111 protein-coding genes, 3 tRNA genes and 1 rRNA gene (1 of these 115 cut by a window edge) are annotated in these 109,144 nt (G+C 70.3%); 56 read left to right on the top strand and 59 right to left on the bottom strand.

Annotation, left to right across the window (positions count from 1 at the left end; translation table 11 throughout):
* A protein-coding gene (locus tag ACMGFI_RS16930) for a PQQ-dependent sugar dehydrogenase (protein ID WP_436911044.1) crosses the window boundary here: on the top strand, nt 1–105 show its final stretch. Its footprint begins 1,965 nt before the window's first position; only the last 105 of its 2,070 coding nucleotides appear in the window; its start codon lies beyond the left edge, outside the window; the stop codon is at nt 103–105.
* A gap of 69 nt (nt 106–174) precedes the next feature.
* Here ACMGFI_RS16930 and ACMGFI_RS16925 read toward each other — a convergent pair whose 3' ends face one another.
* Nucleotides 175–2,082 carry a PINc/VapC family ATPase gene (locus tag ACMGFI_RS16925; protein ID WP_436911043.1) on the bottom strand — a complete coding sequence of 636 codons (1,908 nt, stop codon included), beginning with the start codon at nt 2,080–2,082 and terminating at the stop codon, nt 175–177.
* Nucleotides 2,083–2,146: 64 nt separating this feature from the next.
* Nucleotides 2,147–2,377: a DUF8106 domain-containing protein gene (locus ACMGFI_RS16920; protein ID WP_436911042.1), complete on the bottom strand. Its 231-nt coding sequence runs from the start codon at nt 2,375–2,377 to the stop codon at nt 2,147–2,149.
* A gap of 301 nt (nt 2,378–2,678) precedes the next feature.
* Between ACMGFI_RS16920 and ACMGFI_RS16915 the strand changes: the two genes are divergently transcribed.
* Nucleotides 2,679–3,533 (top strand): cysteine hydrolase family protein, encoded by an 855-nt coding sequence (locus ACMGFI_RS16915; RefSeq protein ID WP_436911041.1) that lies wholly within the window; start codon nt 2,679–2,681, stop codon nt 3,531–3,533.
* A gap of 128 nt (nt 3,534–3,661) precedes the next feature.
* Nucleotides 3,662–5,044: a dihydroorotase gene (locus ACMGFI_RS16910; protein WP_436911040.1), complete on the top strand. Its 1,383-nt coding sequence runs from the start codon at nt 3,662–3,664 to the stop codon at nt 5,042–5,044.
* A gap of 163 nt (nt 5,045–5,207) precedes the next feature.
* Here the strand turns inward: ACMGFI_RS16910 and ACMGFI_RS16905 are convergent, their stop codons facing one another.
* On the bottom strand, nt 5,208–6,578 hold the full coding sequence (locus tag ACMGFI_RS16905; protein WP_436911038.1) for an urea ABC transporter substrate-binding protein: 1,371 nt from the start codon (nt 6,576–6,578) through the stop codon (nt 5,208–5,210).
* A gap of 294 nt (nt 6,579–6,872) precedes the next feature.
* Nucleotides 6,873–8,264 (bottom strand): allophanate hydrolase, encoded by a 1,392-nt coding sequence (gene atzF / locus ACMGFI_RS16900; protein ID WP_436911036.1) that lies wholly within the window; start codon nt 8,262–8,264, stop codon nt 6,873–6,875.
* Nucleotides 8,265–8,509: 245 nt separating this feature from the next.
* Here atzF and ACMGFI_RS16895 point away from each other — a divergent pair, with 245 nt between their 5' ends.
* Nucleotides 8,510–9,283, top strand: coding sequence for a LamB/YcsF family protein (locus ACMGFI_RS16895; protein ID WP_436911035.1), 774 nt, complete (start codon nt 8,510–8,512; stop codon nt 9,281–9,283).
* Nucleotides 9,284–9,342: 59 nt separating this feature from the next.
* Here the strand turns inward: ACMGFI_RS16895 and ACMGFI_RS16890 are convergent, their stop codons facing one another.
* From ACMGFI_RS16890 to nikR, 7 genes are all read right to left on the bottom strand, one after another.
* Entirely contained in the window at nt 9,343–10,851 is a 1,509-nt protein-coding gene (locus ACMGFI_RS16890; RefSeq protein WP_436911034.1) for an amidase, read from the bottom strand.
* 83 nt (nt 10,852–10,934) lie between these two features.
* Entirely contained in the window at nt 10,935–11,633 is a 699-nt protein-coding gene (locus tag ACMGFI_RS16885; protein ID WP_436911033.1) for an ABC transporter ATP-binding protein, read from the bottom strand.
* A gap of 1 nt (nt 11,634) precedes the next feature.
* The gene (locus tag ACMGFI_RS16880; protein ID WP_436911032.1) at nt 11,635–12,423 is read right to left on the bottom strand and encodes an ATP-binding cassette domain-containing protein; all 789 of its coding nucleotides are present in this window, start codon (nt 12,421–12,423) and stop codon (nt 11,635–11,637) included.
* Entirely contained in the window at nt 12,420–13,535 is a 1,116-nt protein-coding gene (locus ACMGFI_RS16875; protein WP_436911031.1) for an ABC transporter permease subunit, read from the bottom strand. The genes ACMGFI_RS16880 and ACMGFI_RS16875 overlap by 4 nt, the downstream gene beginning before the upstream one ends.
* A complete protein-coding gene (urtB, locus tag ACMGFI_RS16870; RefSeq protein ID WP_436911030.1) occupies nt 13,532–14,416 on the bottom strand; it encodes an urea ABC transporter, permease protein UrtB in 885 nt (294 codons plus the stop codon). Before urtB ends, ACMGFI_RS16875 begins: the two co-directional genes overlap by 4 nt.
* A gap of 1 nt (nt 14,417) precedes the next feature.
* The gene (locus ACMGFI_RS16865) at nt 14,418–15,710 is read right to left on the bottom strand and encodes an urea ABC transporter substrate-binding protein (RefSeq protein ID WP_436911029.1); all 1,293 of its coding nucleotides are present in this window, start codon (nt 15,708–15,710) and stop codon (nt 14,418–14,420) included.
* A gap of 383 nt (nt 15,711–16,093) precedes the next feature.
* Nucleotides 16,094–16,504, bottom strand: a complete 411-nt coding sequence (gene nikR, locus ACMGFI_RS16860; RefSeq protein ID WP_436911028.1) for a nickel-responsive transcriptional regulator NikR — start codon at nt 16,502–16,504, stop codon at nt 16,094–16,096.
* A 100-nt stretch (nt 16,505–16,604) separates the two neighbouring features.
* On the opposite strand from nikR, the gene ACMGFI_RS16855 reads away from it, so the two are divergent.
* The 11 genes from ACMGFI_RS16855 (at nt 16,605) to ACMGFI_RS16805 (ending at nt 24,941) form a co-directional block, all read left to right on the top strand.
* Nucleotides 16,605–17,249, top strand: coding sequence for an energy-coupling factor ABC transporter permease (locus tag ACMGFI_RS16855; protein WP_436911027.1), 645 nt, complete (start codon nt 16,605–16,607; stop codon nt 17,247–17,249).
* Nucleotides 17,249–17,566 (top strand): PDGLE domain-containing protein, encoded by a 318-nt coding sequence (locus tag ACMGFI_RS16850; protein ID WP_436911026.1) that lies wholly within the window; start codon nt 17,249–17,251, stop codon nt 17,564–17,566. Before ACMGFI_RS16855 ends, ACMGFI_RS16850 begins: the two co-directional genes overlap by 1 nt.
* A 13-nt stretch (nt 17,567–17,579) precedes the next feature.
* Nucleotides 17,580–18,377 (top strand): cobalt ECF transporter T component CbiQ, encoded by a 798-nt coding sequence (gene cbiQ, locus ACMGFI_RS16845; RefSeq protein WP_436911025.1) that lies wholly within the window; start codon nt 17,580–17,582, stop codon nt 18,375–18,377.
* Nucleotides 18,374–19,216 (top strand): energy-coupling factor ABC transporter ATP-binding protein, encoded by an 843-nt coding sequence (locus tag ACMGFI_RS16840; RefSeq protein ID WP_436911024.1) that lies wholly within the window; start codon nt 18,374–18,376, stop codon nt 19,214–19,216. Before cbiQ ends, ACMGFI_RS16840 begins: the two co-directional genes overlap by 4 nt.
* A gap of 157 nt (nt 19,217–19,373) precedes the next feature.
* Entirely contained in the window at nt 19,374–19,820 is a 447-nt protein-coding gene (locus tag ACMGFI_RS16835) for an urease subunit beta (protein WP_436911023.1), read from the top strand.
* Entirely contained in the window at nt 19,817–21,535 is a 1,719-nt protein-coding gene (gene ureC, locus ACMGFI_RS16830; RefSeq protein ID WP_436911022.1) for an urease subunit alpha, read from the top strand. Before ACMGFI_RS16835 ends, ureC begins: the two co-directional genes overlap by 4 nt.
* A 10-nt stretch (nt 21,536–21,545) precedes the next feature.
* Nucleotides 21,546–21,956, top strand: a complete 411-nt coding sequence (locus ACMGFI_RS16825; RefSeq protein ID WP_436911021.1) for an urease subunit gamma — start codon at nt 21,546–21,548, stop codon at nt 21,954–21,956.
* A complete protein-coding gene (ureG, locus tag ACMGFI_RS16820; RefSeq protein ID WP_436911020.1) occupies nt 21,953–22,576 on the top strand; it encodes an urease accessory protein UreG in 624 nt (207 codons plus the stop codon). The genes ACMGFI_RS16825 and ureG overlap by 4 nt, the downstream gene beginning before the upstream one ends.
* Nucleotides 22,577–23,578 (top strand): urease accessory protein UreD, encoded by a 1,002-nt coding sequence (locus ACMGFI_RS16815; protein WP_436911019.1) that lies wholly within the window; start codon nt 22,577–22,579, stop codon nt 23,576–23,578. It begins immediately after the preceding gene.
* A complete protein-coding gene (locus ACMGFI_RS16810) occupies nt 23,578–24,255 on the top strand; it encodes an urease accessory protein UreE (protein WP_436911018.1) in 678 nt (225 codons plus the stop codon). The genes ACMGFI_RS16815 and ACMGFI_RS16810 overlap by 1 nt, the downstream gene beginning before the upstream one ends.
* Nucleotides 24,252–24,941 carry an urease accessory protein UreF gene (locus tag ACMGFI_RS16805; protein WP_436911017.1) on the top strand — a complete coding sequence of 230 codons (690 nt, stop codon included), beginning with the start codon at nt 24,252–24,254 and terminating at the stop codon, nt 24,939–24,941. Before ACMGFI_RS16810 ends, ACMGFI_RS16805 begins: the two co-directional genes overlap by 4 nt.
* A 36-nt stretch (nt 24,942–24,977) precedes the next feature.
* On the opposite strand, the gene ACMGFI_RS16800 is transcribed toward ACMGFI_RS16805, so the two are convergent.
* Nucleotides 24,978–25,991, bottom strand: coding sequence for a DUF368 domain-containing protein (locus tag ACMGFI_RS16800; protein ID WP_436911015.1), 1,014 nt, complete (start codon nt 25,989–25,991; stop codon nt 24,978–24,980).
* Between the two features lie 628 nt (nt 25,992–26,619).
* Here ACMGFI_RS16800 and ACMGFI_RS16795 point away from each other — a divergent pair.
* Genes ACMGFI_RS16795 through ACMGFI_RS16785 form a run of 3 tightly spaced genes read left to right on the top strand, consistent with a single transcriptional unit; the run spans nt 26,620 to nt 29,860 of the window.
* Nucleotides 26,620–27,465 carry a DUF4129 domain-containing protein gene (locus ACMGFI_RS16795; protein ID WP_436911014.1) on the top strand — a complete coding sequence of 282 codons (846 nt, stop codon included), beginning with the start codon at nt 26,620–26,622 and terminating at the stop codon, nt 27,463–27,465.
* Complete coding sequence (locus ACMGFI_RS16790) at nt 27,462–29,159, top strand: DUF58 domain-containing protein (protein WP_436911013.1); 1,698 nt, start codon at nt 27,462–27,464, stop codon at nt 29,157–29,159. The genes ACMGFI_RS16795 and ACMGFI_RS16790 overlap by 4 nt, the downstream gene beginning before the upstream one ends.
* Entirely contained in the window at nt 29,156–29,860 is a 705-nt protein-coding gene (locus ACMGFI_RS16785) for a DUF7519 family protein (protein ID WP_436911012.1), read from the top strand. Before ACMGFI_RS16790 ends, ACMGFI_RS16785 begins: the two co-directional genes overlap by 4 nt.
* 54 nt (nt 29,861–29,914) lie before the next feature.
* On the opposite strand, the gene ACMGFI_RS16780 is transcribed toward ACMGFI_RS16785, so the two are convergent.
* The gene (locus ACMGFI_RS16780; protein ID WP_436911011.1) at nt 29,915–30,619 is read right to left on the bottom strand and encodes a class I SAM-dependent methyltransferase; all 705 of its coding nucleotides are present in this window, start codon (nt 30,617–30,619) and stop codon (nt 29,915–29,917) included.
* Between the two features lie 466 nt (nt 30,620–31,085).
* Here ACMGFI_RS16780 and ACMGFI_RS16775 point away from each other — a divergent pair, with 466 nt between their 5' ends.
* A complete protein-coding gene (locus ACMGFI_RS16775; protein WP_436911010.1) occupies nt 31,086–32,738 on the top strand; it encodes a tryptophan--tRNA ligase in 1,653 nt (550 codons plus the stop codon).
* A 173-nt stretch (nt 32,739–32,911) separates the two neighbouring features.
* Nucleotides 32,912–34,168 (top strand): hypothetical protein, encoded by a 1,257-nt coding sequence (locus tag ACMGFI_RS16770; protein ID WP_436911009.1) that lies wholly within the window; start codon nt 32,912–32,914, stop codon nt 34,166–34,168.
* A gap of 55 nt (nt 34,169–34,223) precedes the next feature.
* Here ACMGFI_RS16770 and ACMGFI_RS16765 read toward each other — a convergent pair whose 3' ends face one another.
* Nucleotides 34,224–34,439: a hypothetical protein gene (locus tag ACMGFI_RS16765; protein ID WP_436911008.1), complete on the bottom strand. Its 216-nt coding sequence runs from the start codon at nt 34,437–34,439 to the stop codon at nt 34,224–34,226.
* Between the two features lie 403 nt (nt 34,440–34,842).
* On the opposite strand from ACMGFI_RS16765, the gene pheS reads away from it, so the two are divergent.
* Complete coding sequence (gene pheS / locus ACMGFI_RS16760) at nt 34,843–36,366, top strand: phenylalanine--tRNA ligase subunit alpha (RefSeq protein ID WP_436911007.1); 1,524 nt, start codon at nt 34,843–34,845, stop codon at nt 36,364–36,366.
* Nucleotides 36,366–38,174 carry a phenylalanine--tRNA ligase subunit beta gene (locus ACMGFI_RS16755; protein ID WP_436911005.1) on the top strand — a complete coding sequence of 603 codons (1,809 nt, stop codon included), beginning with the start codon at nt 36,366–36,368 and terminating at the stop codon, nt 38,172–38,174. Before pheS ends, ACMGFI_RS16755 begins: the two co-directional genes overlap by 1 nt.
* A 52-nt stretch (nt 38,175–38,226) precedes the next feature.
* Here ACMGFI_RS16755 and ACMGFI_RS16750 read toward each other — a convergent pair whose 3' ends face one another.
* Both ACMGFI_RS16750 and ACMGFI_RS16745 read right to left on the bottom strand, forming a co-directional pair.
* Nucleotides 38,227–39,630, bottom strand: a complete 1,404-nt coding sequence (locus tag ACMGFI_RS16750) for a bifunctional metallophosphatase/5'-nucleotidase (RefSeq protein ID WP_436911004.1) — start codon at nt 39,628–39,630, stop codon at nt 38,227–38,229.
* A gap of 9 nt (nt 39,631–39,639) precedes the next feature.
* Complete coding sequence (locus ACMGFI_RS16745; RefSeq protein ID WP_436911003.1) at nt 39,640–39,945, bottom strand: MazG nucleotide pyrophosphohydrolase domain-containing protein; 306 nt, start codon at nt 39,943–39,945, stop codon at nt 39,640–39,642.
* A gap of 225 nt (nt 39,946–40,170) precedes the next feature.
* On the opposite strand from ACMGFI_RS16745, the gene ACMGFI_RS16740 reads away from it, so the two are divergent.
* The gene (locus ACMGFI_RS16740; protein ID WP_436911002.1) at nt 40,171–41,454 is read left to right on the top strand and encodes a TIGR00341 family protein; all 1,284 of its coding nucleotides are present in this window, start codon (nt 40,171–40,173) and stop codon (nt 41,452–41,454) included.
* Nucleotides 41,455–41,594: 140 nt separating this feature from the next.
* Complete coding sequence (locus tag ACMGFI_RS16735) at nt 41,595–42,350, top strand: SIMPL domain-containing protein (protein ID WP_436911001.1); 756 nt, start codon at nt 41,595–41,597, stop codon at nt 42,348–42,350.
* A 248-nt stretch (nt 42,351–42,598) separates the two neighbouring features.
* Here the strand turns inward: ACMGFI_RS16735 and ACMGFI_RS16730 are convergent, their stop codons facing one another.
* Complete coding sequence (locus ACMGFI_RS16730) at nt 42,599–43,606, bottom strand: NOG1 family protein (protein ID WP_436911000.1); 1,008 nt, start codon at nt 43,604–43,606, stop codon at nt 42,599–42,601.
* A gap of 173 nt (nt 43,607–43,779) precedes the next feature.
* Here ACMGFI_RS16730 and ACMGFI_RS16725 point away from each other — a divergent pair, with 173 nt between their 5' ends.
* The 4 genes from ACMGFI_RS16725 to ACMGFI_RS16710 all read left to right on the top strand — a co-directional run bounded on the left by ACMGFI_RS16725 (nt 43,780) and on the right by ACMGFI_RS16710 (nt 45,306).
* Nucleotides 43,780–44,145 carry a DUF5518 domain-containing protein gene (locus ACMGFI_RS16725; RefSeq protein ID WP_436910999.1) on the top strand — a complete coding sequence of 122 codons (366 nt, stop codon included), beginning with the start codon at nt 43,780–43,782 and terminating at the stop codon, nt 44,143–44,145.
* Nucleotides 44,146–44,211: 66 nt separating this feature from the next.
* Complete coding sequence (locus ACMGFI_RS16720) at nt 44,212–44,526, top strand: ASCH domain-containing protein (RefSeq protein ID WP_436910998.1); 315 nt, start codon at nt 44,212–44,214, stop codon at nt 44,524–44,526.
* Between the two features lie 80 nt (nt 44,527–44,606).
* Nucleotides 44,607–44,975 (top strand): MarR family transcriptional regulator, encoded by a 369-nt coding sequence (locus ACMGFI_RS16715; protein WP_436910997.1) that lies wholly within the window; start codon nt 44,607–44,609, stop codon nt 44,973–44,975.
* Entirely contained in the window at nt 44,965–45,306 is a 342-nt protein-coding gene (locus ACMGFI_RS16710; protein WP_436910996.1) for a hypothetical protein, read from the top strand. The genes ACMGFI_RS16715 and ACMGFI_RS16710 overlap by 11 nt, the downstream gene beginning before the upstream one ends.
* A gap of 59 nt (nt 45,307–45,365) precedes the next feature.
* On the opposite strand, the gene hisE is transcribed toward ACMGFI_RS16710, so the two are convergent.
* The 3 genes from hisE to pdxT all read right to left on the bottom strand — a co-directional run bounded on the left by hisE (nt 45,366) and on the right by pdxT (nt 46,777).
* Entirely contained in the window at nt 45,366–45,653 is a 288-nt protein-coding gene (gene hisE / locus ACMGFI_RS16705) for a phosphoribosyl-ATP diphosphatase (protein WP_436910995.1), read from the bottom strand.
* A gap of 64 nt (nt 45,654–45,717) precedes the next feature.
* Entirely contained in the window at nt 45,718–46,044 is a 327-nt protein-coding gene (locus ACMGFI_RS16700; RefSeq protein WP_436910994.1) for an SHOCT domain-containing protein, read from the bottom strand.
* Between the two features lie 106 nt (nt 46,045–46,150).
* Nucleotides 46,151–46,777 carry a pyridoxal 5'-phosphate synthase glutaminase subunit PdxT gene (gene pdxT / locus ACMGFI_RS16695; RefSeq protein ID WP_436910993.1) on the bottom strand — a complete coding sequence of 209 codons (627 nt, stop codon included), beginning with the start codon at nt 46,775–46,777 and terminating at the stop codon, nt 46,151–46,153.
* A 324-nt stretch (nt 46,778–47,101) separates the two neighbouring features.
* Between pdxT and ACMGFI_RS16690 the strand changes: the two genes are divergently transcribed.
* Nucleotides 47,102–48,115, top strand: coding sequence for a PrsW family intramembrane metalloprotease (locus ACMGFI_RS16690; protein ID WP_436910992.1), 1,014 nt, complete (start codon nt 47,102–47,104; stop codon nt 48,113–48,115).
* A gap of 7 nt (nt 48,116–48,122) precedes the next feature.
* On the opposite strand, the gene ACMGFI_RS16685 is transcribed toward ACMGFI_RS16690, so the two are convergent.
* Complete coding sequence (locus ACMGFI_RS16685; RefSeq protein WP_436910990.1) at nt 48,123–48,779, bottom strand: riboflavin synthase; 657 nt, start codon at nt 48,777–48,779, stop codon at nt 48,123–48,125.
* A 123-nt stretch (nt 48,780–48,902) separates the two neighbouring features.
* Between ACMGFI_RS16685 and ACMGFI_RS16680 the strand changes: the two genes are divergently transcribed.
* Complete coding sequence (locus ACMGFI_RS16680; RefSeq protein ID WP_436910989.1) at nt 48,903–49,151, top strand: DUF7533 family protein; 249 nt, start codon at nt 48,903–48,905, stop codon at nt 49,149–49,151.
* A 49-nt stretch (nt 49,152–49,200) separates the two neighbouring features.
* Nucleotides 49,201–51,126 carry a flippase activity-associated protein Agl23 gene (locus ACMGFI_RS16675; RefSeq protein WP_436910988.1) on the top strand — a complete coding sequence of 642 codons (1,926 nt, stop codon included), beginning with the start codon at nt 49,201–49,203 and terminating at the stop codon, nt 51,124–51,126.
* A gap of 57 nt (nt 51,127–51,183) precedes the next feature.
* On the opposite strand, the gene ACMGFI_RS16670 is transcribed toward ACMGFI_RS16675, so the two are convergent.
* From ACMGFI_RS16670 to ACMGFI_RS16655, 4 genes are all read right to left on the bottom strand, one after another.
* Nucleotides 51,184–52,074, bottom strand: coding sequence for a ketopantoate reductase family protein (locus ACMGFI_RS16670; RefSeq protein ID WP_436910987.1), 891 nt, complete (start codon nt 52,072–52,074; stop codon nt 51,184–51,186).
* Nucleotides 52,075–52,080: 6 nt separating this feature from the next.
* A complete protein-coding gene (locus ACMGFI_RS16665) occupies nt 52,081–52,374 on the bottom strand; it encodes a DUF7130 family rubredoxin-like protein (RefSeq protein ID WP_436910986.1) in 294 nt (97 codons plus the stop codon).
* Between the two features lie 63 nt (nt 52,375–52,437).
* Nucleotides 52,438–53,061, bottom strand: a complete 624-nt coding sequence (locus ACMGFI_RS16660) for a hypothetical protein (RefSeq protein WP_436910985.1) — start codon at nt 53,059–53,061, stop codon at nt 52,438–52,440.
* A gap of 58 nt (nt 53,062–53,119) precedes the next feature.
* Nucleotides 53,120–53,737 (bottom strand): DUF7504 family protein, encoded by a 618-nt coding sequence (locus ACMGFI_RS16655; protein ID WP_436910984.1) that lies wholly within the window; start codon nt 53,735–53,737, stop codon nt 53,120–53,122.
* 250 nt (nt 53,738–53,987) lie between these two features.
* On the opposite strand from ACMGFI_RS16655, the gene ACMGFI_RS16650 reads away from it, so the two are divergent.
* Entirely contained in the window at nt 53,988–54,128 is a 141-nt protein-coding gene (locus tag ACMGFI_RS16650) for a DUF7503 family protein (protein WP_436910983.1), read from the top strand.
* A gap of 1 nt (nt 54,129) precedes the next feature.
* Here ACMGFI_RS16650 and ACMGFI_RS16645 read toward each other — a convergent pair whose 3' ends face one another.
* The 4 genes from ACMGFI_RS16645 to ACMGFI_RS16630 form a co-directional block, all read right to left on the bottom strand.
* Nucleotides 54,130–56,250 (bottom strand): hypothetical protein, encoded by a 2,121-nt coding sequence (locus ACMGFI_RS16645; protein WP_436910982.1) that lies wholly within the window; start codon nt 56,248–56,250, stop codon nt 54,130–54,132.
* A 121-nt stretch (nt 56,251–56,371) separates the two neighbouring features.
* On the bottom strand, nt 56,372–57,583 hold the full coding sequence (metX, locus tag ACMGFI_RS16640) for a homoserine O-acetyltransferase MetX (protein ID WP_436910981.1): 1,212 nt from the start codon (nt 57,581–57,583) through the stop codon (nt 56,372–56,374).
* Nucleotides 57,584–58,942, bottom strand: coding sequence for an O-acetylhomoserine aminocarboxypropyltransferase/cysteine synthase family protein (locus ACMGFI_RS16635; protein ID WP_436910980.1), 1,359 nt, complete (start codon nt 58,940–58,942; stop codon nt 57,584–57,586).
* Between the two features lie 113 nt (nt 58,943–59,055).
* Nucleotides 59,056–59,955, bottom strand: coding sequence for a DUF7351 domain-containing protein (locus tag ACMGFI_RS16630; protein ID WP_436910979.1), 900 nt, complete (start codon nt 59,953–59,955; stop codon nt 59,056–59,058).
* Nucleotides 59,956–60,053: 98 nt separating this feature from the next.
* On the opposite strand from ACMGFI_RS16630, the gene ACMGFI_RS16625 reads away from it, so the two are divergent.
* A complete protein-coding gene (locus ACMGFI_RS16625; RefSeq protein ID WP_436910978.1) occupies nt 60,054–61,631 on the top strand; it encodes a lipase maturation factor family protein in 1,578 nt (525 codons plus the stop codon).
* Nucleotides 61,632–61,758: 127 nt separating this feature from the next.
* Complete coding sequence (locus ACMGFI_RS16620) at nt 61,759–62,556, top strand: polysaccharide deacetylase family protein (protein ID WP_436910977.1); 798 nt, start codon at nt 61,759–61,761, stop codon at nt 62,554–62,556.
* Between the two features lie 49 nt (nt 62,557–62,605).
* Here the strand turns inward: ACMGFI_RS16620 and ACMGFI_RS16615 are convergent.
* Nucleotides 62,606–62,678: transfer RNA gene (locus ACMGFI_RS16615), tRNA-Asn, on the bottom strand.
* A gap of 146 nt (nt 62,679–62,824) precedes the next feature.
* Between ACMGFI_RS16615 and cca the strand changes: the two genes are divergently transcribed.
* Complete coding sequence (cca, locus tag ACMGFI_RS16610; RefSeq protein ID WP_436910976.1) at nt 62,825–64,204, top strand: CCA tRNA nucleotidyltransferase; 1,380 nt, start codon at nt 62,825–62,827, stop codon at nt 64,202–64,204.
* An 80-nt stretch (nt 64,205–64,284) separates the two neighbouring features.
* Here cca and ACMGFI_RS16605 read toward each other — a convergent pair whose 3' ends face one another.
* The 4 genes from ACMGFI_RS16605 to ACMGFI_RS16590 all read right to left on the bottom strand — a co-directional run bounded on the left by ACMGFI_RS16605 (nt 64,285) and on the right by ACMGFI_RS16590 (nt 67,853).
* On the bottom strand, nt 64,285–64,539 hold the full coding sequence (locus tag ACMGFI_RS16605; RefSeq protein ID WP_495849321.1) for a MarR family transcriptional regulator: 255 nt from the start codon (nt 64,537–64,539) through the stop codon (nt 64,285–64,287).
* A 201-nt stretch (nt 64,540–64,740) separates the two neighbouring features.
* Nucleotides 64,741–65,757, bottom strand: a complete 1,017-nt coding sequence (locus ACMGFI_RS16600) for a histone deacetylase family protein (RefSeq protein WP_436910973.1) — start codon at nt 65,755–65,757, stop codon at nt 64,741–64,743.
* A 4-nt stretch (nt 65,758–65,761) separates the two neighbouring features.
* Nucleotides 65,762–66,199: a histone gene (locus ACMGFI_RS16595; protein WP_436910972.1), complete on the bottom strand. Its 438-nt coding sequence runs from the start codon at nt 66,197–66,199 to the stop codon at nt 65,762–65,764.
* A 136-nt stretch (nt 66,200–66,335) separates the two neighbouring features.
* Nucleotides 66,336–67,853, bottom strand: a complete 1,518-nt coding sequence (locus ACMGFI_RS16590; RefSeq protein WP_436910971.1) for a single-stranded DNA binding protein — start codon at nt 67,851–67,853, stop codon at nt 66,336–66,338.
* 397 nt (nt 67,854–68,250) lie between these two features.
* Between ACMGFI_RS16590 and ACMGFI_RS16585 the strand changes: the two genes are divergently transcribed.
* Nucleotides 68,251–69,459 carry an RNA-guided endonuclease InsQ/TnpB family protein gene (locus tag ACMGFI_RS16585; protein ID WP_436910970.1) on the top strand — a complete coding sequence of 403 codons (1,209 nt, stop codon included), beginning with the start codon at nt 68,251–68,253 and terminating at the stop codon, nt 69,457–69,459.
* A 78-nt stretch (nt 69,460–69,537) separates the two neighbouring features.
* Here the strand turns inward: ACMGFI_RS16585 and ACMGFI_RS16580 are convergent, their stop codons facing one another.
* Together ACMGFI_RS16580 and ACMGFI_RS16575 are read right to left on the bottom strand one after the other, a co-directional pair.
* Nucleotides 69,538–69,744, bottom strand: a complete 207-nt coding sequence (locus ACMGFI_RS16580; protein ID WP_436910969.1) for a hypothetical protein — start codon at nt 69,742–69,744, stop codon at nt 69,538–69,540.
* A gap of 135 nt (nt 69,745–69,879) precedes the next feature.
* On the bottom strand, nt 69,880–70,413 hold the full coding sequence (locus tag ACMGFI_RS16575; protein ID WP_436910968.1) for a DUF6789 family protein: 534 nt from the start codon (nt 70,411–70,413) through the stop codon (nt 69,880–69,882).
* 135 nt (nt 70,414–70,548) lie between these two features.
* Here ACMGFI_RS16575 and coxB point away from each other — a divergent pair, with 135 nt between their 5' ends.
* The 5 genes from coxB to ACMGFI_RS16550 all read left to right on the top strand — a co-directional run bounded on the left by coxB (nt 70,549) and on the right by ACMGFI_RS16550 (nt 76,934).
* Nucleotides 70,549–71,367, top strand: a complete 819-nt coding sequence (coxB, locus tag ACMGFI_RS16570; RefSeq protein ID WP_436910967.1) for a cytochrome c oxidase subunit II — start codon at nt 70,549–70,551, stop codon at nt 71,365–71,367.
* A complete protein-coding gene (locus ACMGFI_RS16565; protein ID WP_436910966.1) occupies nt 71,364–73,949 on the top strand; it encodes a cbb3-type cytochrome c oxidase subunit I in 2,586 nt (861 codons plus the stop codon). Before coxB ends, ACMGFI_RS16565 begins: the two co-directional genes overlap by 4 nt.
* Before the next feature lie 4 nt (nt 73,950–73,953).
* The gene (locus ACMGFI_RS16560) at nt 73,954–74,235 is read left to right on the top strand and encodes a cytochrome C oxidase subunit IV family protein (RefSeq protein ID WP_436910965.1); all 282 of its coding nucleotides are present in this window, start codon (nt 73,954–73,956) and stop codon (nt 74,233–74,235) included.
* A 95-nt stretch (nt 74,236–74,330) separates the two neighbouring features.
* A complete protein-coding gene (locus ACMGFI_RS16555) occupies nt 74,331–75,509 on the top strand; it encodes an LEA type 2 family protein (protein ID WP_436910964.1) in 1,179 nt (392 codons plus the stop codon).
* A 105-nt stretch (nt 75,510–75,614) separates the two neighbouring features.
* The gene (locus tag ACMGFI_RS16550; protein WP_436910963.1) at nt 75,615–76,934 is read left to right on the top strand and encodes an LEA/WHy family protein; all 1,320 of its coding nucleotides are present in this window, start codon (nt 75,615–75,617) and stop codon (nt 76,932–76,934) included.
* On the opposite strand, the gene ACMGFI_RS16545 is transcribed toward ACMGFI_RS16550, so the two are convergent.
* Nucleotides 76,829–77,530 carry a DUF7546 family protein gene (locus tag ACMGFI_RS16545; RefSeq protein ID WP_436910962.1) on the bottom strand — a complete coding sequence of 234 codons (702 nt, stop codon included), beginning with the start codon at nt 77,528–77,530 and terminating at the stop codon, nt 76,829–76,831. The two genes, ACMGFI_RS16550 and ACMGFI_RS16545, sit on opposite strands and share 106 nt — an antisense overlap.
* Nucleotides 77,530–77,961, bottom strand: coding sequence for a hypothetical protein (locus ACMGFI_RS16540; protein ID WP_436910961.1), 432 nt, complete (start codon nt 77,959–77,961; stop codon nt 77,530–77,532). Before ACMGFI_RS16540 ends, ACMGFI_RS16545 begins: the two co-directional genes overlap by 1 nt.
* Nucleotides 77,962–78,092: 131 nt before the next feature.
* On the opposite strand from ACMGFI_RS16540, the gene ACMGFI_RS16535 reads away from it, so the two are divergent.
* Nucleotides 78,093–78,860: a DUF5806 family protein gene (locus ACMGFI_RS16535; RefSeq protein WP_436910960.1), complete on the top strand. Its 768-nt coding sequence runs from the start codon at nt 78,093–78,095 to the stop codon at nt 78,858–78,860.
* A gap of 33 nt (nt 78,861–78,893) precedes the next feature.
* A complete protein-coding gene (locus tag ACMGFI_RS16530; protein WP_436910959.1) occupies nt 78,894–79,286 on the top strand; it encodes a hypothetical protein in 393 nt (130 codons plus the stop codon).
* Nucleotides 79,287–79,319: 33 nt separating this feature from the next.
* Here ACMGFI_RS16530 and ACMGFI_RS16525 read toward each other — a convergent pair whose 3' ends face one another.
* Both ACMGFI_RS16525 and ACMGFI_RS16520 read right to left on the bottom strand, forming a co-directional pair.
* The gene (locus ACMGFI_RS16525; RefSeq protein ID WP_436910958.1) at nt 79,320–80,729 is read right to left on the bottom strand and encodes a dihydroorotase; all 1,410 of its coding nucleotides are present in this window, start codon (nt 80,727–80,729) and stop codon (nt 79,320–79,322) included.
* Between the two features lie 79 nt (nt 80,730–80,808).
* Nucleotides 80,809–81,507 (bottom strand): lipoate--protein ligase family protein, encoded by a 699-nt coding sequence (locus tag ACMGFI_RS16520; RefSeq protein ID WP_436910957.1) that lies wholly within the window; start codon nt 81,505–81,507, stop codon nt 80,809–80,811.
* An 87-nt stretch (nt 81,508–81,594) separates the two neighbouring features.
* Between ACMGFI_RS16520 and ACMGFI_RS16515 the strand changes: the two genes are divergently transcribed.
* A complete protein-coding gene (locus ACMGFI_RS16515; RefSeq protein WP_436910956.1) occupies nt 81,595–82,515 on the top strand; it encodes a DUF8155 domain-containing protein in 921 nt (306 codons plus the stop codon).
* Between the two features lie 8 nt (nt 82,516–82,523).
* Here ACMGFI_RS16515 and ACMGFI_RS16510 read toward each other — a convergent pair whose 3' ends face one another.
* Together ACMGFI_RS16510 and ACMGFI_RS16505 are read right to left on the bottom strand one after the other, a co-directional pair.
* On the bottom strand, nt 82,524–83,063 hold the full coding sequence (locus ACMGFI_RS16510; RefSeq protein ID WP_436910955.1) for a GNAT family N-acetyltransferase: 540 nt from the start codon (nt 83,061–83,063) through the stop codon (nt 82,524–82,526).
* Nucleotides 83,064–83,636, bottom strand: a complete 573-nt coding sequence (locus ACMGFI_RS16505) for a cysteine hydrolase family protein (protein ID WP_436910954.1) — start codon at nt 83,634–83,636, stop codon at nt 83,064–83,066. It lies immediately after the preceding gene.
* Between the two features lie 95 nt (nt 83,637–83,731).
* Here ACMGFI_RS16505 and ACMGFI_RS16500 point away from each other — a divergent pair, with 95 nt between their 5' ends.
* The 3 genes from ACMGFI_RS16500 to ACMGFI_RS16490 all read left to right on the top strand — a co-directional run bounded on the left by ACMGFI_RS16500 (nt 83,732) and on the right by ACMGFI_RS16490 (nt 87,594).
* A complete protein-coding gene (locus ACMGFI_RS16500; protein WP_436910953.1) occupies nt 83,732–84,937 on the top strand; it encodes a M20 family metallopeptidase in 1,206 nt (401 codons plus the stop codon).
* Nucleotides 84,938–84,987: 50 nt separating this feature from the next.
* A complete protein-coding gene (locus tag ACMGFI_RS16495) occupies nt 84,988–85,659 on the top strand; it encodes a DUF192 domain-containing protein (protein ID WP_436910952.1) in 672 nt (223 codons plus the stop codon).
* Nucleotides 85,660–86,067: 408 nt separating this feature from the next.
* Nucleotides 86,068–87,594 carry a carboxypeptidase M32 gene (locus ACMGFI_RS16490; RefSeq protein WP_436910951.1) on the top strand — a complete coding sequence of 509 codons (1,527 nt, stop codon included), beginning with the start codon at nt 86,068–86,070 and terminating at the stop codon, nt 87,592–87,594.
* Nucleotides 87,595–87,616: 22 nt separating this feature from the next.
* Here the strand turns inward: ACMGFI_RS16490 and ACMGFI_RS16485 are convergent, their stop codons facing one another.
* Complete coding sequence (locus ACMGFI_RS16485) at nt 87,617–88,222, bottom strand: YIP1 family protein (protein WP_436910950.1); 606 nt, start codon at nt 88,220–88,222, stop codon at nt 87,617–87,619.
* A 119-nt stretch (nt 88,223–88,341) separates the two neighbouring features.
* On the opposite strand from ACMGFI_RS16485, the gene ubaA reads away from it, so the two are divergent.
* Together ubaA and ACMGFI_RS16475 are read left to right on the top strand one after the other, a co-directional pair.
* Nucleotides 88,342–89,157, top strand: coding sequence for an SAMP-activating enzyme E1 (ubaA, locus tag ACMGFI_RS16480; RefSeq protein ID WP_436910949.1), 816 nt, complete (start codon nt 88,342–88,344; stop codon nt 89,155–89,157).
* A gap of 141 nt (nt 89,158–89,298) precedes the next feature.
* Nucleotides 89,299–89,682, top strand: a complete 384-nt coding sequence (locus ACMGFI_RS16475; protein WP_436910948.1) for a DUF5658 family protein — start codon at nt 89,299–89,301, stop codon at nt 89,680–89,682.
* 459 nt (nt 89,683–90,141) lie between these two features.
* Here ACMGFI_RS16475 and ACMGFI_RS16470 read toward each other — a convergent pair whose 3' ends face one another.
* Nucleotides 90,142–91,083, bottom strand: coding sequence for an ABC transporter substrate-binding protein (locus ACMGFI_RS16470; protein ID WP_436910947.1), 942 nt, complete (start codon nt 91,081–91,083; stop codon nt 90,142–90,144).
* A 142-nt stretch (nt 91,084–91,225) separates the two neighbouring features.
* Between ACMGFI_RS16470 and leuS the strand changes: the two genes are divergently transcribed.
* Nucleotides 91,226–93,952, top strand: a complete 2,727-nt coding sequence (gene leuS / locus ACMGFI_RS16465) for a leucine--tRNA ligase (RefSeq protein WP_436910946.1) — start codon at nt 91,226–91,228, stop codon at nt 93,950–93,952.
* Between the two features lie 113 nt (nt 93,953–94,065).
* Here the strand turns inward: leuS and ACMGFI_RS16460 are convergent, their stop codons facing one another.
* From ACMGFI_RS16460 to ACMGFI_RS16405, 12 genes are all read right to left on the bottom strand, one after another.
* Nucleotides 94,066–94,392 (bottom strand): DUF7344 domain-containing protein, encoded by a 327-nt coding sequence (locus tag ACMGFI_RS16460; protein ID WP_436910944.1) that lies wholly within the window; start codon nt 94,390–94,392, stop codon nt 94,066–94,068.
* Between the two features lie 55 nt (nt 94,393–94,447).
* The gene (locus tag ACMGFI_RS16455) at nt 94,448–96,517 is read right to left on the bottom strand and encodes a PAS domain S-box protein (protein WP_436910943.1); all 2,070 of its coding nucleotides are present in this window, start codon (nt 96,515–96,517) and stop codon (nt 94,448–94,450) included.
* A gap of 149 nt (nt 96,518–96,666) precedes the next feature.
* Nucleotides 96,667–97,341 carry a protein sorting system archaetidylserine decarboxylase gene (locus tag ACMGFI_RS16450; RefSeq protein WP_436910942.1) on the bottom strand — a complete coding sequence of 225 codons (675 nt, stop codon included), beginning with the start codon at nt 97,339–97,341 and terminating at the stop codon, nt 96,667–96,669.
* 124 nt (nt 97,342–97,465) lie between these two features.
* A complete protein-coding gene (locus ACMGFI_RS16445; protein ID WP_436910941.1) occupies nt 97,466–97,921 on the bottom strand; it encodes a peroxiredoxin in 456 nt (151 codons plus the stop codon).
* A gap of 135 nt (nt 97,922–98,056) precedes the next feature.
* The gene (locus ACMGFI_RS16440; protein ID WP_436910940.1) at nt 98,057–98,461 is read right to left on the bottom strand and encodes an Hsp20/alpha crystallin family protein; all 405 of its coding nucleotides are present in this window, start codon (nt 98,459–98,461) and stop codon (nt 98,057–98,059) included.
* Nucleotides 98,462–98,519: 58 nt separating this feature from the next.
* Nucleotides 98,520–99,326 (bottom strand): prephenate dehydratase, encoded by an 807-nt coding sequence (gene pheA, locus ACMGFI_RS16435; RefSeq protein WP_436910939.1) that lies wholly within the window; start codon nt 99,324–99,326, stop codon nt 98,520–98,522.
* Nucleotides 99,327–99,412: 86 nt separating this feature from the next.
* Nucleotides 99,413–99,829 (bottom strand): PIN domain-containing protein, encoded by a 417-nt coding sequence (locus ACMGFI_RS16430; RefSeq protein ID WP_436910938.1) that lies wholly within the window; start codon nt 99,827–99,829, stop codon nt 99,413–99,415.
* Nucleotides 99,826–100,068 (bottom strand): antitoxin VapB family protein, encoded by a 243-nt coding sequence (locus ACMGFI_RS16425; protein ID WP_135364923.1) that lies wholly within the window; start codon nt 100,066–100,068, stop codon nt 99,826–99,828. The genes ACMGFI_RS16430 and ACMGFI_RS16425 overlap by 4 nt, the downstream gene beginning before the upstream one ends.
* A gap of 84 nt (nt 100,069–100,152) precedes the next feature.
* A complete protein-coding gene (locus tag ACMGFI_RS16420; protein WP_436910936.1) occupies nt 100,153–100,440 on the bottom strand; it encodes a DUF6360 family protein in 288 nt (95 codons plus the stop codon).
* Nucleotides 100,441–100,509: 69 nt separating this feature from the next.
* Nucleotides 100,510–100,713 (bottom strand): DUF7501 family protein, encoded by a 204-nt coding sequence (locus ACMGFI_RS16415; protein ID WP_436910935.1) that lies wholly within the window; start codon nt 100,711–100,713, stop codon nt 100,510–100,512.
* Nucleotides 100,714–100,839: 126 nt separating this feature from the next.
* The gene (locus tag ACMGFI_RS16410) at nt 100,840–102,615 is read right to left on the bottom strand and encodes a nitrite/sulfite reductase (RefSeq protein ID WP_436910934.1); all 1,776 of its coding nucleotides are present in this window, start codon (nt 102,613–102,615) and stop codon (nt 100,840–100,842) included.
* Nucleotides 102,616–102,702: 87 nt separating this feature from the next.
* Entirely contained in the window at nt 102,703–103,044 is a 342-nt protein-coding gene (locus ACMGFI_RS16405) for a DUF8134 family protein (RefSeq protein WP_436910933.1), read from the bottom strand.
* Nucleotides 103,045–103,260: 216 nt separating this feature from the next.
* Here ACMGFI_RS16405 and ACMGFI_RS16400 point away from each other — a divergent pair, with 216 nt between their 5' ends.
* From ACMGFI_RS16400 to ACMGFI_RS16385, 4 genes are all read left to right on the top strand, one after another.
* Nucleotides 103,261–103,443 carry a DUF8595 family protein gene (locus ACMGFI_RS16400; RefSeq protein ID WP_436910932.1) on the top strand — a complete coding sequence of 61 codons (183 nt, stop codon included), beginning with the start codon at nt 103,261–103,263 and terminating at the stop codon, nt 103,441–103,443.
* Between the two features lie 130 nt (nt 103,444–103,573).
* On the top strand, nt 103,574–104,245 hold the full coding sequence (locus tag ACMGFI_RS16395) for a DUF7119 family protein (RefSeq protein ID WP_436910931.1): 672 nt from the start codon (nt 103,574–103,576) through the stop codon (nt 104,243–104,245).
* Between the two features lie 41 nt (nt 104,246–104,286).
* Nucleotides 104,287–104,398: transfer RNA gene (locus ACMGFI_RS16390), tRNA-Lys, on the top strand.
* A gap of 176 nt (nt 104,399–104,574) precedes the next feature.
* Nucleotides 104,575–104,781, top strand: a complete 207-nt coding sequence (locus ACMGFI_RS16385) for a DUF8123 family protein (protein WP_436910930.1) — start codon at nt 104,575–104,577, stop codon at nt 104,779–104,781.
* 99 nt (nt 104,782–104,880) lie between these two features.
* On the opposite strand, the gene ACMGFI_RS16380 is transcribed toward ACMGFI_RS16385, so the two are convergent.
* Complete coding sequence (locus tag ACMGFI_RS16380; protein ID WP_436910929.1) at nt 104,881–105,942, bottom strand: DUF8231 family protein; 1,062 nt, start codon at nt 105,940–105,942, stop codon at nt 104,881–104,883.
* A 192-nt stretch (nt 105,943–106,134) separates the two neighbouring features.
* Here ACMGFI_RS16380 and ACMGFI_RS16375 point away from each other — a divergent pair, with 192 nt between their 5' ends.
* Both ACMGFI_RS16375 and ACMGFI_RS16370 read left to right on the top strand, forming a co-directional pair.
* Entirely contained in the window at nt 106,135–107,430 is a 1,296-nt protein-coding gene (locus ACMGFI_RS16375) for a DUF7405 family protein (RefSeq protein ID WP_436910928.1), read from the top strand.
* A 124-nt stretch (nt 107,431–107,554) separates the two neighbouring features.
* Entirely contained in the window at nt 107,555–108,676 is a 1,122-nt protein-coding gene (locus ACMGFI_RS16370) for a DUF7350 domain-containing protein (RefSeq protein WP_436910927.1), read from the top strand.
* A gap of 98 nt (nt 108,677–108,774) precedes the next feature.
* On the opposite strand, the gene ACMGFI_RS16365 is transcribed toward ACMGFI_RS16370, so the two are convergent.
* Both ACMGFI_RS16365 and rrf read right to left on the bottom strand, forming a co-directional pair.
* Nucleotides 108,775–108,850: transfer RNA gene (locus tag ACMGFI_RS16365), tRNA-Cys, on the bottom strand.
* 159 nt (nt 108,851–109,009) lie between these two features.
* A 5S ribosomal RNA gene (rrf, locus tag ACMGFI_RS16360) occupies nt 109,010–109,132 on the bottom strand.
* Nucleotides 109,133–109,144 lie beyond the last annotated feature (12 nt).

Below are 109,144 nucleotides of genomic sequence, written 5' to 3'. Positions count from 1 at the left end.
GTGCTCCAGATCGTCCCGCCCGAAGAGGGCGAAACGCCCGACAGGACGGAGACGCCGGAAGGGACGGGAACCGACACCGCGACGGGGACGGACTCGTCCGGATAGCGCCGTCGGGGGTCGACGGGCGTTCGAGGGCGCGACCGCGCCGCCGGCGCCCGGCCCCTGCTCGTCGGCCTACGACGGGCTGACGGTGACGGTCTTGCCGCGGTCGATGGCCCGTTCGAGTTCCTCGGCGATGGCCGAGCCGCGGGAGACCTGCACCTCGCCGCCCCGCGAGACGGTCGCGGTGAAGAGGTACTCGCCGTCGGCCTGGACTTCGACGGTCTCGCCCTCGTAGCCGTCCATCGGGATGACGACGTGGCGGGAGGTGATCTCGGGGGTGACGATCTCGCCGCCACCGCTCGAACCGCCGCCACCGCCGCCACCGGATCCGCCCGAACCGCCGGACGCGCCCTGCGGGCGCTCGCTGAAGGTCCGCACGTCGATGTCGATACCGAGGCGGTTCTCCACGTCGGTGATGCGGCCGCCGCCCTTGCCGATGACGGCGGAGATGTCGTCCTCTTCGACGTACACCACGGCGGTGTTCGGGTTCTTGATCTCCACCTCGACGTGGCCGTGGGCGATGGCCCGGATCTCCCGCTCGACCTCCTGTTTGGCGATGCGCTCGGTGCCGCTCTCGGCGCCGGCGCCGCCGTCTTCGGCGTTCTCGCCGAGGGGAACGGTGACGACCTGGCGGTTGAACGTGTAGATCTCGTAGGCGGGCTGGCCCGTCTCGAAGTCGCGGATCATGATGACCGGGCGCGCGAGGTCCTCCTCCATCAGCCCCTCGGGGACCTTCACTTCGGTCGTCACGTCGTAGACGGTGTCGACCTCGCCGGCCTCGATGTAGACGACGGTGTCGACGACCTGCGGGATCATCCCGAGTTCGACCCGGCCCACGAGCCGCTGGAGCGCGTCGATGGCCCGGGTCGCGTGGACGACGCCGACCATGCCGACGCCGGCCAGCCGCATGTCCGCGAACACCTCGAAGTCGTCGGTCTTGCGCACCTCGTCGTAGATGGTGTAGTCCGGCCGGACCATCAACAGCGAGTCGGCGGTCTTCTCCATGGACCCCCCGAGTTCGGTGTACTGGGTGATGTTGTCCCCGACCTGGAGGTCGCGCGGTTTCTCCATGGTCTTGACCGCGAAGTCCGAGTCGGCGAGGAACTCCGCGACGGCCTGGGCGAAGGTGGATTTCCCCGCGCCGGGCGCACCCGAAATCAGGACGCCGCGCTGGTGTTCGAGCAGTCGCTCGCGGAGTTCGTCGGCGTGCTCGTAGTCGTCGAGGTCGGTCTTGACGATGGGGCGGACCGCCGTGATCTCCAGCTTGTCCGAAAAGGGCGGCCGGGCGATGGCGATGCGGTACTGGCGGAACTGGACGATGGTCATCCCCGGCTCGTCGAGTTCGACGAACCCCTCGGCGCTGGCCCGCGCGGAGTTCTCGATGTCCTGGGCCCACTCCTTGAGATCGTTCTCCGTCGAGGCCTCCTCCCGGATGGTCTCGTAGTGCATGTCGCCGATCTCGCCGCGCTTGGCCATCGGCGCGACGCCGACCTTGAGGTGGAGGCTCATCGTCGTCTCGTCGAAGAACTGTTCGATGTCGAGCGACTCGGTGTCCCGGCCGCGCGGTTCGAGGTAGACCACGTCCAGGCCCTTGGCCCTCGCGACCTCGCTCTGGACCACGTCGCTGGTGACGAGCGTCGCGTCGTGGTCGTCGGCCAGGTCGCGGATGATCGCGTCGATCTTCCCCTCGCCGGCCTCGCGCTGTTCGACCTCGGCGGGGCGGCGGCCGACGTACTCGACGGTGACGGTGCCGTCGTCGTGGAGCCCGGCGAGCCGCTGGAGCTCCTCGAGGCCGTCCCAGCCGCTCTCGCGGCCGTCGTTGGCCTGGGCCTCGAGCTCGCCCACGACCGCCTCGGGGACGTAGACGGTCGCGCCGGCGAATCCCTCGCCGACGGCCTCGGAGTCGGGGTCGGCGTCGGCCTCGATCTGCTCGGACACGCGGCCGTCGATGACCACGCTCGTGTCCGGAACGATGTTCATACCGTGGCTACGGCCGCCCGTCGTGATAAGGCCCGTGATGCCGGGGAGAAACTATCGCGGTCGGTCAGGCGAACGGCGCGAGTTCCGAGCCGCCGCGGGTCGCGATCTCCGTCCCGCAGTCGGGGCAGGCGACGACCGCGTCGCCCGTCCGGCCGCGCTCGCCGTCCGCGCGGGGGTCGGCCCGGCGGACGGTCCAGTCGCCGGTCGGCGGGCTCTCGTGGCCGCAGTCGGGACAGAACAGCGTCGCTTTCGGGGGCGGGTCACCTTCGGGCGTGGCGGGCGCGTGTACGCTCATCGTACCCCGGGGTAGGTGCTGGATACGGAAAACCCCTTTTGCCCATTATCAATCGGTAGCGACCGCAGAACCGTGAAATGGTGTCGCACACTCGCGGTCGGGTCGGGCCTGCTGACGGGGTGTGGTCGGAGACGACGGGCAGGAACCGCCGGACTACCGTCCAAGTACGCCGCCCACGTCGACGGCTCAGTCGCACGACGCCACCTTCGGTAGACGTTCGTCTTTCTTTTCACCGGTACTGAGGAAATATTGCCACGAAAGCCACAGATAATTCGACGCGCCGGTACTGTATTTCCAGAGTGTGACACGAGTGACCAGTACAACGTACGTCGACGAACACGGACGGGACGCGTACCTCGAACGGGTCGAGGCCGCCTACGAGGAGTTCCGCGAGACGGGGGTGTTCCGCTACCCGGAGTGGCTCTACGGGCCGCCGAAGGGCGAACTGTTCGAGGTGCCCGTGGAGGACTGCCCCGACTTCGGGGACGACGCCGCCGTCGAGTTCGATTCGGGTCGAACGGCGTTTCTCTCGATCGATATGCAGACGGACTTCTGCGGGGAGGACGGCTACGTCGACGCGATGGGCTACGACCTCTCGCTGACGCGGCGGGCGGTCGAACCGATCGCGGACGTGCTCGACGCGGTCAGGGGGACGGATCTGGAAGTCGTCCACACGCGCGAGGGCCACGATCCGGACCTGTGCGACGCGCCGTTCAACAAGGTCCTCCGGAGCAAGGCCGCCGGCGAGGGCGTCGGCATCGGAGAGACGCCGCCGGGCGGCACGGGACCGCTGTTGACCCGCGGCAACGAGAACTGGGACATCATCGACGAACTCGCCCCCGAACCGGGCGAGCCGGTCGTCGACAAACCCACGAAGGGCGCGTTCGCCAACACGAACATCGGGATGGTCCTCGACCGCCTGGGGGTCGAGTACCTCGTCATCGCCGGCATCACGACCGACGTGTGCGTCCACACGATCATGCGCGAGGCAAACGACCGCGGCTACTGGCCGGTCCTCCTGAAGGACGCGACCGGCGCGACCGACGAGGGCAACCGCGAGGCCGCGATCAGACAGATCAAGATGCAGGGCGGCGTCTTCGGCTGGGTCTCCGACTCCGAGCGGTTCGTCGACGCCGTCGACGGACTCGACGGCTGAGTCCGAGCCCGAACACCCGTTCGTCCTCTTTCGTCCCGGATCGGAGATCATTCGACACAGAGACAGGGGAGTTTCGGAATATTTGCGCGATCATATTCGGATAAGTCTGTCGGACGTGTGGTCGTCGTGTGACGGTTGAGACACTCATCACCGGCGGACGGCTGGTCGGACCGGGCGGGACGGCCGACGCGAGTATCGCGGTCGACGACGGCGAGATCGTCGCGGTCGGCGCGGCGGAGGGACTCCCGGCCGGCGACCGAGAGGTGGACGCGACGGGGAAGCTCGTCATGCCGGGCGTGGTCGACGCGCACGTTCACCTCGACGACATGTTCAGCCGCGACACCTACGAGACGGCCTCGAAGGCCGCGGCGCTGGGCGGGACGACGACGATGCTCGATTTCGCCTGGCAGGCCTGGGTCAGCGAGAGCTCGATCTTCGACGAGGAGAGCACGCTACTCGAGGGTATCGAGCGCAAGCAGGCCAAAGCTGAGGACTCGGTGGTCGACTACGCGCTACACGGGGCGATCACCAGGGAGGACCCGGCGATCTTCGACGAACTCGCGGCCGTGCGCGACGCGGGGGTCACCTCGATCAAGATGTTCACGGCCTACGAGCACGGCCTGCCCAACGGGTTCATCGACGAGGTGTTCGAAGCCGCGGCGGACTTGGACCTGGTCGCCGTGCTCCACACGGAGGACTCGTCGATCTGCGAGGCGACGACCGAGCGCTACAAGCGCGAGGGCAAGGGCGACCCCGAGTACTACCCGCGGTCCCGGCCGGCGCGGGCGGAGGCGATGGCGGCAGACGACGCCATCCGGATGGCGATGGAGGCCGACTGTCGCTACTACGGGATCCACACGACCTGCCGGGACGCCGCCGAGGTCATCGAGTCCCACCGCGCCGAGCACCGCGACCGGATCCGCGCCGAGACCTGCGTGCAGTACACGGTCGCCGACCGCTCGCTGTTCGACGAAGTGGGACTGCTGCCGATGGCCGCCCCGCCGCTGCGGACGCCCGACGACAACGAGGCGATGTTCGAACACCTCGACAAGGGCACGCTCGACGTGGTGTCGACCGACCACTGCGGCTACACCCGCGCGGACAAACAGGTCGACGACTGGTGGGACGGTACCTTCGGGATGAACTCCATCCAGCGAACCCTGCCCGTCTTCCACGACGAGGCCGTCGTCGAGCGCGGCTTCAGCTACCCGTTCATGGTCTCGGCGCTCTGTGCCAACCCCGCCCGGATCTTCGGTATGCCGAACAAGGGGACCCTGGAACCGGGGACCGACGCTGACCTGGTCGTGTTCGACCCCGACGCGACCGAATCGATCGACCCCGCCGACAACGAGTCCATCTCCGACTTCTCGGTCTACGAGGGCCGCGAGGTGACCGGCCGCGTCGAGCGGACGTTCGTCCGCGGCGAGCTGGTCGCCGACGACGGCGAGGTGGTCGGCGAAGTCGGCCACGGCGAGTTCGTCGACCGCGAAGTCCCCGACTGGGACCGATAGACGGCGTCTTCGCGGTTTCTTTTCACGACTCGCGGCGTCGAAGAGCGGCGGCCACCGCGCGGCTGTCGAGTCGGGAGAGCGCAGGGGTGTGAGAACGCGCCGAGCCGGTCAGTGGATCCGGCTGTCGGCGATTCGGTCGGTGGTCCCGGGGTCGGCCGGGCCTTCAGAGGTCGTCCGGGACGCCCTCGAGTTCGGAGGGGACGTACTGGGTGGTCTCGTCTTCCTCGACGAGGTTACAGCCCACGTCCTGGAGGAACGAGGGCTCGACGAGGTTGCCCGCGTCGCCCGGCGGGTCGAGGAACGTGATCTCGTGGTTCTCGTCGGCGCGAGCCACCCGCATGTTGTGGGACATGTGGTGGGTCGGACCGTGCAGCGAGATGTCGCCCTCGGGCGCGGAGATGTCCATGCCCTCTTCGAGCGCGGCGATCACCTCGGGCTGTTCGACCGTGCCGGCCTGCTCGGCGGCCTGCTTGTACAGGTGCGTCGAGAAGTAGTTGTTGTGGCCGCTCTGGTTGAGATAGCGCGCGTCCGGGAACATCTCGTAGTAGCGGTCGACGAACTCCTGGTTGCGCTCGGTGGGGAGTTCCTCCATGTAGTTGGTCCCGACGTTGACGCCTTCGAGCGCCGGCGGGTCCAGCCGCAGGTGCTCGTAGGTCAGGGCCATGCTCGTCGAGGTCCCGATGGGGATGTCCAGCCCCGCGGAGGCCCGCTGGTTGTAGAAGGAGGCGTGGTTCTGACCGACGAGGATCGACATGATCACGTCCGGGTCTTCCTCCTGAATCCGGCTGATCGAGGAGCCGAACTGCGTCTGACTCAGCGGGACGAACTCCTCGCCGATGACGTTCGCGTCCATGTTGTCGGCGAGGATCTTGATCCAGTCGGCCGACAGCTGGCCGAAGTTGTAGTCGGCCGCGATCGTGTAGATGTTGGGGCCGTACTCGTCGACGAGCTGCTCCATCACCGGGACGAGCTGCTGGCGCGCCGTCGCACCCATCGGGAACGTGTAGGAGTCACACACTCCGCCCTCGTACTGGGTCGTGTAGAAGTACAGCTGTTCGTTCCGGTCGACGATCGGTCTGACGGCCTCGCGGACCGAACTCCGGATCCCGGCCCACAGCGCGTCGACGTCGTCCTGGTTGATCAGGCGCCGAGCGTGTTGCTGGAAGGTCGGGATGTCCGACTGCGGGTCGGGCGTGAGCAGTTCCACCTCCCGCCCGAGGATCCCTCCTTCGTCGTTTATCTCCTGGACCGCGAGCTCGCTCGCCTGCACCTTGGGCGTGCCGCCCAGCGCCGCGTTGCCCGACTGGGCGTCGACGACGCCGAGGGTGACCGGCTCCGCGCTGGTCTGACTGCTCGTGGGACCGCCGCTCCCGCCGTCGCCGCCGTCCCCGCCGTCGCCGCCACCGCCGCTGTCACCGTCACCGCCGCCCGAACAGCCCGCGAGCGACGCCGTCGTGAGCAGCGTCGTTCCCGCCGTCCCGACGAACCGGCGCCGCGACATCCTGCCCGGCCCCGAGTCCGGCGAGTCGCTCATCGCCGACCACTCCGCCCGTTTGCCCGAACCGAGTATATGTCATTCGTACAAATAATACCCGAATTCACCACGCTTCGTTGAACTTCGTACACGCATCTCTCGAATTTTCGGCCACATATCAGTCTATTCCTTAATATATACGTACCATGAGGTGGAGTGTAGAGTCCTTTCACATCCTAGTACACCGCCGGCGGCGGGTCGTCCCCGTGGTCGGTGGGGTCGCAGTCGCCGACCGCACCGAGGGGCGGCGTGGCCACTGGCGGCGGCGGTCCACGGCCGAACGGGGCCGGAATGTCACTTCGGCGCGACGGGGTCCCGAACCGGCACCGAGCGGTCGACGCCCTCGGCGAGGCGGTCGGCCAGCGCCAGCAGGGGGGCGTCGTCGTCGGCCTCGCCGACGAGGGTCACGCCCAGGGGCGCCCCGTCCGAGCGCGTCCCGGCTGGGACCGCGACCGCCGAGAGGTCCAGCAGGTTCACGTAGTTCGTGTAGTGCCCGAGGGTCGCGTTCGTCTCCCGGGGCGCGTCGGCGACCGCTTCGATCGAGTAGGTCGTCCCCGTCGTCGGCGTGAGCAGCGCATCGACGTTCTCGAAGACCGCGGCGGCGGCCCGCTCGTTCCCCTGGCGCTCGTACATCGCCTCGAACGTATCGACTGCCGAGTAACTATCGCCTTCCGAGATGATCTCGCGGGTCACGTCGAGCAGCGCGTCCGGGTCGGATTCGACCAGGTCCGCGACGACCGAGAGCCGCTCGGCGACCCACGGACCGCCGTAGAGCAGTTCCGCCGTCTCGCGGAACGGGTCCTCGGGGACCGTCTCGACGGTCGCGCCCAGGTCGTCGAGGCGCTCGACGGCCGCGTCGTACAGCGCGGGCATATCCGGGTCGCCGAAGAATTCGGGGTCGGCGAAGACGCCGACCGTCGGCGAGTCGGGGGCGTCGGCCGTCAGATCCACCCTGTCGGCCGCCGGCCGGGAGTACGGGTCGGCGTCGTCGTGGCCGACGAGCACCGCGCCGACGCGACGTGCGCCGTCGACCGTCGGCGCGAAGACGGCGACGCAGTCGAGCGTGCGACACGCCGGAACGACGCCGTCGGCGCTGATCAGCCCGCGGGTCGGCTTGTAGCCGACGACGCCGTTGAGCGCCGCCGGGACCCGTCCCGACCCGGCGGTGTCGGTCCCCAGGGCGAACGACACCTGTCCGCGCGCGACGGCGACGCCCGACCCGGAACTGGAGCCGCCCGCGATCATCGTCGGGTCGTGGGCGTTGCGGCAGACGCCGTAGGGGCTGCGGGTTCCGACGAGCCCGGTCGCGAACTGGTCCATGTTCGTCTTCCCCAGGAGCACGGCGCCGGCCTCGCGCAGCCGCTCGACGACTGTCGCGCTCCCTTCGGGGACGTACTCGTAGGCCGGACAGGCCGCCGTCGTCGGGACGCCCGCCGCGTCGACGTTGTCCTTCACCGCGAATGGGACGCCGTACAGCGGTCGCGAGGCGGGGTCGACGTCCCCGAGCTCCTCGGCGCGGGCCAGCGCCGTCTCGTCGCAGCGTTCGATCCAGACGTTGAGTTCCGCGTCGGCGTCCGCGCGCGCGATCGCTTCCTCGACGACCGCCCGCGGCGTCAGGTCCGTCTCCCGGTAGGCCCGCCGGAGCGTCGCCACGTCGAAGCGTTCGGGAACCGTCGCGTCGCTCACCGCGACTGCCCCGTTGACCCGCGTTCGCCGCCGTTCGCCGCCGTTCGCCGCCGTTCGACCCGCCGCCGTACCGAAGTCGACGTTTTCACAGTTGTAGGCGTACTTTAACCGAGGGCTGACTTATCACCGCCCCTTTGAACAAAACTTGCTTCGATGAGGGGAATAGAACTGAACGTGCGGTCAAACGAGATCGCAATATTTCGGGGAGTCCACAGCGAGTAGCCCGGCGGGGTCGATATCGGGGTGTGACCCGCCGTATCGACATCAACTGCGACATGGGCGAGAGCTTCGGGAAGTACACGAAAGGCGAGGACGCGGCGGTGATGCCCCACGTCACGACGGCGAACGTCGCGGCGGGCTTCCACGGCGGCGACCCGCACGTCATGCGCGAGACGGTCGCGCTTGCGGCCGAACACGGCGTCCGCGTCGGCGTCCACCCGGGACTCCCCGACAGACTCGGGTTCGGCCGGCGACGGATCGACGCCACGCCCGCCGAACTGCGCGACTACGTCGTCTACCAGCTCGGCGCGCTGCGGGCGGTGGCCGACCGCGCGGGCGTCGAGGTGACCCACGTCAAGCCCCACGGGGCGCTGTACTCGATGCTCTCCGACAGCGAACCACACGCGCGGGCCGTCCTCGACGGCGTCGCGGCGGTCGACCCCGACCTCGTTTACCTCGCGACCGACGCGCGGCTGTACGAGGTCGCCGGCGACTACCCCTTCCCGCGCGTGCTGGAGGGGTACGTCGACCTGGATTACCGCGCCGACGGGAGCGTCGTCATCCCGAAGGAGAAGTCCGCCCGCGACCCCGAACTCGTCGCCGACCGGTTCGTCGCCGTCGCGACAGACGGGGAGGTCGAGACACCGGAGGGTGAAACCGTGGCGGTGCCCGCCGACAGCATCTGCGTCCACGGGGACACGCCGAACGTGGTCGAGATCCTGGAGGCGATCCACGCGCGGATCGACGGGACCGACATCGAACTCGTCGGCGTCGACGAGGTGGCCCGGGCGGCCGAGTGACCGGTCGCGCGGGCATCGCGAGGCGGCCGAGCGGTCGCGGGGCGACCGCGCCGCCGCCGTCAGTCGTCGAGCGGCGGCGCCGTCGCCGGCGGTTCCCGCGGGTCCGCGGCGGCCTCGTAGCTCGCGGCCAGTTCGACCAGCCGGGGCTCGTCGAACGGCGTCCCGAGCAGTTCGACGCCGACGGGGACCCCCTCGTCGGTGAACCCGGCCGGCAACGAGACCGCCGGACAGGACGACTGGGAGCCGATAACCGTGTTCGTCGGGAACGACATCGTCCCGTACGTGCCGTCGCGCAGGTGCGTCTCGGTCGGCGGCAGGACGGGCACGTCGGGGAACGCGACGGCGTCGAGGTCGTGTTCGGCGTGGACGCGGACGACGTGGCGTCGGAGCCGTTCCTGTGCGGCGACCGCCGCCCAGTAATCGGGGTCGTCGGTCGGGTCGGCGGGCCCGTCGACGATCGCGTCGAACAGGTCGGCGACGCAGGGGTGGGGGTCGCCCGCCTCGTCGATGGCCTCGACGGAGCCGGCCGGCGCCCCCGGGCGCGCGGCGAGGAAGTCGTTCAGGTCGCGCTTGGCCTGTAGCACGTACAGCGAGGTGGCCTCGGTCTGCTCGTCGAGGTCGGGGATCGACACCGGATCGACGAGCGTCGCGCCCGCGTCGGCCATCGCCGCCAGCGCGTCCTCGACGACCGCCGAGACCGGTTCGACCTCCGAGGCCGGAGCGTCGTCGTCGCCGAAGGCGTCGCGGAGGACGCCGATGCGCGCGCCGTCGAGCGCATCGCGGTCGAGGTGGTCGAGGTACTCGTCGTCGGTCGCCATCGCCGTCGCGCCGGTCCACTCGTCGTCGGGGTCGTAGCCGACCATCACGTCGAGCAGGCGGGCCATGTCCTCGACGGTCCGTGCCATCGGCCCGGGCGTGTCCTGGCGGGCGACCAGCGGGGCGAAGCCCGTCCGGCTGATCAGCCCCGTCGTGACGCGGATCCCGAAGAGGTTGCAGTAGGCGGCGGGGACGCGGACGGACCCGCCGGTGTCCTCGCCGACGCCGACCGTTCCGAGGTTGGCCGCGACGCCGGCGCCGGTGCCGGCGCTCGACCCGCCCGGGTCGCGAGCGGGCGCGTACGGGTTCTTCGTCCGGCCGGTCGCCGACGAGTAGCCGAACCACGAGGCCGCCCAGTCGCAGAGGTTCGTCTTCGCGAGGACGACCGCGCCGGCGTCCTTGAGTTTGCGCACGACCGCCGCGTCGCTCTCGGGGACGTACTCGTCGAAGACCGCCGAGCCGAAGGTCGTCGTCAGGCCGGCGGTCTCGGCCTGGTCCTTGACCAGCACGGGGATCCCGTGAAGCGGGCCGACCGGGCCCGACGCCTCGAAGGCCTCGTCGAGTTCGGCGGCCCGCTCGGCGGCGTCTGGATTGTACGTGACGACGCCGTTGAGTTCGGGCCCGGCGCGGTCGTAGGCCTCGATGCGCTCGCGGTACCGGTCGACGAGCTCGCGGCTCGTCACCTCGCCGGCGCGCATGGCGTCGTGGATCTCGCTGACAGTCGTCTCGGTGATGTCGAAGTCGGTCGTCATTGGTTGTCTCGGTGGTGGGCGTCGGCGGCGGGAACTGCGGGCGGTCGCGGGGCGGAGAGGGAGACGGAGGGGCGGAAGAGAGCTCAGACCGCGAGATACTCGGCGACCACGTCGTCGTCGCGCAGCTGCGCGCTGTCGAGTTCGTCGACGATGGTGCCGCGTTCGATGGCGTAGCATCGCTCGGCCATCCCCTGGATGACGCCGAGGTTCTGCTCGACGAACAGGACGGTCATCCCGAGTTCCTCGTTGATCGCGGGGATGTCTTCGGTGATCCCCTGGACGATCGACGGCTGGATCCCCTCGGAGGGCTCGTCCAGGACGAGCAGGTCGGGGTTGCCGACCAGCGCGCGACCGATGGCGAGCATCTGCTGCTGGCCGCCCGACAGCGTCCCGGCCTTCTGGTCGGCGCGCTCCTCGAGGATCGGGAAGTAGTCGTAGACCACGTCGTACAGCAGTCGCTCGGCTTCGTCGTTGACGCTCTCGCCGACGAGCAGGTTCTGCTCGACGGACAGGTCCTCGAAGACGTCGCGGCTCTGGGGGATGTAGCCGATCCCGGCCTTGGCCCGCTCGTCGGCCGACCAGCCGGTGACGTCGGTCCCGTCGTAGGAGATCGTCCCCGAGTCGGGGTCGAGCAGACCCATGATCGCCTTCATCAGCGTGGTCTTGCCGACGCCGTTCTTGCCGACGATGCCGACGATCTCGCCCTCGTCGGCCCGCAGGTCGACGTCCCGGAGGATCGGCGTGTCGCCGTAGCCGACGGTGAGCGAGTCGGTTTCGAGCATCTCACTCACCCCCCAGGTAGATGCGGCGGACCTCGTCGTCGGCCCTGATGTCCTCGATCGACCCCTCGCGGAAGACCGCGCCCTGGTGGAGGACGGTCACCGCGTCGGCGATGCGCTCGACGAAGTCGATGTCGTGCTCGATGATGACGAAGGTGATCCCGTCGCCGTTGAGCTCCTGGACGAGGTCGGCGATCTCGCCGCGCTCCTCCAGCGAGAGGCCGGCGACCGGCTCGTCGAGCAGGAGCAGGTCGGGTTCGAGCGCGGCGGCCATGCCGATCTCGAGGCGCTGTTGCTGGCCGTGCGAGAGGTCCGAGGCGGTGACGTCGTCGAACCCGCCGAGGCCGACCCGTTCGAGCGTGTTCGACACGCGCTCGCTCACGTCGCCGTCGACGACGCGCTGGGCCGGTAGCCGGACGTTCTCGAAGGCGGTCATCGCCTCGAACACCGAGGGGACCTGGAACTTGATGCCGATCCCCTGGCGGACCCGCTCGTGCGAGCGCATCTCGGTCACGTCGGCGCCGTCGTAGAAGATACGGCCCTCCGTGGCGTCGTGGCGGCCGGTGATGAGCTTCATCAGCGTCGACTTGCCGGCGCCGTTCGGGCCGATGAGACAGCGGAGCTCGCCCTCCTCGACGCCGAAGTCGACGTCGTCGATGGCGGTCAGGCCGCCGAACTCCTTGACGAGCCCCTGGGTCTGGAGCAGCGTGTCGGTGTCGGGGCCGGTGGCCTTCCCGGCGGGCGTCTCGCGGATGTTCGGGTCGCCCGCGGGGTCTGGGGCGTTCGAACTCATTCGGCGGCCCCCTCCGGGCTCTCGGGCGCGTCGGGGACGCCGCCCCCATCGCGGTCGCTCCGGAACTCGGTCACCTTCCTGTGAACGAAGGGAACGAACCCCTCGGGCAACAGCAGGACGACCCCCAGCAACAGCAGGCCGACGATCACCATCGCGTACTCGCTGCCGGTGATCGAGAGCTGCTGGCGGAACCACTCGATCGAGACGGTCGCGAGGACCGCGCCGAGCATCGAGGTCCGGCCGCCGACGGTGACCCAGACGACGGGCATCGTCGCGAACGTCAGCGAGTAGACGCTCGGGTCGATGTAGTTGCCCCAGGCGGCGTAGAGCACGCCCGAGAACCCGGCAATCGTCCCGCCGAGGGTGAACACGGCGAGTTTGACCCGGCGGATATCGTAGCCGAGCATCTCGACGCGGTCCTCGTCCTCGCGGATGCCGACCATCGCGTAGCCGAAGCGGCCGTTGACCAGCACCCGGAGGCCCAGATACGAGACCACCAGCGCCGAGAGGACGACCCAGTAGAAGGCGCCGCCGCGGAAGCTGATCGAGGTCGCCTCCGTCCCGACGGCGAGGTTGGGGATGCCCGGCATCCCGTTGAACCCGCCGAGCGGGACCGACCCGATGGTCCAGGCGTCGCCCGCGGTCTGGGCCATGAACGTCTGCAGGACGAGCGTCACGACGAGCGTGATGATGGCGACGAAGACGCCGCTCACGTCGCCGTAGAACATGAAGTACCCCAGCAGGAACGCGACGACCGTCGCGACCAGGACCGCGACGGGGATCGCGAAGGTGATCCCGAGCGTGCTGCCGAGGTTGATGCTCACGATGCCGAACGTGTAACCGGCGAATCCGAAGAAGACGACCTGGCCGAAGCTGAGGATGCCGGCGTATCCCCAGACGACCGACAGCGACAGCGCCAGCAGCCCGTAGAGCAGGAACAGCGCCGTGTTCCCGGCCTGGTAGGCGCTGACGAACGTCGGGTAGGCGAACGCGCCGGCGAGCACGAGCAGGAACCCGAGCCAGAACCCCCTGGAGTTGCCGATCGTGTTCGGCCCTTCGAGCGGGTCGCGGATCCGGTCGACCACGCGGGTGACGCCCCCGTCGGCGCTCATGAGGCATCACGCTCCATGCGCTCGCGGGCGTTCTCGACGACGCCCGAGAGCCCCGTCGGCAGGAACCGGAGGATCAACACCGCGACGATAAGCAGTCCGATCTGTCCGACGAAGGTGCCGTAGAGGTTGCTGAGCAGCGCGTCGACCGACCCGAGGACGCCCCCGGCGAGCGTCGTCCCGAGCAGGACCGAGGTGCCGCCGGTGACGACGGCGACGAACGCCTCGACGAGGAACGACGACCCCATGCCGGGGACGATCGACATCGTCGGGGCGTACAGCGCGCCGGCCAGCCCCGCCAGCGCGGACCCGATGGCGAACGTGACGGTGTACATCCGGTCGGTCTCGACGCCCATCGCGGCGGCGGTCTCGGGGTCCTGGATGGTCGCGCGGGCCCGCACGCCGAACTCGGTGCGGGTGAAGACGAGATACGCCGCGACCAGAACGCCGACGGCCACGCCGGCGAGCAGCACCCGATACAGCGAGTAGGAGAACTGCCCGTAGCTGATCGCGCCCAGCGGGATGCCGATGCTGTTGAGCGAGTTGCCGAAGAGGATGCGCGCCGCCTGCGTCAGCGCGAGTCCCACCGCCCAGGTGGCGACCATCGAGTCCAGCGGCCGGTCGTACAGCCGATGGATGATCGTCCGCTCCAGGATCAGGCCGGCGACGGTCGTCACGGCCACGCCGGCGACGATGGCGACCGGCAGCGGCGCGCCGGCGTTGTAGGTCATCGTCGTCCCGTAGGCGCCGATCATGATGAACTCGCCGTGGGCCAGGTTGATCACGTCCATCATCCCGAAGATGATGGCCAGCCCGATGGCCGCGAGCACGATGAACGCGAAGCTGTCGAGGAACTGTAGCAGGAGGTTGATCCCGTTGACCATCCTATCCCGCCTCCTCGAAGTAGTCCTGGGGCGTGTACTGGGTCTCCTCGTCCTCGCTGGTCAGGTCGCAACCGACCGTCTCCGTGAGGAACGTCTCGGGGATCACTTCGTCTTTGACCGCCGAGACGTTGTGCTGGTCGTCGGCCTTCATGACCCACATGTGGTGGTCGACGTGATGGGTCTCGGGGTCGAGCCTGATCGACTCGCCCTCGGGCGCCTCGGGCGCCTCGTAGGTGATGCCCGACTCCAGGGCCTCCTTGACCTCGGGCTGTTCGAAGGTGCCGGCCTGCTCGACGGCCTTCTTGTACATGTAGATCGAGAAGTAGTTGTTTTCGGCCTCCTCGTTGAGATACGGCGCGTCGGGCCACATCTCGTAGTAGCGGTCGACGAACCCGCCGTCGCGCGTGTTGCGCTCGGTCGGGACCTCCTCCATGTAGTTGACGCCCGCGTAGATGTTGGCCATCGCCGGGGGGTTCAGGCGGCGGTGCTCGTAGCCCTGGGCCATCGCCGTCGAGGTCCCGATAGGCACGTCCAGACCGGCCGAGGCCTTCTGCTCGTAGAAGGAAGTGTGATTCGCGCCGACGAGCATCGACATCACGAAGTCGGGGTCGGCCTCCTGGATGCGGTTGATCGTCGAGCCGAACTGGGAGTTCGACAGCGGGATGAACTCCTCGTCGACGACCTCGGCGTCGTTCTCGTCGGCCAGCACCTTCACCCAGTCGGCCGACAGCTGGCCGAAGTTGTAGTCGGCGGCGATGGTGTAGATCTTCGGGCCGTACTCCTCGACGAGGTAGGGCAGGACGCTCCCCAGCTGCTGGCGAGCGGTCGGCCCGACGGCGAAGACGTTTTTGTCGCAGACACCGCCCTCGTACTGGGTCGTGTAGAAGTACAGCTGGTCCTCGCGGTCGATCGTCGGGCGGATGGTCTCACGGGTCGCCGAGGAGTAGCCCGCCCACAGCGCGTCGACGTTCTCCTGCTGGATCATCCGCCGCGTGAGTTCCTTGTAGCGCTGGTTGTCCGACTGGGGGTCCGGGTCGAAGTACTCGATCTCCTGCCCCATGATCCCCCCGTCGTTGTTGATCTCCTCGATCGCCAGCAACGACGCCTTGTGCTTGGGCGACCCCACGAGCGCGAAGTTGCCCGACTGGTCCTCGAGGATCCCCAGCTTGACCGTCCCCCCGGCACCGGTCGACGTGCCCGCCGCGGAGCCGCCGGAACACCCGGCGACCGCCGCCCCCGCCAGCCCGGCACCCCCCGCGAGGAACCGACGGCGACTGACACCGCCGTCGCTCATACCGCCCCCTCCAATTCAGGTTCGTCGCTGAATTTGGCCATGATGCCATTGTTTCCACCACTGTATCCGTCCGTCACCGCATGAACGTCCATCATATGCGTACGTACCTTCGATTTCGCAGACGGCAAATAAGGGTTTGCACTCTCGTATTATAGATGTCCAATACTCCTCGCTTGAATATTAGGGAATGTTAGGACGGCACGGAAACAGTGAACATTCGAACGATGGCGACGATAAAACCACAGTTCCGCAATTATGCCGATCGCGGCGGCTGAGCGCGATCTCCGCGTCAGTCCGGGTCGGTTCCGCGAAACGTGACAGCGAACGAACGATCAGAACGAACGGCAGATATCCACGCGAATCACACGGCGGGCTGGGGGACGCTACTCGTCGACGACGACCACCTTCACCTGCTGGACGCCGCCGAGCGCGCGCAGGCGGTTGGCGAGTTCGGTGATGTCGCCGGCCGCCCCCTCGACGACCAGCGTCTCCATGCAGGTGTCGTGCGAGAGGTGGATGTGCTGGACGGAGGTGATCGCCTCGGCCATCTCGTGTTGGATCGTCTGGAGGTCGTCGGCGATGCCGTCGACGTGGTGGTCGTGGACGACCACGATGGTGCCGTGGTGGTGGCCGCCGCCCCCGGTCTCCCACTCGTAGTCCGCGAAGAAGTCCCGCAGCGAGTCCCGGACCGCCTCCGACCGGCTGTCGTACTCCCAGTCGTCGACGATGCCGTCCAACCGCTCGACCATCGACGACGGCAGCGTCAGGCTGATGCGGTCGATGTCGTCGCTCATGCCCCCGGCTACGACGGTCGCCGTAATATGGCTGGTCACCTCATCTCAGTAATACTGCGCCATGAGAAAGTATTATCCCGAGCGACGGCGACCGCCGAGTATGCACATCCCGGACGGGTATGTCGACCTGCCGCTGGCCGTGCTGTTCGCCGCGCTGTCGGTGGCGGCGCTGAGCTACGCCGCGCGGCGCGTCGGCGGGGAGATATCGGACACCCGGGCGCCACTCGTGGGCGTCGTCGCCGCGGGCGTGTTCGCCGCACAGATGCTCAACTGGCCGATCCCCGGCGGGACGAGCGCCCACTTCGTCGGCGGCGCGTTCGCCGCCATCCTGCTCGGTCCCCACCTCGGCGCGCTCGCCGTGGCGACGGTCGTCGCGGTCCAGGCGCTCGTGTTCGGGGACGGCGGGCTCGTCGTCCTCGGCGCGAACGTGTTCAACATGGCCGTCGTCGAGGTGTACGTCGGCTACGCCGTCTACCGGCTGGTCGCCCCCTACGGCGAGTTCCGCGCGGCCTTCGCCGCCGGCTGGCTCGGCATCACCGCCGGCGCCGTCACCGCCGGCCTCCAGCTCGGCCTCTCGTCGGCGTTCCAGTACGAACTGCTGACCGCGCTGGCGATCATGGGCGTCGGCCACCTCGTCCTCGGGCTGGTCGAGGGCGCCATCACGGCCGTCGTCTACCGCTACCTCGCGCAGGCGCGCCCGGACCTGCGGCCGACGACCGCGCCGGAGCCGGAGGTGAGCGCCTGATGGCCCCCGGCTGGTTCCCGAAGGCGGTCGCCGTCCTCGTCGCGCTGGCCCTGCTGGCGCCCGCCTTCGGCTGGGCGGCCGGCCAGGTCGGCTACGCCGAGCCGCTGGAGAACGCCGCCGAGGCGACCGGCGCGACCGACGACGCCGAGCCGGTCGACGTGGCACCCCTCCCCGGATACAGCGTCCCCGGCCTCGGCACTGCGCCCGGGACCTTCGTCTCCGCGGCCGTCGGGACCGGCCTGACCCTCGTGGTCGCGCTCGGGATCGGTCGCCTGCTCGGGAGCGACGCCGACGCCGACACCGACGCGGTGCGGTGACCGGACAACCGAGATGAGCCGGGCCGACCTCCTCGACCGCACGCTCGCCGGGCTCTCCGGGCGCGCCCGGTGGTTCCTCCTCGCCGAGGACGCGCCCGACCGCGCGGGGTTCCTGCAGGCCGTCGCGCCGAGCGTGAAGCTCGTCGGGCTGGTCGCGCTCGTCGCGCTGACGGTCACGCGGCGGGACCTCCAGGGGGTCGCCGCGCTGGCGGCGCTCGCCGGGGCGCTCGCGGTCGCCTCCCGCGTCCCCGCGCGGGCGTTCGCGGGCCGCGTCGCCGGCCCGCCCGCGTTCGCGCTCGTCGCCGTCGCGCCACAGGCACTGCTGATGGGCGGCCCCACGCTCGGCGGGTCGCCCCTCTCGGCGGCCGGCGTCGGCTACGTCGCGGTGTTCACCGCCCGGGTCGGCGTCTGCGTGGCCTTCCTCTCGCTGCTGCTGCTGACGACCCGCTTCTCGGACCTGCTCGGCGGGCTCGCCCGCCTGCGCGCGCCTGCCATCGCCGTCTCGCTCCTGGCGATCACCTACCGCTACCTCCTCCTCTTTTTCGCGGAACTCGAACGGATGGCCCGCGCGCGCCGGAGCCGGACGGTCGCCGAGCCGGACCTGCGGCGGACGTGGCGCGACTCCGGGAACTTCCTCGGGACTTTCCTCCTGCGCAGCGTCGAACGGGGAGAACGCGTCGAACGCGCCGCCCGCGCCCGTGGCGGGGGTGGCGGCCCGCGGCCGACCGCCGGTCGAACACCGCTCGGCCGGGCCGACGCCGCGTTCGGCCTGGTCGTCCTCGCCGCCGTCGTCGGGGTGGGACTGGCGTGAGCGACGAGGACGCGGCCGATGCCGTGAACACCGCCGACGCCCCCGCCATCGACGCGACCGGCCTCCGCTACGCCTACCCGGACGGCACGCCGGCGGTCGACGGCGTCGACGTGACGGTCGGCCGCGACGAGCGCATCGCCCTGCTCGGCCCAAACGGGGCCGGCAAGTCGACGCTGCTCCAGTTGCTCGGCGGCCTGATCGACCCCGACGATGGACGGGTCCGGTACTTCGGGGAGACGGCCGACGCCGACGCCGTCCGCGACCGGCTGAGCGTCCTCACGCAGAACCCCGCCGACTACCTGTTCAACCCCACAGTTCGAGAGGACCTGGCCTACGGCCCCGCCCAGCAGGACCTCCCCGACGGCGAGGCCGAGGCCCGCGTCGAGCGCGTCGCCGAGCGACTCGACCTGACCGAGCTGCTGTCGAAGCCGCCCTTCCGTCTCAGCGGCGGCCAGCAGCGCCGGGCGGCGCTCGCGAGCGCGGTCACCGTCGAGCCCGACGTTCTCCTGCTGGACGAGCCCGTGAGCGACGTGGACGCCGCCAACCGCGAGACGGTGCTGGCCCTGCTCGACGAATTGGCCGCCGCCGGCACCACGGTCGTCGTCTCGACGCCGGACACGGGGCTGGTCCCCCAGGTCGCCGACCGCGTGGTACTGCTGGACGGGCGCGGCCGCGTCGCCGCGACCGGCCCCACTCGGGAGGTTCTGACCGACACCGCCCTGCTGACCGACTGCGACCTGCGGCCCCCGCAGGTCGTCCGGCTGTTCGACGGCCTGGCCGACGACCCGCCGCTGACCGTCGAGGCGGCCCGCGACCGGCTCGCCGGCCGCGATCCCTGATCGAAAGTTCGATTCTTCCTGCCGAAACCGAACGATCGAATCGAAATTCGAGATCGGACGGTGCTATTTGCGCCGAAGCGAACCGCCTTGGGACGGGTATCCAAATAATCGCGCAGATGATCGACTATCGACCGATCCTGTCGACGGACGTGGTGGTATGACCGAGGAACTCGTCCCCGGCGAGGTGCGGACGGCGGAGGGCACAGTGACCATCAACGAGGGCCGGGAGACGGCGGAGGTGACCGTCGGCAACGCGGGCGACCGGCCGGTGCAGGTGGGGTCGCACTTCCACTTCTTCGAGGCCAACGCGGCCCTGGCGTTCGACCGCGAGGCCGCCTTCGGGAAGCGCCTGAACATCCCCGCCGGGACGGCGGTCCGGTTCGAGCCCGGCGACGAGCAGACGGTCGAACTCGTCGCCATCGGCGGCAAGCGGGTCGCCCACGGGATGAACGGGCTCGTGAACGGCAGCGTCGACGGCGACGCCGCCGCGGCCGTCGAGCGCGCCGAACGCCAGGGGTTCGGCGGCATCCCCGACCAGGCCGGGAAGCTCGACGGCGAGGACGCCGACGGAGCGGGAGCCGAGCACGCGGAGGACGAGCCATGACACGCGAGGTCGACCGCGAGGCCTACGCCGAGCTGTACGGCCCGACCACGGGCGACCGCGTGCGCCTGGGCGACACCGAGCTGTTCGTCGAAGTCGAGGAAGATCTCCGCACGCCGGGCGACGAGGCGGTCTTCGGCGGCGGGAAGACGCTGCGGGACGGCCTCGGGCAGTCCCCGGGCACCACCCAGGAAGAGGGCGCACTCGATTGGGTGCTGACGAACGCACTCGTCATGGACCCGGTTTTGGGGATCGTGGCCGCGGACATCGGCATCCGCGACGGGGAGATCGCCGGCGTCGGCAAGGCCGGCAACCCCGACACGATGGACGGCGTCGACATGGTCGTCGGCCCGTCGACCGACGTGTACCCCGCCGAGGGGAAGATCGCCACGCCCGGCGGGCTAGACATCCACATCCACTTCAACTCCGCGCAGTTGCACGACCACGCGCTCGCGTCGGGCATCACGACGATGCTCGGCGGCGGCTACGGCGGCGGCGCGACGACGACGACCACCGGCCCCGAGAACATCAAGCGGTTCCTGCAGGCCGCCGAGGAGTGGCCGGTCAACGTCGGCTTCTACGGCAAGGGCAACGCCTCGAAACCCGGTCCCCTGCGCGAGCAGGTCGAGGCGGGCGCCTGCGGGCTGAAGCTCCACGAGGACTGGGGGTCGATGCCCGCGGCGATCGACACCTGCCTCGACGTGGCCGAGGAAGAGGACGTGCAGGTGTGCATGCACACGGACACGCTCAACGAGGCGGGTTTCGTCGAGAACACGTTCGCCGCCGTCGACGGGCGGACGATGCACCTGTTCCACATCGAGGGCGCCGGCGGCGGCCACGCCCCGGACATCATGGAGATGGTCGGCCAGCCGAACATGCTCCCCTCCTCGACCAATCCCTCGATGCCCTACACCGTGAACACGTTCGACGAGCACCTCGACATGGTGATGGTCTGTCACCACCTCAACCCCGACGTGCCGGAGGACGTGGCCTTCGCGGAGTCGCGCGTGCGCGCTGAGACCATCGGCGCCGAGGACGTGCTCCACGACGTTGGCGCCATCTCGATGATGACCTCCGACTCCCAGGCGATGGGCCGGATGGCCGAGGTGGTCTGTCGCACCTGGCAGACCGCCTCGAAGATGAAGAGCCAGCGCGGCGCCCTGCCGGAGGACGAGGCGGCCGACACCCACGACGACGCGGACAACTTCCGCGCGAAACGGTACCTCTCGAAGTACACCATCAACCCCGCCATCTCGGCGGGCATCGACGACTACGTCGGCACGCTCGAACCCGGGAAACTCGCCGACGTGGTGCTGTGGGATCCGGCCTTCTTCGGGATCAAGCCCGCGATGACGTTCAAGGGCGGGTTCCCCGTCTACTCGGAGATGGGCGAGGCCAACGGCTCGCTGATGACCTGCGAGCCCATCATGCAACGGCCCCGCGCCGGCGCGGCCGGCAAGGCGAAACACGGCCTGTCCCTTTCCTTCGTCAGCCCGGCGGCCGCCGAGGCGGGCGTCGGCGAGGCGTACGGCCTCGACTGCCCCGTCGTCCCCGTCTCGGGCGCCCGCACGCCCGGGAAGGGCGATATGCACTACAACGACTACTGCCCCGACGACATCGAGATCGACCCCGAGACCTTCGAGGTGGAGGTCGACGGCGAGGTCGTCTCGGCGGAACCGAGCGAGGAGTTGCCCCTCGCCCAGCGGTACATGCTGTGAGGTACTCAGAATGAACTTAACGCCCAAAGAGCAGGAGCGGTTGACGGTCTTCATGGCCGCGGAGCTCGCCCGGCGCCGCAGGGAGCGCGGCGTCAGGCTGAACCACCCCGAGGCGGTCGCGTACATCTCCGACTGGTGCGTCGAGCGCGCCCGCGACGGCTGGGACGTGGCCGAGATCCGCGCCGAGGCCTCCCAGCTGCTGGACCCCGACGACGTGATGCCCGGCGTCCCGGAGATGGTCGACATGATCCAGGTCGAACCCGTCTTCCCCGACGGGACGAAGCTCGTCACCGTCCACGACCCCATCCGGTCGTCGGGCGCGATGGACCCCGGCAGCGACGACGGGGCGGCCGCCGACGGCGGCGAGCCGGCGGGCGACGCCGAGACGGACGCGGCGGACGCCGAGGAGGCCGACTCGTGAGCCTCACCCACCGCGACGTGGCGACGGTCGGCATCGGCGGTCCCGTCGGGTCGGGCAAGACCGCGCTCGTCACCGAACTCGTCCCGCGACTGCGCGAGGCGGGGCTGGACGTGGGCGTCATCGCCAACGACGTGCTCACCCAGGAGGACGCCGACGCGTTGCGCGAGCGGTTCGCGGGCGTCGTCCCCCCGGACCTGGTCGCCGGCGTCGAGACAGGCGCCTGCCCCCACACGGGCATCCGCGAGGACCCGTCGATGAACCTCGCACAGATCGACGACTTCCTGGCCGACCACCCCGACCTCGATCTGGTCATCGTCGAGAGCGGCGGCGACAACCTCGCTGCCACGTTCAACCCCGAGCTCGCGGACTACTCGCTGTACGTCATTTCGGTGGCGGAGGGCGAGGACATCCCGCGCAAGCGCGGCCCGGGCGTCGTCGAGTGCGACCTCCTCGTGATCAACAAGACCGACCTCGCGCCCCACGTCGACGTGGACCTGGACGTGCTGGAGGCCGACGCCGCCGACGTGCGGGACGGCCCGTTCGTCTTCACGAACTGCAAGGCCGGCGAGGGGGTCGACGAGGTGCAGGAACACGTCAGCGAGGGCGTGCTCTTCGCATAGATGGCCGCCGACACGCCAGAGCGACCGGCGAACCGACGGACGGCCGACGAGCCGCCCCACCCCGCGTTCGCCGAGTACGCCGGGGAGTCGCTCCCCGCGGCGGCGGTCGGCTCGCCGGGCAAGGACGGCCGTCTGGAACTGCACTTCGCCGCCGACGAGGCGGGCGAGACGAACCTGGTGCGGGACCTGGCGCGCGCGCCGTTCCACGTCAGCGGCACGCTCGGCCACGACCCGCTGCCCGAAGCGGAGACGGTGTACGTCCAGTCGCCGACCGGCGGCGTCGCGCAGGGCGACCGCCACGACGTGACCGTCGAGGTCGGGTCCGGCGCCGTCGCGCACGTCTCCACGCAGAGCTCCCAGAAGGTGCTCTCGATGGCGCGCAACTACGCCGCCGCCGACGTGTCACTCTCCGTGGGCCGGAGCGGCCACCTCGATTACGTGCCCGAGCCGACCATCCTCCACGAGGACTCGCGGTTCTTCCAGGGGGTCGACCTCGACCTCGCGCCGGACGCGAGCGCGGTCGTCGGCGACGCGGTCGTCCCCGGTCGCCTCGCCCGCAGCGAACGGTTCGACTTCGAGCGGTACCTCTCCCGACTGCGCGTCCGCCGCGACGGCGACCTGCTGGTCGACGACGCGACCCACCTCCGGCCGGCCGACGCCGACCCCTCGGCGGCCGGCGTCATGGGCGAGTTCGCAGTCCTGGGGACGCTGTACGTGCTCGTCCCGGCGAGCGAGGCCAGCGCGCTCGACGACCTGAGCGACCGCCTCCACGCGGTCGCGACGGACGCGGCCACAGATATCGGGGACGGCGACGACCCCGCCGACGACGGCCACGACGACACCGTTCGGGCGGGCGCGACGCGACTGCCGAACGACGCGGGGTGCGTCGTGCGGGCGCTGGGCCATCGCGCGGAGACCGTGACCGCCTCGCTCCGGGCGGCCTGGGACGAGGCGCGAACCGACCTGCTGGGCGCGGGCGCGCCCGAATCCAGGAGGCCCTGATGCTCGTCGCCGAGGAGTTCGTCGGGACCGTCGACGACGAGGCGGTCGCCGAGCGCGTCGATCGGGCCGACCCGCTCCGGATAGCGGTCGACGGGACCGAACGGCGGCGCTCGCGGTTCCGCACGACGGCGGAGGACGGCACCGACCTGGGCGTCGTCGTCGCCCGGGAACTGCGCGACGGCGACGTGCTCACCACAGGGGACCGGCTCGTCGTCGTCTCGCTCGAAGCGGTCGAAGCGATGGTCGTCGACTTCGCCGGAGTCGACAATCCCGACCGGGCGGCCGTCACCGCAGCGCTCGAACTGGGCCACGCCGTCGGGAACCGCCACTGGGACCTGGCCGTCGAGGGCGGCCGCGCGTACCTGCCGCTGGCGGACACCCGCGAACGGATGGAGGACACCGTCGAGCCCCACCTCCCCGACGGCGCGACCGTCGGGTACGAGGAGGTCCCGCCGACGCTGTTCGACGAGGACGGCGGCGCCGGCGGCCACTCGCACGGGAGCGGCGAGGCCGGTCACTCCCACGGGCATAGCGACAGTGGTCACAGCCACTCGCACGGTGGGGGCACCCACTCCGACGGCCACGGCGACGGCGGCCACGACCACGGCGTCCGCACGCTCGACCCGAAATCGGGGGGCGACGACGGCGGCGACTTCGCCGGAGGTGACGACTCGTGAGCGACGAGGCGACGCTGGAGTCGCTACGGCTGGCCGACTCGTTCCTCCCGGTCGGGACCGATAGCGTCTCCTACGCTCTGGAACAGTTCGTCGCGGACGACGCCGTGACCGACGCCGACGACCTCCGGGACCTCGTGGCGACGGTCCTCCGGCGGCAACACGGCCACGCCGACCTGGTTGCGCTGCGGGCGGCCCACGCGGCGGCCGACGAGGGCGACTGCGACGCCGTCGAACGCGCGGACCGGCGGCTGACCGCGGCGACGCTCCCGGCGGAGTTCCGCGAGAGCTCCGAGCGGACGGGCGACCGGCTGCTGGCGCTCCAGCGGGACCTCCGCGACGACGCGCTCCTCGACGAGTACGGCGCGGCGGTCGAGGCGGGCGAGGCGCCGGGCAACTACGCGGTCGTCCTGGGGACCGTCGCGGCGCTGGCGGACGTGCCCGTCCGCGAGGCGTGCCTGCTGGCCTGTCACGAGTTCGCCACCGCGCAACTGGCGGCGGCCCAGCGGCTCATGCGCCTGGGGTCGACCGACGTGCAGCGCACCCTCGACGACCTGCGGCCGGCGATGGTCGACGCCGTCGAGGCGAGCGCCGACCGCGGGGTCGACGACATGACGCCGTTCGCCCCGCTGGTCGACGCGCGCTCGGCGGGCCACGAGCGGGCCGAGCGGCGGCTGTTCCTGAGCTGAGCGGGCCGAGTTCGCGGGGCCGGGCCGTGCGTCCGGTCAGACCGAGTCGAGGTCGAGGTCGACGGCGTACCAGTCGAGGGCGAAGACGACGAGGGCGCCGACGACGGCGGCGCCCGCGAACGCCTGAATCGTGGGCGCGTTCCAGACGACGGCGTACTCCTCGCCGTTGAGCGTCACGATGGGCGCCCGGAGCGCCCCCAGCACCAGTGCGACGAGGAAGGCGAAGGTCACCTCGCGATTGTAATCGAGCGCGCGGCGGATGACCCGCGAGACGGTGAACAGGCCGACGAGGCCGCCGCAGACGAACGTCACGACGACGACGCCGCGGTCGATCATCGGGCCGATGCCGCCGCCGGTGACCGCGCCGATGAGCGCGTCGATGAACGCCGAGAGCGTGGAGGACATCCGCTCGTACTGGCTCAGGATGACGAGCACGAGCGACCCGGAGATGCCGGGGAGGATCATCGCGCTGATCGCCAGCGCGCCCGCGCCGAACACGACCGGGAGCCCGCCGGATTCCAGCACTTCGCCGTAGCCCGAGACGACGAACGCGACCGCGAAGCCCGCGACCGCGGCGACGACCTCGGGGAGCGTCCGGACCGACACGGCCCGGAAGAGGATGGCCGCCGAGGCGCCGATCAGCCCGAAGAAGAAGCCGAACAGCAGGACCGGCGCCGCCTCGTTGGCGACGTCGACGACCCGGGTGACGAGGATCACGGCCGAGAGGATGCCCGCGAGCAGCGCGACCAGGAACCAGCCGTCGACCTCCTCGAGGACGGCGGCGGCCCGGTCGAGCGAGACCCCGCCGTCGAGGGGGGTGAGCGCGACGACGCCGTCGAAAAAGCGGCCGGGCGTGACCTCGTTGATCGCGGTGATGAGTCGTTCGTAGACGCCGGCGATGAGCGCGATCGTGCCGCCGGAGACGCCGGGGACCGCGTCGGCGGTGCCCATGAACAGGCCGACCACGAAGGTCCGCGCCCACTCGCGGACCGGCGGGACCGACTCGCGCAGCGTCACCTCGTCGCGGGCGCTGTCCGGGGCTGTCGTCATTCGGCTACACGTTCGCCTATCGGCGGGAAGTCTCTTGTGGAACGGGCGACCGCGGGCGGGCCGGGCGACCCGGCCGCGGCCGACCGACGCGATAGTCCGGACGCGGTGTCCGGATGGCGTGGGTTCGGGTGGGTGGGTGTGGGTGGTTCGGGTGCGGGTTCCGAACGGGGTGAGCGTTCGGGCCGCGGTGGAATGGTGTGTGCCGAGCGACCGCCCCGGCCGCTCGGTCGGGTGGCGGTCACGCGGGCGGTCGGCCGCCGTGACTCGGAACCTGACGGCTCCGGTTTCACTCGACGACCGCGCCGGGGATCGTGGCCGCTCCTGTCGCCATTCCGATCTTCGATTCGGACCGCGGTTATGTAAACCTTATTGGTAGATAATATAACTATAACAGCTGTCACGATCCGAGACCGGATCCGGCCCGCGCCGACGGGGCGACCCCGGACCTGTGTCCCTGTCACCCAAAGAACAATACCGTCCGAGCCGTTTCGTGTCGACAGATGCAAACGATCCACGCTGTCGGGCCGGGAGGCCACCGGCCTGAGACCGGCGGCGGAGCCGTTGCCGCGCGCGGGAGTCGGTCACGGCGGAGCGGCGGGACCGACCCCCCGGCCGTCGCGGGGCGACGATGACCGGGCGACCGCTCGGGGTCGCGCTCCTGGTCGCGGCGGCGGTCGTCGGCCTGGGGGCGGTCGCCGCGGTCGACCCCGGGAACCCGGCCGAGGGCGTCGACCGGGAGCGAAACGGGTCCATCGTCGAGCGCCAGCCGTTCGTCGGGGGCGGCGGCGGGTCCGGGGTCTACCTCGACCTCCCGTTCTCGGTCCCGGGGGGCGTCACGGTCCCGCTGCCCGGTCCCCTGGTGGTGCTCTCCGCGCTCGCCGTCGGGCTGGCGGCCCTCTGGTACCGGTCCGACGCGGACGTGTCGCTGGAGGGGATCGGTGACTCCGACGCGAGCGACGACCCCGGCGACGTGGACCTGTCGGCGGTGGGCCGGGCGGCCGGCGCGGCCGCCGACCGGATCGACGCCGACGCCGACCTCACCAACGAGGTGTACCGCGCCTGGGACGAGATGCGCGCGCTCGTCGACGCGGGCGACCCCGACACCACCGCGCCGGGGGAGTTCGCCGAGGCCGCCGTCGCCGCCGGGATGGACCCCGACGACGTGGCCGAACTCACCGAGCTGTTCGCGGAGGTGCGCTACGGCGGCCGCGACCCCGCCGACCGCGCCGACCGCGCCGTCGCCGCCCTGCGCCGCATCGAGCGGGCCTATGCTGACGAGGGCGACGCCCCGGGCGGCGACGCTCCGGACGACGAGAGCGAGGGGGACGACGCGGGCGGGAGCGACGACTCCCCGACTGGCGACGGGAGCGACGACTCCGGAGCGATCGACGACGACGCGGGCGATGACTCCGGAGCGGTCGACGGCGGGAGCGGGACGGACGACGGGGCCGGACGGGAGGGGGACGACCGATGAAGCGGCGAGGCTGGGCGGGCGTCGGAGCGGTCGCCGTCGGGCTGGCGCTGGCCGTGTGGGGCGGCGGCCCCGGCGGATCGCGGGTCACGGCCGCGCTCGCGGCGCTCGCGGCCGCGGCGGCGGTCGTCGCGGGGCTGGCGACCGCGGCGGGCCGCCGGTTCGTCGAACCCGATCGCTGGCGCCCGCCGGACCCGGAAGGGGGATACCTGGTCCCCGTCCCCGGCGACGAGGACCCGACGTTCGCCGGGGCGCGGGACCGCACCCGGGCGACCGCCAACGCGGCCGCCGACCCCGACGAGACCGGCGGGGGAGGCGAAGACACCGAGACGACCGGCGGATCGGCGGTCGTCTCCCACGCGACGGGGCACTGGACGGGCGCGGCGGCGGTCGCGCTCGCGCTGGGCGGGCTCGGCGTCCTCTCGCGGACCCCGGGGCTCGTGCTCTCCGGCGTCGTCGGCGCGGCCGTCGCGGGCTACGCCGGCGCGGTCGAGCCGCCGGTCCGGGATCCCGGAACCGGCGAGCCGACCGTCGGCGTCCGCCGTCGGCTCGCCGACGACTCCCCCGATCCCGGCGACCGGGTGACCGTCGGGGTCGAGGTGCGAAACGAGAGCGACGACTACCTGACCGACGTGCGCGTCGTCGACGGCGTCCCCGACGAACTGGCGGTCGTCGCGGGGTCGGCCCGCCACGGCGCGCCGCTGCCCCCGGGCGAGCGGACGACGTTCACCTACACCGTGCGGGCGACGCGGGGCGAACACGACTGGGACCCCGCGGCGGTGACGGTCGCGGACCCCAGCGGCGCGGTCGAGTACGGGACGACCGTCAGCGGCGTCTCCCAGTCGCCGGGCCCGGCGACGACGATGCGGTGTACCCTCCCGGTGCTGGACGGCGAGCGGGTGCCCGTCGGCGGGACGACCGCCGGGTTCGCCGGCCGCGTCGAGACCGACGAGGGCGGCCCCGGCATCGAGTTCCACGCCACCCGCGAGTACCGCCGCTCGGACCCCCTCTCGCGGATCGACTGGGGGCAACTGGCCAAGACGGGCGAGCTGGCGACCGTCGAGTTCCGCGAGGAGCGGTCGGCGACGGTCCAGATCCTCGTCGACACGCGGCGGGCCGCCTACCGCGCGCCGGCCCCCGACGGCTACCACGCCGTCGAGCGCGGCGTCGACGCCGCCCACCGCGTGTTCGACGCGCTCCTCGACGCCGGCGACCGCGTCGGCTTCGAGACGTTCGGCCGCGAGCGGGAGGGCTGTCGGCTCGCGCCCGGCGCCGGCGGCGACCACCGCGCCCGCGGCCGCGAACTGCTGAACGTCCACCCCGCGCTGTCGCCGGTCCCGCCCGCCCGGAAGCTCCACGAGCGCTACCCGCCCGACCGCCGCGCGACCCTCCGGCGCGAGCGGATCCGCCGGATCCACCGCCGGCTCGACCCCGACACGCAGATCATGCTGGTCTCGCCGTGTTGCGACGACTACCCCCGCCAGGTCGCCCGCCGGCTCGCCGCCTACGGCCGGGAGGTGACCCTCGTGAGCCCCGACCCGACCGTCCGCGACACCGAGCCCCACGAGCGCGCCGCCGACGAGCGCGACGAGCGGCTGTCGGCGCTCCGGTCGGCCGGCGTCCGCGTCGTCGACTGGGGGGCGGACGAACGGTTCGACGCCGCGCTCGCGCGGGCCCGCAGGCGGTGGTCGGCGTGAGCGACGCGAGCGATCGACTGTCGGACGACTCCGGGTCCGTCGCCGGTCCCGGGAGCCAGTCGGGGGCGGGCCCCGGGTCGGAAGCGGGTTCCGAGTCGGTCGGGTCGACCGAGGACACCGAGCCGGCCGAGCGCGAGGTCGAGACCGCGTCGGGCGACGGGCGAGCCGGCGGGTCCGAGACGGAGCCGGAGACGGCGCGGCCGGGGCGGGCGGGCGCGTCGGTCGACCGCTCGCCCGCGCGGACGAGCGCCGGCGTCGCGGTCGCGCTCGCGGCGGTCGCCGCCCTGTGGCTCCCGTCGATCGGCGGCCGCGCGCTCGGACTCGTCGGGGCGGCGCTGGTCGGCCTCGGCGCCGTCCGGGGCGGTCGACAGGCGGTCACCGCCGGGGCGGTCGCGCTGGTCGCGGGCGTCGCCGCGGCGGGGCTGGCCGGCGCCGCGGTCGTCCCGCTGGTCGGCGCGACGCTGTGTACCCTGCTGGCGTGGGACGCCGGTCGCTACGGGATCACCGTCGGCGAGCAGCTCGGCCGCGGGGCGTCGACGACCCGCCTCGAACTCGCCCACGTGACCGCGACCGCGGCCGCCGGGACCGCGGCGGCGGTGCTGGGTTCCGTGACCTACCTCGCGGTCGGCGCCACGACGGACGGCGTCGCCGTCGTCGTCCTCCTCGTCGGCGTCGGGCTCCTCGTCTCGGCGCTCCGCTGATCGGTCGTCCGTATCCCGAGGTCCCGGCCGGGTCCGGACCGGAGCTCCGGGGCGTTACTTCGGCACGAACACGAGCGGGTGGTGGCGCCAGGCCCAGCGGGTGTCGGGCCTGTCGACCACCGACCAGGCGCTCTGTGGCCAGGTCCCCAGCGCGTCGTGGATGCGCTCGTACGACAGCAGGTTCTCGCCGTCGAGCAGGAGCCGAAAGCGGTCCTCGAAGCGGTCGGCGTCGAACTGCGAGTCCTCGCCGAGGTACTCGTCGGGCTCGTCGGCCATCCGCCGCCAGTGAGCGCGGGCGAGCCGGTTCTGGTAGTTGAAGACGAGGTAGCCGCCGTCCGCGACGGCGTCGTACATCGCCCGCAGGGCGTCCTCGACCTCGCGGACGTAACAGAGCGTGAAGTACGAGAAGACCACATCGAACTGCCGGTCGGGGTCGAAGTCGGGCAGTACGGCGCGCTCGAAGGCCACGTCGGCGTCGCGGTCGCGGGCGCGTTCGCGGTTCTCGGCGAGGACGGGCTCGGCGGCGTCGTAGCCGACCACGTCGGCCTCGGGGTAGGCCTCCGCGACGGCGAAGGCGACGTGGCCGGGGCCACAGCCCACGTCGGCGAAGGCGTCGGGGCGGCCGGTCTCGGCCAGGAAGTCGACGACCGCGTCGGTCGCGTGGTGGGCGCTCGGGGCGGCGTCGGCGCGGTCGCCCTCGTCGGCGTCGGTCCAGAAACGGTGCCAGTCGATGGTGTCGTCGTGGGTGGCGTCAGTCATGCGGTGGTGAGTCGCTGTCGTCGGCGAGCGATACTTCGCGGGTCCGCGTCGGCGTTCAGGTCGCGTCGCCGGTCGACTCCGTCCCGGTCCCGGCCTCGTCCTCGTCGCCGCAGTCGTCCGTCCCCGATCCGTCGGCGGTCGTGAATCCGTATGGTGCGAGTACTGTCATGTGAGCGTAGCCGCGGCTGGTCGGCGAGCGATGCGTCCGGGCCGAAGCGACCGAGAGCCCTCGACGCTCTCGGGATACCGACGTAGTCGCCACTCCCGGATAAAATTTACTACTTCAATTAAGTTTACTCTTCACTTACAAATTCGCGCGCCTGGGATTTAAAGTTTGGGGGGCGCGGCAGGTTCGACCAGGCAGACTGGTCGGACAGGCGGGTCCAGTCGGCGGTCGCGGCGGGCGCGGGCGGGGTGGGGAAAGCGAACGGTATTAGTGCGTGTCGGGGCGAGTACATCCCAATCGATGACATCCGATTCGCCCGATTCCGACCCGGCGGCGCCTCGCGGCGACGCGGACGCTCTCCGACCGGACGGCGGGGTCGACGCCGAAGGCGCGGACGACACGACGCTGGACCCGTGGGGCTCGGCGACGGTCTCGGACTACCGCAAGCTGTTCGCCGAGTTCGGCATCGAGGAGTTCGACGAGGTCCTGCCCGAGGTGCCCGACCCCCACTACCTGATGCGCAGGGGGGTCATCTTCGGTCACCGCGACTACCGCCCGGTCGCCCGCGCCATGCGCGACGGCGAGGACTTCGCCGCGCTCTCGGGGTTCATGCCCACCGGCGACCCGCACATCGGCCACAAGCTCGTCTTCGACGAGATCATCTGGCACCAGCGACAGGGCGGCGACGCCTACGGCCTCATCGCCGATCTGGAGGCCCACAGCGCCCGCGGGCTGACCTGGTCGGAGATCGACACCCACGCGCGCGACTACGTCCTCTCCCTGCTCGCGCTGGGGTTCGACCCCGAGGAGGGCGAGCTGTATCGGCAGTCCACCAACCGCGACGTGCAGGATCTCGCCTTCGAACTCGGCGTCGAGGCGAACTTCTCGGAACTCCAGGCGATCTACGACTTCGACGGCGAGACGGACGTGTCGCACATGCAGAGCGTCGTCACGCAGATGGCCGACATCCTCTACCCCCAGGCCGACGGGCCCCGCCCCACGGTGATCCCGGTCGGCCCCGACCAGGATCCCCATATGCGGCTGGCCCGGGACCTGGCCGCGCGGATGCGCTACTTCCGGGTCACAGAGGCGTTCGCCGGCTTCGAGGTCGACGACGAGGGCGAGCGCGCCCTGCTCGGTGAGGTCTACGAGTCGCTGACTGCGGGCGAAGGCGGCGACGGCGACGGCGACGCGGCCGACGACGATGACGGGGACGACACGCTCCGCTGCGAGGACGCCGCGGAGGCGCTGCGCGCCGACCGCGAGGCCTACGAGGCGACCGGCTACGACGGCGCGACGGTCGAGCGCGTCCTGGAGAAGCTGGAGAACGCCGGGATGGAGCCGATCCGCCGGCGGACCCGCTTCCTTGGCCGCAACGCGACCGACACCGCCTTCGACGCACTCGTCGAGGCCGTCGACGGCGAGAAGCGCGTCTACGAGGAGCACGTCGACGCGTTCGACCTCGGCCGGGAGGAGGCCGAAGACCTCGCCCGCGAGGTCGAGACGGATCACGGCGGCTACGGCTTCCGCGCGCCCTCGTCGATCTATCACCGGTTCATGACCGGGCTCACGGGCGGCAAGATGTCCTCGTCGGTGCCCGCCTCCCACATCTCCCTGCTCGACGACCCGGAGGACGGCTACGACAAGGTCAAGGCGGCGACCACGGGCGGCCGCGAGACCGCCGAGAAGCAGCGCGAGCTCGGCGGCGAGGCCGACGAGTGCCCGGTCTACGAGCTGTACGCCTACCTGCTCGCGGGCGACGACGACGAGTTCGCCACCGAGGTCTACGAGGAGTGCGTCGGCGGCGAGCGCCTCTGCGGCGGGTGCAAGGAGCAGGCCGCCGAGCTGATGGCCGAGTTCCTCGAGGACCACCAGGACAAACGCGAGGAGTGGGCCGACAGACTCGACGAACTCGACATCGACCTCGACGTGGCGGCCGACCGGCGGGGGTAGCGAGGTCCGACCGAAGGGAGGACCTCGAAGAGGCGAGCGGGGAGGAACGACCCGCAAGCGGCACGTACCGCCGGGCCGTCCGGCGTCGACCCGGCGCGCATCCGGGTCGATCCCGGGGCGAGCCCGAGCCATTTCCCAAGGATAATGAGGGTAAGTGGCATACGGGAGAGCAGATGACAGACAGTGGCAGCGGACGGGGTGGTATCGACACCGACGAGCGAGACCGGGTCGGCCGCGCGATGGCGACCGTCCGGTCGGTCGCCGTCATCGCGCTGGTCGTCACGGCCGCGAGCCTCGCCGGGTGCGGGATGCTCGGCGGCGGTGGCGGCGGCGACGGCGGCGACGGCGGTGCCGGCGGGAACGTCGACGCGCCGCGGGAGGTCAGCGAGCCGATGGATCCCTCCGCGAGCGAGGTGTACTCGCGCGTCCAGGGCATCATCGGGGCGGAGGCGTCGGCGCCGAACGTCCTCGTCAGCAACCTGGCGACGGACCAGAACATCTCGAACGCCTACCTGACGGCGACGATCGGGCTCCCCGAGAACCCCTCGTCGACGCTGGTCGAGTCGATCAACGTCTCCTACGACCCCGAGGACGACGCGGTCGTGTTCAACGAGGAGACGGTCTACGACATGACCGGCCCCCAGATCGAGGCCGCGCTCGCCTACGGCTTCGCCGTCTCGCTCCACTACAAGAACGACTGGATCGAGAACAACCGGACGATCCTCGGCTACGAGCGGCGGGCGCTCGTCACCGGGACGGTCGGTGAGGCCACGCGGGCCTACGTCGACGAGCACATGGACGGCGAGACGGAGTACGCGGTCCCCTCCTTCGAGGAGACGGGCGCCTACCGCTGGGCGTTCGAGGGCGCGATGGAGTACTACGGCGCCCAGTACGTCGACTCCGCGGTCGAGTCACCGTCCGAGATCCCGTCGATCTACGAGGACGGCGGCCCGGCGACCACCGAGCAGATGCTCCACGACACCGACGAGGCCGCGATGGACCTGACGCTCGACGCCTCGGCGTCGAACTGGTGGACCGTCGAGAACATCCCGTTCGGCTCCGGCGCCGGCACGTTCGGTGAACTCGGCACCCGCGCGATCCTCCGGAGCCACCTCTCGGAGTCCGAGGCCGCTGCGGCCGCCGACGGCTGGGGCAACGACTCCGCCGTCGCCTTCCGCTCGGTCCGCAACGAGTCGACGGGCGTCGTCTGGGTCCACCGCTGGGACTCGGCGAGCGAGGCCGACGAGTTCGTCAACGCGACCGAGGCCTACGCCGACGCCCGGGAGGACGGCAAGTACGCCATCAACGTGACGCGACCCGCCGAGGACGCGACCGTCGTGGTCGCCCACCGCGGGAACTTCATGTCGAACGCGGAGATCGCCTACGAGGGCGGTACCGCCGAAGTCGTCGTCGGCGGCGGCGCCCCGTAGCGCCCCGCGCGGTTTCCGTTTTCTCCAGTCGAACCTCTCCGGGTCGAACCGACCGTCACTCCTCGATCTCGATCTCTATCGGTTCGGCGCCGGGCTCGACGCGGTCGCGCTCGAAGCGGTCGGCCAGCCGCCAGCTCGCGACGGCCCCGAGCGTCCCGAGGGCGACCCCCGCCCGGACCCCGGTGTCGCGGTCGCGCAGGACGCGACCGACGACGTAGCCCACGAGGAAGTTGATCGCGAAGTTGAACACGGCGCTCCGAGTGCGGTCCATACGCGCCCTTTGTGACCCGGGGGCATAGACGTTGCCTCGCGGGCGCCCCGACGGTGTCGCGGTGGCCGCACGGGCGCCCGGGTCACCGCCCGGCCGTCGAGTCCGGAACGCTTTTGCGCGGCGCCGTGAATGGCCTTCACATGGCACCCGAACCCACGGGACGCCGCGCGTCGCGGCGGTCCCGTCGGTCGCGCCTCGCCCGCCAGCCAGCGGCCGCGCGGTCCGGGTTCGGGTTTTTCCCCGGCGCCTGAGGGCGGCGGACGCCCGGACCCGACGGTTCGTGTCGAAACGAACCCCGGCGGTCCCGGCGGAAACCGCCCGCGTCCGGCTCGCGGAGACGCCTCGGCGTCTCACCCGCGATAAGAATCATTAACTGACGACCACGCAGATTCACGACCAACGAATGAAACTCCCGGAAACGCAGGTCGCCGTGCTCGAATCCGCGAGCGCGGACGACCCAACACCAGTCGAACAGATCGCCGACGAGACCGGCGAGGGGGTCCAGGCGGTGGCCGGCGCCGCCTTCGAACTCGAAGACGAGGGCCTGCTCGCCGTCACCGAGCGCACCGAAGCCGAACTCGTCCTCACCGACGAGGGCGAACAGTACGCCTACGAGCGCCTGCCCGAACACGCCCTGTGGGTCGGCGCCCTCTCGCAGGGGGCCGACGAGGAACCCGTCGAACTCGGCGGGGCCATCGGCCGCGCCGGCCTCGAGGACGAGGGGGTCGACATCGCGCTGTCGAACTTCGCCCGGAAGGGCATGGGCACCATCGACAGCGGCTCCGTCAGCGTCGACCCCGAGTTCGACCCCGAGGCCGACCCCGAGCACGCGCTGCTCGAACGGCTCCAGGACGAGACCGTCGACCCCGCCGGTATCGACGAGGACCTCGTCGACGCGCTCGAACGCCGCGGGCTCGTCGCGGTCGAGGAGTCGACGGTGCGGGAGGTCACGCTGACCGACGAGGGCGTCACCGCGATGATGGAGGGCGTCGAGGTCGCCGAGACCGTCGGCCAGGTCACGCCCGAACTGCTCACCTCGGGCGAGTGGGAGGAGGTCGAGTTCGCCGACTACAACGTCGAGGCCGACGCCGAGACGGTCCACGGCGGCAAGTCCCACCCGCTGCGGGAGATGTCCGAGCGCGTCAAGGACGTGCTCGTCGGGATGGGCTTCCAGGAGATGCAGGGCCCCCACGTCGACGCCGACTTCTACATCAACGACTGCCTGTTCATGCCCCAGGACCACCCGGCGCGCAACCACTGGGATCGGTTCGCCCTCGAAGAACCCGCGAAGATGGACCGCGAGAACCTCCCGCCGGATCTCGTGGATCGGGTCGAGTCCGCCCACCGCGACGGCGTCGGCCCCGACGGCGAGGGCTATCACTCCCCCTGGGACGAGGAGTTCGCCCGCGCGCTCGCCCTGCGCGGCCACACGACGAACCTCTCGGTGCGCCACCTCGCCGGCCTCGCCGAGGGCGAGCTGGAACCGCCCCAGCGCTATTTCTCCATCGAGAAAGCGTATCGGAACGACACCCTCGATTCGACGCACCTGCTTGAGTTCTTCCAGATCGAGGGGTGGGTGATGGCCGAGGACCTGTCGGTCCGAGATCTGATGGGCACGTTCACCGAGTTCTACGAGCAGTTCGGCATCACCGACATCGAGTTCAAGCCCCACTACAACCCCTACACGGAGCCGAGTTTCGAGCTGTTCGGCCGCCATCCCGAGACGGACGAACTCATCGAGATCGGCAACTCGGGCATCTTCCGCCCGGAGATGCTCGAACCGCTGGGCGTCGAGGCCGACGTGATGGCCTGGGGCCTGGCCCTGGAGCGACTATTCATGCTCGCGACCGGCGCCGAGGACATCCGCGACGTGCACGGCACGCTCGTGGACCTCGATTTCCTCCGCACCGAGGAGGTGGTGTACTGATGCCCACGGTAGAGATCGACCCCGACGAGCTCCGCGAGTTGACCGGCCACGACGAGAAGAGCGACGAACAACTCCGCGAGGACCTGTTCGGCCTCGGCCTGGAGTACGAGGGCGAGACCGACGACGGCGAGTTCGAACTGGAGTTCGCGCCCGATCGATTGGATCGGCTGTCCGTCGAGGGAGTCGCCCGCTCGCTGCGCTACCAGTACGGCGACGACCGCGGCGTCTACGTCCCGAACACCAACGACGCCGACTGGACCATCGAGGTCGACGCGGACGTGCCGGATCAGCGCCCGTACGTCACCGGCGCCGTCGTCCGCGGGCTGGACATGGACGAGGCCGCCTTGGAGTCGCTCATCCAGCTCCAGGAGAAGCTCCACGCGACGATGGGTCGCCAGCGCGCCAAGGGCGCCATCGGCGTCCACGACCTGACCATGCTGAAGGGCCAGGTCGGCGCCCGCGGCGGCGAGGACACCCCCGAGGAGGAGGCCGACCCGCGCACCGAGGTCGCCCCCTCGGGCGGCAAGTCCGTCCGCTACACCGGCATCGGCGAGCGCGAGGACCGGTTCGTCCCGCTGGAGGAGAACCACGAGATGACCCCCCAGGAGGTGCTGATGGCCCACCACACCGCCAACGAGTTCTCCGACCTCGTCGACGACTACGACGCGATGCCGGCCATCTACGACGACGTGGGGATGTTCTCGTTCCCGCCGATCATCAACGGGAAACGCACCGAGGTGACCGAGGACTCCCGCGATCTCTTCATCGAGATGACCGGCACGGACCAGTGGACGATCGACCACATGCTGTCGATCGTCTGCTACGCGCTCGACGCCCGCGGGGGGCGCGTCGAAGAGGTCGAGATCGAGTACGCGGACGACGCCGCCGGCGACTACGCCGGTAATACGCTCGTCCGCCCGAACTTCGAGACGAAGACCAAGACCGTCGACCACCCCGACATCGAGTCGATGCTCGGGATCGACCTCGACGGCGAGGAGGTCGTCGACCTGCTGGAGCGGGCCGGCCTGGACGTGGCCGGGACCGAGGGCGGCGAGAGCGACGACCACGCGCTGTCCTACGAGGTGGAGGTCCCGCCCTACCGCGTGGACGTGCTCCACCCCGTCGACGTGATCGACGACGTGGGTCGGGCGTACGGCTTCAACGAACTCGACCCGCGCTACCCCGACGTGTCCACCGTCGGCGGCCGCCACGAGCGCTCCCGGCTGGAGCGGGCCGCCCGCGAGTCGCTCGTCGGGCTGGGCTTCGAGGACCTGCTGAACTTCCACCTCATCAGCGAGGCGGCGAACTACGAGCGGCCGGGCGTCGAACCGGGCAGCGACGCCCTCGGCGGCGGCGAGCCGGCCGTCATCGGGGAGCCGTACAGCGAGGACTACGAGATCGTCCGCACCTGGGCGCTGCCGTCGATCCTGCTCGTCCTGGAGAACAACACTCACCGCTCGTACCCCCAGCACCTCTCGGAGGTCGGCCTCGCGATCGAACGGGACGAGGCCGAGCGGACGAAGGTCGCCGAGCGGCAGACGGTCGCGGCCGCGCTCGCCCGCCACGACGCCTCCTACGAGGACGCCAAGGCCAGCCTCCAGGCGCTGTGTCGCGCCTTCGACGCCGAACTGGCCACCCCGCCGACCGACCACCCGACGTTCATCTCGGGACGGACCGCCGATATCGTCATCGACGGGGAGACCGTCGGCGTCATCGGCGAGGTCCACCCCGAGGTGCTGGTGGAGTACGACCTCGAAGTGCCGGTCGCCGCCTTCGAGTTCGACCTGGACGCCCTGCGCGAGGACTGACTGCGCTCCCCGACGACTGACCGCGGTCCGCGGTTCACTGCGAAGCCCGTTTTCACCCGTCGACGTACTCGATGCGTCCGTCGGTCCCGACCGAGAGGTCGTCCGCCTCGCGGGCGTACGCCTCGAACGCCCGGTACTGCAGCCCGTGGAGCTCCCGGGCGTCGGCGGGCCCGACCGTCGCGAACTCGTCGGTGTAGACGACGTAGCCGTTGACCGCGAGCCGTAGCTCCCGGTCGTCGGCCAGCGGCTCGCCGTCGAGGTGCACCTCGGTTTCCCCTGCGGCGCGGTCCCGGCGGATCTCGACGCCGGCGAACTGCCCGGTCCAGACCTCGCCGTCGCGGCCGTCGATCCCGTCGGGGTGGACCGACTCTGCGACGAGCGACCGCAGTTGCGCGCCGGACACGGTGGCGGCGAAGACGCCGGCCTGGAAGGGGGCGATCCCCCGGAGGTCGGCGACGGTCACGTCGGGGCCGACCGGCGGCCCGTCGCGGAGCCCGCGGGTGTCGACGTGGCCGATGTCGGCGTCGGCGACCCACCGCAGCGCGTCGGTGGCGAGGTTCGCCAGCGCGCACTCCCCGCGGAGGCAGCGCGCCCGCTCGCGCGGGACCGGCCGGTCGAGTCGGGCGACCACCTCGTCGAGCCCGTGGTCGGCCAGCCGCTCGCGGACGGCCGCGGCCGTCCGCTCGTCGAGCGGACCCGAGGGCACCTCGTGGCGGGTCGCCGTCGCCGGCTCGCCGCGGTCGTCCGGCAGCTCGACCTGCCACAGGACGCGACCGTTCGCGCCGGGGCGGACCAGCAGCGTGCCGTCGACGCGCTCTCGGGTCTCGCTGTGGACGTGCCCCGCGAGGACCGCGTCAGCCCGCGTCTCCCGGCAGAGGTCACGGGCGACCGAATCGCCGGCGTGGGCGAGGACGACCAGCCGGTCCGGTGCGGGGTCCAGCCCGTCGACCGCCTCGCGGACGGCGGCCACCGGGTCGGTCACCGCGACGGACCGCGGGACGGCGATGTCCGGCCCGCTCACGCCGACGAGCGCGACCCGGGACCCGCCGCGCTCGACGGTCTTCGCAGCGTCGACGCCGACGAACGGTTCGCCGTCGGACCGGCGGTCCGACGAGGTCCCGCTCGCGCCACTCGCGGGACCCCCGTCGACGCGGACGTTCGCGCTGAGCCAGTCGACCACCGAGTCCGCGACTACTTCCCTGGTGTCGGCCAGCGAGTGGTCGAAGTCGTGGTTGCCGAACGTCTCGGCGTCGGGGGCGACGCGGTCGTAGAACGGCAGGGTCTGCCGACCGCGCTCCTCGATGGCCAGCGCGCCCGGGGCGAGCTGGTCGCCGGTGCCGACGACGACGGTCTCCGGGTCCCGGACCGACTCGATGGTCCCCGCGAGGCGGCCGACGCGCTCCGGGCGGTCGAAGGCGTTCTCCAGGTCCGAGTAGTGGAGGAGCCGCGGGGCCATCGGCGTCGGTCACTCCCCGGAGCCGGCCGACCCCGACTCGTCCAGCCGGCGCTCGTACTTCGCCAGCGAGGTCTCTAGAGCCTCCTCGGCGTCGATATCGAGCGCGTCGGCGGTCGCCAGCAGCGCGAAGACGGCGTCGCCGAGTTCGTCCTCGCTGACGGTCAACTCCTCGGGCGCGGCGCCGTACTCGCTGGACTTGGCGGCGTCGGCGGCGATCTCGCCGACCTCGGCGGCCAGGTCCAGCACCCGGTAGGCGGGGTCGGCGTCCATGTCGTGCTCGTCGACGAACGCGGCGACGCGGTCCTGTGCGTCCATGCGGCGGGGTTGGTCGGTCCCCGTCAAAACGGTTTGGCGTCGAGAGAGTCGGATCGCGCGTGTTCAGTTCGTCTCGGAACCGCTCGCGATTCCGAGACGACAGCGCGCGCCACGGGGGTTGTTCGATAGCCGTTCCGTACCGAAGAGTCACGCGAGGTGTCGTCCGCGGAGCGAGGCGGGTTCCGATCCCGAGCGTATTTCACCGTCCTGCACGTTCGGTGGCACGTGCGTCTCGTCCAGATCACGATCCCGACGGGCAAGCGCGAGACCGTCACGCGGGCGCTCGACGACGAGGGCATCGACTACATCGTCACGGACGAGACCAGCGGCCGGGAGTACGCCGCGGTGGCGTACGTCCCCCTGCCCACGAACGCCGTCGAGCCGGTGCTTGACACGCTCCGGACCGCCGGCATCGACGAGGGGACCTACACGGTCGTCCTCGACGCGGAGACGGTCGTCTCCGACGAGTTCGAACAGCTGGAGGAGCGCTACGCCGAGGAGGAGAACGGCGACCGCATCGCCCGGGAGGAGCTGGTCGCGGCCGCCAAGGACCTGCTGCTGTCGACGCCGGCGTACCTCGTGATGACGGTCGTCAGCGCGGTCATCGCGACCGCCGGGCTCCTGCTGAACTCCCCCGCGGTCATCGTCGGGTCGATGGTGATCGCGCCGCTGATCGGCCCGGCGATGGCCGCCAGCGTCGGGACCGTCGTCGTCGACGACGACCTGTTCGCCCGCGGGGTCAAGTTGCAGGCGGTCGGCCTCGCCGTCTCGGTCGCGAGCGCCGCCGCCTTCGCGTGGGTCGTCAAGACCGTCCACCTGATCCCGCCGTTTACCGACGTGACCGCCATCCCGCAGGTCCGCAGCCGGCTGTACCCCGACTTCCTCTCGCTGGTCGTCGCGCTCGGCGCGGGCGTCGCGGGCGCGATCTCGCTGACCGCGGGGATCTCCTCGGCGATCGTCGGCGTGATGATCGCCGTCGCGCTGATCCCGCCGGCAGCGACCGTCGGCATCGGCATCGCGTGGGGCAAACCCGTCGTCTCGCTGGGTTCGAGCGTGCTCGTGCTGGTGAACCTGCTGTCGATCAACCTCGCCGCGCTGGTCGTCCTCCGCTACAGCGGCTACCGGCCGACCAACTGGTTCCAGCTGGAGGAGGCCCGCGGCGCGACCGTCCGCCGGATCGGGGTCCTCGTCGTCGCCATCGTCATGCTGTCGGTGTTCCTCGGCGGCGTCACCTACGACTCCTTCCAGGGAGCGACCACCGAGGAGCGGATCCAGGAGGCGACCAACGCCGCGCTCGCCGAGTCCGAGGGCTCCCCGGAGGTGCTCTCGATGGAGGTCAACCGCAGCGGCGGCCCGCTCTTTCGCCACCCCGTCGGGATCACCGTGACGGTCGGCGTCGACGACCACGACCATCCGGCGCTGGCCGAGCGTATCGACCGCCGCGTCGAACGGGCCATCGACCGCGAGGTCCGGACGCAGGCCCGGTACGTCGTCACCGACTCGGCCTGACAGCGGGCGGTCAACAGCGTTCAGCCGGCAAAGGGCAGGTCTACCCCGTCTGACGCCCGTCAGACGGTGATTTCGGACCTTCAAAGGCGCGTTTGAGTTAACGTGGTTGCTATTTGATAGGGGGTCGTCCGACCGAGTGCATGAACTCACGACCCACACTCGCCGGCGTGGCCGTCGTCGCCGCGCTGCTGGCGACGGCGGGCGTCGGCGCCGCGTTCGCGGCCGGCGGTTCGCCGGTCCAGGCACAGCAGTCCGCGCAGGCGGACGCGAGCGACACGATCACCGTCGGCGCCTCCGGCCAGGTCCAGGCCGAGGCCGACCGCGCGGTCGTCCGCGTCGGCGTCGTCGCGACGGGCGACGACATCGAGACGGTCCGGTCGCACCTCTCGACCAACGCCAGCTCGATGCGCTCGGCGCTCAACGAGATGGGCATCGAGGACGGTCAGATCCGGACGGCCTACTACGACATCTCGACGAACCGCCGCTACGGCGGCGCCCCGAGCGAGGAGCCGGCCTACCGCGCCATCCACACGTTCGCCATCACGACCGACGACCCCGGTAGCGTCGGCCAGGTCGTCGACACCGCCGTGACCAGCGGCGCCGACGAGGTCGACGGGGTCGAGTTCACCCTCTCGGCGGACAAGCGCGAGGAACTCCGCCAGGAGGCCCTGACCGAGGCGATGAACTCCGCGCGCGGCGAGGCCAGCACTATCGCCGCCGCCGAGGACCTGAGCGTCACCGGCGTCGACCGCGTCTCGACCACGGAGTACCACGCCCGGTCCTACGGCGTCCAGACCGCGGCGCTCGCCGCCGGCGGCGACGGCGGCACCTCCATCGACAGCGGCCCGGTCAGCGTCAGCGCCTCCGTCACCGTCGTCTACGAGACGAGCGGTTGACGCCGACCGCCGCTCGTCCCACGACCGGTTGCCATCCGCCACCCACCGCCCGGCGCCCCGTACCGGTCCCACGGCGTCGGGCACTCCCCACCCGCTGACGGTTCCGTTCTCCACCGTCGGGCACCACGCCCGACGGGCCCGCGAGTCCGGTCGGACTCGCGGACGCCACCGGGTCTCCCGGTGACGCTTCGCTCACCTCGACAGCCGCGGCTGGCGGTTCTGCGAGCCGCCGCAGGGTGAGAGATCCGTCAGGACCCGTCGTAGGGCAGTTCCGGTTCGTAGTCGACCGCATCGACCGCGGCGTCGAGGACGCCCTGAACGTTCTCGTCCTCGGTGACGCTCATGTACAGGTCCGCTGCCACGTCCCGCGAGCGGTCGGCCTTGTTACAGACCGTGAGCACGGGCACGTCGAAGCGCGCTTCGAGGTCGTCGCGCAGGGCGAGTTGCGTGTCCAGCGGGTAGCCACACTCCCCGCTGGCGTCGACGAGCACGAGGACCCCGTCGGCGAGGTGTTCGAGCGCGCTGACGGCCTGCGATTCCACGTCGTTGCGGTCCTCGGGCGCGCGGTCGAGCAGGCCCGGCGTGTCGACGATCTGGTAGCGGATGTGGCCGTCGTCGAAGTGGCCCACCCGGATCTCCGTCGTGGTGAACGGGTAGGAGGCGGTCTCGTTTTCGGCGTTGGTGACGGCGTTGACGAACGTGGACTTGCCGACGTTCGGGTAGCCGGCGACGACGATGGTCGGCTCGTCGGGGCGGATGTCCGGCAGCGTCTTCAGGTCGTCGCGGGCGGCGCCGACGGCCGCGAGGTCGTCCTCGACCTCCTCGACCACGTCGGCGATGCGGGCGAACGCCTGCTTGCGGAGCTTCCGGGCGGTGTCGATGTCGCCGGTGGCGATCCGGCCCTGGTACTCCTCGCGGATCTCCGAGGTCTTCTGACTCGCCCAGTTGATCTCCGAGAGGTGCTGTCGGACGGCGTCGATACCGCCGATGTCGGGAGCGTCGTCACCGGTGGTGTTGGAGGCGATGACGGCGTCGGCCAGTTCCTCGTAGAACGGGTCCAGGTCGTCGAAGTCCGGCCAGTCGGTGACGACGTTCTCCAGGTTGTCGGAGGCGATGTTCGACGCCGTCTGTAGCATCGAGAGTGGGGCGTCGTGGCCGCTCTTGGCCCGCCCCGCGCGCGCGGCCCGCGAGAACGCCTTGTCCACCAGCTCCTCGGCGGTCGGCGTCGTCGGCAGGTCCTCGAACGGTTGGCTCATTGCACCCCCGTAGACGGCCGGCGCGTAAAAGACCGTTTACTCGTCGACGGCCGTGTCAGCCCGCCACAGCCCGCGAGCGGCCGTCCGTCGCCCCGGCCTGCGCACCCGGGTTCCCACCGTACCCTGCGAACCCCGGCGGATCGCCTATGGGTCCCGGCGCCCTACAGGAGGTGATGACAGACTGGAGCGCGGTCGTCTGGGGGTTCGTCGCCGGCATCGTCGCGGGGCTCGCCGCCTTCCTCGTCCCGGTGGTCGGCCACGTCGGCGCCGGGCTGATCGCGGGGTTCGTCGCCGGCTACCTCGCCGGCGGCGGCCTCGGGAACGGCCTCTGGCACGGCCTGCTCGCCGGCGCCTTCGGCGGGCTGGTGCTCGTCGTCGTCACCGCCCCGATCGCCGGCCTCCTGGGCGGCGCCCTCGGCGGTCCCATCGGCGGCCTGCTCGGCGGCCTCAGCGTCGTCGTCGTGGGCCTCGTCATCGCGTTCGTCTTCGCCCTCGACAGCGCCGTCGGCGGCGCCATCGGCGCGGTCCTCGCGGACTGACCCCGGAGCGTCGGGAACTGACCCGCCGGAGTCACCCTTTTGCCGGTCCCGTCCTGACGCTCGCACATGGCCCACATCGACGCCGGCGAGGTCCTGCCGAACGAGCACGTCCAGCGGATGGCCGCCGCCGGGGAGGTCACCCAGCTGCATCGGGGACACAGGTACGCCGACGAGGGCGACACCTTCGAGATCGACGGGACGACCTTCGAGGTGACCGATGTGACACGCCGCACCCTCGGCGACCTGACCGACGAGGACGCCCAGCGTGAGGGGTCGGAGGACCTAGAGGCCTATCGCGAGCGGCTGAACCGCGTCCACGACTCCTTCGAGTGGAACGACGACAGCGAGGTCGTCCGTCATCGGTTCGAACCACGGGAGTAGCATTGACGATATGCGGAGCCATGGGCGAAAGTGATATCCGTGTTTCCGAGTTACTTGCTGTTACAACTGTTAGACCAGCTATGCCCGTGGACTTCGACGAATACGCCGACCGACAGAGCGAGAACGATCTCGCGTTCGACCCCGACACACACGCCTACCACATCCTGACGTTCCTGGGTGAACACCCGGACGCGGGTTTCAAACCGTCCGAGATAGCCGACGAGACCGATATCAAACCGGGCAGCGTCCGCGGTACGCTGAAGCGTCTCGAAGAACAGGGCCTCGTCCGCCACGCCGAACCGTTCTGGGCGATCGGCGACGACGACCGCCTGGCTGGATCGACCGGGACGATGTTGGGACTCAAAGCGCTCGGCGACCGGTACGGGGACGACGAGTTCGAAGGCTGGGACGAGAACGCGGTCGATCCGCGTGAGATGCGTGACGAGTGATCAGCCGTTCCAGCGCGCCGACGTGGTCAAACACCCGGCACCGTTCAAGAATCCGCCGAACCACCGATATTTCGTCGTTCTGAGCGACGATTCTCACCCTTTCCACGGGGAAGAGTACGCCGTCGTCGCACTCACCTCGAAACAGCGGCCGGAAGCGATCGAGATCGGATCCGACGACTGGCGGTTCGGTGGGCCGCCCGGCGATAGCTACGCGTCGCCGTGGTACGTTTTCACGATCAAACACGCCGATATTAGCAACGCCCAGGGGAGTGTCACTGACGCGATGGCGGACACGATAGCGACGGAAACCGCGTCGTTTCTCGGCGTGTGACGGACGGGAAGTCCGTTCGGTGACTCCACCGGCCCACGAGGGACCCTACGGCGCGCTTCCTACCGCCGCTCGGCTAGCTCGTCGCGCAGGTCCTCCAGGTCCATGTCCTTCATGGCGAGCAGGACGAGCAGGTGGTAGACGATGTCGGCGGACTCGTGGGCGACCTCCTCGCGGTCGTCGTCCTTGGCAGCCAGCAACAGCTCCGTGGTCTCCTCGCCGAGCTTCTCCAGGACGGCGTTCTCGCCCTTCTCGTGGGTGAACAGCGAGGCGGTGTAGGAATCCTCGGGGAGTTCGGCCTTGCGGTCCTCGATGACGGCGAACAGCTCGTCTAACACGTCGTCGGTCATTACACGGGCTGTCGGCGCGCTCCGGTAAGTCCCCTCGGGTTCGCGCCCGCGGGCGGCCGCGCCCTCACTGCCGGTCGCGCTCGCCGAGCCGGATCCGGCGTTCCTCGAACGTCTCGTCGTCGATCTCGCCGCGCGCGTAGCGCCGCTCGAGGGTCGTCATCGGGTCGGCCGGACCGGTCGCGTCGACCGGTACCGCCCCGACCGGCCCGTCGATCCGGGTCACGAGCAGGTACACGGCGACGGCGAACAGCGCGACCGAGAGGGCGACCCACAGCAGTCCCCAGGGGAGTCCGAACCCCATCCAGCCGCCCCCACCGGCGGCTCCCATCGACCCGCTGTGCGGCCCGTGGTGCGGTCCGTGCTGGAGCAGGCGTATCGCTGTGTCGACCATGGAATCACTCCTCACTCGAACGGACGCACCGCGGAGATAAACCGCTGGTCGGGATTGTCACGACCTGAGAACGGGGTCGACCGGCCCGACCGGCACCGGCCGGACGCTACGCTTCGGGCTCGCTTTCGCGGTCGTTCGCCGCGCTCGCGACCTCGGCCTCGAAGAAAGCCAGGTCGTGGATCCGGGCGTCGTCGGTCAGCTCGGGGTGGAAGGAGGTGGCGACGACGGGGCCGTCCCGGACCGCGACGGCGCGGCCGTCCCACTCGGCGAGGACCGCCACGTCACCGACCGAGTCGATGACCGGCGCGCGGATGAACACGGCGGGGAACGGCTCGTCGAGGCCGGTTACGTCCAGGGGCGCCTCGAAGCTGTCGGCCTGGCGGCCGAAGGCGTTGCGCTCGACGCTCACGTCGACCAGCCCCAGCGAGTCGACGCGGTCGTCGTTCGGGTCGGCCGCAGCGACGATGAGTCCGGCGCAGGTCGCCAGCACGGGCTTGCCGTCGGCGACGTGGGCCTCGATCTCCGGGGCGATGCCCTCGCGGTGGAGGTGTCGGGAGATGGCCGTCGACTCCCCCCCGGGCATGAGCAGGATGTCGCAGTCGGGGACGACGCCCGACTGGCGGATCTCGACGACCTCGGCCTCGTCGCCGCGGCTGGCGGCGGCTCGTCGGATGGCGTCGGCGTGTTCGCTCACGTCGCCCTGGACCGCGACGACGCCCGCCCTGATGGTCATACCACTCCTATCGAACCCGTGGCGAAAAAGCTCTCGCTCCCCGCAGGCGTTGCGTGCTGGCGATCCGGGCCGGGGCTGAACTGCGCTCCGGTTCAGTCGTCGGCCGATTCCTCGGCAGTCGGCTCCTCGTCGGCGTCCTCGCCCGGCGGTGTCGAGTAGAGCATCCCGCGGCTCGAACTGACTCGTGTCATCGCCTGCCACTCCCGGATTCGAACGTATAACCGTACCCCTCAATGGGATATAGCGTGTTAAACTACCTCTAGCACGTATAAGGTTCGAGCCGCAGGGCCAAACTGTTAGGGGCTGTGGGCCGACAGTGGACCCATGTCGGACAGCCGGGATCCGGTCGAGGCGCGCGCCGACAGCGGGCGCGACCTCTACGAGGTGTCGACGTGGGAACCGCGGTCGCTGCTGGACAGCCTGTCCGTGTTCGTCTACTCGGCCGGGGTGTCGGGACTGCGGCTGTTCGTCGTGGTGCTGGCCCTCGCCATCCTCGCGTCGCAGTTCGTCCTCGGCGGGCTCGGGGCGGTCACGGACCCCATCGTCGGGACCTTCACCCTGCTGTCGGCGGTGCCGGCGCTGGGGCTGGCGGCGTACGTCTGGTACGCCGACGTGACCAGCTCCGAACCGCTGGAGTTGCTCGTCGGGACGTTCGCGCTCGGCGTGCTGTTCGCCGGGTTCGCCGGCGTCGTGAACACGGTCGTCAGCGTCTCGCTGGAGAGCCTGGGGCTGATGTTCTGGGGCACCCAGATCCTCTATTTCTTCCTCGTCGTCGGCCCGGTCGAGGAGACGGTGAAGCTGCTGGCGGTCCGGCTCTACGCCTACCGCACCTCGAAGTTCGACGCCGTCGTCGACGGCGCGGTCTACGGCGCGATGGCCGGCCTGGGCTTCGCGACCATCGAGAACGCCATCTACATCGCCGGGCAGACCGAGGGCATCGCCGACACGTTCAACCTCGTCGTCGCCGGCACCGGCATCACGGCCGTCCGCGCGCTGGCGGGGCCGGGCCACGTCATCTACTCGGCGTTCGCCGGTTACTACCTCGGGCTGGCGAAGTTCAACCCCGACCGCGCCGGCCCCATCGTCGTCAAGGGGCTCATCATCGCCACGCTCGTCCACGCGCTGTACAACACGCTCTCGGGGTACCTGCCGGGTATCGTCGCCGACGCCACCGGGATCCCGTGGTTCATCGCCTTCTTCGGGTTCATCCTCGTCTACGACGGGGTCTTCGGGCTCCTCCTGATCCGGAAGATCTCCCGATACAGGCGGGCCTACCACGAGGCGACCGACGAGGCGCCCGACGGCGAGCGGTCCGAGCTCACCGAGTTCGACGGCTGAACTCCGGCTACCGGTACTCGCCGAGCGCCTCGCGGACGGCCGCCACGTCGGCGCCGGCCTCGGCGTCGCGGTCGGCCATCCCGAGCATCCGCTCGACGTACTTGGCGAACACGTCCACCTCGACGTGGACGGAGTCGCCCGGTTCCTTCGCCGAGAGCGTCGTGTCGTGGTAGGTCGTCGGGATGATCGCCACCGAGAACGTCCCGCCGGCGTCGTCGAGCGCGGCGACGGTCAGGCTGATCCCGTCGAGCGCGACCGACCCCTTCTGGACGACGTACTGTTCGAGTCCGGCGGGGAGCTCGAAGGTGTACGCCCAGTCCTCCCCGACCCGTTCGATGTCGACGATCTCCGTGGTGCCGTCGACGTGGCCCTGGACGACGTGGCCGTCGAACCGCTCGTCGGCCGAAAGCGCCCGCTCCAGATTGACCGCCCGGCCCTCGGTGGCGGTGTCGAAGGTCGTCCGCTCCAGCGTCTCGGCGGCCAGGAACACCGAGAACCACTCGCCGTCGGCGTGCTCCTCGACCGTGAGACAGGCCCCGTCGACGCTGATGCTCTGTCCCCCCTCCAGGTCCGCGAACGTCGTCGCAATCGTCAGCCGGCGACCCGCGTCGCTGTCCTCGATCTCGACGATCTCGCCCGTCTCCTCGACGATCCCGGTGAACATACCCGACGCTTGGGAGAAGTGTCGCAAAAGAGTTATCGTTCACGGATGTGGGACGGGTCCGGTGGGCGGTTTCGAGCGCCCGGAGGCGCGGGGCTTTTGCCGGTCGGCGCGGAACCGGGAGGCATGGCGCGGAGCATCCTCGGGATGGTCGGGCTGGGTGGGACCCTGATCTTCGCGATCCCGGTCGCGCTGCTGGGGCTGGAGTTCCTGCTGGCGCGTGGCCAGCCGACCGTCGGCGCGGGCCTGCTCGTCGTCGCCGTGCTGATGGTCGCCATCGAGGAGTACGTCACGACGGCCGAGGACCTGGCCGGCAAGGCCGTCGAGGAGACGGTCGGCGCGGTCGCGAAGTCGCCCGACGAGGACGAGGAGTGAGCCGTCGCGGATCCAAGCGTTGAAATCGTGAGGGGTCGACACGGCGGACATGAGCCGCTCCGACTCCGAGTCCGACGCCCCCGCCGACGCCGGTGAGGGCGGGGCCGAAGCCGGCCCCGCAGCCGCCGACCGCGGCGCCGACGACGACTCGGTCGATCCCGCCCGCGATCCCGGGGACGACGACGGGACCGAGGGACCGACCGACGGGCCGGCCGGCCGGTTCGACCGGGTCGACCGGACGACCCGCTGGGTCCTCGGGATCGTCGCCGCCGGCCTCCTCGTCCGCCTCGCCTTCCTCGGCCACCGCGTCGCGCACTTCGACGAGGGGCGCGTCGCCTGGTGGTCCGCGTACTTCCTGGAGACCGGCGAGTTCCACTACCGCTACATCATCCACGGCCCGCTCGTCCAGCACGTCAACAAGTTCCTCTTCGACGCGCTGGGCGCCAACGACTTCACGATGCGGCTGTTCGTGGCGCTGGTCGGCGCCCTCCTCCCGCTCGCCGCCCTCCTCTTCCGCGAGCACCTCGACGGCGACGAGGTCGTCGGCACCGCCTTCTTCCTCGCCTTCAGCCCCCTCCTGCTGTACTACTCGCGCTTTTTCCGGAGCACGCTGCTCGCGGCGGCGTTCGCGTTCGTCGCGTTCGGCCTGCTCGTGCGCGCCTACGACGAGCGGTCGGTCCGGTACGTCTACGGCGCCGTCGCCTTCGTCGCGCTCGCGTTCACCGCCAAGGAGAACGCCGCCGTGTACCTGCTGGTGTGGGTCGGCGCGACCGCCCTGCTGCTCGACCAGGCGCTGTTCCGCACCGGCGGCGACCGCTCGGGCTTCGACTGGGCGCGCGAGCGCCTTGACGACCTGCGCGGACGCCGCTCGCTCGCCGACTACGCCGCCGACTTCCTGTGGCACGGGACGGTCGCGCTCCTCGTCTTCCTGGCGGTCACGCTGTACTTCTACGCCCCGCGGTCGCCCGACACCGCGGCGGTCGGCTTCTGGCAGGCGGTCACCAACCCGACGCTGTTCCCGGATCTCTTCGACCGGACGCTCGACGACGTGGTCGAGGGGTACAGCTACTGGTTCGGCGGGACGACCGACGCCGGCTGTCGCAAGGACAACATCATCGACGCCTACCTCTGCTTCCTCGGCCAGGAGGTCCACGCGATGGCCCAGTCGGCGCTGGCGCTGACGCTGATGGCCGTCGTCGGCTTCCTCGCCGAGCGGTGGGGACGGGTCCGCTCGCGCGGCGTCGTCCTGTTCTGTGCCTACTGGGGCTTCGTCTCCGTCGTCGGCTACCCGCTCGGGACCGACATCGCCAACGCCTGGATCGCCGTCAACGCTCTGGTGCCGCTGGCGCTCCCCGCCGGCGTCGGCATCGCCCTGGTCGTCGACAGCGCCCGCGACGCCCTCCACACAGACTCGGTCCGGTTCGGCATCACCGCGTTCGTCCTCGTGCTGATCGGCGGGTACATGGCGGCCTCCGCGGTCGGGTACGTCTACCTCGACGACACCACCGACGACAACGAGCTCGTCCAGTACGCCCAGCCGGCCGACGACTTCCGCCCCTCGATGGCGGTGCTGGAGGACCGCGCCGCCGACCACGACGGGGTCGACGTGCTCTTCGTCGGGAACAGCTACGTCCGCGACAACCCCCGCGACGCCGGGATCGAACCGACGTGTACGAGTATCAGCAACACCCTCCCGCTGCAGTGGTACGTCGAGGCGTACGGCGCCACCGGCGACTGCATCCAGGACGCCGACACCGCCGTCCAGCGACTGCAGGACGGCGAGGTCGACCCGCTCGTCGTCATCGCGCCGAACGAGCTGGAGACGGACCTGGCGCCCGCCCTGGAGGGGTACGACGCCGACACCCACCGCCTGCGGCACTACGGCAGCGAAGCGGTCTTCTTCAGCGACCGGTCGCCCGACGGGTCGAGCGACGCGAGCGCCGTCGAACCGCGTGCGCTCGCCGTCGGCGACTGACCGGGAGCCCTCCGCCGCCGTACCGCGACTCCCGCGACTGCCGCAATCCGCCCCGTCCTACCGCAGTCCCCGCTCGCGCTCCCAGCCGCGGACCAGCGCCGCCAGCGTCTCGTTGACGGGGACGGGGTCGGCCGCCCGGTCGACGACCGCACCGTTGATCGCGTCGACCTCGGTCCGCTCGCCGTCGTCCACGTCCTGTAGCATCGAGGAACGGTTGGCGCTCGTCGCCGCCGCCACCCGCTCGACCGCCTCGACGGCCGCCTCGTCCGACAGGTCGACCCCCTCCTCGCGCGCGACCCGTGCGGCTTCGCTCGCCGCGCGGCGGGCCGGCTCGCCCGCCGGTCCGTCGACCAGCGCGCCGTTCTCCGCGCGGGCGAGCGCGGTCACGGCGTTGACGCCCGCGTTGACCGCCAGCTTCTCCCAGAGCCGGCGCGGCATATCGGTCGCCACGGTCGTCTCGACGCCGGCCGTCCCGAACGCCGCGCCGACCGACGCCGCGGCCGGCGACTCGCCGCAGTCGGGCGGCCCGAGTGCCACCTCGCCCCGGCCGGTACACTCGACGGTCCCGGGCTCGGTCAGGCGCGCGCCGTACGTGCAGGTGCCCGCGAGCACGTCCGCGTCGAGCGCGCTCGCCAGCGTCGCCTCGTTGCCCAGCCCGTTCTGGACCGACAGGACCGCGTTAAGGTCGGCCGCGCCGAGCGCCTCGGCGGCGGCCGGCGTGTCGAAGGCCTTCACGGCGACGATCGCGAGGTCGAAGCGTTCGTCTGGAACCGCCGTCGCCGCCGACGGCTCGACGCGGACCGAGCACTCGCCGGTGACTCGCAACCCCTCGGCGCGGACCCGCTCGACGTGGGGGTCGCGGCCGACCAGCGTCACGTCGTGGGCGCGCGCGAGCAACCCCCCGAGGAGGCTGCCGAGGCTGCCGGCGCCGAGGACGAGGGCGCGCACGACCGTTCAGTCCTCGGTCCAGTAGTAGATGCTCTCCCGTTCGGCGCCGCAGGCGGGGCAGGTGTCGGGGATCTCCTCGATGTCGCCCATCTCGCCGCACTCCCAGCAGCGCCACATCAGCTCCGCCTCGCCGGAGTCCGCGGTGGTCGAGAGGTGCTGGCCCAGGCTCGCGATCCCCTCCTCGGTCGTCACGTAGAAGCCGTGCTCGTCGAACCCGCGGATGGTCCCGAGCCGGTTCCCATCGTCGTCGAAGACCGCCTGTCCGAAGCCCAGGTCGATCCCCTCGTCCGTCTCGCTCATACCCGAACCAACGCCGGACCGGCGCATAAATGTAGGTGCCGGCGGAGGTCAGCGACAGCGATCTCAGCGACCGTCGTCGCCGCCCCCGTCGGAGCCGCCGGCACCGGCGTCCGACTCCCCGGAAGCGAGGTCCCGTTCGTCGGCCGAGAGCGCGGCGTCGAAGACGGAGCCGTCGTCGATGTCGGCGAACAGCTCGTCGAGGTTACGCTGGAGGCCGTCGAGCTGTCGGTCGAGGCGGTCGAGCCGCTCGCCCTCGTCGTCGGTTTCGTCCTCGGTCAGTGCCGCTCGCCGCTCGGCGAGGTCGTAGAACTCCTCCAGCTGGCGCCGGTAGCGGGCGCGCGCGGCCAGCCACCGGACCCGCTCGCGGACCGACTCCCGGTCGCGGGCGACCACCGCGTCGACCGCCTCGCGGGTCGCGACCGACGACCGGCGGGGTTCGGGCACCGACACGCAGACCTGGAGGTCGTACTCGCGGGTCCGGATGTCCGACAACAGCGGGTCGAGCGACCCGTCGACGAGCGCCGCGTCGACCACCGCGACGTCGACTTCGGCGTCGAGGCTCTCGCGGAGCGCGTCGGCGCTGTAGGCCGTCCGAACGGTGCCGTCGTCGCGGAGCGCGGCCGCCAGCTCGTCGGTGGCCGCGGGCTCGGCACCGGCGACGACGACGAGGTGCCGTGCCGAGGCCATGTCCGGCGGGTGGAACGGGAGGTATAAAGACCCACCCCTTTCACGTCCGTCGATTTCCTCACCGATCGACCGACCGCGACCGGCCGCGGTCGGCGTCGACGACGGCGTCGCAGACGATCCGGAACGTCTCGACGGTCTCGTCGTCGTGGACCGTCGGGTCGAGATGGAAGACGACGACCCCGTCGACACGGCGGGCGACCTCGCCGAGCGTGTAGACGAACTTGAACGCGGTCGGCTCGTCGACGTGTTCGAGGACGCCGGTCAGCGAGTGGACCCCGACGCCGACGCGGTCGCCCGCCTCGTCGGCCCGCTGGAGCGCGTCGCTGACCCGGCGGCCGATCCCCTCCAGGTCCGTCGGATCGGCGACCCGTTCGACGGGAACGGGCGGCTCGGTGTCGGTCCCCCCGGCGTCGACCGCCGCCGTCGACCGGGTCTCCCGCTCGACGTCCACGCACGCGGCGACCGCCGGTTCGCCCCCGGTCTCGCGTTCCCACTCCGAGAGCCACTCCGTCGCCGACCGGGTTACCGTGACCGGAACCGCCCGGTCGATCCGGTCGCCGAGCCCGTCGAGGACGGCCACGCAGGGGTCCGTCGGCCGGTCGCGCAGGTCGGACGCCAGCAACAGCACCGTCGTCGCGTCACCGATCTCCGCTGCTCCTCGGATGCCCACGCTCACGAGTGTCCCCTCCGATACGGACGGATCTGTATCACTCCGTATCAGTCCAGCGGACCCACACGACAATCAGTGTTTCCGTTCCCTGACATCCAGGTCCGGCCTCCCGGTTGCACAACCTATTAGTGTTACTGATGTTACATCTGAAATATCGAATCCTAATCTCTCTCGAACATACTGATAATACAAGTCTTAATTTATCCCGAACTTTTAGATAAATTCAATCACAAACGCGCTGAATAAACACTTGGCTATGAGCCAAGAATCAACGCGACTCCGCGAATTCCTCGAAGAGAACCCCAAATGGATCGGCGTCATGTTCAGCGCGCTCCTGCTGCTCTCGCAGACTGGGACCGCCGCGGCGGCGCACGGCGGGACGCTCACCGGCCCGTAGTTTACAGTTCCGAGATACTCAGACTCCACTGCAGGGAGCCATCGACTTCTACGGGCGAATCCTGCTGATGGAGGAAGTCCAGAAGCTCCGAGCCTCCGAGCGAATACGTCCCCATCTCTCCGGAGTTGAGCGAAAACGTGTTCGTACCGTCTATCTGCGGGACGAACACTGCCCCCATCGGTGTGGAGAGAGTGGGGTACCCGAATATACTGAACTCCCAGGTGTCTTCCCCGTCGTCGTGAATCGTGATCTTGTGTGGCGTCCCTGCCCGGTTCTCGACGATAGAGGCGCTGGCGTCGCCGACGACGAGGTAGTGGTGTCCTATCTGCTCGTACTCTTTGATGATCGAAACCGTTGCGGCCAGCGAGAAGCCCTGGTTGAGGAGTTTCGCGGCGGTGCGGCCGACGGAGGTGGCGGCCTCGTTGACGATGTCAGTGACGGTGGCGATGCCGGCCATGGCGCCGGCGTCGACGAGGCCGCGGCCCTGCTCGTAGGAGTCGCAGGCGTTGAGCAGGAACGCGCTGACGTTGACCTCCGAGAGGTGACGGGTGTCGAGGTAGCCGTCGGCACAGCGGATCCCGTCGTCGTCGACGTGGCCGATGTAGTGGAGGAAGTCGATGTCCGACCGCAGGAGTTCGCGCATCTCCATCGCGGTCAACTGCTCGTGGGCCTCGATGCCGAACTCGATCCAGTCGCGGGTGCCGTAGATGTCCGAGACGACGTTTTCGTCGGTCATCTCCTGGTCGTTGCAGACGACGGCGACCTGGATCTGCGGGTCCGTCGTGGGCTCGAAGTCCAGCCGCCGGTAGTAGGCGTCGACGGTCATCTTGCTGGCGCCGACCGGGAGGCCCTCGCCGACGTAGGCCTGTTCGATGCTGTCGGTCGGTTCCGGGCGGAAGACCTCGGGGCTGGCCGTCGAGGACGACCCCGCCCGGGTACCGGCCGATCGGACGCTCCGACGGAGCGCGTCGGGGTTGTCCCTGAAGAAGGACTCGACCTGGTCAGTCAACTCCTCTAGAGCCTCGTCGCGTGTCTGTCGGGCGTTCGGACAGCGGACCACGGCCAGTTCGTTCGCGAGGAACGGCAGCGCGCTGACGTTCGACGCCGCGGGGCGCACGTCGGCGGTGAGTTTCCACTGGGGGGCCACGTCGGCCACCGCGTCGAACGGCACGTCGAGATAGGTCCGTAGCTGCTCGGCCAGCGGCTGCTCGTAGACCGCGCCGAAGTCCAGGTCGACCCGCGACGCGACTTCCGTCCGCTCGTTGAGGTCGACCTCGTAGTATCCCTCGGTCCGCGTGACGCAGTCCATGAGAAACACGTGTTTCAGGACGCGCTCGACCTCCGCCTCGAACCCGTCGTCGCCGTCGAGGGGGAACGACCAGTCCGCGGCGGCGATCCGCGGTGACGGCCCGGGTTCGATCCGTGCACCGGTGTAGTACGCCAGCGGCACGACGGGGTAGATGTACTCCTCTATCGGCGGGACCTCGATACCGATCCCCGTCTCCGGCGGGTCGATGGAATCCGGGACCTCCAGATCGTCACCGAGCTCGACGAGTGGCGGGTGGCCACGCAACGACGGGAACGAGCGCTCACAGCTGGTCGTTTTGAGGGCCGATCCGAGCGTCGAGAGCGCGGCCATCAGGTCCTCCGGCGTCTCCGTCGTCGTCACCGTCGCGGCGGGTTGCTCGTGGACCGAGCGCGCGCCCACCTGCACCGAGTCCGTCTCCGAGAAGGAAAGTCGGACGGTGTCTTCCAGCGATGTGACCTCGATCCTGCCTTCGACGGCGATCTGTAGCTTCACCTGCGTCGTCGCGAGTTCGACGTTGTACCGGCCTGGCGGGACGCTGACCGACTCGCGGTCCGACACCTCCGCGACGGTGTTGCCCCCGGCGTCGCGGATCCACAGCGGGACGAAATAGGGCGTCTCGACGGCCGTGGTCCGCACGGTCGCGCCCGCGTCGGCAGGGAAGTAGAACTGGTCGGGGTCGCAGTCCTCGATACCGGGCTCGTCGGGCGTCAGCAGCGCGAACTGGGTCTCCTGGATCGGGTCGAGGACCTGGAGACCGTCGCGGCTCGGGTGGCGGCGGATCTGCGGTCGGGTGGCGTCCGGATCGACGTTCATGGTTCGGCGGGCTCCGTTGTCGCTTCTCGCGGTGTCACGGGGAGGGCACACCCGGGCCGTGCGAGCGAGTAGGCGTGAGAACGCGGTGGGAGAAAAAAAGCCTGTTGGCCCGGGACACCGCTCAATCCGAGAACAGGCTGGTGTGTACGGGCGCGAAGGAGGGGTCGTCGTCCTCGGGCGGTTCGTCGGTGTCGGTGACGGCCGTCCCCTCGACGCCGTCGGCGAGGAAGTCCGAGAGCGGCGGGCCCACGCTCTCCGGCTCGACGAGGAAGGCGTCGTGGCCGTGGTCGGACTCGACGAGGTGGTGGGCGGTCGGCACGTCCGCCCTGCGAAGCGCGTCGGCCAGCTCCTCGGCCTGGGCGGGCGTGAAGTGCCAGTCGGCGGTGAAGGACATCACCAGCGCCTCGCCGTTGTAGGCGGCCAGGGCGTCCTCGTCGGACTCGAAGCCCGCCGAGAGGTCGTAGTTGTCCATCGCCCGGGTCAGGTAGAGGTAGGAGTTGGCGTCGAACCGCTCGACGAACGACTCGGCGTTGTAGTCGAGATAGGACTCCACGTCGCGGTAGGGGAAAAACCCCGCTGCCGGGTCGGTCGGGAACGACCGGGCGGCGTCGCGGCCGGCGGCCCGGCGGCCGAACTTCTGCTCCATCGAGGCCTTCGAGAGGTACATGACGTGGCCGATCTGTCGGGCGAGCGCCAGTCCGTCCGTCGGCTCGGGGCCGTCGCCGTAGTAGTCGCCGCCCTGCCAGTCGTCGTCGGTGGTGATGGCGCGGCGCGCGATGGCGTCCATGGCCAGGCACTGCACGTCCAGTCGGGCGGCCGCGGCGATGGGCGCGATGCGGTCGACGTGGTCGGGGTGCTGTTTCGCCCACTCGATGACGTTCATGCCGCCGACGCTCCCGCCGACGACGGCGTGGAGGTGCGGGATCCCCAGTTCGTCGAGCAGTCGCCGCTGGGCCTCCGTCCAGTCGGCGACGGTGACCGCGGGGAAGTCGGTGCCGTAGGGCTCGCCCGTCTCGGGATTGGTGCTCTCCGGGCCGGTCGTGCCGTAGCACGAGCCCGGGACGTTGGCGCAGAGGACGTAGTACTCGCGGGTGTCGACCGCCTTGCCGGGGCCGACGATGTCGTCCCACCAGGCGCGGGCCTGGCCGTCGGTCCCATCGTCGGCGTGGCGGCCGGCGACGTGGGCGCTGCCGGTCAGCGCGTGGCAGACCAGCACCGCGTTGTCGCCGGTGAACTCCCCGTAGGCCTCGTAGGCGACCTCGAGTTCCGGGACCGAGCGGCCGCACTCGAACTCGAAGGCGCCCAGCGAGACGGTGTCCCGTTCGACCTCCATTCAGGTCTCACCCGACTTCGTCGTTCCGCCGCCCGTGTCCGTCCCGCCGTCCCCGTCGGGGTCGTCCGCTCCCGCGTTGGCGCGCTCGACGGCGCCGTCGACGTCCGCGAGGATGTCGTCGGCGTCCTCGATGCCGACCGACAGGCGCACCAGGTCCGGCGTGACGCCGCTGGCGCGTTGTTCCTCGCGAGTGAGCTGGGCGTGGGTGGTGCTGGCGGGGTGGATGACCAGCGTCTTCGCGTCGCCGATGTTGGCGAGGAACTGCGCGAGGTCGGTCTCCTCGCAGAAGCGCTTGCCGGCCTCGAACCCCCCGGTCAGCCCGAACGCGACCATGCCGCCGTAGCCCCCCTCCAGATACTCGCTCGCCTCGTCGTGGGTCTCGTGGGACTCCAGGCCGGGGTAGGTGACCCACTCGACGCCGGCGTGGTCGGCGAGGAACTCGGCGACGCGCTGGGCGTTCTCGCAGTGGCGCTCCATCCGAAGTTCGAGCGTCTCGGTGCCCTGGAGCGTCGCCCAGGCGTCGAAGGGCTTCTGTCCGTCGCCCAGCGAGCGGACGGCCCGCTGGCGGGCGGCGGTCGCGAAGGCCTCGTCGCCGAAGCGGTCGGCGAAGGTGACCCCGTCGAAGGCGTCGTTGGGCGCACCCAGTTCGGGGTACTTCTCGGGGTGGTCGCTCCAGGGGAAGGAGCCCCCGTCGACGATGACGCCCCCGACCGTCGTCCCGGAGCCGTGGATCCACTTCGTCGTCGACTCCCAGACGATGTCGGCACCGCGGTCGAGCGGGTTGCACAGCGCCGGCGTGGCGAAGGTGTTGTCGACGAAGACGGGGACGCCCCGCTCGTGGGCGATCTCGGCGATCTCCTCCATCGGGGGCGTCACCAGCGAGGGGTTGCCGATGGTCTCGTAGTGGACGTAGGCGGTGCGGTCGTCGATGGCCTCGGCGTAGGCGTCCGGGTCGAGCGTGTCGACGAAGCGCGTCTCGATCCCCCGGCGGCTGCCCATGTTGGAGAGATAGGAGTGGGTGCCGCCGTAGATGGAGGAGGCGGTGACGACGTTGTCGCCGGCGCGAGCGAGGATCGAGGTCGCGGCGTCGAGCGCGGCCATCCCCGAGCCCGTCGCGACGGCGGCGGTCCCGTTCTCCAGCGCGGCGAGGCGGCGTTCGAGCGTCGAGACGGTCGGGTTGTCGAACCGCGAGTAGACGTTCCCCCCGTCGTCCAGCGCGTAGCGGTCGGCCGCCGTGTCCGCGTCGTCGAACACGTACGACGTGGTCTGGTAGATCGGCGGCGCCCGCGCCCCTGTCGCGGGATCGACCGCCTGGCCGGCGTGGACACAGCGGGTCCCGAAGGCGTACGGATCGGTCATGTGTGTCGTGCATATATCTCCAAACATCTATAACCACGAGTTACGGCAAATATCTCAGTGTGAGATATTACCACGCTCGACCGGGAGGAGGGGACCGAAGGGCGGACTCGCGGTCAGACCCGCTCGGTGTCGAGGACGGCCAGCGAGCGGTCGACGGTCACGTCGAGGTGGTCGTCCCCGGCTTCGAGGGGGACGGTCACGCGGAGCGGGTCGCGCTCCGCCACGGCGATGTCGGCGGGGTCGCAGGCGTCGACGGTCCACAGCGGGTCGGTCAGCAGGTCCGGCGCGTTGGCCGCGACGAACGGCAGCACGTCGGCGTGGTAGATCAGGATCTCCGGCAGGTCGGTGCAGAAGAAGTTCTTGCAGTACGAGCAGTGGTGGACGACCGCCGGGCCCGGCATCGCCTGTTCGAGTTCGCTGGACTTCTCGTCGTCCGGGACCACGTCGTGGTACATCTCGCTGGCGCAGGTGGGACAGACGTCGCCGGCGACGGTCATGAGGTCCCGGCGGGCGTAGACGTTCGCCGCCCACAGCACCGCCTCGGGGTCGTTCGACCGGATCGCGCCCGGCGGGAGGTGGTACTTGAAGGCGAGCGCCCCGCAGTCCGGACAGCGCACGACGAGCATACTGTTGCGGTAGGTCGCCTCCAGTTCCGCGCCGCAGTCGGCGCAGTCGGCGTCGGCGGGGAACGGCTCGACGGTCGTCCGGTCGGTGAAGCTGTCGGCCTTGATCGCCTGGTAGAGGATGACGCCGGGGTACAGCAGGCCGTAGCCCTCCGCTTTCTCCTCGACGAACACGCCCAGTAGCTCCTGGAGGTGGTAGTTGAACCGGCCGCTGTCGGACACGTCGCAGCGCCGGCGCAGCTCCTCGAACGACAGCGGGCGGGGCTGGCTGCCCTCCTTGGCGTCGCCGAGTTCCAGCAGGATGGAGACGCGCAGCTCGTTGCCCAGCAGGGAGAACGCCTCGGCGGGCGGGACCGACCGTCGCTCGGAGACCTGGAAGGCGTCGGTCATCGCCACGCACCTCGCGCCCCCAGGCATTTAGTTTCTCGCTCCGGGGCCGACCGCCGCGTCCGTCCGGCTTATGGCGCTGGCCGTCCCTCGGGGAACCGATGGCACCGTGGTACGCCTGGGCGCCGTGGGGCGGCGAGTTCCAGGTGGCTCGCCTGCTACTCCAGCGGGGGATCGCCGCGACGTACCTGGTCGCCTTCCTCGTCGCCGCCCGGCAGTTCCGCCCGCTCGCCGGCGAGGACGGCCTGCTTCCCCTCCGGGAGTACGTCGAGCGCTACGAGTTCCGCGAGCGACCCTCCGTCTTCTACTACCTCGACAGCGACCGCGCGCTCGCCGCCGGCGCCTGGCTCGGGGTGGCGCTGGCCGCCGCGGCGCTGGTCGGCCTCCCGGGTCGCCTGGGGCTCGGCGCCTATCTCGCCGTCTGGACCGCGATGTGGGCACTGTACCTCTCGTTCGTCAACGCCGGCCGGACCTTCTACGGCTTCGGCTGGGAGTCGATGCTCTGCGAGGCCGGCTTCCTCGCGATCTTTCTGGGCGCGCCCGACCTGGTCGCGCCGGCGGTCGTGGTCTACCTCTTCCGGTGGGTCGAGTTCCGCAATATGCTCGGCGCCGGCCTCATCAAGATCCGCGGCGACGACTGCTGGCGCGAGTTGACCTGCATGGACTACCACTACGAGACCCAGCCGATGCCCAACCCCCTCTCGTGGGTCGCCCACCGCCTGCCCGACCGCTTCCACCGTGTCGAGGTGCTGGGCAACCACGTCGTCGAGCTCCTCGTCCCCTTCCTGTACTTCGGCCCGCCCCGGGTCGCCGCCGCGGCGGGGCTGGCCACCGTCGGCTTTCACCTCTGGCTGATACTCACCGGCAACTTCGCCTTCCTCAGCTTCCTCAGCGTCGTCCTCGCCGGGAGCCTCTTTGCCGACGCCGTCGTCGCCGGCCCACTCCCCGCGGGGGTCTCCCTGCCGGTTCCCGACCCCGAGACGCTCGCGCCGCTCCCGCTGTGGTTCCAGATCGCTATCGCCGGGCTGGTCGTCCTCGTCGCCGTGCTGAGTTACTACCCGGTCCGGAACATGGTCTCCTCGTCCCAGGCGATGAACCGCGCGTTCGACCCGCTGAACCTCGTCAACACCTACGGCGCGTTCGGCTCGATCACCCGGACCCGCTACGAGCTCGTCGTCCAGGGCACCGACGACGCCGTCGTCACCGACGACACGGAGTGGGAGACCTACGAGTTCCCCGGCAAGCCCACGGATCCCGGGCGGCTGCCCCCGCAGTGGGCGCCCTATCACCTCCGGCTGGACTGGCAGCTGTGGTTCGCCGCGATGGCCCCCTCCCCCGCCCGCCACCCGTGGTTCGTCCACTTCCTCGCGAAACTCCTGGCGGGCGACGACGGCGCACGCTCCCTGCTGCGGACGGACCCGTTCCCCGACGAACCTCCCGAGCACGTCCGCGCGCTCCGGTATCGCTACGAGTTCACGACCCTCGACGAACTGCGCGAGACAGGCCGGTGGTGGCGCCGCGAGCGCGTCGGCACCTACTACGGCCCCGTCTCGCTCGACGACTCGCGGTTCCGCCTCCAGTTGCAGCGCCGCGGGTGGGACGTGCCCGAGGCCGAACGGGAGCCGGAGGGGAAACCGACCGAACCCAGCGGGACCGCGCGGGCCACCGACGCCGGGTGATCGCCCGGAGTTCGCCTACCCGGGCCCGGCAACCCAGGAACGTATTCCACACGTAGGCGGCGTGTTATCCGGTCGCGAACGGTCTCAGGCTGATCATAACGAAGGAGCCATCGGTCACACAACCGGTATGCTCGTCTCCGAGTCGCAGTTGCTCAGGGCGTGGCGGACGGTCGCGTTCATCGGGCACTTCTCGGGTGTGGAGTCGCTGTCCTCGCGGGACACGAACAAGATCCTCGCCTACCACTCCGTGGGCGGCGGGTTCCACGGCGACATCGAGCCCGACCGCCTCCGCCGCGACATCGAGTACCTCGACACGCACTACGAACTCGTCGACCTGCCCGCGGTGCGCCAGCCGAGCGACGGGAAGCGGATCGCCCTCATCTTCGAGGACGGATACCGCGACTTCGCCGAGAACGTCGTCCCCGTCCTCCGCGAGTACGAGGTGCCGGCCACCGTCTTCGCGATCGCCGACGCCGTCGACGACCCGTCGTTCACCCACAACGACCGCTTCGACTACGAGTACATGGACCGGGAGGACCTCCTCGCGCTCCTCGACGAAGACCTGGTCACCGTCGGCAACCACACCCGGACCCACCCGAGGCTCGCCGAGGTCCCGCCCGACCGCCTGGAGCGGGAGATCGTCGGCGCCAAGCGCCGCCTCGAACGGCTGCTCGGCGTCGAGATCGATCGGTTCAGCTACCCGTACAACAGCTGTGACGAACGCGCCGCCGAACTCGTCCGCGAGTCCCACGAGATCGGCGTCGCCGGCCGCGGCCGCCGCGAGTACCTCTCCGCGGACACCGACCCGGAGGCGGTCCCGCAGGTCAACGGCGCCAACCCGTTCTGGGAGGTGCGCTGGGACCTCTCCGACGCCGGCACGTTCGTCGGATCCGTCGCCGACCGCCTCGTCGGCCGGGCGGTCTGAGCGAGCGCGCAGCGAAGCGACTCACCGAACGGAGCGGCGAAGTGGAAAACGCCACCGCCAGGACTCGAACCTGGGACAACCTCGTTAACAGCGAGGTGCTCTACCAACTGAGCTACGGCGGCACGCATCCCACCATAGCCGGAGTTATTGTATAGGGATTTCGCTTTGCCCTCGCCACGACACGGTGTCACGTACGGCGATTCGACCGACGGGCTCCCCTTCGCGACACACCGGACCGGTTTTCACCGCCGCCGAACAACGCGGAGCCATGAGCGACGAGTTCGACGCCGTCGTCGACGCGGTCCGCGAGCGGGTGACGCCCGACGGCGACGAGCGCGAGCGACTCGACGCGGTCGTCGCGGAACTGCGCGAGCGCGCCCGCGACGCGGTCGCGGACCTGCCGGTCGACGCCGACGTGGTCCAGGTCGGCTCGACGGCGCGGGACACGTGGCTGGCCGGCGACCGCGACGTGGATCTCTTCGTCTCGTTCCCGACGCGCGTCGACCGCGCGGACCTGGAGTCCTACGGCCTCGAAGTCGGCCACGCGGTCCTCCCGGACGGCCACGAGGAGTTCGCCGAACACCCCTACGTCAAGGGGACCTACGAGGGGTTCGACGTGGATCTGGTCCCCTGCTACGCGGTCGCGGACGCGACCGCGATCCGGTCGGCGGTCGACCGCACGCCCTTCCACACCGAGTACCTCGAATCGCGCATCGACGCCGACCTGGCGGGGGAGGTGCGGGTCGCCAAGCAGTTCCTCACGGGGGTCGGCGTCTACGGGAGCGACCTGCGGACGCGGGGCTTCTCCGGCTACCTCACCGAACTGCTCGTCGCCGAGCACGGCGGCTTCCGGCCGTTCGTCGAGGCCGCGGCCGACTGGCACCCGCCCGTCGAGTTCGACCCCGAGGACCACGCGCAGGAATCCTTCGAGGACCCACTGGTCGTGATCGACCCGACCGACCCCGAGCGCAACGTCGCCGCCGTCTGTAGCGCGGAGGCGGTCGCGCGACTCCAGCACTACGCCCGCGAGTTGCTCGCCGACCCGCGCGAGGACCTGTTCTTCCCCGACGAGCCCGATCCGCTCGACCCAGAGGCGGTCGTCGACGCCGTCGAGCGCCGCGGGACCGCGCCGGTCGCTATCCGGTTCGACGCCCCCGACATCGTCGACGACCAGCTGTACCCCCAGCTCGACCGGTCGCTGGACGGCCTCGTCGGCGAACTCGACCGCCGGGGGTTCGACGTGCTGCGGGCGGCCGCGTGGGCCGACGAGACGGTCGCCCTCCTGGCCGAACTCGCGGTCGCCGAGCGGCCGGCCGTCGAGCGCCACGAGGGACCGCCGGTCGGCGTCCGCGACCACGCCGAGGGGTTCTACGACGCCTACGCCGACGACCCCGCCGCGCCCGACGACGGGGCGGCGGGCACCTACGGCCCGTTCCTCGACGGCGACCGCTACGTGGTCGAACGCCCCCGCGAGTTCGAGACCGCCGTCGGCCTGCTGGAGAGCGACGCCGTCTTCGACGTGGCGCTGGGCGCGCAGGTCGAAACGGCCATGCGGGAGGGTTATACGGTGCTCGCGGGCGAGGACGTGGGCGCGCTCGCCGACGAGTTCGGCGTCGAACTGGCGCGGTACTTCGACCCGCGGCCCTGACTGGCGGAGCACAGCCGCTCCCGGTCGCGGTCGCTCGTGACTGCGGAAACAGTCGACACGGCCGACCCCGTCGGGCGGGGTCACTCGGTGTCGATGGCGTAGAGTCGCTGGCGGGCGTCCGCCGGGTAGATCCGTTCCTCGACGATGCCGGTCTCGGTGAGGTCCGACAGCGCGCTGCGGACGCTACGCTGGGAGAGCCGGGTCTCCTCGGCGAGCGTCTTCTGGGTCAGTGGGCCTTCGTACTCGAGGACCGTGTACACGAACTTCGCGCTCGGTGTCAGATCGTCGAGTTGCGATTCCCAGTCACGATACGATTGTTCCGTACAACAGCACACGGGGAAAGGTCACCAACAGCACGGTTCCGCACACACCCATGTATAGGTTTCCGCGGCGCGTTGATGTGTAGGCCGGTACCCATCAGATCACGGACTGATACTCGCGTGTCGCTCGCCCCTCGGGTGACTGATAGACCGGCGGACGCCGCAGTAGTCGGGTGTCGGTCCGCGGCGGTCGGCGTCAGCGCGGGGGGCGGCCGGTCACTCGTCGGCTAGGTCGAACCCCTGGGCGCGCACGTCGTCGATGACCTCGCGGGCGGCGTCCTGCACGTCCTCGTCGGGTTCGGCGGGGGTGTAGCCGTCGAACACCTCGTGGACGGTGCGGATGCTCTCGGTCAGCGTGTCGAGGCCGTAGCCGCCCTCCAGGACGAACCCGAGGCCGGCGTCGACCCGGTCGGCGAACGCGTCGACGCGCTCGGCGAGCAGGCCGTACCCCTCCGTGGAGACGCGCATCCGCGAGATGGGGTCGTGTTCGTGGGCGTCGAAGCCCGCGGAGACGAGGAGCAGGTCGGGGTCGAACGCCTCGAAGGCGGGGAGGATCAGGTCGTCGACGGCCGCGAGGTAGCCGCTGGTTGTCGTCCCCGGCGGGAACGGGACGTTCATCGTCGTCCCCCGGGCGTCGCCGGTCCCGGTCTCGCTCGCGTCGCCGGTGCCGGGGTAGATGCCGTCCTCGTGGACGGAGACGAAGAACACGTCCCCGCGGTCGTCGAAGATGTCCTGGGTGCCGTTGCCGTGGTGGACGTCCCAGTCGAGGACGGCGACGCGGTCGGCGCCCAGCGAGTCGATGGCGTGCTGGGCGGCGACGGCGACGTTGTTGAAGAAACAGAAGCCCATCGCGTCGTCGTAGACGGCGTGGTGGCCGGGCGGCCGCCCCAGCGCGAAGGGAGTGTCCCGGCCGTCGGCGCCGTCGAGCGCCTCGTCGGCGGCCCAGTTGGCCATGCCGGCGGCGGCCAGGGCGGCGTCCCAGGTGGCCTCGACGGCGACGGTGTCGGCGTCCCAGTCGCCGCCGCCGTCGGCGCAGAAGGCCTCGACCGAATCGACGTAGTCGGCGTCGTGAACCGCAGAGACCTGCTCGACGGTCGCGTCCGCCGGGGAGACGTACTTGACGCCGTGACTCTCCGAGAGCCCCTGGCGGATGGCGCGCAGGCGGTCGGGGCTCTCGGGGTGGCGCTTGCCGGTGTCGTGGTCGAGACAGGCCTCCCGGTAGCCGAAGTTCATGCGGTCATTCGTAGTACTGGCTCAGTCGAAAGTAGGCCTCGACGTCCTCGGCCTTGACGGTCCGCCGGTCGGCGTGGCGCGCCAGGTCCGCGGCCGCCGCGGCCACCTCGTCCGCGAACCGCTCCAGCTCGGCCGCCAGCGCGAGGCGGGCGTCCATCGAGACTCGGTAGTCGTCGATGTCGAGGCGGGCGATGCGGTCGACCGGGGCGATCGGCAGTTCCAGGTCGTCCTTGTCGTCGGCGGGTTCGGTGCCGAAGTCCGACGCCATCAGCGTCTTCCGCCCGTCCGCGGTCGCAACGTCGGCCGCCTCGACCGCCCGGTCGGCCCCGCGGTCCTGGATCCGGCGGGCGAGTTCCTCGGCGGCCTCGGCGCTGACCCGCAAACTCCCGGCGTTGCGCCGGATGATCGTGTCGACCGGCGCGAACGGTAGCTCGACGCTCATAGAACACAAGCCGGTCGTTCCGGCCTTAAGCGTTTCCGAAATCCGCTCTCGGCCATCGATAGCCGCTCGGCGAACGCGACCTGCGGTCGTACCGCCGGCCGCCGACCCACGAACTGCCGCGAGCGACGCTGAATCGCTAGAACACGTCGTCGGCGTCGAGTCGGTCGTCGACCATCGCGCCCCGGGCGGTCACTTCCTGCCCGAGCGTCAGCGCCGCCTCGGTCTCGACCTGCATCGTCTCCTGGCCGTCGTCGAGGATCACCGGGTCGCCCGTCTGGACGACCGTCCCCGTGAACTCGACTTCCTCGGCGGCTGCCGCCGCGGCACCGCCGTCGGCGGCCCCGCCCGCGGCTCCCGATCCGGTCGACGCGCCGGTGTCGGCGCCACCCGATCCGCCAGCGTCGCCCGCGTCCGACTCGCCGCCGTCGTCGCCACCGTCGCCGTCGCCGGTGAACGCACCGAGGCCGGCGGACTCGGAGCCGTCCGACCCGCCGTCGTCGCCGGCCCCCGCACCGCCGGGCGACGGCGCCGCCGAGCCCGCCCCGGTGTTCTCGTCGAGGACGACCACCGTGGACTGCCAGCCCGCCGACGCCTCCAGATCGTCCTGCCAGCCGTCCTGGATCTCCGCGTCCGCGACGAACACCTCGTCGCCGGGGGCGATCTCCTTGTCCGCCTTCTCGCCCCACAGCGCCACCCGGATGTCGCCCGTGTCGTCCTGCACGCGGATGTTCCGGACCTGCCCCTCCGAGCCGTCGTCGCGGTCGAACGTGCGCTTGGGGTCGGCCGACCGCACCACCCCCGCCAGGTCGACCACCTGGTCCATCTCGACGGCGTCGATGGCGTCGGCCTCCGGCGTGAACTCGACGGTCTCGTCGATCTCGTCGACCGCGCCGCGGTCCCCGACGTGCAGTTCGAGGTCGCCCTCCCGCTCGCGGACGTAGCCGTCGACCACCTCGACGGCCGTCCCCGGGTCGAGTTCCTCGGCGCGGTCGGCCCGGTCGTCCCACATCGTCACGCGCACGCGACCGGTCTCGTCGCCCAGCAGGAAGTTCGACACCTTCCCCTCCGACCCGTCGTCGCGGTCGAAGGTGCGGATCGAGTCGGTCTCCAGGACGATCCCCCGGACGTTCACGTCGGACTGGCCCATCGTCAGCGCGTCGACCGTCGACCCCTCCCCCAGGTCGACGTCGATCTCGGCGTCCTCGTCCGGTTCGGCCTTGTCGACGGAGACCTCCAGGCCATTATAGCCGTCCTTCGGCCGGCCGGCGATCCGGAGAACCTGTCCTTCCTCCAGCTGGCCCTCCGCGACGGAGGCAGCCTGTTCGTCCCAGAACGCGAGCCGGACGGTGCCGGTCTCGTCGGCGGCTTCGACGTTGACGACGCGCCCGTCCTCGTCCTCGCCGTCCCGCTCGAAGGTGCGCAACTCGCCGATGGAGACCACCTTCGCGAGGAACTTCACCTCGTCCATGCCCGGTTCGATGTCCGCGACGGTGTCGACCTCCCCTTCGTTGAGCTCGTGGGCGATCAGCATCGCCGCCGTCTCCTCGTCGGCGAGCCCGCCCATCTGCTCGACCTTCTGTTCGACGGCCTCGCGGAACTCGTCCTCGGAGACGTCCGTATCGAGATCCGCGTAGACCTCCTCGATCGCTCCCATTAGTCTAGCATTGGGCATGGTTGCGCTCCGCTTAAGCGTTGTCGTTGGCTCGCTACCCCGTTCTCGTCGGCCGATCTCGCGGCGCTCTCGGACGCCGGTCCCGTCGTCCCGCTGGTCGCCCGCCTGGCCGCTGTCGCGGTCATGACCCGCGGTGGTCCGGCCTTCCGGTATAAACCCTGGGTGGTCGACCGCGTTCATCGGGGCGGTCGAAGTCGAACGGCGAGGTCACCTAATTCGAGGTGGAGGCCCCACCCTCAAGGAGCGCCGGGCTTCCGGCCCCGGCGGAAGCACAAGCGAGTAGGGTGGGGAGGAAACCGACCCGGTACTAATCAGCCGCCAGACTGGTGCCTGCTAACTCCCAATCATTAAGTAACTATGAGTGAATATATGAAACATCGTGGAGTACCGTCGAACCGCCGTTATCAAGCTCGACACGCCCGAAGGTGCGGATACACACCTGCGAGAGACTGTCGAGCAATTTAAATACTGTGCCAACAGCGCGAGCGAGTGGTGCTGGCACGGCGACGACGGCTACCACGTCACATCCAAGGCGAAGGCCGACGATGCGCTGTACGACCAGCTCCGCGAGGACACGGAGTTGACCGCGAATCTCGTCCAGAAAGGGATTCATCAGGCTGTCGAATCCATCAAAAGTGGCGTCGAACGCCTCAAAAACGACCAAGATACGTCCCGTCCGACGTTCTCCGCAGATACCGCTATCTACGACAAGCGAAGTGCCACGTTCCACCGTGACCACGTGTCGCTCTCGACACCGGACGGACGAATCGAGTGTGACTACATTCTGCCCGACGATGCCGAGACACCGCCGACGAAGTACGTCGCGGACGAGGACTACGAGTTTCGGCGGGCGACACTCCATCGACGTGACGGCGACTGGTATCTCCATGCGTCGATGCTCAAAGAGGACGACGACACCGACTCCACGACCGAGCACAGAACAGTCCTCGGTGTGGACCTCGGTGTGAACCAACTCGCGGTCGCTTCGACCGGACGGTTCTGGTCGGCAGACGAGTTCAACCACTGGAAGCGGGAGTACGAGAAGCGGCGTGGCGACCTCCAACAGTGCGGAACACGAGCCGCCCACGAGGCGATAGCGGGTGTCGAGCGCAAAGAGGACGGACGCTTCGAGATGTTCCTGCATCGTGTCGCCAACGAGATCATCGCCGAAGCCGCCGAACACGACTGTTCGCACATCGTGTTCGAGGACTTGACCGACATTCGTGAGAACGTCCCACAGGCGTCGTGGCACCATCTGTGGGCGTTCCGTCGCCTCTACGAGTATGTCGAATACAAAGCCAGAGAGCAGGGCGTTGAAGCCGTGCAAGTGGACCCACGGAACACCTCAAAGCGGTGTTCGACCTGTGGGTTTACCCACGACGATAACCGCCACGGCGAGGCGTTCGAGTGTCAGGATTGCGGCTACCAGAACCACGCCGACTACAACGCTTCCAAGAACATTGGCCTGCAGTATCTCCGGCGTCGGCAAAATGCAGGCGACGGAGGCGCACCCGTAGACGTGCGCTTGAATCGCGGGACGCTGAACGTGAGTGGAGAGTACAATCTTCCCGCCGCATCCGAGGCGTAGAACGGGAGTCCACGCGAAAGCCCTCCCCTCAACGAGCGAGTGGGGCCGTTGCCCCCGAGCGAAGCAGGGGAGGGTAGTTTACTCCCCGCGGTTCCAGGCGCTCGGTTCCATCCCGATGGCCTTGACGACCGGGCGGTACAGCGCGACGATGACGACGACGACGCCGAGTTCGATCCAGAAGCCGAGATCGCCGACGGCGGCCTGGACGACGCCGAGGACGACCGTGACGATGGCGACGATGACGAGGTAGTGGGCGACGAGTTCGAGGATCTGACCCCTGTCCATGGGGGCGATACGGTCCGGGGGGACAAAAACGGCGGTATCGCGGCCGGTGGCCGGCGTCGACCCCGACCGCCCGCATCGGCCCCGTCGTCCGCGTCGAACCGGACGGTCGACGCCGCCCCGTCCCCGGTTCGGTCCTCACACGAGCGTGTCGGGGCGGGTCGAGAGGTACTCGAAGACGGCGCCGAGGCCGAGCCCGTAGACCCAGTGGGCGACGAGCGTGACGGCGAGGTAGCCGGCGAGGGCGATCCCCGCGTAGCCGTCGTAGAAGGCGAAGACGAACCCGGTCCACAGCGCCGTCCCGAAGTAGAGGCCGTGGACGGGGTCGCGGGCGCCCGGCAGGTAGTCCTTCAGCGAGGCAAAGAGGAGCGGCCAGGGGAACATCCCGGCGAGGACGAAGAGGACGTACCCGGCGGTCACCGGCGGGAACAGCCCTTCGAGACCGACCATCTCGGTGACGGTCGCGAACGACGCGCGCGTGAACACGTCGAAGCTCTCGCCGATGAGCAGGACCACGGTCATCAGCGCCGTCCCGACGAGCCCCCCGGCCGCCCCGACGACGCCGTCCGCGACGATGCCGAACAGCCGGTCGAACTCGTCGTCGACCACCGTCGGGTCGTCGAACTCTTCCCCCTCCGCCGGCCGCTCCTCTAGCTCGCGCGTGTCTGCCATGGCATCACGTACCACTCGGACGGACAAAAACCTCCCGAAAAATAGGGCAGGAAGCGAATCGGTTCGGCTCGTTGATAAGGCTGAGTGTCAACACGCCCCAAACAATAAGACCGGGTGCATCGTTGGTGATCGAACATGGTAGAAGCAGGTGGCGCGGTGGTCGGCGACACCGTCCTGGCGGGGACCAGCGGGGTCCGGGCGCCGGCGGAGGTGTTCAACAGCATCTTCGTCGCCTTCCTGGGGCTGGGGACGCTGGTCGGGGTCGTCGTCATCTCCTACACGCTGTACAACGCCTACAAGTACCGCTACCGCGAGGACGAGGACCCCGCCCCCGACGTGGACCGGCCGGAGGTGGGCGAGCTGCCGGAGGGCGGAGGTAAGGGCAAGAAGCTGTTCCTCTCCTTTGGCATCAGCGCGTTCATCGTCCTCTCGCTGGTGATCTGGACGTACGCGTCGCTGTTGTACGTCGAGGGCAAGCCCACCGAGGTCCAGCAGAACGGGGGTGACGTGATGACGGTGGAGGTCGACGGCTTCCGGTTCGGCTGGCAGTTCACCTACCCCAACGGCGCTCAGGCGAGCACCCTCCGGGTCCCGACGGACACGGTGATCAACCTCTCGGTGACATCGCAAGACGTGTTCCACAACTTCGGGATACCGGCGTTGCGCGCGAAGGCCGACGCGATCCCCGGTCAGACCACCAACGCCTGGTTCGTCGCCGACGAGCCCGGCAGCTACCAGGCCAACTGCTACGAGATCTGCGGCGAGGGCCACTCCGGTATGACCGCGCAGGTCGAAGTGATGAACGAGTCGGCGTTCGACGAGTGGTACGCGACCACGGAACCGGCGAACGCGAGCGCGTCGAACGGCACCGCGAGTAACGGCACCGAAGCGGCCGTGGACGGTCCCGACGCGCCCGGTGCGATCGCCCCCGCACGCGCGGGAGGTGCGCCATGAGCCACGGCGAGGCCGGCGGCCACGAGTTCCCGCCGATGAGTTCGGTCAAGCGCTGGTTCGTCACGACCAACCACAAGGACATCGGCATCCTCTACACGGTCACCGCGCTGTTCTTCCTCGTCCTCGGGGGCGTGCTCGCAATGTTGATGCGCGTCCAGCTGTGGTCGCCCGGCGGGGGCATCCTCAGCGCCGGCGCGTACAACCAGGCCGTCTCGGCTCACGGCCTGCTGATGGTCTTCTGGTTCATCTCCCCGTTCGCCTTCGGGTTCGCCAACTACCTCGTCCCCCTGCAGATCGGCGCCGACGACCTGGCGTTCCCGCGGCTCAACGCGATGAGCTACTGGGCGTACCTCTTCTCGGGCCTCCTGTTCATCGCGTCGTTCTTCCAGGGCGGCACGTTCGACGGGGGCTGGACGATGTACGCCCCCCTGAACCTCCCGACGTACATGCCCAACATCGGGTCGACGACCGTCGTCCTCGCGCTCATCATGTTCGTCGCCGCGGTGACGATGGGCTCGGTCAACTTCCTGACCACCATGTACCGGATGCGCGCCGAGGGGCTACGGATGCGCGACCTGCCGATGTTCTCGATGTCGATCCTGCTGACGGTGTGGATGATGCTGTTCGCCTTCGCCGCCCTGCTGGCGGCGCTGATGATCCTCGCCGCCGAGCACCTCTTCGGCGTGACCTACTTCTCGGCGGAGGGCGGGACCCTGCTGTGGACCCACCTGTTCTGGTTCTTCGGCCACCCGGAGGTGTACATCGTCTTCTTCCCGGCGCTGGGCATCATGGCCGAGTGCTTCCAGACGTTCACCGGCCAGCGCATCGTCGGCCGCAAGTGGTTCGTCCTCGCGATGGTGCTCGTCGCGCTCCAGAGCTTCGTCGTCTGGATGCACCACATGTTCCTCACCGGGATCAACCTGGAGATCAAGACCCTCTTCATGATCACGACCATCGGCATCTCCCTGCCGTTCGACCTGATGGTCTTCTCGCTGATCTACACGATGATCAAGGGGCGCATCCGCTTCACCACCCCCTTCCTGTTCTCGCTCGGCGCGCTGATCCTGTTCATCATCGGCGGGATCACCGGCGTGTTCCTCGGCGCAGTCGTGCTCGACTACGAGTTCCGCGGCACCTACTGGGTCGTCGCGCACTTCCACTACGTGATGGTCGGCGGCGCGACCGGGCTGTTCGCCGGCGTCTACTACTGGTTCCCGAAGATGACCGGCCGGATGTACGACGAGTACCTCGGCAAAGTCCACTTCGCGCTGTACTTCGTCGGGTTCAACCTCCTGTACTTCCCGCTGTTCGTCGCCTGGGAGACCCCGCGACGGGTGTTCGACTACGCGCCCGGGCTGACGAGCTGGCACCAGGTCGCCTCGGTCGGCGGGTTCATCCTCGGGGCCTCCTTCCTCGTCATGTTCTACAACCTGTTCAAGAGCATGGCGACGGGCGAAGAGGTCGGGGACAACCCCTGGGAGTACTCCACCACCGCCGAGTGGGCGGTCTCCTCGCCCCCGCCGCTGGAGAACTTCCCCGGCAAACCCAGCTACGCCGGCGGGAAGCTCTCCTTCCGCGACGAGCCCGAGTTGACCGCCGACGGGAGCGGCGACGGCGAGCCCGCAGGATCCGCTTCGCCCGACGACCCCACCGCATCGACCGACGGCGGGACCACGACGCCGGACGGCGGTAACGTCCGTGCCGAGAGCGCGACCGCAGGCGGGACGGGACTCGTGAGCGGCCCGGGGACCGCGACGCCGACGGCGGCCGGGACCGGCGCCGCCCACGGCGGCGATCGTCATCCCGACCACGCGAGCTTCTGGCCGTTCGTCGTCTGCTTCGCCGGGTTCCTCACCTTCCTCGGGGTCTCGGGGATCCGAAGCGGCGGCCCGTACCTCTGGTTGACCGCGGTCGGCGGCCTGTTGAGCGCGGTCGGCTTCGTCGGGTTCGCCAACGAGTCCTTTTACGTCCCCGAGCCGACGGTCGCCGAGCAGTGGCCGTTCGGCGGCGTCGAGAACATGAAGCTGGGGATGTGGACGTTCCTGGCCTCCGACGTGGTCCTGTTCGGCGGGTTCGTCGGCTCGTACCTGTTCCTGCGGGTCGCCAACGGCTGGATGCACTGGCACCACGCGTTCATCCCCGAGGCCCACGTCACCTTCCCCGGGCTGGTCAACACGTACCTGCTGCTGGCGAGCAGTTTCGCGGTCGTCCTCTCGCTGGTCGCCGCACACAGGAACTCCAGCCGGGGCGTCGTCGCCAGCCTCACCGTCACGTGGCTGCTGGGTGTCGGCTTCCTGATCAACAAGGGCATGGAGTGGCAGCACCTGTTCCACATCTCGACGGAGGCGTTCCCGAACGGCTGGAACGTGGGGACGAACGTCGCTTCCTCGACGTTCTACCTGACCACCGGGCTCCACGGCGCCCACGTCATCGTCGGGCTGGTCATGCTCATGTACATGATCCCGCGGGCCTGGAAGGGCGCGTACCTCGACGACGACTCCAGCCTGGAGTACTTCGGCCTGTACTGGCACTTCGTGGACATCGTCTGGCTGTTCCTGTTCCCGCTGTTCTACATCCTGTAAAACAATGGCACGATTCAAACTCTACACCGCGATATTCGTGGTACTGATGGCCCTGTCGACGACGCAGGCGCTCGTCGAACAGACGGGAATGGTCGACTTCGACGCGCCGGGGACCTACTGGACGGCGTTCGGGATCATCCTCGTCCTGTCGTTCGTCAAGGCGACGTTCGTCGCGACCTACTACATGCACCTCCGCTGGGAACCCCGGTCGGTCACCTACCTGTTCCTCGGCGGGCTGTTCGTCGCGCTCGCGCTGACGACCGCCGCCGCCTACTCGATCCTGTAAGAGTCGGGGGCTTCCAATCGGACACGCCCCCGTCCGAACTCGTTCGGCCCCGATCGTCAGCGTTTATCCGATCGGTGGCGACTGTCCGTCCAGTCATGTCAGAGGCCGGTTCGGCAGATAGCGGAGGGGAGACCGCTTCGGACGGTGACGGGTCGCGGCTGGCCGCGCTCGTCGCGACCTGGCCGCGGCGGATCGGGGTCGCCCTCGGGGGACTGCTCGGCGTGCTGGTCGTCCTGTACCTGGTCGGCGTCATCGGCGCGCCGGCCGCGGGGCTCGAAGACCGCGGCGACTGGGGAGAGGTCACCGACGAGCGCACGGAGATCGTGACGACCGTCTGGATCGACAACCCCAACCCCGTCGGCGTCTCGCTGGGGGACACCGTCACCGCGGAGTACGACATCGTCCTCAACGACGTGTTGCTGGCCGAGGGGTCGAAGTCCGACATCGAGGTCCCGAAGGGCAACAGCACCGAACAGTTGCGGACGGACGTGAGAAACGAACACCTCGCCGACTGGTGGGTCGCGTTCGTCCGCGCGAACGAGACGGTCCACGTGGACGCCAACGCGACGTTGCAGGTGAACACACTGTTCAGCGCGAGCCACGACGTGCACCGCAATCGGACGATGCTCAACGAGTCGACGCCGGTCGTCGACGCGCTATCGGCGTCGGTCAACGAGACCAGCGGCACCTACACCGAGTCCGTGAGCGCGAGCGAGGTCGGGGAGGACGTGCTCGGCGACGACCCGCTGGGCGGGAGTGACAGCGTCACCGTCGGCTACGAGGTCCGGCGGGGCTGGGCGAGTTGGGGCGACGTGTCGGAGTCGGAGACGACCGTCCGGTTCCACCTGCTCGTCCACAACCCCGGCGACGTGCCGGTGCCCGCGTCGCCCGACGGCCTCGGCGTCAGCGTCGACATGAACGACGTGCGCACCTTCGAGGCCGGGAGCGGCGACCTCTCGGCGGAGAGCCTCGGCCCCGACGCCGTCGTCGCGCCGGGCGAGACGCGCGAGGTCACCTACCGCGTGACGATGGACAACGACCGCGTCGACGACTGGTTCACCAGCCACGTCCGCGAGACGGCGGGCCCCGGGGCGGAGGCGACGGCCGTCACCGCGCAGTTCCAGGTCGTCTTCGAGAACCCCGTCACCGGCGGCCAGTTCCGCTTCCCGGGCGAGTCGCCGGTCGGCTACGACTGCTCGTTCCGGACGGCCATCCTCGTCGACGGGCAGAACAGCTCCTCGACCTGCGAGCCGCCGACCGTCCCCGGGAACTGACCGGCGGCAGTGGATCGACGCGTTCGGCGCCGTTCGCGGCCGGATCCCCTCGCTTGCTGTTTCCCGCTCGCTCCTTTTTCACGTCGGTCGACAAGCCACCACGAGATGTTCGACGGCGATTCGGCGGACGGACCGGACGACGGCGACGGGGGCGGACGGCGCTGGCTCGCCGCGATCCCGCTCGCGATGGTCGTGGCGCTCGTCGCGGTCGTCGCGCTGTACCTGCTGGGCATCGTCGGGGCGCCCTCGGTCGGCGTCGTCGACGCGGGCGAGTGGGGGACGGTCACCGACGAGCGCACGGAGGTGGTCACGACCGTCTGGGTCCGCAACCCGAACCCGGTCGGGACGGCGTTCGGGCCCGGACTGACCGCCGAGTACGACATCGCGTTCAACGGCGTCACGGTCGCGGTCGGCGACGAGTCGGGGCTGGCGGTGCCGCCGGGCAACACGACGATGCGCTTCCGGACGGCGCTCCGGAACGAGCGGATCCCCGAGTGGTGGGTCGCCTACGTCCGCGCGAACGAGACGCTGCGGGTCGCCGCCGACGCGACCGTGCGCGCCGATGTCGGGCCGTCGCCGGCCGTCTCGCGGACGTTCGAGCGCGACCGGACGATGCTGCGCGAGTCGCGGCCGGTCGTCGACGCCGTCTCGGGAGCGGTCGACCGGACCCGCGGGCGGTACGCGCGGACGGTCGACCTCGGCGAGCGCGCGCCGCGGCTGGCCGGCGGGCTCGGGCTGGACGGCGGGTCGCTGACCGTCGGGTACGAGGTCGAACGCGGCTGGGCGACGTGGGGGACCGTGACGGAGAACCGGACGACGCTCCTGCTCCACCTCCGGGTCCGCAACCCCGGCGACGTGCCGGTCCCGGCCGCGCCCGCGGCCGTCCGCGCGTCGGTCGACGCCAACGGCGTCCGCCTGTTCGAGACCGACGCCGAGGCCCTCTCGGTCCGGGACCTCGGCCCCGAGGCGGTGCTCCGGCCGGGCGAGACGCGGACGCTGACCGTCGCCGCGACGATGGACAACGATAACGTCGACGAGTGGTTCACCCGCCACGTCCGCCGGGGCGAGCGCTCGACGGTCACCGCGCGGGTCCGCCTGCTGGTCGACCACCCGCTGACGAACGCGACGCTCCGCCTCCCCGCCGACGGCCCGGCCACCCGGGCGTGTTCGGTCCGCACCGCGCTCCTCGTCGACAACCGGACCGCCGGGGCGACCTGCGGCGCGGACGGATCCGCCGGCGCGCGGGAACGGGTCCGGGCGACTGCTCGGTCCCACCCGGTCGCTCACCCCCGTCCAGCCGTTCGCTCCCGGCCGGGTACTCACCCGGTTCCGTCGCCGTCGCGTCCCAGCGACGGGAACCCGGGTCGCCAGTACAGCAGCGCGACCGACGCGAGGAAGGCGACCGTCGAGATGTCGACCGAGTAGGCGATGGCGGTCGACATGAGCGTGACCCAGCCGCCGAGGACGCCCGTGACCGCGGAGGCGAAGATGGGGGCGGAACAGCTGAGACAGGAGACGAAGCCCAGGGTCCCCGAGGCGACGACGCCGCTGGCGTCGACGATGGCCGCGTAGACGAGGTAGGTGAGCCCGAGGTAGCCGATCACGCGGTAGGGGACGAACGAAACGTAGAACGTCCGGGTGATCAGCCGGACCCGGCCCCAGCCCGGCGAGCCGGCCCCGACGCTGAGTCCGAGGATTCCCTCGGGGATGGGGTGGTGGCCGCCGACAGTCAGGCCGACGAGGCCGGCCCAGTTGGCCACCAGCAGGAAGTAGCCGGCCGCGAGCGCGCCGGCGAGGAGGTGCCGGCGCGGCGGGGCCGAGGGGACCGGGGTGCGGTAGGCGGCGACGAGGACGGCGTTGATCCAGACGAACGGGTAGAGGACGTACCGCGGGACGGTGACGGTCCCTGGCGTGGCGAGGAAGTAGCCGGCGACGAGGACGAGTTCGAGCGCGACGGCGGCGGCCAGCAGTCCCGCGCCGGTCGGCCAGGAGCGTGCGACTCGGCGGGTCGAGTGGGCCATCAGCCGGTCGTGACGAGCACGATAGTGATCGCGGCGACGGCGAGCATCCCCGTCGCGACGGCGCTGCCGGCGGCCGCCTGCGCGCTCGGCCGGCCGTTCTCCCGCATCGCGAAGTAGACGCCGACGACGAGGAAGCCCGCGACCAGGGCGACGACCGCGCCGATGATCGCCGGCCCGGTGATCGCGCCGCTGGCGTAGGCCATCGCACCGAACATGAACCCGACGACGAGCAGGACGTACGCGACTGTCCACGTGCCCGTGCGCCCGGCGAGGCCCGCTAGCCCCGAGGCCGGCCGCTCGCCGTCCGCCACCTCCCGGGCGACCCGGGGGACGTAGTGGCGCCACCGCCGCGACCGGAGGACGAACAGGACGACCCCGACCCCGAGCAGCCCCATCAACACCATGCTCGCGAGATAGGTCGTGTTTGCCATGGTACGCGTCTACACACCACTTTCCCGCCGAGGTTTATAACTATTCTTGTACCGGGACCGAGAGGACGGCGCTCCTTCGGTGTGACGGCGACGCCGACACGCTTTTTCGGGGCGGCGACACAGTGGAGAGCATGACCGACGGACCCGAAGCGGGCGAGGGCGACGGGGTCGACGCGGACGCGGCGTCGACCGAGGGGGGCGACGAGTCCCCGGACCGGGCCGCCGACGCACAGCCGACCGACGACCCCGAAGCCGACGACGTGAGCGCGTCCGGGGGGAGCGACGCCGACGGCCCCGTCGACACGCCGGACGCGGGCGACGCCGGACCGGCGGACGCACCCGACCCGGATCTTCCGCCGGACGTGGCCAAGTACGACCGCTTCAAGAAGATCGACGGCGGCACCTACGACCGCGCGAACGACTTCCTGCGCGAGCGCACCTACATCACGGCCCGCGAGTGGGCCATCGCCCGCCTCTGTGCGGACTTCCGCACCGAGACCGGCGTCGAGATGACGAAGATCGGCGAGAACCTCCCCGAACTCGTCCCGTTCATGACCGACACCTACACCCCCCAGGCGGTCAATCAAGCGCGGGCCTCCTTCGAGGAGAAGGTCCGCAAGGCCGGCGCGACCTTCCTCTACGGGGCGATGTGCGACTTCTTCACCGCCGAGGAACTGGACGACGTGATGTACGAGGCCACGGAGGTCGCGAAGTTCCTGCTGGAAGTCGAGGGCGTCGAACTCACCGTCGAGGAGGAACTCGAAGCGGAAGACGAGATCTCCGAGGTGATGCGCGAAGTCCGGGAACACTCCGCGGCGCTGCGCCACGACGAAGTGGAGTGTCCCGACTGCGGCCACCACTTCGAGGCGACCGCCGCCGACGCCGTCGACGACGACTGAACGTTTTTCACTCGGCCGGACGGATCGCCGGACATGGACGCCGCCCGACGCGTGGTCCTCCTCGAGTGCGGACTGGGCGTGCTGTGGCTCGGGTACGGCTTCGGGACGACCGGGTTCGCGGGGCTGCGGAGCGGCTGGTGGCTCGCGGTCCCGGCCGCCGCGGGGACGGTCGCGCTCATGTACGCCGAGGAACACCGCGTGGCCGACTGGGACCCCTACTACCGCGGCGGGCTCGCGATCGCGCTCGTCGTCGGGTTCACCGTCGCCGTCGGCGTTGTGGGCGCGCTGACGGCGCTGTCGGTCGTCGACGCGATCGCGGTCGCGATGACCGGGATCGGCGCCGGCCTGCTCCCCTACCGGGTCGTCTACGGCGTCGTCCGGCCCGTGCCGGAGTCGCGGCTCGACGCCGGGGAGCGAGCGGTCTGAGCGGCGGACCGGGGAGAAGGGTGTTCGAAGCGGTCAGCGCTCGTCGTCGGGACGCTCCTCGACGACCTCGGCTGCCAGGTCGGCAATCGATTCGCTCTCGCCGCTACGCGTGGCCGGGCCCCCGTCGTCGCCGGTGGACCCGCCGGCGCTCCGGACGTTACGCCCGACCGCGTCGCCGAACGTCTCGCTCGACCCGCCGGGGCGGTCGTCGGGTTCGCGCTCGTAGACGACGGTGCCCCGCACGAGCGTCAGCTCGGGGAAGACGGCTTCGCGGCCCTCGAAGGGCGTCCAGTCGCACTTCGTGTGCAGACGGTCGGCGCGGATCGGGTGGGTCTTCCCGGGGTCGACCAGCACGAGGTCGGCGTCCATCCCCTCCGCGACCCGGCCCTTCGAGGGCAGGTCGAACACGTCGGCGGGGTTGGCGGCGGTCAGGTCACGGACGCGCTCGTAGGTCAGGTCGCCGGTGCGGGCGTCGGCCAGCAGGAGCGGGAGGGCAGTCTCGACGCCGGGGACACCCGACGGAGCGTCCCAGATGTCGGCGTCCTTCTCCGCGGCGGTGTGGGGGGCGTGGTCGGTCGCGATCACGTCGACGGTGCCGTCGACGACGCGGTCGTAGACGCGCTGGCGGCGCTTCTCGCGGCGCAGCGGCGGGTTCATCCGCCCGTGGGTGCCCAGCTCGCGCAGGTCGTCGCGGGAGAGGTACATGTGGTGGGGAGTGACCTCGCATGTCATGCCCGTCTCCTTCGCGGTGTCGATGCCCTTCGGCGTGGAGGTGTGTGCGACGTGGATCGTGGTGCCGCGCTCGGCGGCGACATCGCAGGCCCGCTCGACGGCGGCGGCCTCGGCGCGGGCGGTGCGGTAGGCGCTCCAGGCGTCGGCGTCGTCCCGCTCCTTCGCGGAGACGTTGAACAGGCTCGCGTCCTCGGCGTGGACGGTGACGGTCACGTCGCGGGCGTCCGCCTCCGCGAGCGCGTCGAGGAACAGGGGTTCCTCGATGCCCATGTTGCCGGTCGAGTCGGCGAGGAACACCTCGCCGAGGGCGAAGAGGTCGCGGTCGAGCAGCGAGTCGGGGTCCCAGTCGGCGGTGACGCCGCCGTTGAGGCCGAAGTCGACAAGCGAGTCGGCAGCGAGGTCGGCCTTCTCGTCGAAGGCGGCGCCGTCGACGGTCGGCGGCGAGGTGTTGGGCTGGTCGACGACGGTCGTCACGCCCCCGGCGGCGGCGCTGTGCGAGCCCGTCGTCCAGTCCTCCTTGTGCGAGTCGCCGGGCTCGCGGAAGTGGACGTGGACGTCGATCATCCCCGGGAGCAGGCGCTTGCCGGTCGCGTCGACCGTCCGCTCGCCCTCCCGGCCGCCCAAATCCTCCCCGACCGCGGCGACCGTCTCGCCCGACACGCGGACGTCCCGCCGGCGGCCGTCCGCGAGCGTCGCGTTCCGGAACAGCATACCCCACCTCGAACGTCCGGTACCCTAAGTCCCGCGGTTTCCTGCAACCTCGCTGGCACGTATTCGACGGGGAGCGGGCTCAGTCGACCCGTTCTACCGACGCCGGGGCCGGCTCGCCCCCGACCAGCGCCCGCTCGACTGCCCCGACGACCGCGTCCGGGTCGGCCTCGCCCCCCGCCCGCGTGACGCTCCCGACGGTCCCCAGGTCGAAGGACACGTCGAGCGCCGCGTAGACGGGGTCGAGCACCGCCGCTATCTCCGCGTGGTCGCGAACGAGGAGCACGCCCGCGACGACGGCCGCGTCGGCGCGCACCCGCTGGGCCAGGCCGGCGAGTTTCCGCGCCCGACCGCCGCAGTCGGCCTGGACCGAGTGGGTTCCCGGGCAAAAGGAGTCGGCGGGTTCGCCCTCGCGGGCGTCGACGCCCAGCGAGTCGAGGGCGTCGAGCAGGTCGGCCGTCGCCGCGTCGTAGCGCTCGGTCAGCCCAGAGCGCGGGTCCGCGGCCGGCCGCACCCGCGCGAACGCGACCGTCGACCCGGTGTAGGCGACGGCGCGGCCGCCCACCTCGCGCTCGACTGCCGGGAAGCCGCGCTCCTCCGCGACCGCGCGGGCCTCGTCGTATCCCTCCGCGCGGACGTCGCGGCGACCGAACGCGACCTGCCGGTGGGGTCGCCAGACCCGGACGGCGGGTTCGCGCTCGTCGGCGACCCGTTCGACCAGCCGCTCCGAGACCGCGCGGTCGGCCTCGATAGTGTCGGCGCGGCCGCGGTAGACGCGCATGGCGGCAGTTAGCGCGCGACCGCGAAAACCGCGGCGGTCGGCTCCCGGAGCGAGAGCGTAATGTGGTCGCTGACCTAACACCCGCCGATGCCCGTCACGCTGTCCGCCGGGTCGCTCGCGCCCTTCCGGCGGGTCACGCTCTACAATTCCCCCTTCGCCGCTCACGACCGCGGCTGCGCTGTCGACCTCTATCCCGGCGACGCCGACGGCGACACCCGCCGGCCGAATCCCGAGGACGGCCCCGCCGTCGACGCGCCCTCGCCCGTGGCCGGCGAGGTTGTCGAGACGCGGACCGTGCGGGCGCCCTCCCAGCCCTACGCGGCCGACGATGACCACCTGATCCTCGTCGACACCGGCGCCCGAGTCGCTCGACTCCTGCACGTCGAACCTGCGGTGTCGGCGGGCGACTCCGTCGCGGTGGGTGACTCGCTGGGCCGGCTGGTCCGCGCCGGCTTCTTCGCGCCGTGGGTCGCCAACCACCTCCACCTCGGCTTCCGCGAGCACGGCGCGGACCACCACCGCGCCGCGGGGTCGCTCCCGCTGGCACTCGGGAACGACGTGGCAGTCGACGCGCTGCCGTGGGACGGGACCGGGACCGTCGTCGCCGCCGGGGAGACCTACGCCGTCCTCGACCGGCCCGCCCACCCGGCGCCCGGCGAGCGCTTCGCCGGACTCGCCGCGACCGACGCCGGGGGCGAACCGCTCGGGGTTCTGGACGGCGGTCTCCCCCACTACGACTCCGGCGGACTGCTCGGTGCTCGCGACACGACCGACGAGGCCGGGCGTGGCGATACCACCGACGTGTTCCTCTGCGGCGAGCGCGTCGGCTCGGCCGACGGTCGGGACGTGACCTGGACCGGCCCGACGGTGCTGGCGAACGGCGAGCCGGTCCGGGGGATCGCGCTCGCGCTCGGCCACGACCACGCGGGCGTCAAACTCGTCGGCGAGGGGATCGACCTGTCGGTCGGCGCGGACGTGACCGTGGAGATCGCGTCGGGCGAGCCGTGACGGACCCGTCACTCGGAGCCGAGCCCCTTCTCGAACCGGAGGAGTTCGTACTCCCCCTCGGTCCGGTGGTCGGTGCCCTCGTAGCCCCGCGCCCGGTAGAACCGGACGGCCGACCGCTGGCGCTGGGCGGTCCAGAGGAAGACCCGGTCGAGCCCGCGCTCGCGGGCCGCGTCCTCCAGGCCCGCGACGATCCGGCCGCCGTAGCCCTCGCGCTGGCGAGCCGGGTCGACCGCGATCCGCAGGAGTTCGCCCGCCCCCTCGGGGATCTCCTCGCCCTCGCCGGCGAGCCCGCCCATCGCGACGACCTCGCCGTCGGCGTCGCCCCCAGCGGAGCTCTGTCCACCAACCTCGACCACGAGGAACTCCCCGCCCGCGTCGAGGTAGTTCCCCTCGATGTCGCGGATGTCGTCGCTGTTCGGCACGTCCTCGGGGTTCGAGCCGGCCGCCCGGAGCGCCGTCCGGTGGAGCCGCCAGACGGCCTCCCGGTCCCGGGGTTCGTACCGGCGGAGTCGTCCGGGCGCGGTGTCGCTGTCGATGTCCCCGCCCATTCAGATGAACTCGATGTCGGCCAGCGGCGTCACCTCGCCGAACAGGAAATCAGCGTGCTCCAGCGCGTACTCGCGGTGGTCCTCCTCGGTGCAACCGACCGCGTCCTCCACCAGGACGGGCCGGTAGTCCCGGAGGCCGGCGCTGGAAGCCGTGTGCAGGACGCAGACGTTCGCCAGCGTCCCGCAGATCACCAGGTCGTCGATGTCGTGGGCGTCCAGCCACCCCTCCAGTTGCGTCTCGTAGAAGGCGTCGTAGGTGTGTTTCACCACGACCAGGTCCTCGTCGCGGGGGTCGAGTTCCTCGACGATCTCGGCCTCCCAGGAGCCTTCGAGGACGTGTTCGCCCCAGCGGTCGAACTCGTCGTAGTAGTGGGCGTCCTCGAACTGCTCGGGCGGGTGTACGTCGCGGGTCCAGACGACCGCGGCGCCCGCCTCGCGGGCCTTCGCGACCGCCTCGCCCACGGGCTCGATGGCCGCCTCGCTGCCCGGTGCGTAGAGGCTGCCGTCGGGGTGGCAGAAGCCGTTCTGCATGTCCACCACGACGACCGCCGCGCTGTCGGCGTCGAGTCGCATGAGCGGTCGTTGGGACCGGCGAATCAAAAGCTCTGCTGGCGAGTCGCAGCGTCCGGCCGCCGGGCTTGAAGACGACGGCGCCCGAGGGGACGACCATGGAACGACGGGAAGACGTTCGCGACCTCGCGCGCGAACTCGTCTCGATCCCGAGCCACGAGTCGGAGGCGGCGGCGGGCGACCGCATCGCAGCCTGGCTGCGCGAGCACACCGACGCGACTGTCCGCCGCGACGACGCCGGCGACGCCGAGCGCGGCGGTAACGTGATCGCCCGGAAGGGGTCGGGGGAAACCTCCCTGGCGCTGGTCGGCCACCACGACGTGGTCCCGCCGGACGAGTCACAGGTCGAAGACGGCGAGTACGTCGTCCGCGAGGGACCCGCGGACGGCGACGACGGCGATGAGGACGGCGACCGCCGGCTGTACGGCCGGGGGAGCGCGGACATGAAAGGGGCCGTCGCGGCAGCCATGTGTGCCTTCCGCGATGCCGACCCACCGCAGGGGCTCGAACTCGTCTTCGCCTCGTTCGTCGGTGAGGAAGTCGGCGGCGTCGGCGCGCGGGCGGCCATCGACGACGGGTTCGCCCCGGACTACGCGGTCGTCGGGGAGGGCTCGACCGGCTACTCCGCGCCGGGGGTCACCGACGTGGCCGTCGCCCACAAGGGCCGGCGCGGGTCGACGCTGGTGGCCGAGGGGACGGCCGCCCACGCCAGCGAGACTGAGGCCGGCGTCAACGCCGTCTACCGCGCGACCGACGCCGTCGACGTGGTCCGAGAGCTGTCGTTCCCCGCCACCGAGGTGCTGGGCCACGAGCTATCGGGCAGCGTCGCGGTCACGGGGATCGAGGGCGGGTCGGCCTGGAACGTCATCCCCGAGCGCTGCGAGGTGACCGTCGACGAGCGGACGGTGCCCGGCGAGCGCGCCGACCTGGAGCGGGCGGAGGCGATAGCGGGCGTCGCCTGGACCGTCGACCAGGACCTCCCGCCGATGGCCTGCGACGACGCCGCCTTCGCCGACGCGGTGCTCGCGGCGGCCCGCGATGCACACGAAACGGAGGGCGAACCGGCGCCGGACGGAGAGACGGCGGACGGTGACGCGACCGCGCCGGGCGACGGACTCTCCGAACAGGTGGTCAAGCCCCACGCGACCGACGCCGGGTGGCTGGCCGACGCGGGGACGACCTGCGTCGTCTGTGGCCCCGCCGAACCAGGGGAGGCTCACACCGCGACCGAGAGCGTCTCGCTGTCCGTCCTCGACCGCTGTTACCGGATCTACCGCGGCGTTGCCGAATCCTGGGCCGGCTGACCAGCGGTTGCCGACCGCGTGTTTTTCAGTCGACAGCTCGAAGGACGGGTATGCGACGCCGAGCGTTCCTCGCGGCGGTCGCCGCCGGGGCGGCGGGCTGTCTGAGCGACGGCACCCCGACGGACGGCGGGACCGACGACGGCGGGGACGGAACGGCCACGCCGACGGAGGGAGACGGCGCAGCGACCCCGACGGGGGAGGACGGGCCGACCCCGACAGGGACGCCCGCCGCGACGGCCACCGGAACGCCGACGGCGACACCGACCCGGACGCCCACGGCGACACCTTCCCCGGCCGCGACCCAACCCGGGACCCGCGACGCCGTGTTCCCCGAGTACGAGACGACCGGCGTTCGAGTGACGACGCCCGGCGGGGAACGGCTGGGTTCGGTGACGGCTGCGGTCGCCGACACCGGTGATCTGCGATTCAAGGGTCTGAGCGACACGGAGTCGCTGCCGACCGACATGGGGATGCTGTTCGTCTACGACGAGGTGGGGAGCCACACCTACGTGATGCGCGACATGGACTTCGGACTCGACATCGTCTACGCCGACGGCGGGGGCGCGATCACCGAGATCCACCACGCGCCCGAGCCCGGCCCGAACGAGGACGGCGAGGACCAGGAGTACCCCGGCCGCGGCCAGTACGTCCTGGAGGTGAACAAGGGGTGGACCACCGAGCGCGGCGTCGAAGTCGGCGACGTGTTGCGCTTCGAGCTATGAGAGCTGCGCATGTACCGCGACTCGTGTCTGTTCTCAGAAAGTATTTACCGACTCTCAATAACGGATGATTATGACGACTACGACGCACCTTGGACGTACGATAGTTCTTCAGGGCGGACTTGGTATTCTCGGTGCTGTATTAGCTGGATACGGCCTCTATACACACTTCTCTATCGCTGGTCAAGCTCGCTGTGATGGCTGTGCACCGTGGCACCCCCTGTTCGTTGTTGCCCCTCTCATCGTGGGGGTTGTGCTCATTCTAAGTGCGGGGTATCTCTACTCACGCTGATAACCCCTTCCCCTGTGCTGACCGATACCTGTGGCACCTGCACTGAGCGGTCCCGCGAGCGAGCCGGCTGATGACGGTCACCCGTGTTTTGATACGCTGTCGACCGCAACCGTGGATCGATGACGACGGAATCCGCCGACCACGACTCCGAGTCCGAATCCGCACCGGAGCCCTATCCGGCCTTCGAGGAGCACGTGAAGCAACTGACCTACCTCAACGACGCCGGGGGGGTGCTGGGCTGGGACCAGCAGGTGACGATGCCCGAGGGCGGCACGCCCGCCCGGTCGAAGCAGTCATCGGCGCTGTCGGCGGTCACCCACGAGAAGCTGACCGACGAGCGGGTCGGCCAGTGGCTCGACGAACTCGACGACGCCGACCTCTCGGGCGGCCGGCGGGCGGTCGTCCGCGAGGTCCGCCGCGAGCACGAGCGGGCCGTCGAGGTGCCCGAGGAACTCGTGACGGAGATCTCCGAGACGGCGTCGAACGCCCTGCCGGTCTGGGAGGAAGCCAAGGCCGAGGACGACTTCGACTCGTTCGCGCCGACGCTGGAGACGATGGTCGAACTCAAGCGCGACTACGCCGAGGCCATCGACCCGGACCGGGACCCCTACGAGGTGCTGTTCGAGGAGTACGAACCCTACCTGGGACTGGACACCGCCGAGCGGGTACTGGAGCGGCTGCGTGACGAACTCGTCCCGCTGATCGAGGCCATCAAGGACAGCGACGCGGATCTGGCGGATCCCTTTGCCGACGGCGAGTACCCCGAGGACGCCCAGGAGGAGACCGTGCGGGCGGCGCTGGACCACCTGGGCTACGACTGGGAGCGCGGCCGGCTCGACACCGCGCCCCACCCGTTCTCGACGGGGACGCAGTTCGACGCCCGCGTGACGACGCGGTTCGACCCCGAGGACCCCATGGGCGCCATCGGCTCGACCATCCACGAGTTCGGCCACGCGACCTACACGCAGGGCCTCCCGCGGGAGCACTACGGGACGCCGCTGGGCCAGTCCCGTGACCTGACGGTCCACGAGTCACAGTCGCGGCTCTGGGAGAACCACGTCGGGCGCTCGCGGCCGTTCTGGGACGACTTCGCCGACACAGTGAACGAGAAACTGGGCGTCGACGCCTCGCCCCGGGCGTTCTACGAGGCCGCCAACCAGATCTACCCGGACAACCTGATCCGGGTGGAGGCGGACGAACTCACCTACCACATGCACATCATCCTCCGGTTCGAGATCGAGCGCGACCTGATCTCGGGCGACCTCGACGTCGAGGAGGTGCCGGGCGTGTGGAACGACAAGATGGAGGAGTACCTCGGGGTGCGGCCCGACACCGACAGCGAGGGCTGTCTCCAGGACATCCACTGGACCCACGGCTCGCTGGGCTACTTCCCGACGTACTCGCTGGGCAGCGTCCTGGCCGCCCAGCTGTACGCCAGCGCCGAGGAGGCCATCGAGGACCTGGACGGGAAGGTCCGGGCCGGCGAGTTCGACCCGCTGCACGAGTGGCTCACCGAGAACGTCCACCGTCACGGCTGTCGCTACGAGACGGACGACCTCGTGCGCGAGGCGACCGGCGAGGGCTTCACCGCCGACTACTTCCTCGACTACGCCGAGGGGAAGTTCGGCGACCTCTACGGCCTCTGAGCGGCGGACAGGAGGGCGCAGCTCACACCAGGTTCAGCAGGAAGCCGAGGATCCCGACGCCGACGGCGAGCGCGAGCATCTTCCCGACCGGGAGGTCGTGAGCGACGGCGAGGCCGTAGCCCTGGATCGCGGCCTTCCAGAGTGTGCTGACGAGGCTAGAGACCAGCAGGACGGGCGAACTGAACGAGGCCGCCCGCTCGAAGAAGTCGACGAACGCCTCCGGGTTCGAGGGGGCCTGGCCGAGCAGGCTGAGCAGTCCGACGGTGGTCACGGGCAACAGGACGATCCCGGCGATCTCGGCCTCGCCGGTGACGGCGAGGGTGGTCCCGAACGACCGCTGGCCGCCGGCGAACCACACGAACAGGTGCAACAGGGCGGCGAGCAGCAGCCACCCGACGAAGATGGCGACGAAGACCCCGACGATCGCGCCGGTCACGGCGCCCCGGACCTGCGCCTTCTCCTCGGGCGGGGCGTCGACGTGGGCGATCACGCGCTGGAGGAACACCCAGATCGCGGCGGCCGTCGCGGTCGCCTGGACCGCGACGACGACTGCGGCGACGGCTATCGAGGGCCGGTCGTAGCGGTCGAAGTACTCGGAGGGCCGGACGAGCGGCGTGGAGGGCGCCATACCCGGCCGTATCACGGACGACTGGTAAGCTTTCTGTCGGTCCGGAGGAGGTTCGAAGCACGGCGCGCGTCGCACCCGGGAGCGGACCGCTTAACCCGCTCGGCCCGGTAGACGCGGGTATGGCAGGGCCGGATCTGGACCCGGAGCAGCTCGACCGCTACTCCCGGCACATCATCATGGACGAGGTGGGGCCGGAGGGGCAGGCGAACCTGCTGGACGCCGCGGTGCTCGTCGTCGGCGCCGGCGGACTCGGCTCGCCCGTCCTCCAGTACCTCGCCGCCGCGGGCGTCGGCCGCCTGGGGATCGCCGACCACGACACCGTCGAGCGCTCGAACCTCCAGCGCCAGGTCGTCCACGGCGACGCCGACGTGGGCCGCCCGAAGGTCGAGAGCGCCGCCGAGTTCGTCCGCGAGCTGAACCCCGACGTGACCGTCGAACCCCACGAGGTGGCGGTCTCGCCGGAGACGGTCGCCGACCTGGTCGACGGCCACGACTTCGTCGTCGACGCCTCCGACAACTTCCCGACTCGCTTTCTCATCAACGACTACTGCACGCTCGCGGGCGTCCCCTTCTCCCACGGCGCCATCTACCGATTCGAGGGGCAGGTGACCTCCTTCACCGGCGACGGCCCGTGTTACCGCTGTCTGTTCCCCGAGGCGCCGCCGGAGGGCGCCGTCCCCGACTGCGCGACGACCGGGGTTCTCGGGGTGCTCCCGGGGACGGTCGGCGCCATCCAGGCGACCGAGACGGTCAAGCACTTCGTCGGCGTCGGCGAGTCGCTCGACGGCCGGATGGTCGTCTACGACGCCGCCGAGATGTCCTTCGACGAGGTCGCCGTCCGTCCGAACCCAGACTGCTCGGTCTGCGGCGACGACCCCATCGACTCCGTCGACGACGTGGAGTATTCGGAGAGTTGCGCCGTCCCCGCCGACTGAGCGGAGTCCGCGTTCGACCGGCCGACGCGAACACCGCGGGTCACGTCACTGATTCCGAATTTCAGCGGTGATACTCTGTCGAGAGGTTTTATAGGCGAGTACTCGAGAGAGGCGGGTGGAGCGCGCGTCGCTCCGGGTTCGATGTCAGAGGCAGAGACGATCGGCGAGGCGCTCGACCTCTCGGAGATACGCCTGGAGATGCCCGGCTACGTCGAGCTGGTGCTGTCGCTGGTGATAATCTGGGGCTTCGGCGACGCCGCGTCGACGCTGGTCGCGGCCGCCTTCGCCGGCCCCTCGCTGGAGGCCAACCCCTGGATCCGCCTGTTGCTGGTGCATCACCCGCTACTGGTGGTCGCGCTGAAGGCCGCCGTCGTGCTATACGCCGGCGTCGTCCTGCTGGAGTGTCGGTCGGTCGTCGAGCGTGTACCGGGCTGGCGCGCCTGGTTCCTCGGCGTCATCGGGCTCGGAACTGTCGTGGTGTTGACGAACGTCTACGTGGGCCTGGCCGCTGTCGCCGCGGTCTGAGTCCCCGTCGTCCGAGTGTTCGTTCCTGATCCGGTCCGCTTCGAGTCACTCGTACTGTTCGGATCGTCCGTCTCGCTTGCAGTATTCGGTACCGCAGTCAGCGGTGAACGCTGAAAGCCCTCAACGCGCTCGCTAGCTGGAGACGCTACCGCAACTGACAGCAGGCGATGAAAGCCCTCGGCGCGCTCGCGGTCGCTGAGCGACATATCCGCGCTCTCGGCACCGCCCGCGCGGATAGGGGTCGCTCAGACGACTACATGAACGCGAGCGCGTCTCGCCCTTTCAGTCCGCCAGGACCGCGACCGCCCCGCACAGCACCGCAGCGGGCCACGAGCCTCCCCAGCCGATTCGCTCCGTCACTTCGTTCCTCCGCTCATCCCTCGCGCGGCTACGGTCGCGCGCATGAAAGCGCGCTCCAGCGCGCGCCACGGTGGAGAAGGACCCGTCTTCGCTCGCCGGTCACGCCGTGGGTTCCTCGCGCATCGGTCCGTCGACGGGCAACTCGCGCGCCACATCGTCGGGCGGGGCGTCGAAGCGGTCGGGGTGGAGGAGGCCGGCGAGGTGTTCCAGCGTGTCGACCAGCCTGGGACCGGGCCGGTTGACGAAGTAGTGGCCGTCCATCACGTAGACGCGGCCGGACTCGGCGGCTTCGAGGTCTTCGAACCCCGGCCGGCCGATCAACTCGTCGACGCTGTCGAACGTCTGGTCGATCCCGAACCCGCAGGGCGCGGCGACGACGGCGTCGGGGTCAGCCTCGCGGACGCTCGCCCACTCCCGGGGCGTCGAGCGGTCGCCCGTGTCGGCCATGGGGTACGTGCCGCCCGCCGCGTCGACGAGTTCGGGCATCCAGTGGCCGGCGACCATGACGGGGTCGAGCCAGTCGAAGACGGCGACGCTCGGCCGGTCGTCGGGGTCGATCTCCGCCGTCCGCTCGCGGACGGCCGCGACCCGTTCCCGGAGGTCCGCGACCAGTTCCGCGGCCCGCTCCTCGCGGTCGAAGACCGCGCCGAACCGCTCGATGTCGGCGTAGAGGTCGTCGAGGCTGTGCACGTCGGTCGTGAGCACCTCGGCGTCGACGCCCGCCTGGGCGATGGCGTCCTGGACGAGCAGCGTGTCGACGGCGCATACGTCGCAGACGCCCTGGGTGACCACCACGTCGGGGTCGACTTCGGCGAGGGTGTCGAGGTCGATCTCGTAGACGCCGCCGTGTTCCTGCTCGGCCTGTGCGACCTGTTCGTTGATCGCCGCGCTGTCCTGGTCGGGGTCGACCCGCGAGCGGTCCAGCGTCGGCAGGTCCTCGGCCTCGGGCGGCCAGTCGCACTCGTGGGAGACGCCGACGGGTTCGACCCCGAGGGCGTAACAGATCTCGGTGGCCGACGGCAGGAGGGAGGCGACGCGCATACCGGACGGTGGGGCCCGTCGGACGTAAAACCACGGTGGCCGCCACAGCGGGGGCGACGGCGGACAGTCCCGCCCCCTCGACCGTGTGTCTCCCTCCCAGCGAAGGGAAAGGTATAGCACCGTCGCTGTCCGACGTACGCGCATGACCGCCGGGACCGGAGAGCAACGCGAACGGGAGCGTGGGTTCGACCACACGGAGATCGAGCCCCGCTGGCAGCGCACGTGGGACGAGGAGGGTGTGTTCCGCATCCCCGACGACGCCGAGGACCCCGAGTACGTCCTCGCGATGTTCCCCTACACGTCGGGCGATCTGCACATGGGCCACGTCCGCAACTACACGATCACGGACGCCTACGCCCGCTTCGAGCGGATGCGCGGCGAGAGCGTCCTGCACCCGATGGGCTGGGACTCCTTCGGCCTGCCCGCGGAGAACGCCGCCAACGAACGGGACACCAACCCCCGCGACTGGACGATGGACTGCATCGACTCGATGAAGACCCAGCTGAAGTCGATGGGCTTCGGCTACGACTGGGAGCGGGAGGTCACCACCTGCGAGCCCGACTACTACCGCTGGAACCAGTGGCTGTTCAAGCGGTTCCGCGAGGAAGGCCTCGTCGAACGGCAGGGCGCCGAACTCAACTGGTGTCCCTCCTGCGAGACCGTCCTCGCGGACGAACAGGTCGAGGAGGGGCCGGGCGGCGCCGAGATCTGCTGGCGCTGTGACACCCCCATCGAGCACCGCGAGATGGACCAGTGGTTCCTGACGATCACCGACTACGCCGAGGAACTGCTGGCGGCCCTGGACGAGTTGGAGGGGTGGCCGAACAACGTCCGGGAGATGCAGCGCAACTGGATCGGCCGCCAGGAAGGGGACAGCGTGGAGTTCGACCTCACGACCGGCGACACCGTGGAAATCTTCACCACCCGGCTGGACACCATCCACGGCGCGACCTTCTTCGCCATCTCGCCGGGCCACGAGGTCGCCCAGCGACTCGCCGAGGAGAACGGCGACGTGGCCGAGTACGTCGAGCGCGTCGAACACGCCGACGAGGACGAGGTCGACGAGACCTCCGGCGTGTTCACCGGCGAGTACGCGACCAACCCCGCGACCGGCGAGGAGATCCCGGTCTACGTCGCAGACTACGTGCTGGAGGACGTTGGCACGGGCGCGCTGTACGCCGTCCCGGCCCACGACGAGCGCGACCACGCCTTCGCCGAGGAACACGACATTCCCATCAAGCAGGTCGTCGAGCCGAAACCAGACGCCGAGGTCGACCCCGAGGACGTGGACGTGCAGGAAGAGGCGTACACGCCTGACGGCGTCCTGGTCGACAGCGGCGAGTACGACGGGCTGACGAGCCAGGAGGCCCGCGAGAAGTTCGTCGAGGTTTTCGACGGCGAGCACCGCGTCGAGTACCGCCTGCGCGACTGGGGCATCTCCCGCCAGCGCTACTGGGGCACGCCGATCCCGATGATCCACTGCGAGGAGTGTGGCTTCGTCGAGGTGCCCGACGAGGACCTGCCCGTCGAACTCCCCGAGTTCGTCCACACGACCGGGAACCCCCTCGACGCCGCCGAGGAGTGGAAGCAGGTGGAGTGTCCCGACTGCGGCGGCCCGGCCGAACGCGAGACGGACACGATGGACACGTTCGTCGACTCCTCGTGGTACTTCCTGCGGTACGTCTCGCCCGACGCCGACGAGGTCCCCTTCGACAGCGAGCGAGCCAGCGACTGGATGCCCGTCGACCGCTACGTCGGCGGCATCGAGCACGCCGTGATGCACCTGCTGTACGCCCGCTTCTTCACGAAGGTGCTCGACGACATCGACCTCGTCGACGGGGTGCGCGAGCCGTTCACGAACCTGACCAACCAGGGGATGGTGCTGGGCGAGAACGGCAACAAGATGTCCAAGTCGAAGGGCAACGGCGTCTCGCCCCAGCGGATCATCGACGAGTACGGCGCCGACACCGCCCGCCTGTTCATCATGGAGGCCGCCCAGCCCGAGAAGGAGTTCGCCTGGAGCCCCGAGGGCGTCCGTTCCAGCTACCAGTTCCTCCAGAACGTCTACGGGCTGGCCGAGGAAGTGGCCGAGAGCGACGACGGGCTGGGCGCCGGTGACGCCGCGGACCCGGCCAGCGCCGTCGACGAGGACCCCGTCGCGGCCTACGTCGACAGGGAGATCGCCGCGACCGTCGCCACGGCCACCGCGGAGTTCGAGGACTTCCGGTTCAACCACGCGCAGCAGGCCGCCCGCGACGTGGTCTCGTTGCTGCGCCGCTACCACGAGCGGTCGGACGCCGACCCCGCCGTCGTCGAGCGCGGCGTGCGGACGGTCGTGAAGCTGCTCGGGCCGGTCGCGCCCCACGTCGCCGAGGAGGTCTGGGACCTGCTGGGCGGCGACGGCCTGCTCGCCGAGGCCGAGTGGCCCGAGGCGGACCTCCCCGAGGACTACGAGGTGGCCCGCCGGCTCGTCGAGGACACCCGCGAGGACGTGCGCGATATCGTCGACACCGTCGGCATCGAGGACCCGGAGCGGATCACGCTCGCGGTCGCCCCCGAGTGGAAACATCGCGCCCACGAACTCGCCCGCGAGTCCGACGCCGACAACCTGATCGGCGACCTGATGGGTCACGACGAGATCCGCGAGCAGGGCGACGCCGCGGCAGACTTCGCACAGGACCTGCAGGCCGAGCGCGAGGCCCTCTCGGACGTGCTCGCGCCCGACGAGGAGCGGGCCGCGCTGGAGCGGGCCGCGTGGCTGGTCGAGGAGGAGTTCGACGCCGAGGTGGTCGTCCAGTCGGCCGGTGAGGCCGACGACGACCTGGCGGGGAAGGCCGCGCCCGGGCGGCCGGCGATCAACATCGAGTGAGCGGCCGGCGACCGGCGTGAGTCCCCGGCCGGCGACCGGGACGCGGCCGACCCACGCGGCTGCCGCTCGGCTGTCGTCGGGTCGGCGTGCGGTCGAGGGTTTCTACCGACGACTCAGACGTCGTCGATCAGGTCCAGCGACCCGTCGGCGTCGTCGCTCAGCTCGACGGTGTCGTCGTAGGTGACGAGGCCGGCCTCCTCGAGCTTCGGCAGGTGGACGTGGTGGAGCGCGATGCGGGCGTCCTCGCGGGAGAGGTCGTCGCTCCACTCGGCGAGCGCGCCGGCGACGTGGTCGAGGGGGGGCGGGGTCTCCCGCTGGGCGAGATGCGAGAGGACGAACCGGCGGTTTGCGTTCGAGAGGACGGCGAACAGCTCGTCGGTCTCGGCCGTCGCGGCCGCGTCGGGGGCCGGTTCGAGGGCCTCGTGGTGGTTGCGTCCCATCTGTATGGGAGCATACCCCCGTACGGTATTCAGTCGCGTGGCTAAACGGTTAGTGTCACTCGTCCGTCGGCTCGTCGCCGAAGCGGGCGGCGAGCAGCTTCCGCTCGGCGACCCTGAGATGCTTGTGGAAGGTGGGTGCGGAGACGCCCAGCGACTCGGCGACCTCCTCCCCGGTGGACTCGCGGGGCCACTCGAAGAACCCGGCGTAGTAGGCGGTCTCGATCGCCGTCCGCTGGCGGTCGGTCAGGTCGGCGTCGAACGACGGGCCCGAGGCGACGGCGTCGCTCCCGTCCCGCTCCCGGTCGCGCTGGGCGCGGACCTCGATGTCCGCGAACGCCTCGTCGAGCGCGTCGACGACGGCGCGCACGTCGGCGGCCACCGGGAGCTCGGCGACGACCTCGCAGGTCCCGCCGGCGGCCGAGGCCGACCGGACGGCCCCGCCGTGGTCGGCGATCACCCCGAACGCGCTCTCGGCGTCGAGCGTCGCTTCCAGCAGCGACTCCCCGTCGGGGCCGACGCTGACGACGCGGGCCGACTCGACGCCCGCGAACCCGTCGGCGAACCCGAGCACGTCGTCCGGGTCCGCCCCCGCGACGGTCAGGTAGTAGCGGAACGTCTCGTCGGCCTGGACGGTCGCGCCCTCGAAGGCCACCTCGCAGTCCAGCGCGGCCGACAGCGCCGAGAAGAAGTGCCGGTCGTCGTCGACCGCCAGCCGCAGTTCCGTCACGCGGTCGGCCACCAGCGCCTGCCGAGTCGTCACCGCGTTGATCGCGTGGCCGATCGTCGCCCCGAGCTCGCCGAGCACGTCCTGCTCGGTGTCGTCGAAGGCGCCCCGCTCGTCCGCGTAGACGGTCAGCACGCCGTAGATCGTCCCGTCGTACACCAGCGGGACGCTGGCCGCCGAGCGGACGCCGTGGGCAGCGGCGGCCGCGCGGACCCCCTCGAAGGCCGGGTCGGTGTTCACGTCGTGGGTGACCTGCACCGACCGCGAGCGGATCGCCCGGCCGGCGGGCCCTCGCCCGCCGGGCTCGGCCGAGCGCGTGACCGCGATCGCGTCGAGGTAGTCGGCCACGTCGCCGCCGTGGGCCCGCGGCGTCACCTCGTCGCTGCTGGCGCTCACGTCGCCGATCCAGGCCGAGCGGTACGGGTCGGCCGCGGCCAGCGCCTCGCAGACCGCCTCGTCGATCTCCCGGCGGGTCGTCGCCCGCACCAGCGCCTGGTCGATCCGCCGGATGACCGCGTTGATCCGGTCGAGCCGTTCGAGCTGTTCGTTCTGCTCGCGCAGGCGCCGCTCGCGGTCCTTCTGCCGGGTGATGTCCTCGACGGCGACCACGACCCGGTCGGCGCCGTCCCCGTCGGTCAGCGGCGCCGCGCTGACCTGCACCCAGACGCGCGAGCCGTCCGCCCGCTCGACCTGGTGTTCGACTTCGGTCACCGGCCGCCCCGTGTCGAGGGCGATCCCGAAGACCCGCTCGTCGGGCGGCACGGGCTCACCGTCGGCGTCGAGCAGCCGCCACGCGTCGGTCTCGCGGGAGTCACCGACCACACGTTCGGGGTCGACACCCAGGATCTCGCCCGCCCGGTCGTTCATCCGCTCGATGACGCCCTCGGCGGAGAGTACGACCAGGCCCGTCGGGACCGTCCGCAGCAGCTGCTCGGTCAGCTCCCGCTCGCGGCGGCGCTCGACCCGCTCGGCGCGGCGGTCCGAGATGTCCCGCACGACGGCGGTCAACAGCCACTCCTCCCCCTCCCGGTGGGCCCGCAGCGACAGCTCGACCGGGACGAGCCGCCCGTCGCGGTGTCTGGCGACCGTCTCGATCCCCTCCCACTCCGTCGGCGCCTCCGACCCCGACCGCAGCGCCTCGAACGCCTCGCGGACCCGCGGCCGGTCGCCCTCCGGCAGGAACGCCGCCACCGACCGGCCGACCAGCGCCTCGGGCTCGTGGCCGAACAGCTCCGCCGCGGCGGGGTTGGCGAAGACGATCCCCCCGGTCTCGTCGACGGTCACGACCGCGTCCGACGCGCTCTCGACCAGCGTCCGGAAGAACGTCTCGCCCGCGACGACCGACGGATCGTAGGCGCAGTTCCCGCCCGTCCCCGAACGCTCTCCCCCTGTCCGTGTCATTCCTCGGCCGCTACTGGTCGCCCCGCCCGTAAATATGTCAGGTTATTAATTGGTTTGTGGACTGGGACGAAGCCGCACGTACCCGGCCAGCGAGCGGAACGTGACGATACGGTGGACGGGGTGGGGCGTTTCTGAACCGCCCCGACGGGTCAGGCGGAGGGCGCGGCGTCCCGCGGTTCGCCGGCCTCGTCGGCGGCTGGGTCGTCCGCGGCTCCGGCCTTGTCGGCCACCTGCGAGCGTTGCGGCGCGATGACCGTCTCGCCGCCGTAGAGGCGGTGGCCCACGTCGACGGTGAGGTCGTCGGGGTCGTACTCGGGCGGGAACACCATGTCGAAGCGACTGCCGAAGGAGATGTGGCCGATCCGCTGGCCGCGGGCGACTTCCTGGCCGGGGTCGACGTAGGAGTAGGTCCGGCGGGCGAACGTGCCGGCGATCTGTTCGAGGGTGTAGTCCTCGAACTCGAAGCGCAGTCGCTCGTTCTCCTCGGCGTCCTTCGTGAACGCGAGCTTGTTCGCGCCCGGAATGTGCTCGACCGTCTCGACGGTCCCGTCCATCGGCGCGCGGTTGATGTGTACGTCCCAGCCGCTCATGTAGATGCCCAGCCGGAGCCCCTCGTCCTCCTCCCGAATGACGGTCACCTTCCCGTCGGCGGGGGCGACGACCCCCTGCGGCGGGACGACCCGCGCGGGGTCGCGGTGGAAGTAGATCACGCCGACCGCGGCGACGACGCAGACGCCGCTCGCGACCCGGGAGAACGGGAAGACGACGGCCGCGGCGACGACCGCGAGGAGGGCGTACCTGAGACTGCCGTTCGCGACGCTCATTGCCGGTACTGCGGTCCGTTCCGGTGATAAGCCTTCTGAACGGCGGGGTCGGCCGCCGGTCGTGACGGGCAGCCTACCGGCGCCCCCCTCTCGCGGCGGACGACCCACCGGCGGTTGGTCCCGTTCAGTCCTCGATCGAGACGACGCCCGTCTCGACGAGGTCGGCGAGCACGTTCCGCGCGTGGCCGTCGGGGTCGACGCCGGTGTAGGTCGCCTGGACCGACCCGTCGACGACGACGAACGTCGTCCGGCTCGCGACGCCGCGCGACCGCTCCACGTCGAAGGTGTCGACGACCTCGCCGTCGGGGTCGGCCAGCAGGTCGAACTCGATCCCGTACTCGGCGGCGAAGTCGGCGTGGGAGTCGGCGTCGTCGACGGAGACGCCGTAGACGGTCACGCCCGCGTCGCGGTAGCTCTCCAGTTCCGCCTGGAACTGCTCGGCCTCGGTCGTGCAGCCGGGCGTGTCGTCCTTCGGGTAGAAGTACACCACCGAGACGCCCGACCAGTCGGGCTCGACCGTCTCGCCGTCCTGGTTCGGGGCCGCCACCTCGGGCGCCGGGTCGCCGGGTTCGAGTGCCATACCGGCGACTCGGTCCGCCCGCGAAAGCCGTTTGCGGTTCCGGTGGCGGCCGCGTCGCCGCACCCGCGGGCGCTCCGCGACGGCCGGGCGCGGCCGCGGCAGTGCGCGACCGGCCGTACGGGTGCGCGTGTGCGCTCAGTTCACCGGGATGTCGGTGCCGCCGTCGTCGGTCGTCGTCTGCTTCGGGAGGGTGACCGTCAGCACGCCCCCCTCGTAGGTGGCGCCGGCCTCGGACTCGACGACGGGCTCGGGGAGGCCGACCTGCCGGTTGACCGATTGGCCGTGGCGCTCGCGGGTGACGTAGCGGTCGGCCTCCTCGACGGACTCGGTCTCCCGGCTGGCCGACAGCACGAGCGTCGTCGAGTCGGTCAGTTGCACGTCGATGTCCGCCTGCTCGTAGCCCGGCAGGTCGACGACGACGACGAACTCGTCGCCGGTGTCGGCCACGTCGACCGCCAGGTCGCCCGACGGCTCCAGCCCGCCGGTCATCACGTCGATCAGTTCCTCGATGTCGCCGAACGGGTCGGTGGATCGTGTCATCTCGCCCAGGACTACGCGGGGAGTCGCCTTAAGCCCGTGGCGGGTGCGGCCTCGCCGGTCAGTCCAGCACCGTCTCGCTGTCGTAGGAGCCGAGCCGGCGGACCCACCCCTCGTCGGCGATGGCCTCGATCTCCGAAAGCGCCGCCTGGGTGCGCTCCTCGTAGAGGCCGGCCTCGACGTCGATGTGGAAGACGTAGTCGCCCAGCCGCTCGCCGCTGGGGCGGGACTCGACGCGCGTGAGGTTGATGTCGCGGTCGGCGAACGGCTCCAGGAGTTCGAGCAGTAGCCCCGGGTAGTCGACGTTCGGGTAGACGATGAAGGAGGTCTTCGAGCCGGCCTCGCTGCGCTCGCTCGCGGGCGCGACGACGAGGAATCGGGTGGCGTTCGACGACTGGTCCTGGACGTCCTCGGCGATCACCCGGAGTTCGTCGTCGGCGTTCTGGGGGTGGCCGATGGCGGCGACGCTCGGGTCCTCGCGGGCGCGCTCGACGCCGGCGGCGGTCGAGGTCATCGACTCCAGCGTCGCGCTGGGGTAGTTCTGATCGAGGTACTCGCGACACTGCGCGAGCGCCTGCGGGTGGCTCGCCACCACGTCGAACTCCGGCCCCTGCGCGATGAGCGCGTGGCGGATCGGCGTGATGAGTTCGCGGACCGCCGCCACGTCGAACTCGGCGAACGCGTCGAGCGACTCCGTGACCGGTCCCTCGGTGCTGTTCTCGACGGGGACGACCCCCCGTTCGTACTCGCCGCTGGCGACCGCCTCGACGATGGCCGTCTTCGAGTCCGTGAAGACCACCTCGTCGGCCACCGCCTTCGCCGCCCGGTGGGAGTAGGTCCCCGCCGGACCGAGCGTCAGTGCTTCCATTACCCCCCGGTTCGCCGCTCGCCGTGAAAAGCGTCGTGGTCGGTCGCGGGCGGATTACAGACGACCTGAGCCGAGCACTGTACGCGTCACGTCCCTTCGTGTCGTTCGAGGTAGTCTTCCACGTCGACGACCGCCGTCGTCGCCTCGTGCGTGAGGTCGCCGTCACAGGAGACGACTGGCGCGTCTAACTCCTCACCTGTCGCGGCGACGAGCGCGTCGACGCCGTCGAGATAGGGGCCCTGCGACCCGATCTCGTCCGCGATTCGCGCCGACGAGATGGCGAGTCGGTCGTCGACACCGTATACGTCAGTCCACGCCAGTGCCTCGATAGCTTCGTCGACATCGCCCGTCGGATGATTGCCGACGCCGACGAGAGCCTCCGCGTACGCCGGTGCGGGTGCGATCCAGCGGTTGTCGGAACCACCGTTCGCCTCGTAGTACGACTTCGCTTCCGGGACCCCGCTCAGATAATCGATGAGGTAGTTCGCGTCGAGGACCCTCACGCGTCCTCCAGTCGGCGCATCCGGTTCTTCCGTTCCTCCTTGGCTCGCTCACGTCGCTCTCGGATCTCGTCACCGGTCTCGTCCGAGAGAACGCCGAACCCATCGTCGAACGAGGTGTCCGCGTTCTCCGGAAGCAGGCGCTCGAGGACGTCGTTGTAGCTTTCCCCTTCGCGCCGACGCCGGTCGAGTTCGCGTTTCACCCGGTCGCTCACCCGGATCTGCTCGTCCGCTGTCGCCATTGTCACGTTGACATTCGCGTTGACAGCGTTTAATCGTTGGGCCGGAATCGGTACTAGCCTCGGTCTCGACGGCCCGTGGACGCCTCACCCCTCGTCGGCGGCCTCGACGCGGCCGGCGTACTTCTCCAGTTCCGCGGCGAGTTCGCGGGCCTGTTCGGCCGACAGCTCCACGTGGTCGGCGTGGGCGGTCACCTCGTCGAGGTCGGTGTTGTCCATCTCGACCTGCAACTCGACGTGGTCGGGGTCGTCGCGGCTGTCGGTGGTGACGTTCAGGACGGTCAGCGCCTCCTCCTCGAAGCCGTGGCCCTCGACGCGGCCGTCGAGCAGATCGAAGGTGGTGTAGGCGTTGACCTTCAGAATGCGGTCGACCATACCGTCGGTCGGCGGCCCAGATACTTAAGCGACGGCGGGTCGGTCGCCCCATGGGCCTGGATCCGACGGTCAGCCGGTCCACTCGCCGGCCACGTCGTCGGCGATGTTCGACCGCCACACCTCGAACCGATCGCGGCAGGTGTCGCTCTCCTTCGTGTGGTCGATGAAGCCGGCGCCGCCGTCGGGGAGTTGCTCGCCGCAGAACGGACAGAAGTCCGGGTTGTCCCAGTCCTGCGACCCCACTTCCGGGTGGACGTGCTCGTCACCGGACATGGGTGCGGGAGTCGCTACGGCCTCCGGCAAAATAACGGTACGGGGCGCCGAAGCGTCGGCCTTCGGGGCCGAACGAGGTCGGGCGGACGCTCAGTCGTCGGCGGACGCTCAGTCGTCGGCGGGCGCTCAGTCGTCGGCGGGCGCGAGCGAGTTGCCCTCGGCGTCGGTCGGCGCCGGCGAGTCGCCCATCTCGTCGTCGTCGGTGTAGGGGTACCACGTCATCTTCGTGTTGTGCATGTACGGGTCCTCGTAGTCCGTTTCCTCGGGCTCGACGAACTCCGAGAGGGCGTCCTCGTCGTGGCGGGCGACGAACTCCCGGAACGTCTCGGTCCCGTCGCGCTCGGCCTCGTAGTTGGCGACGAGGTTCCTGATGGCGCCGGGCACCTCGTCGACGGGGACGCGCAGTTCGACCCAGTCGGCGAAGCGCGGTTCCTCGCCGAGGCCGCCGCCGAGGCCGATGTCCAGCGCCTCCACGGGTTCGCCGTCCTTGCGCGTCTTCATTCCGCGCAGGGACACGTCGGCGATCTGCGGCTGGGCGCAGGAGGCCGTACAACCGGAGAGGTGGATGTGGAAGTCCTCGACCTCGCCGGGCAGGTCGACGTTGTCCTTCAGCCAGCGGGCGTAGCGGACCTGGCGGTTCTTCGTCTCGACGATGGACAGCGAGCAGAACTCCGTGCCCGTGCAGGCGATGGAGCCGCGCATGAACGGGCTCGGGTCCGGCGAGTAGTCCTCCAGCAGCGGCTCGTCGAGGAAGGCGTCGAGCTCCTCGTCGGGCACGTCCGTGACGATGACGTTCTGTCGCTGGGTCAGGCGGACCTCGCCGGAGCCGTACTCCTCGGCCAGGTCGGCCAGTTCCAGCACGTCGTCGACGCCCATGCGGCCGACGAGGACGTTCAGGCCGACGTAGTTCTTCCCGTCGGGCTGGTCGTAGACGCCGACGTGGTCGCCGTGCTCGCCCGTGCCGGCGTTGTAGGTGTACTGGTCGCGCATGTCCTCGCCAGCAGTCGGCAGTTCGAAGTCGACGAACTCCTCCTGGAGGACCGAGCGGACCTTCTCGGGGCCCCACTCGTCGACGAGGAACTTGATGCGGGCGTTGAAGCGGTCCTCGCGGTCGCCGTACTCGCGGAACAGCGCGGACATCCCGCCGGCCACGTCGTTGACCTTCTCGGTGGGAACCCACACGTCGATGTCGCGGGCGAAGCGGGGCTCCTTGCGGGCGAGGCCGCCGCCGACGCGGACGTTGAAGCCGAGTTGCTCCTCGCCGTCGACCTCCTTCGTCGCCGGCTCGAAGGCCAGGTCGTTGATGTCGCCCTGGCCGCAGCCCTGGTCACAGCCCGTCACCGAGACCTTCCACTTCCGGGGGAGGTTGGTGTGGTCGTCGTCGCCCTTGAACGTCTCGTGCAGGTCCTGGGCGACCGGCCAGGCGTCGATGTGCTCGTGTTCGTCCTTGCCGGCGACCGGACAGCCGACGATGTTGCGCCAGGAGTCGCCGCAGGCCTGCTGCGTGCTCAGGCCGTTTTCCTCCAGCTTCTCGAAGATCGCCGGGATGTCCTCCAGTTTGATCCAGTGCAGCTGGATCGACTGGCGGGTCGTCCAGTCGCAGTAGGCGCCGCCGAACTCGGGGTTGTCGACGGGGCCGCGGGCGTACTCGTCTGCGATCTCACCGACGACGCGCAGCTGGCCGGGTTCGAGGACGCCGTTGGGCGTCCCGATGCGCATCATGAAATAGGACTCCTGGCCCTTCCGCTGGTGATACAGCCCCCACCACTTGAACCGCTCGAACCAGGCGTCGTGTTCGTCCTCCGGGATGGCGTCCCACCCCTCCTCCGCGAACTCCAGCAGGTGTTCGCGTATCTCGTTGCCGTAGACCTCGCTCTTCCAGTTCTCGACTTTCGACGGCATTCGTGTCTCCCCCGAATAGCTCCGCACTTAAACGCGCGCGCATCTCGACAAACCGCCCCACCTCTCCCGCAAACCGGATCGTGTTGCCTACTCTTCGGGGCGAGCGAGGCGGCGGCGTCGCTCCGGGATCTGGACGCTCGCGGTGTCGACGGGGTAGAACTCGCCGTCCTCGGGGTCGATGACGCGGCCGACGGTGAGCCAGCCGGTGACCCCCTCCCGGCCGCAGGCGATACAGCGGCCGGCGACCTTCGCCTGGACGTCCGGGTGGTCGACGCCGACCTCCGCGAACCCCTCGACGAGGAAGTCGGCGGTCTCGCAGTCGCAGACCGCCTGGCGGGCCAGCAGCCACAGGTCGCTGACGTTGACCTGCCGCTCGTCGTTGACGCTGATCCAGGCACCGTCGTCGAGCTGGTGAACGTCGGTCGTCACTGCCGGTCGCTACGCTCCCGAGTACCCAGAGCCTGTCGCCCCACACAACACTCGCCGGTGGGTCGCACGTCGAGCGGTGCCGGACCGGTCCCCGCCGTCCGCCGCGCCCGTCCGAGATAGGTGAAGGGTTTGCCGGTACGCACAAGCCCGGGTAGCAATTACGGGAGCGCGACGGGTTAAGGGAGTACGGCCTGTAGCCGGGTGTACGACGAACCGATGACTCAGACGACAGACACCCACGACGACGAAGCGCCCGAGCCGGACACCAGCCACCTCGACGACACCGACGAGCGTGGCTCGTCGAGCCATCGAGAGCATCTCGATGACGTCGACGACGGGTGTGGCTGTGCGGAGGTCTGGGAGCACCTCTCCGAGGAGCGCGCCGAAGCGTCCGACTGACGGCCGCGACGCGGCCCACAGCCCCCGACGAGGTCCAACCGTGCGACGGCCGGTCGGGCCCCGAGCGCGTGTGCGCCGGTCGTACCGGCAGACGGGACCCTTTTCACAGACTACTCCGAAAGAACGAGCGATGAGCCACGAGGGGCCAGGGGACCCGCCGACGGACCGGGAGTCGCCGGTCGGGGCGCCGGTCATCCGCGGCGACCCGAGCGTCACCGGCCAGCGGCCCGAGGAGGCCGTCGAGTTCGACCCCGACGACCCGGAGAGCCTGGAGACCGCCGCCGAGACCGTCCGCCAGTTCGCCAGCGACGCCGCCGGCGAGGCCGACACCGTCTTCATGCTCCGGGGTGCGGCCGCCTGCGCCGCGCTGGTCCGCGGCGAGGGCTCGTACAAGGCCGCCGCCGAGCGCGCCGGCGGCGAGGCCACCGTCGCCTTCATCCGCAAGTGGTCCCGGGTCCACGACCTGCCCCGCTCGATCCGCAAGCACGTCGCGATGGGCGAGATCGCCCCGACCGCCGCCAAACACATCGCCCGCGTCGCCGGCGCCGCCCGCCTCCAGCTGGCGTGGGCCGTCCTCGACCACGACATGACCGTCCGCCAGGTGCGCTCGGTCGCCAGCGACGTCAACGACGGCACGCCCGTCGACGAGGCGCTGGCCGCCGAAGGGGTCACCCTCGGCGAGCTCACCATGGAGCTCCCGCCGGAGGTCTACCGCGAACTCCGCAGGCGCGCGGCGCTGGAGGACGTCGAGCCCGACGAGATCGTCGCCACCGCGCTCGAACGGCGCTTCAGACAGGACTGATCGTAAGTACTTAATCGCCGTCTCCCCGATTCGGTGATGAAGGGCCGGTAGCTCAGTCAGGCAGAGCGTCTGGCTTTTATCGCGGCTACGCGTTCGACCCGCGTGGTTGCGGGAGAGACCAGATGGTCGGGGGTTCAACTCCCTCCCGGCCCGCTTCTGCGAGGAACGTACGTGACGAGCGAAGCGGACAGGAGGAGTTGAACTACGCGAGGCGAGCGAAGCGGGTCTCGCACTCGGGTTCAACTCCCTCCCGGCCCGTGGAACGAACCGCCGAGCGACAGCGACGGGGAACCAAGAGACTTACCACGGTGAGCCGCGAGTGACCGTGTATGAACGCCACGAACCGTTTCGAGGACCGGCTGGAGCCGGTCGGGATCGCCGTCGGCGTCCTGCTCGTGCTCGTCGCGCTGGCGACGCTCGCCGGCGCCCCCTGGACGACGAAAGGCAGTGTCGTCGCCTCGGCGCTGCAGGTCGTCGGTGCCGTCGGGACCGCCGCGCTCGGCGCCGCCCTCGTCTGGCTCAGCCGCACCGACTGACGCCGCCCTTTCTCCGACCGGTTGACGACACCGCACAGCGTTGCCGCTCGCCGTTCGGTACAATCGAAAACCGGACCGAAAGCGGACCGCCGCGACGTGTCAGCCCCGGACGGGCAGGTACGCGATGGCGGCCAGGAGGATCGCGGCGAGGAGGCTGAGCTGCGCGACGCCCCACAGACCGTTCATCCGGTCGTTGTAGGAGGTGATCTCGTTCTCCTCCGCCGCGTAGTCGCCGTAGCGCTCGGCGGTCTCGAAGAAGTACACCGACGAGTTGTCCGGGAAGTGCGCGAAGTACTGCGTGTCCGCGACCGTGAAGTTCGCGCCCTCGGAGAAGCCGACCGTGACGGTGTTCTGCCCGGGGCGGGTGAGTTCGACGCTCGTGTTGGTCACGGCGTCGACGGTCGTCTCGTTGCCCTGGTAGGTCAGCGTCTCGCCCTCGGCGATGGTGTGCCGTTCGACCGGCGGGAAGTACTCGTCGACGGGGACGTTGGTGTCGTTCGCGCGGAAGGTGACCTTCTCGACGCCGTTCTGCGTGATCGTCTCGTTGTACAGCGCCGGGTCCGCGTCGACCATCGCGCCGATATCGCGCTGCTCGACGAACGTCGCCTCCGTCGGGTCGCTCCCGTTCTCCGCCTGGACGACCAGCAGGTACGGACCGCCCCAGACGATGGTCGCCGCCTCGCCCGTGACGCTCGTGACCGTCGCCTCGTTGCCCCGGTAGGTCACCGTGTCGCCGACGGCGTAGCTCTCGTTGACCGACGCGTTGCTCGCGAGCGCGAGGGTGAACGAGCCCGCGCTCTCGTTGACGCTGACCTCGTACTCGCTGCCGTTGTACTGGACCGTCGAGCCGGCCTCGAAGACCTGCTCCATCCGGGCCGACTGGTCCGACCAGCGCACGTCGGTCACCGGCACTTCGGTGTCGTTGTCGATGGTCGTCGTGACGACCGCCGACTCGTTGACCCACGCGAGCTCGCCGTTGCCGGTGTCCGCCTGGGCGACCTCCCAGGTCCGGTCGCCGAAGGTCACTTCGTCGCCCGCGGAGTACGCCGTGTCGCCTTCCAGTGAGACCGTGGGCTCTTCCGCCGTCTGGATGAGGCCGTACGCCCCGGCCCCGATGACGAGGAAGAACACGAAGTAAATCGCCGCGGCTCGTCGTTGCATACCCGGGTGGTCGGGCGCCCCCGCGTATAATGATTACCAATTCCGCCGATACGACGGCGTCTGCAACCCCTCCGGACGCTCCGCTCGACCGGCCCTCCGGTCCGACCCGCACGGAGCGGGATCCGAACCACGCCCGGTCGACCCGCGGCCGTCGAAACAACCTTGCCGGTCCCGCGGCTATCCGCCGGCGAGATGGTCCTCGATCCCGACCTGCCGCGCCGACAGTTCCTCCGGGCCGCCGTCGCCGTCGGCGGCGCCGGCGCGCTCGCCGCCTGCCAAGAACGGGTCGACGACGGCGCGACCCCCACCGGCGACCCCGCGGCCAAGCCCCGGCGGCAACACGCCTGGCGCGACCACGTCCCCCACGACGACAGCGGCAACTCCCTGTTGCCCGAGCACCAGGTCCTCCTCTACGTGAACCTCGACGCCGACGGCCCGCCCGGCGAGGACGCCCGCGCGACCCTGGAGACCGCCCTCTCGACGCTCGACCGCGCCTACGAGTGGAGCGCCGACGGCCTGCTCCACACCGTCGCGTACTCCCCGGCCTACTTCGACCGCTACGACGCCGACCTGCCGCCGTCGGTCGCCCTCCCCGAACCCCGTCCGCTCTCGGACTTCGAGACGCCGACCTTCGACACCCAGGACGCCGTCGTCCACCTCGCGAGCAACCGCCCCGACGCGGTGCTGGCAGCCGACGAGGCGCTGACCGGCGACCGCGACGCGGTCAACGGCGAACCCGTCGACGCTCGCCTGACGGACGTAGCCACCGTCGACTCCCGCCGGACCGGCTTCGTCGGCGCCGGCCTCCCCGCCGACCACCAGGACGCCGCGGGCATCCCCGACTCGAAGCCCGTTCCCGAACAGTCGCCGCTGTTCATGGGCTTCACCGCCGGGTTCGTCGGCAACCAGGCCACCGAGGACTACGTCACCATCGAGGAGGGGCCGTTCGCCGGCGGGACGACGAAGGTGATCGCCAACCTCCGTCAGCGGCTCGACGACTGGTACGGCGAGCAGAGCTACGACGAGCGCGTCGCCGAGCTGTTCAGCCCGGGCCACGCCGAGGAGGGGCTGGTCGAGGGCGTCGGGACGAACCTCGGCGACGACAGCGGGATCGACCGGTTCCTCGACGACGTGGCCGACCGGGCCCGCGAGGCCGGCCGCGTGGGCCACGCGCAGAAGGCCGCGCGGGCCAACCGCGACGACGACGGCAACGTCCGCCTGCTGCGCCGCCACTTCGAGTCGACCGACGACATCGGCTCCGACGACGCCGTCGCGAGCCTCCACTTCCCGTCGCTCCAGCGGCGCATCTCCGAGTTCGAACGCGTCCGGGAGGCCATGAACGGCGCCGACATCACCGCTGCGACCCCCGCCGTCCGCCAGCGGGTCAACAACGGCATCCTCGAATACATCTTCGTCCGCCGCCGGGGCAACTTCCTGGTCCCGCCGCGCCGTCACAGGTCGCTGCCGACGCCGCGACCAGCGGACTGACCCGCGACCGGCGGACTGACCCGCGACCGGCGGACTGACCCGTCACCGCCGTCACGCCCCGCAGTCCTGCGGTTTCGCCTCGCCCACCAGAACGTCTTTAGGCTGGATCCCCCATATTTCCCGTATGAAACGTCGACAGTTCGTCGGCCTCGCCGCCGGCGTCGGCGCGACCCTGACCCTCCCCGGCTGTCTCGGGGACTCCTCCGGGTCCGAGTCCGACACCGCCGACGCGGGACCGGACGGCGAGACCACCCCGGCCGACGACGCGACGGCCACCGCCCCGCCGTCCCCGACCCCGACCGCCACCCCCGTCGACCCCGGCAGGGGGATCTACATCCAGTCGTTCCGCGAGCGGATGTCCATGCAGGGGACCGCCGCCAGCGGCGACTACGAGTTCGCGCTCATGTTCACGGTCCCCCACGACTTCTGGACCGTCACCGGCGACGAGGTCTCCGAGACGACCATCGAGGACAGCGACTCCCTGCATCTGATGGCCGCCGTCTGGGGCCCCGAGACCGGGACCGTCCTCCCCGATACCGGCCTCTCCGTCGAGATCGCCCGCGACGGCGATCTGGTCTCCCAGGAGGTCATCTACCCGATGCTCTCCCAGCCCATGGGCTTTCACTACGGCGGCAACTTCGGCCTCCCCGGCGACGGCACCTACACCGCCACCCTCAGCGTCGGCGGCACGAACGTCCGCCGGACCGGCGCCTTCGACGGCCGGTTCGGCGACCCCGCCGCCGTCGAGATCCCCCTGGAGTTCACCAAGCGCACCCGCGAGGAGATCAGGTCCCGCCCGCTCGACCGCGGCGGCGACCCCGGCGCGCTCAGGCCGATGGACATGACCGTCCCGCAGGCCGTCCTCCCTCCGAAGTCCGAACTCCCCGGGACCGTCCGCGCCAGCGGCCGCTCCGACGACGCCGTGTTCGCCGTCACCACGCTCGAAGAGGGGCCCGTCGACGGCGGTACCTACCTCGCCGTCTCCGCGCGCACGCGCTACAACCGCTACGTCGTCCCCGCGATGGCCCTCGACGCGACGCTCACCCGCGACGGCGAAACCGTCTACGAGGGGCCGCTCCGACGGACACTGGACCCCGACCTGGGCTACCATTACGGGGCGGCCGTCGAAAGCGTCCGCTCCGGCGACGAGCTGACCGTCTCCGTGGTCACGATCCCGCAGGTCGCCCGCCACGAGGGGTACGAAGCCGCCTTCCGACAGATGCCTGACGTGTCTCTCACGCTCTGAGATCTTCTTGAACACCCACCGATAGCGGACACAGGAACACGCTCCGACCGGCCCGCGTTCAAAACAGTGTCGCCACTCGCGTACCGATGGAGACAGTAAGCCAAGGGCCGGATTTGAACCGGCGGTGGGCGGCTCTGCAGGCCGCTGCGTTCGGCCGGACTCTGCCACCTTGGCGCACCCGATAGTATCCGCCTGTGTCGCTTAAGCCCATCGGATTCGCCCACTCCACGGTCGGCGTCGCTGTCGCTCTGCGTATGAAATACGGAAACCCCCGACCAGCGGTGGCTGGTCGAGGGTAATGAATTGGCCCGACGGAACGTGTCGGGCGATGAGTGGAGGCGGCGAACCAGGTTTCCCAGAGACTCTCGTACTCCAGTACTCGCCGGAACGCAGGCGGGCTTAACTTCCGTGTTCGGGATGGGTACGGGTGTAAACCCCGCCGCTATGGCCGCCCTAACGCCGATCCGC

It is taken from the genome of Halosimplex marinum, from assembly GCF_051414075.1.
Lineage (GTDB): Archaea > Halobacteriota > Halobacteria > Halobacteriales > Haloarculaceae > Halosimplex > Halosimplex marinum.
Note: the sequence above shows the minus strand (reverse complement) of the source record. Positions and strands in the feature narration are given on the sequence as shown.

Excerpts from the sequence above, each read along its gene's own strand:
- ACMGFI_RS16440 (WP_436910940.1), bottom strand. The coding sequence starts at position 98,461 with ATGACACGATCCACCGACCCGTTCGGCGACATCGAGGAACTGATCGAC.
- ACMGFI_RS16795 (WP_436911014.1), top strand. The coding sequence starts at position 26,620 with ATGACCGGGCGACCGCTCGGGGTCGCGCTCCTGGTCGCGGCGGCGGTC.
- ACMGFI_RS16750 (WP_436911004.1), bottom strand. The coding sequence starts at position 39,630 with ATGGCCCCGCGGCTCCTCCACTACTCGGACCTGGAGAACGCCTTCGAC.
- pheA (WP_436910939.1), bottom strand. The coding sequence starts at position 99,326 with ATGGAAGCACTGACGCTCGGTCCGGCGGGGACCTACTCCCACCGGGCG.
- ACMGFI_RS16725 (WP_436910999.1), top strand. The coding sequence starts at position 43,780 with ATGACAGACTGGAGCGCGGTCGTCTGGGGGTTCGTCGCCGGCATCGTC.
- ACMGFI_RS16855 (WP_436911027.1), top strand. The coding sequence starts at position 16,605 with ATGCACATCCCGGACGGGTATGTCGACCTGCCGCTGGCCGTGCTGTTC.
- ACMGFI_RS16520 (WP_436910957.1), bottom strand. The coding sequence starts at position 81,507 with ATGCGCGTCTACCGCGGCCGCGCCGACACTATCGAGGCCGACCGCGCG.
- coxB (WP_436910967.1), top strand. The coding sequence starts at position 70,549 with ATGGTAGAAGCAGGTGGCGCGGTGGTCGGCGACACCGTCCTGGCGGGG.
- ACMGFI_RS16755 (WP_436911005.1), top strand. The coding sequence starts at position 36,366 with ATGCCCACGGTAGAGATCGACCCCGACGAGCTCCGCGAGTTGACCGGC.
- ACMGFI_RS16490 (WP_436910951.1), top strand. The coding sequence starts at position 86,068 with ATGACGACGGAATCCGCCGACCACGACTCCGAGTCCGAATCCGCACCG.
- ACMGFI_RS16535 (WP_436910960.1), top strand. The coding sequence starts at position 78,093 with ATGACCGACGGACCCGAAGCGGGCGAGGGCGACGGGGTCGACGCGGAC.
- ACMGFI_RS16590 (WP_436910971.1), bottom strand. The coding sequence starts at position 67,853 with ATGGGAGCGATCGAGGAGGTCTACGCGGATCTCGATACGGACGTCTCC.
- ACMGFI_RS16700 (WP_436910994.1), bottom strand. The coding sequence starts at position 46,044 with ATGGTCGACACAGCGATACGCCTGCTCCAGCACGGACCGCACCACGGG.
- ACMGFI_RS16765 (WP_436911008.1), bottom strand. The coding sequence starts at position 34,439 with ATGGACCGCACTCGGAGCGCCGTGTTCAACTTCGCGATCAACTTCCTC.
- ACMGFI_RS16415 (WP_436910935.1), bottom strand. The coding sequence starts at position 100,713 with ATGTCCGGTGACGAGCACGTCCACCCGGAAGTGGGGTCGCAGGACTGG.
- ACMGFI_RS16630 (WP_436910979.1), bottom strand. The coding sequence starts at position 59,955 with ATGACCGACGCCTTCCAGGTCTCCGAGCGACGGTCGGTCCCGCCCGCC.
- ACMGFI_RS16660 (WP_436910985.1), bottom strand. The coding sequence starts at position 53,061 with ATGGCCTCGGCACGGCACCTCGTCGTCGTCGCCGGTGCCGAGCCCGCG.
- ACMGFI_RS16690 (WP_436910992.1), top strand. The coding sequence starts at position 47,102 with ATGTCGGACAGCCGGGATCCGGTCGAGGCGCGCGCCGACAGCGGGCGC.
- urtB (WP_436911030.1), bottom strand. The coding sequence starts at position 14,416 with ATGGTCAACGGGATCAACCTCCTGCTACAGTTCCTCGACAGCTTCGCG.
- pdxT (WP_436910993.1), bottom strand. The coding sequence starts at position 46,777 with ATGACCATCAGGGCGGGCGTCGTCGCGGTCCAGGGCGACGTGAGCGAA.
- ACMGFI_RS16625 (WP_436910978.1), top strand. The coding sequence starts at position 60,054 with ATGGCACCGTGGTACGCCTGGGCGCCGTGGGGCGGCGAGTTCCAGGTG.
- ACMGFI_RS16790 (WP_436911013.1), top strand. The coding sequence starts at position 27,462 with ATGAAGCGGCGAGGCTGGGCGGGCGTCGGAGCGGTCGCCGTCGGGCTG.
- ACMGFI_RS16865 (WP_436911029.1), bottom strand. The coding sequence starts at position 15,710 with ATGAGCGACGGCGGTGTCAGTCGCCGTCGGTTCCTCGCGGGGGGTGCC.
- ACMGFI_RS16565 (WP_436910966.1), top strand. The coding sequence starts at position 71,364 with ATGAGCCACGGCGAGGCCGGCGGCCACGAGTTCCCGCCGATGAGTTCG.
- metX (WP_436910981.1), bottom strand. The coding sequence starts at position 57,583 with ATGGAGGTCGAACGGGACACCGTCTCGCTGGGCGCCTTCGAGTTCGAG.
- ACMGFI_RS16515 (WP_436910956.1), top strand. The coding sequence starts at position 81,595 with ATGCCCGTCACGCTGTCCGCCGGGTCGCTCGCGCCCTTCCGGCGGGTC.
- ACMGFI_RS16510 (WP_436910955.1), bottom strand. The coding sequence starts at position 83,063 with ATGGGCGGGGACATCGACAGCGACACCGCGCCCGGACGACTCCGCCGG.
- ACMGFI_RS16775 (WP_436911010.1), top strand. The coding sequence starts at position 31,086 with ATGACATCCGATTCGCCCGATTCCGACCCGGCGGCGCCTCGCGGCGAC.
- ACMGFI_RS16730 (WP_436911000.1), bottom strand. The coding sequence starts at position 43,606 with ATGAGCCAACCGTTCGAGGACCTGCCGACGACGCCGACCGCCGAGGAG.
- ACMGFI_RS16810 (WP_436911018.1), top strand. The coding sequence starts at position 23,578 with ATGCTCGTCGCCGAGGAGTTCGTCGGGACCGTCGACGACGAGGCGGTC.
- ACMGFI_RS16620 (WP_436910977.1), top strand. The coding sequence starts at position 61,759 with ATGCTCGTCTCCGAGTCGCAGTTGCTCAGGGCGTGGCGGACGGTCGCG.
- ubaA (WP_436910949.1), top strand. The coding sequence starts at position 88,342 with ATGGCAGGGCCGGATCTGGACCCGGAGCAGCTCGACCGCTACTCCCGG.
- ACMGFI_RS16595 (WP_436910972.1), bottom strand. The coding sequence starts at position 66,199 with ATGAGCGTCGAGCTACCGTTCGCGCCGGTCGACACGATCATCCGGCGC.
- ACMGFI_RS16555 (WP_436910964.1), top strand. The coding sequence starts at position 74,331 with ATGTCAGAGGCCGGTTCGGCAGATAGCGGAGGGGAGACCGCTTCGGAC.
- ACMGFI_RS16470 (WP_436910947.1), bottom strand. The coding sequence starts at position 91,083 with ATGCGCGTCGCCTCCCTCCTGCCGTCGGCCACCGAGATCTGTTACGCC.
- ACMGFI_RS16770 (WP_436911009.1), top strand. The coding sequence starts at position 32,912 with ATGACAGACAGTGGCAGCGGACGGGGTGGTATCGACACCGACGAGCGA.
- ACMGFI_RS16370 (WP_436910927.1), top strand. The coding sequence starts at position 107,555 with ATGAAACGTCGACAGTTCGTCGGCCTCGCCGCCGGCGTCGGCGCGACC.
- nikR (WP_436911028.1), bottom strand. The coding sequence starts at position 16,504 with ATGAGCGACGACATCGACCGCATCAGCCTGACGCTGCCGTCGTCGATG.
- ACMGFI_RS16825 (WP_436911021.1), top strand. The coding sequence starts at position 21,546 with ATGAACTTAACGCCCAAAGAGCAGGAGCGGTTGACGGTCTTCATGGCC.
- ACMGFI_RS16375 (WP_436910928.1), top strand. The coding sequence starts at position 106,135 with ATGGTCCTCGATCCCGACCTGCCGCGCCGACAGTTCCTCCGGGCCGCC.
- ACMGFI_RS16460 (WP_436910944.1), bottom strand. The coding sequence starts at position 94,392 with ATGGGACGCAACCACCACGAGGCCCTCGAACCGGCCCCCGACGCGGCC.
- ACMGFI_RS16890 (WP_436911034.1), bottom strand. The coding sequence starts at position 10,851 with ATGACGACCGACTTCGACATCACCGAGACGACTGTCAGCGAGATCCAC.
- ACMGFI_RS16880 (WP_436911032.1), bottom strand. The coding sequence starts at position 12,423 with ATGAGTTCGAACGCCCCAGACCCCGCGGGCGACCCGAACATCCGCGAG.
- ACMGFI_RS16685 (WP_436910990.1), bottom strand. The coding sequence starts at position 48,779 with ATGTTCACCGGGATCGTCGAGGAGACGGGCGAGATCGTCGAGATCGAG.
- ACMGFI_RS16410 (WP_436910934.1), bottom strand. The coding sequence starts at position 102,615 with ATGCCGTCGAAAGTCGAGAACTGGAAGAGCGAGGTCTACGGCAACGAG.
- ACMGFI_RS16650 (WP_436910983.1), top strand. The coding sequence starts at position 53,988 with ATGAGCCAAGAATCAACGCGACTCCGCGAATTCCTCGAAGAGAACCCC.
- ACMGFI_RS16850 (WP_436911026.1), top strand. The coding sequence starts at position 17,249 with ATGGCCCCCGGCTGGTTCCCGAAGGCGGTCGCCGTCCTCGTCGCGCTG.
- ACMGFI_RS16385 (WP_436910930.1), top strand. The coding sequence starts at position 104,575 with ATGAACGCCACGAACCGTTTCGAGGACCGGCTGGAGCCGGTCGGGATC.
- ACMGFI_RS16560 (WP_436910965.1), top strand. The coding sequence starts at position 73,954 with ATGGCACGATTCAAACTCTACACCGCGATATTCGTGGTACTGATGGCC.
- ACMGFI_RS16815 (WP_436911019.1), top strand. The coding sequence starts at position 22,577 with ATGGCCGCCGACACGCCAGAGCGACCGGCGAACCGACGGACGGCCGAC.
- ACMGFI_RS16495 (WP_436910952.1), top strand. The coding sequence starts at position 84,988 with ATGCGACGCCGAGCGTTCCTCGCGGCGGTCGCCGCCGGGGCGGCGGGC.
- leuS (WP_436910946.1), top strand. The coding sequence starts at position 91,226 with ATGACCGCCGGGACCGGAGAGCAACGCGAACGGGAGCGTGGGTTCGAC.
- ACMGFI_RS16720 (WP_436910998.1), top strand. The coding sequence starts at position 44,212 with ATGGCCCACATCGACGCCGGCGAGGTCCTGCCGAACGAGCACGTCCAG.
- ACMGFI_RS16580 (WP_436910969.1), bottom strand. The coding sequence starts at position 69,744 with ATGGACAGGGGTCAGATCCTCGAACTCGTCGCCCACTACCTCGTCATC.
- ACMGFI_RS16450 (WP_436910942.1), bottom strand. The coding sequence starts at position 97,341 with ATGAGCGTCGCGAACGGCAGTCTCAGGTACGCCCTCCTCGCGGTCGTC.
- ACMGFI_RS16745 (WP_436911003.1), bottom strand. The coding sequence starts at position 39,945 with ATGGACGCACAGGACCGCGTCGCCGCGTTCGTCGACGAGCACGACATG.
- ACMGFI_RS16925 (WP_436911043.1), bottom strand. The coding sequence starts at position 2,082 with ATGAACATCGTTCCGGACACGAGCGTGGTCATCGACGGCCGCGTGTCC.
- ACMGFI_RS16420 (WP_436910936.1), bottom strand. The coding sequence starts at position 100,440 with ATGGTCGACCGCATTCTGAAGGTCAACGCCTACACCACCTTCGATCTG.
- ACMGFI_RS16735 (WP_436911001.1), top strand. The coding sequence starts at position 41,595 with ATGAACTCACGACCCACACTCGCCGGCGTGGCCGTCGTCGCCGCGCTG.
- cca (WP_436910976.1), top strand. The coding sequence starts at position 62,825 with ATGAGCGACGAGTTCGACGCCGTCGTCGACGCGGTCCGCGAGCGGGTG.
- ACMGFI_RS16905 (WP_436911038.1), bottom strand. The coding sequence starts at position 6,578 with ATGAGCGACTCGCCGGACTCGGGGCCGGGCAGGATGTCGCGGCGCCGG.
- hisE (WP_436910995.1), bottom strand. The coding sequence starts at position 45,653 with ATGACCGACGACGTGTTAGACGAGCTGTTCGCCGTCATCGAGGACCGC.
- ACMGFI_RS16715 (WP_436910997.1), top strand. The coding sequence starts at position 44,607 with ATGCCCGTGGACTTCGACGAATACGCCGACCGACAGAGCGAGAACGAT.
- ACMGFI_RS16920 (WP_436911042.1), bottom strand. The coding sequence starts at position 2,377 with ATGAGCGTACACGCGCCCGCCACGCCCGAAGGTGACCCGCCCCCGAAA.
- ACMGFI_RS16380 (WP_436910929.1), bottom strand. The coding sequence starts at position 105,942 with ATGCAACGACGAGCCGCGGCGATTTACTTCGTGTTCTTCCTCGTCATC.
- ACMGFI_RS16875 (WP_436911031.1), bottom strand. The coding sequence starts at position 13,535 with ATGAGCGCCGACGGGGGCGTCACCCGCGTGGTCGACCGGATCCGCGAC.
- ACMGFI_RS16665 (WP_436910986.1), bottom strand. The coding sequence starts at position 52,374 with ATGAGCGAGACGGACGAGGGGATCGACCTGGGCTTCGGACAGGCGGTC.
- ureC (WP_436911022.1), top strand. The coding sequence starts at position 19,817 with ATGACACGCGAGGTCGACCGCGAGGCCTACGCCGAGCTGTACGGCCCG.
- ACMGFI_RS16835 (WP_436911023.1), top strand. The coding sequence starts at position 19,374 with ATGACCGAGGAACTCGTCCCCGGCGAGGTGCGGACGGCGGAGGGCACA.
- ACMGFI_RS16645 (WP_436910982.1), bottom strand. The coding sequence starts at position 56,250 with ATGAACGTCGATCCGGACGCCACCCGACCGCAGATCCGCCGCCACCCG.
- ACMGFI_RS16425 (WP_135364923.1), bottom strand. The coding sequence starts at position 100,068 with ATGGCGACAGCGGACGAGCAGATCCGGGTGAGCGACCGGGTGAAACGC.
- ACMGFI_RS16475 (WP_436910948.1), top strand. The coding sequence starts at position 89,299 with ATGTCAGAGGCAGAGACGATCGGCGAGGCGCTCGACCTCTCGGAGATA.
- ACMGFI_RS16455 (WP_436910943.1), bottom strand. The coding sequence starts at position 96,517 with ATGACACGGACAGGGGGAGAGCGTTCGGGGACGGGCGGGAACTGCGCC.
- ACMGFI_RS16505 (WP_436910954.1), bottom strand. The coding sequence starts at position 83,636 with ATGCGACTCGACGCCGACAGCGCGGCGGTCGTCGTGGTGGACATGCAG.
- ACMGFI_RS16780 (WP_436911011.1), bottom strand. The coding sequence starts at position 30,619 with ATGACTGACGCCACCCACGACGACACCATCGACTGGCACCGTTTCTGG.
- ACMGFI_RS16400 (WP_436910932.1), top strand. The coding sequence starts at position 103,261 with ATGACTCAGACGACAGACACCCACGACGACGAAGCGCCCGAGCCGGAC.
- ACMGFI_RS16575 (WP_436910968.1), bottom strand. The coding sequence starts at position 70,413 with ATGGCAGACACGCGCGAGCTAGAGGAGCGGCCGGCGGAGGGGGAAGAG.
- ACMGFI_RS16500 (WP_436910953.1), top strand. The coding sequence starts at position 83,732 with ATGGAACGACGGGAAGACGTTCGCGACCTCGCGCGCGAACTCGTCTCG.
- ACMGFI_RS16525 (WP_436910958.1), bottom strand. The coding sequence starts at position 80,729 with ATGCTGTTCCGGAACGCGACGCTCGCGGACGGCCGCCGGCGGGACGTC.
- ACMGFI_RS16635 (WP_436910980.1), bottom strand. The coding sequence starts at position 58,942 with ATGACCGATCCGTACGCCTTCGGGACCCGCTGTGTCCACGCCGGCCAG.
- pheS (WP_436911007.1), top strand. The coding sequence starts at position 34,843 with ATGAAACTCCCGGAAACGCAGGTCGCCGTGCTCGAATCCGCGAGCGCG.
- ACMGFI_RS16680 (WP_436910989.1), top strand. The coding sequence starts at position 48,903 with ATGGCGCGGAGCATCCTCGGGATGGTCGGGCTGGGTGGGACCCTGATC.
- ACMGFI_RS16550 (WP_436910963.1), top strand. The coding sequence starts at position 75,615 with ATGTTCGACGGCGATTCGGCGGACGGACCGGACGACGGCGACGGGGGC.
- ACMGFI_RS16675 (WP_436910988.1), top strand. The coding sequence starts at position 49,201 with ATGAGCCGCTCCGACTCCGAGTCCGACGCCCCCGCCGACGCCGGTGAG.
- ACMGFI_RS16395 (WP_436910931.1), top strand. The coding sequence starts at position 103,574 with ATGAGCCACGAGGGGCCAGGGGACCCGCCGACGGACCGGGAGTCGCCG.
- ACMGFI_RS16445 (WP_436910941.1), bottom strand. The coding sequence starts at position 97,921 with ATGGCACTCGAACCCGGCGACCCGGCGCCCGAGGTGGCGGCCCCGAAC.
- ACMGFI_RS16600 (WP_436910973.1), bottom strand. The coding sequence starts at position 65,757 with ATGAACTTCGGCTACCGGGAGGCCTGTCTCGACCACGACACCGGCAAG.
- ACMGFI_RS16530 (WP_436910959.1), top strand. The coding sequence starts at position 78,894 with ATGGACGCCGCCCGACGCGTGGTCCTCCTCGAGTGCGGACTGGGCGTG.
- ACMGFI_RS16540 (WP_436910961.1), bottom strand. The coding sequence starts at position 77,961 with ATGGCAAACACGACCTATCTCGCGAGCATGGTGTTGATGGGGCTGCTC.
- ACMGFI_RS16545 (WP_436910962.1), bottom strand. The coding sequence starts at position 77,530 with ATGGCCCACTCGACCCGCCGAGTCGCACGCTCCTGGCCGACCGGCGCG.
- ACMGFI_RS16885 (WP_436911033.1), bottom strand. The coding sequence starts at position 11,633 with ATGCTCGAAACCGACTCGCTCACCGTCGGCTACGGCGACACGCCGATC.
- cbiQ (WP_436911025.1), top strand. The coding sequence starts at position 17,580 with ATGAGCCGGGCCGACCTCCTCGACCGCACGCTCGCCGGGCTCTCCGGG.
- ACMGFI_RS16800 (WP_436911015.1), bottom strand. The coding sequence starts at position 25,991 with ATGACGACAGCCCCGGACAGCGCCCGCGACGAGGTGACGCTGCGCGAG.
- ACMGFI_RS16485 (WP_436910950.1), bottom strand. The coding sequence starts at position 88,222 with ATGGCGCCCTCCACGCCGCTCGTCCGGCCCTCCGAGTACTTCGACCGC.